Origin of the sequence: Maribacter litoralis (assembly GCF_902506355.1) — a bacterium.
GTDB lineage: Bacteria > Bacteroidota > Bacteroidia > Flavobacteriales > Flavobacteriaceae > Maribacter > Maribacter litoralis.
This window is the reverse complement of the sequence record NZ_LR733271.1, coordinates 3,406,194-3,521,536: the sequence shown is the minus strand read 5'-3', so window position 1 is coordinate 3,521,536 and position 115,343 is coordinate 3,406,194. Positions and strand designations below refer to the sequence as shown.

The 115,343-nt window shown below is 35.4% G+C and carries 105 protein-coding genes and 1 tRNA gene (2 of these 106 cut by a window edge); 64 read left to right on the top strand and 42 right to left on the bottom strand.

Features of this window, described 5'->3' with window-relative positions:
- The 4 genes from EXIGUO8A_RS14790 to EXIGUO8A_RS14775 all read right to left on the bottom strand — a co-directional run.
- Window positions 1–2,060, bottom strand: the 5' portion of a protein-coding gene (locus tag EXIGUO8A_RS14790; protein WP_159303734.1) for a penicillin acylase family protein. Its footprint begins 334 nt before the window's first position; the window shows 2,060 of its 2,394 coding nt (coding positions 1–2,060); its start codon is at window positions 2,058–2,060; the stop codon falls past the left edge of the window.
- Between the two features lie 110 nt (window positions 2,061–2,170).
- Window positions 2,171–4,132 (bottom strand): protein-disulfide reductase DsbD family protein, encoded by a 1,962-nt coding sequence (locus tag EXIGUO8A_RS14785; protein WP_159303733.1) that lies wholly within the window; start codon window positions 4,130–4,132, stop codon window positions 2,171–2,173.
- Window positions 4,129–5,439, bottom strand: a complete 1,311-nt coding sequence (tilS, locus tag EXIGUO8A_RS14780) for a tRNA lysidine(34) synthetase TilS (RefSeq protein ID WP_159303732.1) — start codon at window positions 5,437–5,439, stop codon at window positions 4,129–4,131. Before tilS ends, EXIGUO8A_RS14785 begins: the two co-directional genes overlap by 4 nt.
- Before the next feature lie 75 nt (window positions 5,440–5,514).
- Window positions 5,515–6,051 (bottom strand): NADPH-dependent FMN reductase, encoded by a 537-nt coding sequence (locus EXIGUO8A_RS14775; RefSeq protein WP_159303731.1) that lies wholly within the window; start codon window positions 6,049–6,051, stop codon window positions 5,515–5,517.
- Between the two features lie 128 nt (window positions 6,052–6,179).
- On the opposite strand from EXIGUO8A_RS14775, the gene EXIGUO8A_RS14770 reads away from it, so the two are divergent.
- On the top strand, window positions 6,180–7,364 hold the full coding sequence (locus EXIGUO8A_RS14770; RefSeq protein ID WP_159303730.1) for a heparan-alpha-glucosaminide N-acetyltransferase domain-containing protein: 1,185 nt from the start codon (window positions 6,180–6,182) through the stop codon (window positions 7,362–7,364).
- Between the two features lie 88 nt (window positions 7,365–7,452).
- On the opposite strand, the gene lpdA is transcribed toward EXIGUO8A_RS14770, so the two are convergent.
- Together lpdA and EXIGUO8A_RS14760 are read right to left on the bottom strand one after the other, a co-directional pair.
- Window positions 7,453–8,859 carry a dihydrolipoyl dehydrogenase gene (gene lpdA / locus EXIGUO8A_RS14765; RefSeq protein ID WP_159303729.1) on the bottom strand — a complete coding sequence of 469 codons (1,407 nt, stop codon included), beginning with the start codon at window positions 8,857–8,859 and terminating at the stop codon, window positions 7,453–7,455.
- A gap of 49 nt (window positions 8,860–8,908) precedes the next feature.
- On the bottom strand, window positions 8,909–9,367 hold the full coding sequence (locus EXIGUO8A_RS14760) for an Lrp/AsnC family transcriptional regulator (RefSeq protein ID WP_159303728.1): 459 nt from the start codon (window positions 9,365–9,367) through the stop codon (window positions 8,909–8,911).
- Between the two features lie 150 nt (window positions 9,368–9,517).
- Here EXIGUO8A_RS14760 and EXIGUO8A_RS14755 point away from each other — a divergent pair, with 150 nt between their 5' ends.
- The 11 genes from EXIGUO8A_RS14755 to ribB all read left to right on the top strand — a co-directional run bounded on the left by EXIGUO8A_RS14755 (window position 9,518) and on the right by ribB (window position 20,538).
- On the top strand, window positions 9,518–10,738 hold the full coding sequence (locus tag EXIGUO8A_RS14755) for an aminotransferase class I/II-fold pyridoxal phosphate-dependent enzyme (RefSeq protein WP_159303727.1): 1,221 nt from the start codon (window positions 9,518–9,520) through the stop codon (window positions 10,736–10,738).
- Between the two features lie 75 nt (window positions 10,739–10,813).
- Window positions 10,814–12,298 carry a Na+/H+ antiporter NhaC gene (nhaC, locus tag EXIGUO8A_RS14750; protein ID WP_159303726.1) on the top strand — a complete coding sequence of 495 codons (1,485 nt, stop codon included), beginning with the start codon at window positions 10,814–10,816 and terminating at the stop codon, window positions 12,296–12,298.
- A gap of 216 nt (window positions 12,299–12,514) precedes the next feature.
- Window positions 12,515–13,159, top strand: coding sequence for a peroxiredoxin (locus tag EXIGUO8A_RS14745; RefSeq protein ID WP_116772306.1), 645 nt, complete (start codon window positions 12,515–12,517; stop codon window positions 13,157–13,159).
- A 69-nt stretch (window positions 13,160–13,228) separates the two neighbouring features.
- A complete protein-coding gene (locus EXIGUO8A_RS14740; RefSeq protein WP_159303725.1) occupies window positions 13,229–13,543 on the top strand; it encodes a thioredoxin family protein in 315 nt (104 codons plus the stop codon).
- Window positions 13,524–13,781 carry a DUF6952 family protein gene (locus EXIGUO8A_RS14735; protein ID WP_159303724.1) on the top strand — a complete coding sequence of 86 codons (258 nt, stop codon included), beginning with the start codon at window positions 13,524–13,526 and terminating at the stop codon, window positions 13,779–13,781. The genes EXIGUO8A_RS14740 and EXIGUO8A_RS14735 overlap by 20 nt, the downstream gene beginning before the upstream one ends.
- 121 nt (window positions 13,782–13,902) lie before the next feature.
- Entirely contained in the window at window positions 13,903–14,406 is a 504-nt protein-coding gene (gene tpx / locus EXIGUO8A_RS14730; protein ID WP_159303723.1) for a thiol peroxidase, read from the top strand.
- A 13-nt stretch (window positions 14,407–14,419) separates the two neighbouring features.
- Window positions 14,420–14,785 (top strand): diacylglycerol kinase, encoded by a 366-nt coding sequence (locus tag EXIGUO8A_RS14725; protein WP_116772302.1) that lies wholly within the window; start codon window positions 14,420–14,422, stop codon window positions 14,783–14,785.
- Window positions 14,786–14,848: 63 nt separating this feature from the next.
- Entirely contained in the window at window positions 14,849–17,227 is a 2,379-nt protein-coding gene (locus EXIGUO8A_RS14720; RefSeq protein WP_159303722.1) for an FtsK/SpoIIIE family DNA translocase, read from the top strand.
- 13 nt (window positions 17,228–17,240) lie between these two features.
- On the top strand, window positions 17,241–17,885 hold the full coding sequence (locus EXIGUO8A_RS14715; RefSeq protein WP_159304489.1) for a LolA family protein: 645 nt from the start codon (window positions 17,241–17,243) through the stop codon (window positions 17,883–17,885).
- A gap of 74 nt (window positions 17,886–17,959) precedes the next feature.
- A complete protein-coding gene (locus tag EXIGUO8A_RS14710; RefSeq protein ID WP_236564498.1) occupies window positions 17,960–19,399 on the top strand; it encodes an LptF/LptG family permease in 1,440 nt (479 codons plus the stop codon).
- Window positions 19,400–19,401: 2 nt separating this feature from the next.
- On the top strand, window positions 19,402–20,538 hold the full coding sequence (gene ribB, locus EXIGUO8A_RS14705; RefSeq protein WP_159303720.1) for a 3,4-dihydroxy-2-butanone-4-phosphate synthase: 1,137 nt from the start codon (window positions 19,402–19,404) through the stop codon (window positions 20,536–20,538).
- A gap of 4 nt (window positions 20,539–20,542) precedes the next feature.
- Here the strand turns inward: ribB and EXIGUO8A_RS14700 are convergent, their stop codons facing one another.
- The gene (locus tag EXIGUO8A_RS14700; RefSeq protein WP_159303719.1) at window positions 20,543–21,736 is read right to left on the bottom strand and encodes a DegT/DnrJ/EryC1/StrS family aminotransferase; all 1,194 of its coding nucleotides are present in this window, start codon (window positions 21,734–21,736) and stop codon (window positions 20,543–20,545) included.
- A 94-nt stretch (window positions 21,737–21,830) separates the two neighbouring features.
- A complete protein-coding gene (locus tag EXIGUO8A_RS14695; RefSeq protein ID WP_159303718.1) occupies window positions 21,831–23,999 on the bottom strand; it encodes a thioredoxin domain-containing protein in 2,169 nt (722 codons plus the stop codon).
- Between the two features lie 221 nt (window positions 24,000–24,220).
- Between EXIGUO8A_RS14695 and EXIGUO8A_RS14690 the strand changes: the two genes are divergently transcribed.
- The 3 genes from EXIGUO8A_RS14690 to EXIGUO8A_RS14680 all read left to right on the top strand — a co-directional run bounded on the left by EXIGUO8A_RS14690 (window position 24,221) and on the right by EXIGUO8A_RS14680 (window position 27,997).
- A complete protein-coding gene (locus tag EXIGUO8A_RS14690; protein WP_159303717.1) occupies window positions 24,221–25,192 on the top strand; it encodes a succinylglutamate desuccinylase/aspartoacylase family protein in 972 nt (323 codons plus the stop codon).
- A gap of 375 nt (window positions 25,193–25,567) precedes the next feature.
- Window positions 25,568–25,984 (top strand): Fur family transcriptional regulator, encoded by a 417-nt coding sequence (locus EXIGUO8A_RS14685; RefSeq protein WP_116772295.1) that lies wholly within the window; start codon window positions 25,568–25,570, stop codon window positions 25,982–25,984.
- 42 nt (window positions 25,985–26,026) lie between these two features.
- Window positions 26,027–27,997, top strand: coding sequence for a heavy metal translocating P-type ATPase (locus tag EXIGUO8A_RS14680; protein WP_159303716.1), 1,971 nt, complete (start codon window positions 26,027–26,029; stop codon window positions 27,995–27,997).
- Window positions 27,998–28,039: 42 nt separating this feature from the next.
- On the opposite strand, the gene EXIGUO8A_RS14675 is transcribed toward EXIGUO8A_RS14680, so the two are convergent.
- From EXIGUO8A_RS14675 to EXIGUO8A_RS14660, 4 genes are all read right to left on the bottom strand, one after another.
- The gene (locus tag EXIGUO8A_RS14675) at window positions 28,040–30,235 is read right to left on the bottom strand and encodes a PepSY domain-containing protein (protein WP_159303715.1); all 2,196 of its coding nucleotides are present in this window, start codon (window positions 30,233–30,235) and stop codon (window positions 28,040–28,042) included.
- A 472-nt stretch (window positions 30,236–30,707) separates the two neighbouring features.
- Window positions 30,708–31,193 carry a DUF2271 domain-containing protein gene (locus EXIGUO8A_RS14670; RefSeq protein ID WP_159303714.1) on the bottom strand — a complete coding sequence of 162 codons (486 nt, stop codon included), beginning with the start codon at window positions 31,191–31,193 and terminating at the stop codon, window positions 30,708–30,710.
- Between the two features lie 21 nt (window positions 31,194–31,214).
- Window positions 31,215–32,717: an ankyrin repeat domain-containing protein gene (locus EXIGUO8A_RS14665; protein WP_159303713.1), complete on the bottom strand. Its 1,503-nt coding sequence runs from the start codon at window positions 32,715–32,717 to the stop codon at window positions 31,215–31,217.
- A gap of 4 nt (window positions 32,718–32,721) precedes the next feature.
- Entirely contained in the window at window positions 32,722–33,627 is a 906-nt protein-coding gene (locus tag EXIGUO8A_RS14660; RefSeq protein ID WP_159303712.1) for a DUF6607 family protein, read from the bottom strand.
- 112 nt (window positions 33,628–33,739) lie between these two features.
- Here EXIGUO8A_RS14660 and EXIGUO8A_RS14655 point away from each other — a divergent pair, with 112 nt between their 5' ends.
- Both EXIGUO8A_RS14655 and EXIGUO8A_RS14650 read left to right on the top strand, forming a co-directional pair.
- On the top strand, window positions 33,740–35,854 hold the full coding sequence (locus tag EXIGUO8A_RS14655) for a TonB-dependent receptor plug domain-containing protein (protein WP_159303711.1): 2,115 nt from the start codon (window positions 33,740–33,742) through the stop codon (window positions 35,852–35,854).
- 37 nt (window positions 35,855–35,891) lie between these two features.
- A complete protein-coding gene (locus EXIGUO8A_RS14650) occupies window positions 35,892–36,518 on the top strand; it encodes an HmuY family protein (RefSeq protein ID WP_159303710.1) in 627 nt (208 codons plus the stop codon).
- 82 nt (window positions 36,519–36,600) lie between these two features.
- Here the strand turns inward: EXIGUO8A_RS14650 and EXIGUO8A_RS14645 are convergent, their stop codons facing one another.
- Window positions 36,601–36,972 (bottom strand): hypothetical protein, encoded by a 372-nt coding sequence (locus EXIGUO8A_RS14645; protein WP_159303709.1) that lies wholly within the window; start codon window positions 36,970–36,972, stop codon window positions 36,601–36,603.
- Window positions 36,973–37,055: 83 nt separating this feature from the next.
- Between EXIGUO8A_RS14645 and xerA the strand changes: the two genes are divergently transcribed.
- From xerA to EXIGUO8A_RS14600, 9 genes are all read left to right on the top strand, one after another.
- Window positions 37,056–38,183: a site-specific tyrosine recombinase/integron integrase gene (xerA, locus tag EXIGUO8A_RS14640; RefSeq protein ID WP_201304124.1), complete on the top strand. Its 1,128-nt coding sequence runs from the start codon at window positions 37,056–37,058 to the stop codon at window positions 38,181–38,183.
- Between the two features lie 56 nt (window positions 38,184–38,239).
- Window positions 38,240–38,905, top strand: a complete 666-nt coding sequence (locus EXIGUO8A_RS14635; protein WP_159303708.1) for a DUF4145 domain-containing protein — start codon at window positions 38,240–38,242, stop codon at window positions 38,903–38,905.
- 883 nt (window positions 38,906–39,788) lie between these two features.
- Window positions 39,789–40,013, top strand: coding sequence for a hypothetical protein (locus EXIGUO8A_RS14630; RefSeq protein WP_159303707.1), 225 nt, complete (start codon window positions 39,789–39,791; stop codon window positions 40,011–40,013).
- 382 nt (window positions 40,014–40,395) lie between these two features.
- A complete protein-coding gene (locus EXIGUO8A_RS14625; RefSeq protein WP_159303706.1) occupies window positions 40,396–40,569 on the top strand; it encodes a hypothetical protein in 174 nt (57 codons plus the stop codon).
- Window positions 40,570–40,978: 409 nt separating this feature from the next.
- Window positions 40,979–41,797, top strand: a complete 819-nt coding sequence (locus EXIGUO8A_RS14620) for a hypothetical protein (protein ID WP_159303705.1) — start codon at window positions 40,979–40,981, stop codon at window positions 41,795–41,797.
- 144 nt (window positions 41,798–41,941) lie between these two features.
- Window positions 41,942–42,319: a hypothetical protein gene (locus EXIGUO8A_RS14615; protein WP_159303704.1), complete on the top strand. Its 378-nt coding sequence runs from the start codon at window positions 41,942–41,944 to the stop codon at window positions 42,317–42,319.
- 248 nt (window positions 42,320–42,567) lie between these two features.
- Entirely contained in the window at window positions 42,568–43,419 is an 852-nt protein-coding gene (locus tag EXIGUO8A_RS14610) for a transglutaminase domain-containing protein (protein WP_159303703.1), read from the top strand.
- A 507-nt stretch (window positions 43,420–43,926) separates the two neighbouring features.
- Window positions 43,927–44,739 (top strand): AraC family transcriptional regulator, encoded by an 813-nt coding sequence (locus EXIGUO8A_RS14605; protein ID WP_159303702.1) that lies wholly within the window; start codon window positions 43,927–43,929, stop codon window positions 44,737–44,739.
- Between the two features lie 122 nt (window positions 44,740–44,861).
- A complete protein-coding gene (locus tag EXIGUO8A_RS14600) occupies window positions 44,862–45,239 on the top strand; it encodes a VOC family protein (RefSeq protein ID WP_159304485.1) in 378 nt (125 codons plus the stop codon).
- Window positions 45,240–45,398: 159 nt separating this feature from the next.
- Here EXIGUO8A_RS14600 and EXIGUO8A_RS14595 read toward each other — a convergent pair whose 3' ends face one another.
- A complete protein-coding gene (locus EXIGUO8A_RS14595; protein ID WP_159303701.1) occupies window positions 45,399–45,776 on the bottom strand; it encodes a Fur family transcriptional regulator in 378 nt (125 codons plus the stop codon).
- Window positions 45,777–45,957: 181 nt separating this feature from the next.
- On the opposite strand from EXIGUO8A_RS14595, the gene EXIGUO8A_RS14590 reads away from it, so the two are divergent.
- The 12 genes from EXIGUO8A_RS14590 (at window position 45,958) to EXIGUO8A_RS14535 (ending at window position 54,494) form a co-directional block, all read left to right on the top strand.
- Window positions 45,958–46,863: an NAD(P)/FAD-dependent oxidoreductase gene (locus tag EXIGUO8A_RS14590; protein WP_159303700.1), complete on the top strand. Its 906-nt coding sequence runs from the start codon at window positions 45,958–45,960 to the stop codon at window positions 46,861–46,863.
- A 1-nt stretch (window position 46,864) separates the two neighbouring features.
- Window positions 46,865–47,110 (top strand): hypothetical protein, encoded by a 246-nt coding sequence (locus EXIGUO8A_RS14585; protein ID WP_159303699.1) that lies wholly within the window; start codon window positions 46,865–46,867, stop codon window positions 47,108–47,110.
- A gap of 1 nt (window position 47,111) precedes the next feature.
- Window positions 47,112–47,726: a class I SAM-dependent methyltransferase gene (locus EXIGUO8A_RS14580; protein WP_159303698.1), complete on the top strand. Its 615-nt coding sequence runs from the start codon at window positions 47,112–47,114 to the stop codon at window positions 47,724–47,726.
- A gap of 210 nt (window positions 47,727–47,936) precedes the next feature.
- Window positions 47,937–48,089 carry a YqaE/Pmp3 family membrane protein gene (locus EXIGUO8A_RS14575; protein WP_116772545.1) on the top strand — a complete coding sequence of 51 codons (153 nt, stop codon included), beginning with the start codon at window positions 47,937–47,939 and terminating at the stop codon, window positions 48,087–48,089.
- A gap of 22 nt (window positions 48,090–48,111) precedes the next feature.
- A complete protein-coding gene (locus EXIGUO8A_RS14570) occupies window positions 48,112–48,687 on the top strand; it encodes a hypothetical protein (protein ID WP_159303697.1) in 576 nt (191 codons plus the stop codon).
- Between the two features lie 194 nt (window positions 48,688–48,881).
- The gene (locus tag EXIGUO8A_RS14565) at window positions 48,882–50,024 is read left to right on the top strand and encodes an alpha/beta fold hydrolase (protein ID WP_201304123.1); all 1,143 of its coding nucleotides are present in this window, start codon (window positions 48,882–48,884) and stop codon (window positions 50,022–50,024) included.
- A gap of 12 nt (window positions 50,025–50,036) precedes the next feature.
- A complete protein-coding gene (locus tag EXIGUO8A_RS14560; RefSeq protein WP_159303696.1) occupies window positions 50,037–50,606 on the top strand; it encodes a Crp/Fnr family transcriptional regulator in 570 nt (189 codons plus the stop codon).
- A gap of 166 nt (window positions 50,607–50,772) precedes the next feature.
- Window positions 50,773–51,228 (top strand): DoxX family protein, encoded by a 456-nt coding sequence (locus tag EXIGUO8A_RS14555; RefSeq protein WP_159303695.1) that lies wholly within the window; start codon window positions 50,773–50,775, stop codon window positions 51,226–51,228.
- Between the two features lie 79 nt (window positions 51,229–51,307).
- A complete protein-coding gene (locus EXIGUO8A_RS14550) occupies window positions 51,308–51,985 on the top strand; it encodes a hypothetical protein (RefSeq protein WP_159303694.1) in 678 nt (225 codons plus the stop codon).
- A gap of 163 nt (window positions 51,986–52,148) precedes the next feature.
- Entirely contained in the window at window positions 52,149–52,928 is a 780-nt protein-coding gene (locus EXIGUO8A_RS14545; RefSeq protein ID WP_159303693.1) for a HipA family kinase, read from the top strand.
- Window positions 52,918–53,301 (top strand): DUF3037 domain-containing protein, encoded by a 384-nt coding sequence (locus tag EXIGUO8A_RS14540; RefSeq protein ID WP_116772539.1) that lies wholly within the window; start codon window positions 52,918–52,920, stop codon window positions 53,299–53,301. The genes EXIGUO8A_RS14545 and EXIGUO8A_RS14540 overlap by 11 nt, the downstream gene beginning before the upstream one ends.
- 173 nt (window positions 53,302–53,474) lie before the next feature.
- Window positions 53,475–54,494, top strand: coding sequence for an adenosine deaminase (locus EXIGUO8A_RS14535; protein WP_159303692.1), 1,020 nt, complete (start codon window positions 53,475–53,477; stop codon window positions 54,492–54,494).
- On the opposite strand, the gene EXIGUO8A_RS14530 is transcribed toward EXIGUO8A_RS14535, so the two are convergent.
- Window positions 54,476–55,813, bottom strand: a complete 1,338-nt coding sequence (locus EXIGUO8A_RS14530; protein ID WP_159303691.1) for a GAF domain-containing sensor histidine kinase — start codon at window positions 55,811–55,813, stop codon at window positions 54,476–54,478. The two genes, EXIGUO8A_RS14535 and EXIGUO8A_RS14530, sit on opposite strands and share 19 nt — an antisense overlap.
- 222 nt (window positions 55,814–56,035) lie before the next feature.
- Window positions 56,036–56,120, bottom strand: a tRNA-Ser gene (locus tag EXIGUO8A_RS14525).
- A gap of 158 nt (window positions 56,121–56,278) precedes the next feature.
- Here EXIGUO8A_RS14525 and EXIGUO8A_RS14520 point away from each other — a divergent pair.
- The 5 genes from EXIGUO8A_RS14520 to EXIGUO8A_RS14500 all read left to right on the top strand — a co-directional run bounded on the left by EXIGUO8A_RS14520 (window position 56,279) and on the right by EXIGUO8A_RS14500 (window position 61,565).
- Window positions 56,279–57,286: a glycosyltransferase family 2 protein gene (locus tag EXIGUO8A_RS14520; RefSeq protein ID WP_159303690.1), complete on the top strand. Its 1,008-nt coding sequence runs from the start codon at window positions 56,279–56,281 to the stop codon at window positions 57,284–57,286.
- Window positions 57,287–57,368: 82 nt separating this feature from the next.
- The gene (locus tag EXIGUO8A_RS14515) at window positions 57,369–59,282 is read left to right on the top strand and encodes a BatA domain-containing protein (protein WP_159303689.1); all 1,914 of its coding nucleotides are present in this window, start codon (window positions 57,369–57,371) and stop codon (window positions 59,280–59,282) included.
- A gap of 26 nt (window positions 59,283–59,308) precedes the next feature.
- Window positions 59,309–60,568: a dihydroorotase gene (locus EXIGUO8A_RS14510; RefSeq protein WP_159303688.1), complete on the top strand. Its 1,260-nt coding sequence runs from the start codon at window positions 59,309–59,311 to the stop codon at window positions 60,566–60,568.
- Window positions 60,569–60,571: 3 nt separating this feature from the next.
- Window positions 60,572–60,901, top strand: a complete 330-nt coding sequence (locus tag EXIGUO8A_RS14505; protein WP_116772251.1) for a hypothetical protein — start codon at window positions 60,572–60,574, stop codon at window positions 60,899–60,901.
- 4 nt (window positions 60,902–60,905) lie between these two features.
- Window positions 60,906–61,565 carry an alpha/beta hydrolase gene (locus tag EXIGUO8A_RS14500; RefSeq protein WP_159303687.1) on the top strand — a complete coding sequence of 220 codons (660 nt, stop codon included), beginning with the start codon at window positions 60,906–60,908 and terminating at the stop codon, window positions 61,563–61,565.
- Here EXIGUO8A_RS14500 and EXIGUO8A_RS14495 read toward each other — a convergent pair.
- Both EXIGUO8A_RS14495 and EXIGUO8A_RS14490 read right to left on the bottom strand, forming a co-directional pair.
- Window positions 61,562–62,056, bottom strand: coding sequence for a hydrolase (locus EXIGUO8A_RS14495; protein ID WP_159303686.1), 495 nt, complete (start codon window positions 62,054–62,056; stop codon window positions 61,562–61,564). The genes EXIGUO8A_RS14500 and EXIGUO8A_RS14495 overlap by 4 nt on opposite strands.
- 2 nt (window positions 62,057–62,058) lie before the next feature.
- Window positions 62,059–62,835, bottom strand: coding sequence for an MBL fold metallo-hydrolase (locus EXIGUO8A_RS14490; protein WP_159303685.1), 777 nt, complete (start codon window positions 62,833–62,835; stop codon window positions 62,059–62,061).
- Window positions 62,836–63,006: 171 nt separating this feature from the next.
- Here EXIGUO8A_RS14490 and EXIGUO8A_RS14485 point away from each other — a divergent pair, with 171 nt between their 5' ends.
- Window positions 63,007–64,461, top strand: coding sequence for a TonB-dependent receptor (locus tag EXIGUO8A_RS14485; protein ID WP_116772247.1), 1,455 nt, complete (start codon window positions 63,007–63,009; stop codon window positions 64,459–64,461).
- A 76-nt stretch (window positions 64,462–64,537) separates the two neighbouring features.
- Here EXIGUO8A_RS14485 and bcp read toward each other — a convergent pair whose 3' ends face one another.
- Window positions 64,538–64,990 carry a thioredoxin-dependent thiol peroxidase gene (gene bcp, locus EXIGUO8A_RS14480; protein WP_116772246.1) on the bottom strand — a complete coding sequence of 151 codons (453 nt, stop codon included), beginning with the start codon at window positions 64,988–64,990 and terminating at the stop codon, window positions 64,538–64,540.
- Window positions 64,991–65,045: 55 nt separating this feature from the next.
- Between bcp and EXIGUO8A_RS14475 the strand changes: the two genes are divergently transcribed.
- On the top strand, window positions 65,046–65,708 hold the full coding sequence (locus EXIGUO8A_RS14475; RefSeq protein ID WP_159303684.1) for an endonuclease III domain-containing protein: 663 nt from the start codon (window positions 65,046–65,048) through the stop codon (window positions 65,706–65,708).
- A gap of 15 nt (window positions 65,709–65,723) precedes the next feature.
- Here EXIGUO8A_RS14475 and EXIGUO8A_RS14470 read toward each other — a convergent pair whose 3' ends face one another.
- The 4 genes from EXIGUO8A_RS14470 to EXIGUO8A_RS14455 form a co-directional block, all read right to left on the bottom strand.
- Entirely contained in the window at window positions 65,724–65,867 is a 144-nt protein-coding gene (locus tag EXIGUO8A_RS14470) for a hypothetical protein (RefSeq protein WP_164674238.1), read from the bottom strand.
- Window positions 65,868–65,938: 71 nt separating this feature from the next.
- Window positions 65,939–66,520: an RNA polymerase sigma factor gene (locus EXIGUO8A_RS14465; RefSeq protein WP_058103181.1), complete on the bottom strand. Its 582-nt coding sequence runs from the start codon at window positions 66,518–66,520 to the stop codon at window positions 65,939–65,941.
- A 400-nt stretch (window positions 66,521–66,920) separates the two neighbouring features.
- Entirely contained in the window at window positions 66,921–67,064 is a 144-nt protein-coding gene (locus EXIGUO8A_RS14460; RefSeq protein ID WP_164674237.1) for a hypothetical protein, read from the bottom strand.
- Window positions 67,065–67,138: 74 nt separating this feature from the next.
- Complete coding sequence (locus tag EXIGUO8A_RS14455) at window positions 67,139–67,720, bottom strand: RNA polymerase sigma factor (protein WP_116772244.1); 582 nt, start codon at window positions 67,718–67,720, stop codon at window positions 67,139–67,141.
- A 244-nt stretch (window positions 67,721–67,964) separates the two neighbouring features.
- Here EXIGUO8A_RS14455 and uvrA point away from each other — a divergent pair, with 244 nt between their 5' ends.
- Window positions 67,965–70,745 (top strand): excinuclease ABC subunit UvrA, encoded by a 2,781-nt coding sequence (gene uvrA, locus EXIGUO8A_RS14450; protein ID WP_159303683.1) that lies wholly within the window; start codon window positions 67,965–67,967, stop codon window positions 70,743–70,745.
- A 162-nt stretch (window positions 70,746–70,907) separates the two neighbouring features.
- A complete protein-coding gene (locus tag EXIGUO8A_RS14445; protein ID WP_159303682.1) occupies window positions 70,908–72,116 on the top strand; it encodes a hypothetical protein in 1,209 nt (402 codons plus the stop codon).
- A gap of 64 nt (window positions 72,117–72,180) precedes the next feature.
- On the opposite strand, the gene EXIGUO8A_RS14440 is transcribed toward EXIGUO8A_RS14445, so the two are convergent.
- Window positions 72,181–73,056 carry an RluA family pseudouridine synthase gene (locus tag EXIGUO8A_RS14440; protein WP_159303681.1) on the bottom strand — a complete coding sequence of 292 codons (876 nt, stop codon included), beginning with the start codon at window positions 73,054–73,056 and terminating at the stop codon, window positions 72,181–72,183.
- A 139-nt stretch (window positions 73,057–73,195) separates the two neighbouring features.
- On the opposite strand from EXIGUO8A_RS14440, the gene EXIGUO8A_RS14435 reads away from it, so the two are divergent.
- Window positions 73,196–74,233, top strand: coding sequence for an AI-2E family transporter (locus tag EXIGUO8A_RS14435; protein WP_116772240.1), 1,038 nt, complete (start codon window positions 73,196–73,198; stop codon window positions 74,231–74,233).
- Here EXIGUO8A_RS14435 and EXIGUO8A_RS14430 read toward each other — a convergent pair whose 3' ends face one another.
- From EXIGUO8A_RS14430 to EXIGUO8A_RS14415, 4 genes are read right to left on the bottom strand one after another with little or no spacing between them, the layout of a single operon-like run.
- Window positions 74,234–75,664, bottom strand: coding sequence for a lipopolysaccharide biosynthesis protein (locus tag EXIGUO8A_RS14430; RefSeq protein WP_317164610.1), 1,431 nt, complete (start codon window positions 75,662–75,664; stop codon window positions 74,234–74,236).
- A 23-nt stretch (window positions 75,665–75,687) separates the two neighbouring features.
- Window positions 75,688–76,959 (bottom strand): glycosyltransferase, encoded by a 1,272-nt coding sequence (locus EXIGUO8A_RS14425; protein ID WP_159303679.1) that lies wholly within the window; start codon window positions 76,957–76,959, stop codon window positions 75,688–75,690.
- On the bottom strand, window positions 76,959–79,394 hold the full coding sequence (locus tag EXIGUO8A_RS14420; protein WP_159303678.1) for a YfhO family protein: 2,436 nt from the start codon (window positions 79,392–79,394) through the stop codon (window positions 76,959–76,961). Before EXIGUO8A_RS14420 ends, EXIGUO8A_RS14425 begins: the two co-directional genes overlap by 1 nt.
- A gap of 30 nt (window positions 79,395–79,424) precedes the next feature.
- On the bottom strand, window positions 79,425–79,679 hold the full coding sequence (locus EXIGUO8A_RS14415) for a DUF4834 family protein (protein ID WP_159303677.1): 255 nt from the start codon (window positions 79,677–79,679) through the stop codon (window positions 79,425–79,427).
- A gap of 86 nt (window positions 79,680–79,765) precedes the next feature.
- On the opposite strand from EXIGUO8A_RS14415, the gene EXIGUO8A_RS14410 reads away from it, so the two are divergent.
- Window positions 79,766–80,851 carry a transporter gene (locus EXIGUO8A_RS14410; protein ID WP_159303676.1) on the top strand — a complete coding sequence of 362 codons (1,086 nt, stop codon included), beginning with the start codon at window positions 79,766–79,768 and terminating at the stop codon, window positions 80,849–80,851.
- A gap of 88 nt (window positions 80,852–80,939) precedes the next feature.
- A complete protein-coding gene (locus tag EXIGUO8A_RS14405; RefSeq protein ID WP_159303675.1) occupies window positions 80,940–82,058 on the top strand; it encodes a GTP cyclohydrolase in 1,119 nt (372 codons plus the stop codon).
- Between the two features lie 65 nt (window positions 82,059–82,123).
- Here the strand turns inward: EXIGUO8A_RS14405 and EXIGUO8A_RS14400 are convergent, their stop codons facing one another.
- The 3 genes from EXIGUO8A_RS14400 to EXIGUO8A_RS14390 form a co-directional block, all read right to left on the bottom strand.
- On the bottom strand, window positions 82,124–83,383 hold the full coding sequence (locus EXIGUO8A_RS14400; RefSeq protein ID WP_159303674.1) for an aminotransferase class I/II-fold pyridoxal phosphate-dependent enzyme: 1,260 nt from the start codon (window positions 83,381–83,383) through the stop codon (window positions 82,124–82,126).
- Between the two features lie 117 nt (window positions 83,384–83,500).
- A complete protein-coding gene (locus tag EXIGUO8A_RS14395) occupies window positions 83,501–84,541 on the bottom strand; it encodes a PLP-dependent cysteine synthase family protein (protein WP_116772232.1) in 1,041 nt (346 codons plus the stop codon).
- Window positions 84,542–84,621: 80 nt separating this feature from the next.
- On the bottom strand, window positions 84,622–86,679 hold the full coding sequence (locus tag EXIGUO8A_RS14390; protein WP_159303673.1) for a S9 family peptidase: 2,058 nt from the start codon (window positions 86,677–86,679) through the stop codon (window positions 84,622–84,624).
- A gap of 125 nt (window positions 86,680–86,804) precedes the next feature.
- Here EXIGUO8A_RS14390 and EXIGUO8A_RS14385 point away from each other — a divergent pair, with 125 nt between their 5' ends.
- On the top strand, window positions 86,805–87,131 hold the full coding sequence (locus EXIGUO8A_RS14385; RefSeq protein ID WP_159303672.1) for a YbaB/EbfC family nucleoid-associated protein: 327 nt from the start codon (window positions 86,805–86,807) through the stop codon (window positions 87,129–87,131).
- A 41-nt stretch (window positions 87,132–87,172) separates the two neighbouring features.
- Window positions 87,173–87,625 carry a thioredoxin family protein gene (locus EXIGUO8A_RS14380; protein WP_159303671.1) on the top strand — a complete coding sequence of 151 codons (453 nt, stop codon included), beginning with the start codon at window positions 87,173–87,175 and terminating at the stop codon, window positions 87,623–87,625.
- A 332-nt stretch (window positions 87,626–87,957) separates the two neighbouring features.
- Here EXIGUO8A_RS14380 and EXIGUO8A_RS14375 read toward each other — a convergent pair whose 3' ends face one another.
- The gene (locus EXIGUO8A_RS14375; RefSeq protein WP_116772228.1) at window positions 87,958–89,058 is read right to left on the bottom strand and encodes an OmpA family protein; all 1,101 of its coding nucleotides are present in this window, start codon (window positions 89,056–89,058) and stop codon (window positions 87,958–87,960) included.
- A 186-nt stretch (window positions 89,059–89,244) separates the two neighbouring features.
- Here EXIGUO8A_RS14375 and EXIGUO8A_RS14370 point away from each other — a divergent pair, with 186 nt between their 5' ends.
- Window positions 89,245–89,550, top strand: coding sequence for a YegP family protein (locus EXIGUO8A_RS14370; protein WP_116772227.1), 306 nt, complete (start codon window positions 89,245–89,247; stop codon window positions 89,548–89,550).
- Between the two features lies 1 nt (window position 89,551).
- Here the strand turns inward: EXIGUO8A_RS14370 and EXIGUO8A_RS14365 are convergent, their stop codons facing one another.
- Together EXIGUO8A_RS14365 and EXIGUO8A_RS14360 are read right to left on the bottom strand one after the other, a co-directional pair.
- Window positions 89,552–90,574 (bottom strand): threonine aldolase family protein, encoded by a 1,023-nt coding sequence (locus EXIGUO8A_RS14365; protein ID WP_159303670.1) that lies wholly within the window; start codon window positions 90,572–90,574, stop codon window positions 89,552–89,554.
- A 21-nt stretch (window positions 90,575–90,595) separates the two neighbouring features.
- Window positions 90,596–93,004 carry a zinc-dependent metalloprotease gene (locus tag EXIGUO8A_RS14360; RefSeq protein ID WP_159303669.1) on the bottom strand — a complete coding sequence of 803 codons (2,409 nt, stop codon included), beginning with the start codon at window positions 93,002–93,004 and terminating at the stop codon, window positions 90,596–90,598.
- Between the two features lie 194 nt (window positions 93,005–93,198).
- On the opposite strand from EXIGUO8A_RS14360, the gene EXIGUO8A_RS14355 reads away from it, so the two are divergent.
- The 7 genes from EXIGUO8A_RS14355 to EXIGUO8A_RS14325 all read left to right on the top strand — a co-directional run bounded on the left by EXIGUO8A_RS14355 (window position 93,199) and on the right by EXIGUO8A_RS14325 (window position 101,166).
- Entirely contained in the window at window positions 93,199–94,662 is a 1,464-nt protein-coding gene (locus EXIGUO8A_RS14355; protein WP_159303668.1) for a circularly permuted type 2 ATP-grasp protein, read from the top strand.
- A gap of 9 nt (window positions 94,663–94,671) precedes the next feature.
- Window positions 94,672–95,619 carry an alpha-E domain-containing protein gene (locus EXIGUO8A_RS14350; protein WP_116772223.1) on the top strand — a complete coding sequence of 316 codons (948 nt, stop codon included), beginning with the start codon at window positions 94,672–94,674 and terminating at the stop codon, window positions 95,617–95,619.
- 30 nt (window positions 95,620–95,649) lie between these two features.
- Complete coding sequence (locus EXIGUO8A_RS14345; protein ID WP_159303667.1) at window positions 95,650–96,504, top strand: transglutaminase-like domain-containing protein; 855 nt, start codon at window positions 95,650–95,652, stop codon at window positions 96,502–96,504.
- Window positions 96,505–96,566: 62 nt separating this feature from the next.
- A protein-coding gene (gene prfB / locus EXIGUO8A_RS14340; protein ID WP_236564497.1) for a peptide chain release factor 2 occupies window positions 96,567–97,668 on the top strand; the annotation gives its coding sequence in 2 pieces (ribosomal slippage) (window positions 96,567–96,632 and window positions 96,634–97,668; 1,101 coding nt in all).
- A gap of 62 nt (window positions 97,669–97,730) precedes the next feature.
- Window positions 97,731–98,075 carry an arsenate reductase (glutaredoxin) gene (gene arsC / locus EXIGUO8A_RS14335; RefSeq protein WP_159303666.1) on the top strand — a complete coding sequence of 115 codons (345 nt, stop codon included), beginning with the start codon at window positions 97,731–97,733 and terminating at the stop codon, window positions 98,073–98,075.
- A gap of 87 nt (window positions 98,076–98,162) precedes the next feature.
- Window positions 98,163–98,663 carry a hypothetical protein gene (locus tag EXIGUO8A_RS14330; RefSeq protein WP_116772219.1) on the top strand — a complete coding sequence of 167 codons (501 nt, stop codon included), beginning with the start codon at window positions 98,163–98,165 and terminating at the stop codon, window positions 98,661–98,663.
- Between the two features lie 4 nt (window positions 98,664–98,667).
- Entirely contained in the window at window positions 98,668–101,166 is a 2,499-nt protein-coding gene (locus tag EXIGUO8A_RS14325) for a TonB-dependent receptor domain-containing protein (RefSeq protein WP_159303665.1), read from the top strand.
- A 68-nt stretch (window positions 101,167–101,234) separates the two neighbouring features.
- On the opposite strand, the gene EXIGUO8A_RS14320 is transcribed toward EXIGUO8A_RS14325, so the two are convergent.
- Window positions 101,235–101,408, bottom strand: coding sequence for a hypothetical protein (locus EXIGUO8A_RS14320; RefSeq protein WP_091609002.1), 174 nt, complete (start codon window positions 101,406–101,408; stop codon window positions 101,235–101,237).
- 172 nt (window positions 101,409–101,580) lie between these two features.
- Here EXIGUO8A_RS14320 and fumC point away from each other — a divergent pair, with 172 nt between their 5' ends.
- Window positions 101,581–102,981: a class II fumarate hydratase gene (gene fumC / locus EXIGUO8A_RS14315; protein WP_159303664.1), complete on the top strand. Its 1,401-nt coding sequence runs from the start codon at window positions 101,581–101,583 to the stop codon at window positions 102,979–102,981.
- Between the two features lie 73 nt (window positions 102,982–103,054).
- On the opposite strand, the gene EXIGUO8A_RS14310 is transcribed toward fumC, so the two are convergent.
- Complete coding sequence (locus EXIGUO8A_RS14310) at window positions 103,055–103,942, bottom strand: hypothetical protein (RefSeq protein WP_159303663.1); 888 nt, start codon at window positions 103,940–103,942, stop codon at window positions 103,055–103,057.
- 152 nt (window positions 103,943–104,094) lie between these two features.
- Between EXIGUO8A_RS14310 and EXIGUO8A_RS14305 the strand changes: the two genes are divergently transcribed.
- Together EXIGUO8A_RS14305 and EXIGUO8A_RS14300 are read left to right on the top strand one after the other, a co-directional pair.
- A complete protein-coding gene (locus tag EXIGUO8A_RS14305; RefSeq protein WP_116772215.1) occupies window positions 104,095–104,556 on the top strand; it encodes a GNAT family N-acetyltransferase in 462 nt (153 codons plus the stop codon).
- Window positions 104,557–104,558: 2 nt separating this feature from the next.
- A complete protein-coding gene (locus tag EXIGUO8A_RS14300) occupies window positions 104,559–105,377 on the top strand; it encodes an MBL fold metallo-hydrolase (protein WP_407658210.1) in 819 nt (272 codons plus the stop codon).
- 71 nt (window positions 105,378–105,448) lie between these two features.
- On the opposite strand, the gene ettA is transcribed toward EXIGUO8A_RS14300, so the two are convergent.
- The 3 genes from ettA to EXIGUO8A_RS14285 all read right to left on the bottom strand — a co-directional run bounded on the left by ettA (window position 105,449) and on the right by EXIGUO8A_RS14285 (window position 108,441).
- Window positions 105,449–107,140, bottom strand: coding sequence for an energy-dependent translational throttle protein EttA (gene ettA, locus EXIGUO8A_RS14295; protein WP_116772214.1), 1,692 nt, complete (start codon window positions 107,138–107,140; stop codon window positions 105,449–105,451).
- Window positions 107,141–107,207: 67 nt separating this feature from the next.
- Window positions 107,208–107,384, bottom strand: coding sequence for a CAL67264 family membrane protein (locus EXIGUO8A_RS14290; RefSeq protein ID WP_167333101.1), 177 nt, complete (start codon window positions 107,382–107,384; stop codon window positions 107,208–107,210).
- Between the two features lie 76 nt (window positions 107,385–107,460).
- Window positions 107,461–108,441: a Gfo/Idh/MocA family protein gene (locus EXIGUO8A_RS14285; RefSeq protein ID WP_159303661.1), complete on the bottom strand. Its 981-nt coding sequence runs from the start codon at window positions 108,439–108,441 to the stop codon at window positions 107,461–107,463.
- Window positions 108,442–108,503: 62 nt separating this feature from the next.
- Between EXIGUO8A_RS14285 and EXIGUO8A_RS14280 the strand changes: the two genes are divergently transcribed.
- Entirely contained in the window at window positions 108,504–110,132 is a 1,629-nt protein-coding gene (locus EXIGUO8A_RS14280; RefSeq protein ID WP_159303660.1) for an acyl-CoA carboxylase subunit beta, read from the top strand.
- A gap of 178 nt (window positions 110,133–110,310) precedes the next feature.
- Here the strand turns inward: EXIGUO8A_RS14280 and EXIGUO8A_RS14275 are convergent, their stop codons facing one another.
- The 3 genes from EXIGUO8A_RS14275 to EXIGUO8A_RS14265 all read right to left on the bottom strand — a co-directional run.
- Window positions 110,311–112,053 (bottom strand): carboxypeptidase-like regulatory domain-containing protein, encoded by a 1,743-nt coding sequence (locus EXIGUO8A_RS14275; protein WP_159303659.1) that lies wholly within the window; start codon window positions 112,051–112,053, stop codon window positions 110,311–110,313.
- Between the two features lie 182 nt (window positions 112,054–112,235).
- Entirely contained in the window at window positions 112,236–114,911 is a 2,676-nt protein-coding gene (locus tag EXIGUO8A_RS14270; RefSeq protein ID WP_159303658.1) for a carboxypeptidase-like regulatory domain-containing protein, read from the bottom strand.
- Between the two features lie 128 nt (window positions 114,912–115,039).
- Window positions 115,040–115,343, bottom strand: the 3' portion of a protein-coding gene (locus EXIGUO8A_RS14265) for a M24 family metallopeptidase (protein WP_159303657.1). Its footprint extends 1,046 nt past the window's final position; the window shows 304 of its 1,350 coding nt (coding positions 1,047–1,350); its start codon lies beyond the right edge, outside the window; its stop codon occupies window positions 115,040–115,042.

The following is a 115,343-nucleotide window of genomic DNA, read 5'->3' as shown; positions in this document are numbered from 1 at the left end:
GGGTGACCATGCTCAATTGAATGTACTCGCTCCCATCGCCAATGATCTACATTCTTACCAAAATCTTTTTCTAACGAAGCAATCGCTTCCATAAAAGACTGGTTGACAATATCCTCCATGTTTTCAGCTGCGTTGGTGGTTTTTACATTATCCCACCAAACAGAATTTTCATCTTTTGACAACGGTGCAATAAGTCTTTTCATGAAGTGAGTACTTAAAAATTGATTGAAAAGTTCATCATCCAACTCATCTTCAAAAGTATTTTGCATCAAATAATAAATCCATCTATTGTAAACTGTAGCCTCAATAGAAGCAAGGTTGTAGTCCCCTGTCCACATATTCAAGCTATCAATAGCTTTTAGACCATTTTCACTTAATAATGAGACATCTAAATGTTTCGCTAAATTGGAAATAATATCGGGCTCTACAGAAGATATAACATCAGTGATCATTTCACTTGCCGAAGATAGATCCCAATCGTTTTTTGGCTCTAGTAAACTAACTATTCTTTTTCCTCTATTTTCAGGTAAATAATACCCCGGATACAATATACCCGCTATAGAATCTGGCTGATTATTTGCTGAATACACAAAATTACTTGTCGGATTTATCGCTTGAGGATTCTCATTAAACCCTAATAATTCTTTATCAAGTGGTAGCCCCTTGCCTACCTCAAAAATCAACTTGGTATTTACGGTATCTGGAATCTTATATAGCTGAGCAGTGGCAAACCATGCAACATTTCCTTCATCATCCCCATACATAATATTTAGTCCTGGAGCGTGAATATTTGGAAGTGATTTTTTAAACTCCACCATATTATTTGCATGACTTAAACCATATAGCGCATCTATCACCTTATTTTCCATTTGTGTATAGACCCATGACATGGCTATTGGTCTATCTCCTTGTACTTGGTCGGCAATTCCGTTTAAAACAGGACCATGAACAGATTTCTTGTAGGTAAATTGAACTTCCTCCGCGTCTTTAACCTGAATTGTTTTATGTACAATTTCATAATCCACATAACCATTTTCAGACAAATATTGATTTTCATCATCTGGATTATTCTGTTCATAGTAAAAATCAACATCATCATTTTCGAACATGGTGAGTCCGTATGCTAATTTTCTATTATGCCCCAATAAGGGAAATGGTATACCAGCAATATGATATCCATATTTTGAATAGGTCGGTGTTTCTAAATGGGCTTCGAACCATACTGAAGGTTGAGAAAAACCAATATGAGGATCATTAGCGAAAATCACCTTTCCGTTCTTTGTTTTTTCGGGTGCAATAACCCAGCTATTACTACCCTCGAACAAAGGAATATCAAGCGCACCCAAAGCTTTGTTCACTGCAGCCGTAAGGTTATTTTGAATGGTATCCGATGGAGTTGGATTATAGTTCTCTATCCATTCGGTATCAATAGATGAACCAACATGCAAGTCATTCAAATATTCAGAACCTAATTCAGTTTTTATAGTAGTTAACAAGGGGTCTGTTTTATGTGCCATAGCAAAACTAAAAGCCATATAACCTATAGTGTTATAGATATCTTCTAGAACAAACTCTTCTTTATCTATTCCTGTTAGGTAAAATTCAACAGGTGTCGGTCCTTCATCTATAAATTGATTGATACCATCCAAATATGCTTTTGCCAAAACAACACCTTCATCATTTTCGTTAATTTTAGATACCGTTACTTTTGATGCATCTGCTATACCTAGTGATAAAAAAAACTTGTCGGTGCCAATAAGATCTTCACCAAAAACTTCTGATAATCCACCACGGGCTATTCTTCTTAGCAGTTCCATTTGCCAAAGACGATCTTGGGCATGAACATAACCTAAAGCTCTATAGGCATCTTGTTCATTTTCCCCGTAAATATGTGGAATTCCGTAGTTGTCGTAATAGACACTAACTTCTTCTTGCAGGTTCGCAAGCTCTTTTTCACCGGAATAATCTGGTTTTAAGGTATAAACAAATATTCCGATAACAATTATCAGTAGGGTAACGATTACCAGCAGGATTACTCCTAGTTTTTTTAATGTTCTCATAGTTTAATTCGGGGGACAATTTCCACCAAGTTAAAACTATTTTTCACATTAAACGTCTCGAAACTCTGCTTTTTATTGATAAGTAGTCAACATCTTACAAAACCAATATACTATTCATTATTTCTTAATCCTTCTAACAACCAGTTTTTATAGGTAGGTATATCTGAATTTTGAATAGAGGTATTCAGTACTTCCAAATCTGGGGAAAGCAACACATAAAAAGGCTGTGAAATAGAACCGAAATTTACATCTTGAAAGGTTCCCCATTTCTGTGCTATATTATTAATTTCCTTTATGCGACCACTTTCAAACTGATAATTGAACTGCTCAGATTCCGGTAGTTCCTCCCTATCATCGGTATACAATGAAATAAGTACGTAATTATCTTTTATAATCGGAAAAACCTCTGAATCGCTCCAAACATTCTCTTCCATTTTTCTGCAGTTTACACAAGCCCAACCCGTGAAATCTAAAAGAATAGGTTTATCAACTTTTTTGGCATGTGCCAAACCTTCATCAAAATCTTTAAAACAATCAATACCTAAAGGGCAATCGCTTTCTTGTTCAAAAATGCTATAAAATTCTGGCGGTGGAAAACCGCTTAAGAGTTTTAAGTTGGTTACTTTAGTGACTCCCAATACCATATAAAGCGTAAATGCAGCACTAATAAATGCTGTAACCTTTCTGCCTAGTGATAATTTTTTAACAGGACTATCGTGTGGAAATTTGTACACTCCAAATAGGTAAAGTGTCATCGCAATACCTAATAAGATCCAGATACCCAAGAATATTTCACGTTTTAGAATTCCCCAATGCCCAACCAAATCGGCATTCGATAAGAACTTAAGGGCAAGTCCTATTTCCAAGAAACCAAGTACCACTTTCACCGTTGTCATCCATCCACCCGATTTCGGTAATGAATTCAACCATGCAGGAAACAAGGCAAATAGAGCAAAGGGCAATGCCAGCGCCGCCCCAAAACCTGTCATACCCGCCGTAAGGTTAGAAGCAACTTCGCCTTCCGCTAAAGTTGTACCGCCCAGCAAGCCACCCAAAATAGGCCCTGTACACGAGAACGAAACAATAGCCAAGGTCACCGCCATAAAAAAGATACCTAACACACCGCCTACCTTAGAAGATGCCGCATCCATTTTATTAGCCCAAGAACTTGGCAAAGTCAATTCATAATATCCAAAAAAGGAAAAGGCAAAAAATATGAATATTAAAAAAAACAATAAATTTAACCATACATTGGTTGCAATAGAATTTAGAATTTGCGAATCTACCGAGTCGAACAAGTGAAATGGTAAGCTCAATAGGAAATAAATGAGGACAATAAAAAATCCATAAAGTAACGCATTAATGATTCCTTTGGATTTCTTTTGGGAATGTTTGGTAAAAAATGAAACGGTTAACGGAATCATTGGAAATACACACGGAGTCAATAATGCAATTAATCCCCCAAGAAACCCAAGCCCGAAAATAACCCAGATATTAGTGCCTGTAGCAATGGTATCTTGACCCTGCGTTAGCAGTTCTCTATTCTTAAGGTCTAATCGTAACTTTTGACCTAAAGCCAAACTTCTATCATCTACTGTATTAATTATTTCAGCTTCCGACCCATCTAAGGTGAATATGAACTTCTTGTCCATAGGAATGCATACCTCTTTACACACCTGAAAAAACAAGTCAACATCTATCTGATTAATTTCTGGATCTAGAATTTTAATACGTTGTGTAAAAATTGCATCATCTTTGAAATACGTTTCCTCTACTTCAAAAATTTCACTGTACTCTTTTATTGTTTCACTTTCTAAAGTACCACCAATCAACTCGTATATGGCTCCATTGCCATTATAAGTGAATTCACTAGGTAATGAACCAAATTCTGAAGTAAACTGAGAATACATGTGCCAGCCATCAAGTATTTTTGCTTTCATGACCAACTCATATTCCGTTTCAGAAATTTTATTGATCTGTTGTTCCCATACTACAGGTTCGTCTTCTGTTTGCGCAAAAGTGTTCAATGGTAATACAACTATAAAAAGTAGCAACGCTAAAAATCTAATCATGTAATTTCTATTTTTAATATCTCTTGGGTAGTATCTACAACCCTAAAGCGGTGGTCTGCTCGCATACCTACAACCCAAACAATTTGCTCGTTAGAGCATAACAACCAAGTTTCTTCTTTAGATAAGACATCAACTTTCTCATCTTTAAAAAACTTCGACAATTTTTTTCTACGGTTTAATCCTATCGGATAGAAATAGTCGCCTATTTTCCATTTTCTTAACGTCAACGGATAATTTAAAGCGTTTTTCTGAACAAAAATTTCGGTCTTTGAATTATTATAACGCTCGGGCACTACTGAAAATTTTAAATTTACCGGAAGATTCAAAGGTACTTCATCCACAGGTATTACAAACTCATCGACCATGGTTTTAGCATCACTTTTCGATGATAGTATTAATACATCACGATTCTTAACCAAAATATGCGTGTTAGATTCTAGCTGCTTACCTGATAAACCGTTCAATAAAGCTTCTAAATTATCGATTTCCTTAAAACCGTATGGATTGAATAGCGCATACAAATATGTAGGTAGTGGCTGTAAACCTTTAAGCTTACTAATTTCTATTACCAGTTTACCATCCTTATTCACAAAAAAATCTTCCGTTATTTTTTTAAGATATGTAGTGGCAATAGTTTCTGTCTGATTTAAATATTGGAGTGTATTTTTAAAATTATCAGAAAATGTAGGATGAAGTTCTGATAGTTTAGGGGTAATCTCTAAACGAATCTTGTTTCGTAAATACTTTGTATCTGCATTACTGCCATCTTCACGCCAATTTATTTTTTCGCTTTTGGCAAAAGTTTCTAGCTCATCTCGGGTAAATGGCAATAAAGGCCTTCTTAAATAATTGATTTTTGCAGGTATACCCGTTAATCCATCAATACCGGTACCTCTAGATAAGTTAATTAAGAAAGTTTCAAGGTTGTCATTGGCATGGTGAGCTGTTAGTACATATGTACTTTCATCTTGCGACAAAAGCTGTTCAAACCAAGCATAACGAAGCTCACGAGCCGCCATCTGTACGGAAACCTTCTGCACGTTTACATAGCCCAAAGTATCAAAATGCGTAACATATACCTTCTTATTTTTGCTTTTGCCTAAATCAAGAACAAAAGCCTCATCACCGTCACTATCATTACCACGTAATTGAAAATTACAATGCGCTATTGAAAATTGTAGTTGAAGTAGATTACATAATTCTACCAAAACCGTACTATCCAAACCACCACTACATGCAATTATGAAGTGATTGCTCAACAATTCCGGAAAATAATCTTCAATATGTTTTTTGAACGCTTTTAACACGCCATAAAGGTAACGAAGTCCCTTAATTTATTAAGGCAGACTAAGATTTATTTAACTTGAAAGGTATTACTTCAATTAAGATATAGCTGCTACAAAAGCACTTACTTTTTCAGCATGTACTTTTGCTAATTCAGCATTGGTAATTCCTTTTTCCTCATCAAAATTCTCGCTATACTTTGGCAAGGAAAAAGAAGCAACAACGGTACCTTGAAATCTAGCAATCATTTTTTCTGCAACCTCTAGTGCTCCAATAGCACCACGACCACCGTTTGAAGTAGCCATTAGCAATATCTTCTTGCCCGCTAAAAACTTAACGTCCAATCTAGATAACCAGTCCATTACATTCTTAAAATATGCCGAAGGGTAACTATTATGTTCATTTACAGAAATTATCAATCCTTTTGCATTACTAATCTCATTCTTAAACTCCACTAAAGAGTTAGAATACCCATCCTCTTTTTCCGAATCTTGACTGTACATTGGAAAAGGGTATTTAGACATGTCTCGCAACCTTACCTCTGTATCACCAATTAACGTAGAAGTATATTTTGCTAATTTATAATTAATGGATATTGAAGAATTGCTCCCTGCAAATGCTAAAACGTAACTCATGTGGCTATTTTTATGTATGATTGCGAATTTAATTCAAATACTGTAAACCCTAGAATATTTTATCTAATTTTACTGCTTTAAACATCCAAACTTACTGTTTTATAAGTATATAGGATATAATTGTTATAATGAGCAACTCTAAGTCAAGATTGTTTTTTTTGGATGCCATACGAGCGTGGGCCATCTTAATGATGTTACAAGGTCATTTCATTGACGGGTTGTTGGACAATGCATTTAGAGACAACTCCAATATACTATTCTCGACATGGAAATACTTTAGAGGTATTACAGCACCGGTTTTCTTCACTGTTTCCGGATTCATATTTACATTCTTATTAATAAAATCTCCCCAAACCGGATGGAGTAACCCTCGAGTAAAAAAAGGCATAAAACGGGGATTGGAATTATTGGTCATTGCATACCTTTTACGCATGAATATCTTTGGCTTGTTCAAAGGTGAAATTTATGATTCTTTCTACCTAGTAGACGTATTGCATTGCATAGGTCTTTCGCTATTGTTTATTATTGGTTTTTACATTTTAACCTTTGCAAAACAAAAATGGATTTTCCCTACCATATTAGCTTCCACTACCCTACTGCTATTTATATTCGAACCTATTTACAAAACAATGGGTTTTGAGTTTTTACCACAAGCCATTGCGAACTATTTAACCAAGGCTAACGGCTCTGTTTTTACCATTATACCATGGTTGGGCTATGCAACAATAGGTAGTTTTATGTCGGTTGTATTTTCTAAATTTCAAAATAGCAAAAACTTATATTACTATATAGTACCGGTTTACATAGCCACAGGGCTAATCCTTATATTTTTTTCTTCGGATTTTTTCATGTCTATTTACGATATAACGGGCATACAATTGTTCCAGTCCATTTTCAGTAACAACTACTTGTTTATTCGTTTGGGCGATGTGCTCATTGTCTTCTCTATATTCATTATGCTAAGAAAGTACTTAATGAATGCCACATGGCTTAAAATTGGACAAAGCACTTTATCTATTTACATCATTCACTTTATAATTTTGTACGGTAGCTTTACAGGTGTTGGTTTATATAGATTCTTTAACCACTCTTTAAATCCGTACTATGTAATACCCGGGGCAATTTTGTTTATGATTGTATGCACCTTTTTTGCTCTACAATATGAAAAACATAAAATAGAAATCAAATCTAGCATCTCTAGCTTTTTATCTACAACCCGTATTTACCTTGAACAAATAGCCATTTTACTTTTTGAGATGTTAAGAACCATCACCGAGAAAGTATTGCGCATTTTAGGACTAATTAAGAGTTAGGCACAATTCAAATGAAGTATTTAAGCTAGTTACAAAACTAAAAAAGGCAGCCAATTGGCTGCCTTTTCTTTGTATCAAAGTCATCTATTTACACGTGTAAAGGACGATTATCTGTTGCAGCTAACGCCGCTTCTTTAACCGCTTCGGCATATGTTGGGTGAGCATGGCTCATTCTAGAAATATCTTCTGCGGAAGCTCTAAATTCCATTGCAGTTACGGCTTCGGCAATTAAATCTGCCACACGCGCACCTACCATATGAACGCCTAAAACTTCATCGGTGTTTTTATCGGCAAGAATCTTTACGAATCCGTCTATATCCATACTTGCTCTGGCACGACCTAAAGCACGCATTGGAAACTGACCCGATTTGTATTCCACACCAGCTTCTTTCAGTTCCTCTTCCGTTTTACCAACAGCAGCAACCTCTGGCCAAGTATATACTACACCAGGTATTAAGTTATAATCAATATGAGGTTTTTGACCTGCCAATAGTTCTGCAACCAAAGTACCCTCTTCTTCCGCTTTATGTGCTAACATTGCACCTTTAATGACATCGCCAATTGCGTAAATATTATCAACATTCGTTTTCAAATACTCATCGACGATTACCTTTCCTCTATCATCAAGTTTTACACCTGCAGCATCAACATTTAGTCCATCTGTATAAGGTTTTCTACCAACGGCAACTAAACAGTAATCACCTTCAAAAACAACCTCTTCGCCTTTTTTGTTATCAGCCTTAACGACCACTTGATCGCCTTTTCTTTCAACCGATTTTACTTTATGCGATAAAGCAAATTTCATTTTTGACTTTTTCAAAACCTTGGTCAGCTCTTTAGAAAGTGCACCGTCCATACCAGGTATAATACGATCCATAAACTCAACAACAGTAACATCTGCGCCAAGTCTCTTATAAACCTGTCCTAATTCCAAACCTATTACACCTCCACCAATAACAATCATATGTTTTGGCACTTCTTTAAGCTCCAAAGCTTCCGTAGAGGTAATAATACGTTCTTTATCCAGTTTTATAAACGGTAAGGTAGATGGCTTAGAACCTGTAGCTATTATAATATTCTTAGCTTCAATTTCTTCGGTTTTTCCATCATTATTTTTGATATTTACATGAGTGGCATCTTTAAAACTACCTACACCTTCGTAAACGGTAATTTTATTTTTATCCATTAAAAACTCTATACCTTTTGTAGTTTGATCAACTACACCTTGCTTACGAGCAATCATTTTTTCCAAGTTCACTTTTACTTCACCAGGAATCTCTATACCATGCTCATCAAAATGTTTAATGGCATCTTCATAATGATGTGAAGAGTCTAACATCGCCTTAGAAGGAATACACCCAACATTTAAACACGTTCCGCCTAAAGTGGAATATTTTTCAATTATTGCAGTTTTCATTCCTAGTTGAGCACAACGTATTGCTGCGACATATCCTCCAGGTCCTGAGCCTATAATGGCTACATCATATTGATCCATAAAATTTTTTATTTTCTAATGTCTTACAAAATTAATACTATTTTTAGTTTTAAAGGGGTATAGCCGTAGAATGCTTCACCTCTTTTATAGTAAATGAGCTTTGGGTACTTCCAATATGATTCATTGCCGTTAATTTATTGACCATGAAATGACGGTACGCATCCATATCCTTTACATGAATTTTAAGCAAGTAATCATAATCACCACTTAAATGATGGCATTCTACCACCTCTTGCAAACGCATTACCTGAGCTTCAAATTGTGCTATATTATCCTTAACATGCTGTACTAACTTCACATGGCAAAACACCGTAAAGTTCCTATCTACAATGGCTTTATCGACTAAAGCTACGTAACTTCTAATTGCTCCTGCACGCTCTAACCTTTTTATACGTTCATAAATAGCGGTCGTAGAAAGCCCTAACTTTAAAGCATACTCTTTAGTGGTCTTCTTACTATCTTCTTGTAATAACCCTAAGAGGCTATTATCTATTTTATCAAGTTTCATAACGAATATAATTCTGTTCAGTTGTTACAAAATACACAATAATAGAATATAGTTCTATTATTGGATTAATTATAGTTTTAAATTCTAATAAAATACTATCCTATTGACAATTTTACATTCAAAAAGTATTTTTACGGAAAACAACGACCCATGAGCCAAAAAAATAGCAACGACCTACAAGATTTACAATACTTTGGAGAGTATGGCGGAGTAAACCCGTCCATTTCAGATTCATCGACCTATACCTTTATATCCGCAAAAACTATGTTCGACACTTTTGAGGGAAATACAGAAGGCTGCTATTTATACAGCAGACATTCTTCACCTTCAAATTTATATTTAGGGGAAGCTCTAGCTGCTTTAGAAGGCACAGAAAGTGCAAATGTTACAGCGAGCGGCATGGGAGCCATTACGGCGGTAATTCTGCAAATTTGTAATGCTGGCGACCATATTATAAGCAGTAGAACTATTTACGGTGGCACATACGCCTTTATGAAAAACTTCTTGATCAAATTCGGAATCAAAACGACCTTTCTAGATATTACCGACCTTGATACTGTAGCAAATGCCATTACCCCAAGTACTAAAATGATTTATTGCGAAAGTGTCAGCAATCCGCTTTTAGAGGTGGCAGATATCTCTGCCCTATCTCGTATTACAAAGAAAAACGAACTACCCTTAGTGGTCGACAATACATTTTCACCCTTAACGATTTCCCCTGCCAAATTAGGTGCCGACATAGTTATTCATAGCCTCACCAAATTTATAAACGGAACAAGCGATTGCGTTGCCGGTGTGGTTTGTGGAACAACGGAGTTTTGCCTAAGCCTAAAAGATGTAAATAACGGGGCGGGTATGTTATTGGGCAGTACTTTAGACAGTATGCGCGCAGCATCTATTTTAAAAAATATGCGAACACTCCATATTCGGATGAAGAAACACAGTGAAAATGCACAATTTTTAGCGGAGAATTTTGAAAAGGACGGATTACGAGTGGTTTACCCAGGGCTACCATCTCACCCAGGCCATTTGATCATGGGTGATCAGATGAATACGGAATATGGTTATGGAGGATTAATAACCATAGATGTAGGAAGCTTGGAGAATGCAAATGCGCTTATGGAATTGATGCAAGAAAGAAAACTAGGTTATTTAGCTGTTAGCCTGGGCTTTTACAAAACCTTGTTCAGTGCTCCCGGAAGCTCCACATCTTCTGAAATTCCTTTAGAAGAACAAGAGGAAATGGGATTAGGCAATGGGCTTATTAGATTTTCTATTGGTCTGGACGATGATATTAAAAGAACCTATGGGTTAATGAAAAAATGTCTTTTAGATCTTAATATTCTGGATATCACAAGCATAAAAGCATAAATTCTAATTTGCAAGATGTGTTTGCACATCCGTTGCAGAAATCGTAATATTACGAAGTAACCAAACTACGTTTTAATGATTGACCAAAATACCAATGAGCATAGGGAGAATGAGCATATCGTTGACAATAAAGAACTGAGTATTTTTGCAGCTTTGGTTCCTGTAATAGCCCTAGTTGCCATGTTAGCATATAATGTTTACGTATTTGGCGACGACGCGCTCAGCGGATCAAATCAATTTATTTTATTAGTAGGTGGTGCCGTTGCGGCCATTGTAGGATTCATGAATAAAGTCTCTTACAAGCAAATGATCGCCGAAGTGGAAGAAAACATTAAATCTACCACAGGAGCCCTTCTTATACTATTAATGGTAGGCGCTTTGGCTGGAACTTGGCTGGTAAGCGGTATTATTCCGGCAATGATCTATTACGGACTTCAAATATTAAATCCTACAATATTTTTAGCGGCATGTGTAATTATCTGTGCAATCATCTCGGTAGCAACAGGAAGCAGCTGGACCACTTCTGCCACTGTAGGTATTGCATTGATCGGTATTGGTGAAGCTTTGGGTATTTCGCTGGGAATGACTGCTGGCGCAGTATTATCCGGTGCATATTTTGGAGACAAACTTTCTCCGTTAAGTGACACTACAAATTTAGCACCTGCCATGGCGGGCGGTGAACTGTTCTCTCATATTAAATACATGCTATGGACGACCGTACCGACCATATCGGTAACCTTAATCGTATTTTTAATCATCGGGTTTAGTTTAGACACTAGTGGTGAAGCCGATGTAGATGCTATTTTAGCCTCTATAGATTCTTCATTCGACATCAATGGTTGGCTATTTTTGGTACCCATTGCCGTAATTGCATTAATCGTTAAAAAAACTCCTCCATTGGCGGCGTTATTGATCGGAACGTTGTTAGCCGCAATATTTGCCTTAATTTTTCAACCCGAAATTGTTGCTGGGATTACAGGGGCATCAGAATTAAACTTTGAATCGGGTTATCAGGGAATCTTAAAAGCGATTACGGTAAGTACTGATATCCCAACGGACAATAAAGCCTTAAGCGATTTATTCTCATCAAAAGGTATGACGGGTATGTTGGGCACCATTTGGCTTATAATTTGCGCTATGTTTTTTGGCGGTATTATGGATGGTATTGGAGCTTTGGCGAGAATTACTAAATCATTATTGAGCATGGCTAAATCTACCTTCGGCTTGTTCTTTAGCACAGGTATTAGCTGTATCGTTTTAAACGGAACCGCATCCGATCAATACTTGGCAATTGTTGTACCCGGAAAAATGTTCTCAAAAGCATTTAAAGACAGAGGCTTAGCGCCTGAAAATTTAAGTAGAACACTTGAGGATACAGGTACCGTAACTTCGGTATTGATACCTTACAACACTTGTGGTGCTTACCACAGTGGTGTTCTAGGCGTTGGCGTGGCAGAATATTTTGTTTATGCCATATTTAACTGGCTGAGCCCTATAATGACATTCATCTTTGCAGGCTTCAACATTAAGATAAAAAAATTGGCTACTGGTAAGGCTTAAAATAAAAAAGTTGACCTTATCAGCATAACCGCTTCTTAATTACCAATGTGATAATTTATGGGTATAAATTTTACGTCATTCACACTAAAAACAAGTGAACTGCTACGCTATTCAAAATAGTTATTCTACTATTGAAAAATCTAATTTAGAAAGGCACTTTACCCTCTTACAAGTCTTAATTTTGCTTTATAATTAATTATAAAATAAAGACAAATTATGGCATTTGTAGGAAAGAAATTCCCAAACATTAGTGTTAACGCAATGAACGACATGGGCGATACTTTTAAACTTAATGTTTTAGAAGAAGCTCAAAAAAATAATAAAAAAGTGGTTCTTTTCTGGTACCCAAAAGATTTCACTTTTGTTTGCCCTACAGAGTTACATGCATTTCAAGCAGCTTTAGGCGAATTTGAAAAGAGAAATACGATTGTAATTGGTGCATCTTGCGATACCCCAGAAGTACACTTCGCATGGTTAAGCACAGACAAAGACAATGGTGGTATTGAAGGTGTTACTTACCCAATTTTAGCAGATAGCAACCGCAACTTATCTAGCGTTTTAGGAATATTGGATATCCAAAACGAAGTTTACGACGAAGAAACGGAAACTGTACAAGTAGAAGGTGACAACGTTACTTACAGAGCAACATACATTATTGATGAAGAAGGTGTTGTACAACACGAAAGCATCAACAATATGCCTTTAGGTAGAAATGTTGGTGAGTATTTACGTTTGGTAGATGCTTTAACGCATGTACAGGAAAAAGGTGAGGTTTGTCCTGCAAACTGGGAAGAAGGTAAAGAAGCAATGTCTGCTAATAGAGACGGTGTTGCAAGCTACCTTTCTGCTCACGCTAACTAATACTAATTTTCAATGAACATGAAGTTTAGAACTTCATGTTCATTTTATTAATCCTTAAATAACTAAGCTATGTTATTAGAATTAGAACAAGATAATTTACAGGAGATTATTGACAACAACCCTAACGTTGTAGTACAATATTCTGCTACATGGTGTGGCAACTGCAGAATCATGAAGCCAAAATTCAAAAAAGAAGCTTCACAGAACGAAAACATAACTTTCGTATTGGCAGATGCAGAAAAATTCCCTGAATCGAGAAAGTTGGCAGATGTAAGCAACTTACCTACGTTCGCTTCTTTTGAGTCAGGTAAATTAAAAAATCAGGTACAGACAAATAAGTATGACCTATTAAAAGATTTGATCGGTGAGATTACCCATAATTAAATTACTGACAGAGTTTATTGAAGAAAAAGATAGCGATTACGTTCTAGAGACTATTGAAACCTTAGAAGCGTTAACCGAGTTACCTTCCTTAAAAGATGAGGAACTAGATGTAATCGGCGAACTTATTTCAAATATGTACGGTGCCATAGAAGTTTCAAACAGCATACAAGAGGGCACGCCAAAAAAAGATGCTATGAATCAGTTTATGAAGCGTGTTTTAGGCTCCATAGACCAATAGAAGCTTTTAAAAAAGTTTAAAGTCCTTTCGTTTATGAAAGGACTTTTTTTTATCATATTCCCACCTGTTTCAACTTTATATTTTATAATTTCACAATCTCAATAATAAAAAGACAAAAGTTATGGCTTCGGTTACATTAAAAGGAAACGAAATACACACATTAGGAACTTTACCAGCCAATGGTGAAAAGGCTCCGGAATTTGAATTAACTAAGAATGACTTATCTACCGTAAAACTTTCTGATTACGAAGGCTCAAGAGTAGTTTTAAATATTTTTCCAAGTGTAGATACAGGCACTTGTGCACAATCTGTTCGTCAATTCAACCAAGAAGCTGCTGAATTGGACAACACTATTGTGCTTTGTGTTTCAAAAGATCTACCATTTGCTCAGGCAAGATTTTGTGGTGCAGAAGGCATCGAAAATGTAGAAATGCTTTCCGATTTTAAAGATGGTAATTTCGGTAAAGGATATAATGTAGCATTTTCTGATGGTCCTTTAGCTCCGTTATTATCTAGAGCAGTAGTAGTTGTTGATGAAAAAGGAAGTGTTCTATATTCTGAACAAGTTGCCGAAACTACAGAAGAGCCTAATTACAAAGCGGCATTAGAGGCATTGATGAACTAATAATAAAAAACTCATGCCCAAAGAATCTTTTTTGGTCAATCGAATTAAAAGTGTTGGTTTTGCTTTTAAAGGAGCCATACTTTTAATACGAACCGAAGCAAGTATTAAAATTCAGGTATTCATTGCTATTGTGATGACCGCCGCTGGTTTTTACTTTGATATTTCAAGCACAGAATGGATTCTTCAAATATTTGCAATAGCGCTTGTCTTGGGAATTGAAGGAATGAACACCGCTGTAGAAAAAATCGCAGATTATATTCAGCCCGAATTTGATTTGAAAATCGGTTTCATTAAAGATATTTCTGCGGGTGCAGTTATGCTGGTTTCCATTGCATCGACCATAATAGGTCTCATTATATATTTACCAAAGATATTTTAGGTAAGTTCATTGTTTCCCATAGCTCATCGTAAATTTGTAATTTAGCACCAGAATTAAGTTTTAATGGCAAAAAAGGCATCTAAATCAAAGCCAAAACCTACTAAAAAGCGCACACCGTTTAAATTATCCAAACAGAATAAAATTATTTTGGGTAGTTTGCTCATGCTATTTAGTATTGCGCTATTTTTCTCTTTTATATCGTTTTACTTCAACTGGCAAGACGATCAGAGCCTATTGTCTGAATTCAAGAACAGAAACGAACTTGCCAAAAACCTGCTTAACAAATTTGGCGCAAGCATTAGCCACTTTTTCATGTATAGAGGTTTTGGTGTTGCCTCGCTTATATTTCCATTTTTAGTGTGCTTAACCGGTATTTACCTTTTTCTTGGTCTTCCATTAAAGGCTTTGCTAAAAAAATGGATCTGGGGTTTACTTTTCGTAATTTGGATTTCTATAGCGTTAGGGTTCTTTGCAACCACTAGTCCGTTATTAGGGGGATTGGTAGGGTTTGAAATGAACGACTTTTTACAAGATTATGCTGGTAAGATCGGTGTATTACTATTATTGGTATTCGGACTCATTTTCATTTTAGTAAAATTATTCGATGTTACTCCCGAAGGTATTTCATCATTCTTTAAATCAAGAAAAGAAGCTATTTCCACAGAATTCAAAGCAAACCAAGAACGCAAAGCGAACAAGAAGAAAGAACAAGAAGATATTTTATCCACCTCACTAGAGGAAGAAGCTCCGGTGGTGGTTGATACCTATACACATAAAACAGAGATTCCTCATTTGGAAAAAGAGGAGAAAGCAAAAGATTTTGAAGTCACCGTACCAGAGCCTGAGCCGGAAGAAACCTTGGCTATGGAGGTTGAACAAGTTATAGAAGAACCAGAAGAAGTAGATGTTCTTGCCAACAAATTAGTAGACGATTTTGGTGAGTTTGACCCTACCCTAGAGCTGGGCAACTATAAATTTCCTCACATAGATCTTCTTGACCAACATGGCACCACTGGTGGTATTACCATTAATCAAGAAGAATTAGAGGAAAATAAGAATAGAATTGTAGAGACGCTTAAAAACTACAAGATTGGTATTGCCCAAATTAAGGCAACCATTGGTCCTACGGTAACCCTTTATGAAATAGTACCCGAAGCTGGGGTTAGAATAAGCAAAATTAAAAATCTTGAAGATGACATTGCATTATCATTGGCAGCCTTAGGTATACGTATCATTGCACCTATTCCAGGCAAAGGTACTATAGGTATAGAAGTACCAAATAAAAATTCCACCATAGTTTCTATGCGTTCCGTAATTGCTTCAAGCAAGTTTCAGAAAGCCGAAATGGAATTGCCAATTGCATTTGGTAAGACCATTAGCAACGAAACTTTTGTAGTGGATTTGGCAAAAATGCCTCACTTGTTAATGGCAGGTGCAACAGGCCAAGGTAAGTCTGTAGGTTTAAATGCCGTATTGACTTCTTTATTATACAAAAGGCATCCGGCAGAGGTTAAATTCATCTTAGTAGATCCAAAGAAAGTTGAACTAACGCTTTATAATAAAATAGAACGTCATTTTTTGGCTAAACTTCCAGATTCGGAAGAAGCTATTATTACCGACAACACTAAGGTTATCCACACATTGAATTCCCTTTGTATAGAAATGGACAACAGGTACGAGCTATTGAAATTGGCGATGGTTCGTAACTTAAAGGAATACAATACCAAGTTTAAGGCTAGAAAACTGAATCCGAATGACGGTCATAAATTCTTGCCTTATATCGTACTGGTCATAGATGAGTTTGCCGATTTGATCATGACTGCTGGTAAAGAAGTTGAAACACCAGTAGCAAGGTTAGCACAATTGGCTAGGGCAATTGGTATACATTTGATCATTGCAACGCAAAGACCATCGGTAAACGTAATTACAGGTATTATAAAAGCTAACTTTCCTGCGAGGTTGGCGTTTAGGGTAACTTCTAAAATAGATTCTAGAACCATTCTTGATACCGCCGGTGCAGACCAATTGATCGGTAGAGGTGACATGTTATTTACACAAGGTAATGATGTCACCCGTATTCAATGTGCTTTTGTAGATACACCCGAAGTTGCCAAAATAGTTGAATTCATTGGTAGTCAGAGAGCTTATCCTGATGCTCATGAACTGCCCGAGTATGTAGGCGAGGATTCTGGCACGAGTCTTGATAATAACGTGTCTGAAAGGGATTCTAAGTTCCGTGAAGCTGCTGAAGTTATTGTAATTGCACAACAAGGTTCAGCTTCTTTAATTCAACGTAAATTAAAGTTAGGCTATAACAGAGCCGGTAGAATTATTGATCAATTAGAAGCAGCAGGAATTGTAGGTCCGTTTGAAGGTAGTAAAGCCAGACAAGTATATGTAGCTGACATGGTTGCCCTTCAACAAATATTGGATAATGAATAATATTATAAAAGAAATGAGGAAAATTATTATTGTATTAACGGTTATGTTATCTGCAGCATTTGTAAATGCACAGGGGTCGGACAAGGCAAAAGGTTTGCTTGATGAAGTGTACAACAAAGTACAGAGTTATGACAATATTTTTGTAGACTTTAAATTCGATTTAAAAAATGCAGAAGCAGGTATCAATCAAGAAACCAGAGGCGATGTAACGCTTGCAGGTAACAAGTACATGTTCAATTATTTAGGTTCTCAACAAATTTTTGACGGTAATAAAGTGTACACCATCGTACCAGAAAATGAAGAAGTAACCATAGAAGACAAGTCAGACGACGAAAACGCCATGACCCCTTCTAAAATGTTGACTTTTTATAAAGAAGGTCACAACTATGCATGGGATATTTTACAGAACGTACAAGGTAGAAAAATACAGTATGTAAAATTGACCCCTATTGATTCAGATACCGAAATCAAATCTAGATTACTGGGTATCGATATGGGCACTAAGCATATTTACAAATTAATTGAGACCGGAAAAAACGGTACTAAGACAACCATCACTGTTAATTCTTTTAAAACAGATCAAGATTTGTCCAAAACCTTATTTACTTTTGACGAAGCTAAATATAAAGATGAAGGCTATTTCATTATAAGAAACTAGAACTATTGAGAATACTAGACCGATATATCCTATCAAGGTTCGTCTTTAATTTTGTCAGTTCGTTTGTAATATTGATGTTCATCTTCATATTTCAAACGATTTGGCTTTTTATTGATGATCTTGCCGGTAAAGGTCTTGATATCGTAATTATAGGTAAGTTTCTATTTTACCTAATGCCCGATCTTACCGAAAAGGTACTACCGCTTACAGTACTTTTATCATCCATACTCACCTTTGGGTCTATTGCAGAGAATTATGAATTCGCTGCCATGAAAGCCTCCGGTATTTCACTTCAGCGCTCCATGCTCAGTTTGATCATATTCGTTACTATTTTGGGCGGAGTCACTTTTTTCTTTGCCAATAACGTAATACCCTTGTCTCAGCGAAAAATTTACAACCTTCGTAGAAATATTGCCAAGGTTAAACCTGCTGCCGTGGTTGCCGAAGGAGTTTTCAGCGATTTTGAAGGAATGAACATTAAGGTCGATGAAAAATATGGTGAAAATGACCGCTTTCTTAAGAACGTAATCATTCACACAAAATCTGCAAACAACATCAATACTAGGGTCATCAAATCTAAGACCGGTGAGTTGATCAGTAGTGAGGATTCTGACATTATACAATTGGTTTTAAAGGATGGGCACTTGTATGAAGACGTACAAACAAAAAGCAACAACACTAAAATGAAGTTTCCTTTTGCGCAGGCAGATTTTGATACTTACACTATGAATATCGAGATTCCTGAAATCAACAACGATGAGCTTGAGGAAGAAAGGGATATCAGTACAGATAAAATGAAGAACATTTCTCGTCTTACAAAGGATATAGATTCTTTACGTGGCGATAATTTTAGAATTGTTAGAGCATTCTCAAAAAATATAGAAGGTAGAACAGGTATGTTTTCTCCTTTAGTGCAAAAAAACAAAGATTCTACCAAATCTGACATGGTTAGAAAAAAGGACTCAATAATAGAAACCAAGGCCGCAGAAGCACTAAAGAATACCGCGCTACAAGATTCTATTACCGATAATTTTTTAGTGATGTTCCCAGATTGGCAACAGATACAAATATTAAGTAGTGCCAAAAATGCAACTAGCAGTATTCTAGGAACCGTTAGCGGAAAAAAAGAAGAACTACAGAAGCGATACAAAATTTACAACATGCATATTCTGTCTTTGCACAACAAATATGCATTGGCATTTTCTTGTATCATATTATTCTTTGTCGGGGCACCACTTGGGGCAATTATAAGAAAAGGAGGCTTAGGTTTACCTATGGTAATTGCCATTGTCCTCTTCCTAATTTATTATTTCATTGGTGTATTCGCCGGAAATTATGCTAAAGAAGGCAACATACACCCAATGTTAGGTGCTTGGCTTTCAACATTGATTATGTTACCATTAGGTGTTTACCTCACAAAAAGAGCTACCGAAGATAAAGGAATGATGGATTTTGGTTTCATAGCCGATTTCTTCAAAAAGATATTCAAGAAAAAAGACAAATCTGATTCTTAACCATGACAGATCTTAACAAGATTAAATTGAACACTATAGAAGAAGCGATTGCCGATATCCGTGCAGGAAAGGTAATTATCGTTGTAGATGATGAAAATCGTGAAAATGAAGGTGATTTTTTAGCTGCGGCTGAATTGGCCACTCCTGAAACGGTCAATTTTATGGCTACACATGGTAGAGGTCTAATTTGCGCCCCTCTTACCGAAGGTAGATGTAAAGATTTAGGGCTTCATATGATGGTAAGCACCAATACTGACCCTTTGGAAACTGCATTCACGGTATCCGTTGATTTACGAGGAAAAGGAGTAACCACAGGTATTTCTGCCAGTGATCGCTCTAAAACAGTTATTGCTCTGACCGAACCAGGCACCAAACCACATGATTTGGCAAGACCAGGACATATTTTTCCTTTGGTTGCTAAAGAAGGTGGTGTATTAAGAAGAACCGGACATACAGAAGCTGCAATTGATTTTGCTCGTTTAGCGGGATTAAAACCTGCAGGAATTATCGTAGAGATAATGAATGAAGATGGAACTATGGCGCGTTTACCCCAATTGGTAGAAGTAGCCAAAAAATTTGACTTGAAAATAGTTTCCATTGAAGACCTGGTTGCTTATAGAATGGAGCACGACAGTCTAATCAATAAAGAAACCGATTTCAACATCACAACACGCTTTGGCGAGTTTCGACTAAGAGCTTACAAGCAAACGACTAACAACCATGTTCATATCGCCCTTACAAAAGGCACGTGGTCATCAGAGGAGAAGATTTTAACAAGAATTAATTCTACACTGATCAATAACGACATATTGGGCACCTTGACCCACAATCCCGATGAGCAATTGGAAGATATGTTCAAGAAAATCAATGAAGAAGGCAAAGGAGCCATAGTCTTTATCAATCAAGATTCAGAATCCTTGAATTTACTTTCAAGATTGAAGGAATTAAAAGAACTGCAAAAACAAGGTGTACACAAAGCTCCGAAAATTGAAATGGATAATAGGGATTTTGGAATAGGAGCACAAATTTTGCATGACCTTGGTATTCACAAAATGAGACTTATGACCAACAGTACCCAAGCAAAGCGCGTAGGTATAGTAGGTTATGGTTTAGAAATTATAGAATACGTATCGTACTAAAGCACTAGGCAAATCTTGCCAGAACTTCTTTCATGGTGGCTGCACGTTCAGCTACCTGTTCATCCGTCCAACTCAATTTAATGAGGCAAGATATGGTTCTACCGATCCAGGCATCCGATTTTGAGAAGTCGGTCTTGGTATAATCTGGCAATTGATTTAAAACTTCTTGAGGCAACTTTCCTAAAGACTTTTTCTGGATTAAATGCTCCCATTTTTTATAGTAATGCCAATTGTTATCGAACCAATAAAAACAAGCATCAATACCAGCTTCACCTAATGCTGTATGCGCTTTTTTAGCTATTGCTGTAGACGGTAAGAAAAATGAAATAAAAGAATAATTTTCCACTCCGCCATTGGGCACCCTTCTAAATTCAATATTAGGTAATGTTTCCAATTCTTTTCGAATAACACCGTAATGCTTTTGTTGAATATCCAAAAAATCATCTAAACGCTCTATCTGTGCGCAACCTACAGCGGCATTCAATTCTGAAATTCTGAAATTATAACCTAAAAACGGATGTGTTTCCGTACCTCTATTATTTCCCACATGGTCATGACCGTGATCGGAGTAATGATCTGCGTTGGTTTTATATGCTTCATTATTGGTTATAAGTGCACCACCCTCACCACAGGTAATGGTTTTCACATAATCAAAAGAAAAACAACCTAAATCACCATAACTTCCCAAAGGTTTACCCTCAAAACTACCTCCAATTGCTTGGCAAGCATCTTCTAACAATAATAGATCATGCTTATCACAAATAGCTTTAAGCGCACTTAAATCTGCCATAGAGCCACACATATGTACCGGCATTACAACTTTGGTCTTATCGGTAATAGCGTTCTCAACAGCAACGGGATCAAGAGTCAATGTATCATCAACATCAACCAAAATAGGAATGGCACCAATTGCTAAAATAGATTCAAAACTAGCTACGAACGTAAAGGTGGGCATAATCACTTCATCTCCTGCCCCGATGCCCGCACTGGCAAGCGCAACGGTTAAAGCCGCCGTACCACTACTGACCAATTGCGCATATTTTGACTCCATTCGTTTGGTCAAAGCCACCTCAAGTTCAAATGCCTTCCAGTGGTTGTTACGCATACCGTCAAAACCGTAACGCATTAATACACCTGAATCTAAAACATCTTGAACTTGACTTTTCTCTTTCTCTCCGAACAACTCAAAACCTGGCATGCTATCTATTTTTTATTCTACTACAAATCTTGCTTAAATTATTGGTAAAAACAAAGTTTAGCCCTTGTATCATTATTTGTAAAAAAGATGCTCGCTATAAGTTCATATCGTTGAAACCTTTATACCCAAAAGAAATCATTTGTTGAAATCCTGCCTCTATAGTTTTTACGGGTAACTTACAAGTATTGTTTTGACATACATAGATAAAGGTTTCACCATTAACAAAGCGATCTTTAAACAAAGAAATATCACTTTCTTCACGGCTACCTACAAGTATAGCATTCGCAATAAAAGTTTTGTTCATTTCTTTCAATGATTGTTCTGCATGCTCACCAACTACTACAACTTCATAAAAAGGATATGCTTGTTGCAATAATAAAGAACCCCAAGCTCCATAACTAACAGCATGGTTTTCAAAATCTGTTATGACTAACGAGCCCATGGTTTCCGCTTTGTTCAAAAATTCGGTATTATATTCTAAATGTCCTATTTTTAAAAAATTCTGTGCCATAATTGCGTTGGCAGAAGGCACCACTCCATCTGAAGTATTAACTATACTAGGAACCAATTCGTTCGGTACATTGTAATAATATAATACAGAACTACTTTGGTATTTTATATCGGCTTTTTGCATCAACTCTTTAGATATATCTAAATATTTGGTTTGCATGGTCACTTCATACAAAGAGAACGCACTTTTTGCTAAAAAGGCATAATCTTCTAAAAACACCTCTCGTTGCTTGCTATCTTTTGTATAAGAATGCACTAACTCACCATTTTGGTAATTGTATTCGGTAAGATAATTGAACACAGAAATTGCTTCGTTCAAATATGTGACATCCCCAAAAGCTTTATAAGCTTCTAAATAACCATCGATCAACAACGCATTCCAAGAAGTCAACACCTTGTAATCTTTTTTAGGTTTGGTCCTCTTTTGTCGGGCTTGGTATAAAGTTAATTTCCATTGGGCAATTTTTCCGTTTAGTTGTGCTTCATCCAAAGAATTATTCTTTAGAAATTCAGCTTTTGAAACTGTGTTGTTCAGTACATAATTTTCATCTTCCCAAACTTCAGCATCTTGTATATTATAGTATTTGGCAAAGAGATCAAAATCATCATTTAACAATGCTTGTAGTTCTGCTTTCTTCCAAATGTAATACAGTCCCTCTTCCCCATTGGTATCTGCATCCATAGCGCTAAAATACCCTCCTTTTTCACTGCGCATTTCGCTTTGTAAAAATGAATAAGTCTCTGCTACGGCAACCTTATAATATTGATTATTGGTAAGCTTATATGCTTTTGACAGCAAATTGATCAACTGTGCATTATCATATAGCATTTTTTCAAAATGAGGGACTTTCCATGTACCATCTGTACTGTATCTAAAGAAGCCACCATCTATATGGTCATAAATTCCTCCATGCACTACCTTGTTCAAGGTATTCAATACATGGTTTTTAGCATCGGCATCTTGCTGCAATACGGCATAATCTAACAACATAATCAAGTTGGTAGGCAAAATAAACTTCTCCTCCCCTTGGTTTCCTCCCCATTCTTTATCCCAGAATTTTTTCCATTCTAAAATACCGTTCTCAATACTATTTTGAGATATCGCATTTGCCAATTGCTTGGTGGGCTGATCGTAAACTTCTTGTACTCCTTCTGCCAACATAGTGGCATATTGTATCATTTTTTCTGGATTCTTCTCATATTCAGAACTGAATTTTGTTAGTATGTTTTTCCAGTCTTCTTTCTCATAGTAAGTACCCAAAAAAACCGGACTCCCATTGGGCATAATAATGGCGTTCATAGGCCATCCGCCGGTACCGTTCACCAATTGCAAAGCAGTTTGGTATACCATATCTAGATCTGGTCTTTCTTCTCGATCCACTTTAATGCTAACAAACTTATCGTTCATCAATTTGGCAACCTCTACATCTTCAAAAGATTCCTCTTCCATAACATGACACCAATGACACGTAGAATACCCAACACTTAAAACCACTAACTTATTCTCGTCGGCAGCTTTTTTAAATGCGGTATCTGACCACGGTTTCCAATCTACAGGATTATGAGCATGTTGTAATAAATATGGACTGGTTTCATTAATCAGTTCATTGGTGAATTGATGCTCTTCATTCCTTGTTCCTATATCAGTGTTTTTGTTTTGATTTTTACAAGAGCTTATAAAAAACAGTAGTAGCAATAAATAAAATAGCTTATCAACATTCATAAATACAGAAATAGAAAATGAGTTTTTCAAAGATAAATTTTATTTTCCCCAATTGCTTTGTGAATTTAAGATCCGCCTTTGATCACAACTTATTCATAGAACTAAAATTCATATAACCTAAAAATAGCACAATATGGTTTTAGCAAAAATAGACTCAAAATATAATCAGATATAGAGTAATTTTACCGATTATAATATACCAAACTACAACCTTTTAGGTTATAGTAGCAATTAAAGGAGAGCTAAAATTCATGTTCAATAAAAAATATACCGTTTTAGGCGAAACCATTCAAAAAGGTAAAGGCGCCCAGTTAAATCTAGATATCGCCAAACTACATACAAGAACAAAGATTGAGGTTCCTGTAATAGTGCAGCGCGGTAAAAAAGATGGTCCTACTTTATTGATTACAGGAGGTATTCATGGAAATGAAATCAATGGCGTCGAAATAGTACGGCAAATAGTCTCAAAGAAATTCAACCGTCCGGATTGTGGCATGGTCATTTGTATTCCTGTAGTGAACATTTTTGGATTTCTTAACCAAACCAGACAGTTTCCAGATGGCAGGGATTTAAACAGGGTTTTTCCAGGAAGCTTACGAGGTTCTTTAGCAAGTAGATTCGCGCATCACTTGGTAAAAGATATTGCCCCGGTCATAGATTATTGTATTGACTACCATACGGGTGGTGACAGCCGGTTTAACGCCCCCCAAATTAGAATTGACCGAGATGATGTTGACGGATTGGCATTGGCGAAGGTCTTTGGTGCGGAATTCATTGTAAAGTCCGCAGGAAGAGAAAAATCGTTCCGAGAAACACTTCATCAGTTGAATAAAAAAGTATTGTTGTACGAAGGCGGGAAATCGCTTCAAATAGACCATGAAATAACAGATACAGGTATTGTTGGAGCATTACGCTTAATGCATCATTTGGGTATTCGCAATTTTGAAAAAGAATTAGCTGAATATGCACTTAAAGAAACAGTGCCCAAATTGGTACATGCCTCTAAATGGATCAGGGCAAAACATTCAGGCATGTTTCATCCAAACATAAAAGTTGGGCAAGCCGTTGAAAAAGGTGACGAAATTGGAAGTATCTCCGGTCCGTTCGGGTATTTTGAAAAAAAGATTAAAGCCAAAGAAAGTGGTTATATTATTTGTATCAATGAATCACCAATTGTCAACCAAGGCGATGCTATTTTCCACATTGCCCATGATGTTGAGTAGCTAAAAAACAGCGTAGCAAATCAACTCCAAAAGTTAAAGATCATCTACAATTAAAAACAGCTACCTTACTGATTACAGGATCATTACACCATCAACAAAAAGACGGTCAAATAGATTTTTAGATCTATCTAAAAATCAATAGTTGCAATGATTTGCACCTAAAGGATACCCAAGTAAGAACATATGTAATGATCAAATATTTAAAAAAGTGGTTAAAGCAGGCTATTTTTCCTATTACCAACATTTTACACTATATAAAACACTAAAACCATACAGACCAAATGACATAATTTAAAGTTAAAGATCTCATGAAGTTGAAAACCAGTAGAACATTGATTACATTAGTGTTACGGGTATTACAAAACCACAATTTGCATGACCGAGATTGAAAAAACGCTACATAATAAAAGGGTACGACCCACTGCCATGCGCATACTTATTTACAAGTACATGGCCGGCAAGAATTCTGCAGTTGCCCTAACCGATATTGAAAACGCTTTTGACAAAGCAGAGCGCACAACATTATATCGCACTTTAAAAACATTTGAAGAAAAAGGACTCGTACATCAAATTGATGATGGTACCAATGTCTCTAAATTTGCTTTATGTGAACCAGGCTGTAATTGCGAAATCGATCAGGATCTTCACCTACATTTTCATTGTGGCAATTGCGACAAAACCGTTTGTTTGACAGAGCATAAAATACCGCATATAAATCTACCTCAAGGCTATATTGCCGAAGACGCCAATTTGGTCATTAAGGGCATATGCGAATCATGCAGTCAGCATTAAAATGCACTTCTGTTGCACGGTTCTTTTATCCACCTTTGTGGTATGACGAAAAAGAACCTAGCAAAACAAAAAGCTTCACCTCAACCCCATGGTTCGTGTGCACATTGCTGTGGAAATGACGAAACCACGGAAGCCACCGAAAAAACAACAAATTATAGCATATACTTACCGGCAATCATCAGCTTTACAATGCTGATGATTGGTTTAACCTTAGACTATTTTAAGGTTTTACCATTTTTTAAAAATCACATACGACTTGCCTGGTATATTGCAGCATACCTACCTGTTGGTTTACCGGTCTTAAAAGAAGGTTGGCAAAGTATTAAAAAAGGAAATTTTTTTACCGAATTTTTCTTAATGGGCATTGCAACAATTGGTGCCTTTGCCATTGGCGAATACCCTGAAGGTGTTGCCGTAATGGTGTTCTACGGTGTGGGCGAACTATTTCAAGGTGCAGCTGTAAAACGCGCTAGAGGCAACATTAAAGCTTTACTTGACTTACGACCGGATCACGCCTTGGTTTTCCGAAATCATAGTTATATTCCAGTGGCTCCGGAGCAAGTAAAGATTGGAGAAAAAATACAGGTTAGAGCCGGAGAAAAAATTCCTCTTGATGGAGCATTGATTTCAGAAAAAGGTTCGTTCAACACAGCTGCACTTACAGGTGAAAGCAAACCGATATCCCTAAAAAAAGGAGATCCTATTTATGCAGGTAGTATAAATACATCCGGAGTCATTGAAATCACTACCACCAAAGAATTTAAGGATAGTTCCATTGCCCGCATTCTAGATATGGTACAAAATGCAACGGCAAAAAAATCAAAAACAGAATTGTTCATTCGAAAATTTGCGAAAGTCTATACACCCATTGTTACCTATTTAGCCATAGCCCTAACATTTTTACCGTACTTTTTCGTTGCTGAATATATTTTTCAAGACTGGCTGTATCGCGCCTTAATTTTCTTAGTAATTAGTTGTCCGTGTGCGTTGGTGATTTCTATTCCCTTAGGGTATTTTGGCGGATTAGGTGCTGCATCTAGAAATGGAATACTATTTAAAGGAGCTTCTTTTTTAGATACCATGACCAAAGTAAATACGGTCGCCCTAGACAAAACAGGCACATTGACAAAAGGGGTTTTCAAAATCAAGGATCTTATTAGAGATCAACACTTTACAGAAAGTGAATTCATGAGCTACTTGACCGCCATAGAAGCACAGTCTACACACCCCATAGCAAAAGCCATTTTAGCACATGCTACTGATAAAAGTGCGTACAGCGCCACCGAAGTTCAGGAAATAGCAGGCAAAGGATTAAAGGGAAAAGTAAATGAAAAAACCGTTTTAGCAGGGAACAAAAGTTTAATGAACTCAAATCAAATAAAAGTTCCTACCGAGATAGATTCTATAATAGATTCCATAGTAATGCTAGCTATCGATGGAAAATTTGCCGGTTATGTTACCATTGCCGATGAATTAAAAGAAGACGCCTTAACAGCTATTTCAAATATGCGTAAAGCGGGAGTTAAAAAGATCATTATGCTTTCTGGTGACAAAGACTCCATCACCCAAAAGGTAGCTAAAGAATTAGGGTTGGATTGGGCAAAAGGCGGATTACTACCAGAAGAAAAACTTGAAGAAGTAGAGCAATTAAAGAAACAACCCGATACCAAAATCGCGTTTGTGGGTGATGGTATTAACGATGCGCCCGTACTTGCTACTAGTGACGTTGGCATAGCAATGGGCGGATTAGGGAGTGATGTAGCTATTGAAACAGCTGAAATTATTATACAAAACGACCAGCCTACAAAAATTGCCACGGCAATTAAAATAGGTAATTCTACCCGTAAAATCGTATGGCAGAACATTGTATTGGCTTTTGGCATAAAACTTATTGTTCTAGCTATGGGTGCCGGTGGCATGGCAACCATGTGGGAAGCCGTTTTTGCCGATGTAGGCGTTGCACTTTTAGCAATATTAAATGCCGTAAGACTTCAAAAAATGCAGTGGGATTAAAAGGCAATTCGAGCGCAGTCGAGAACTTGTAAGTCAGAAAAATTAGTAGCAATCCGTTTTCAACTGCTCGCCTTGCTCGAAAGCTTCAAAAGAGATGGCATCGTTGTCTTCCAACAATTTTTCAATTACATCAAGCACATCATGCTGCATGGCCAAAGAACCACAAAGCATAATCGTACCACCTTGAGCTATGGTTTTAAGAATCAATTCTTTTTCATCGGCAACAGCATCTTGTATATATTGTCTTTCACCCTCTCGTGAATACGTGGTAAAAAGTTTGAACTCACCCACTCTCGCAACTTTATTTTCCAAAATATCGTTATAGATTGCCTGAGAAGCGGCTGTACGACCTCCCCAAAACAAGGAGATATTCTGAGACGTGTTTTCCGAGATCATTCCTAAGAACGGAGCTATGCCGGTTCCATTGGAAATAAAAACTACATTATTGGCTTTTTTAGGAAAATGAAACTCCTCATTTCTATCAATAGCCGCATGAATACTTTGCCCTACTTTTAATCCGAAGAGAAAATTAGAGCCCCTTCCTAATTCATGCTTTTTAATACTCAGCAATATATCACCACCTATACGGGCAATGGAATATTGACGAACCAAATCATCATTATTAGGAAAAACAGCCAATAGGTCGCCAGAAACAAATTCGATGGAAGATTGCGGACGCAAACGCAGTAAGAAGGTGTCATCGACATTCAACTCCGTTCGTTCCACTACTTCAAATTCGACTTTCTTATATTTCTTTTTCTTGACAAGGGGTCGCTCTACCGGAATGGTAAAACCTACTTTGTTCGAGAATTGAGTCATCCAAAGTTCAAAAGATTCAAAATTTGCCTGGTTAATTTTAAATAACGACAATTGTCTCTTAAAACTTTTTGAAGCATTGATCTGGCGGTCTACCTCTATTGCATACTTACAATAATCAGGGTAGTCCAATGATCCAAAACCAACTACTGAAAAATCTATGGTATTCGGTTGTTCTACCGTTGAAAATTTTGCCGGGAATTTACGGGCATTCGTAGGCGGCTCGCCCTCACCATAGGTAGATGTAAAAACGATAATGTTTTTTGCTTTTAAATAAGTGGTGTATTTGTTCAGCTCCGTTAAATAGACCTTCTTACCTACTTGTGTTAATCCATTATAAAATCGCTGTGCAAAATCGAATGCCGTACCACTTTCAGAACCAACTAAAATTATATATTCACATTCATCCTTATTGGGCATTTGAGCAATACCTTTTGCTTTCTTTCTTCGCTTTACGGTCATTACAAAGCCAGAATACATAAAGAATAAAATAGATGCACTGGCGAGTAGCAAAATAATGGACCAAATAACGTTACCCTCACCAGTATGTAGCACTAAACTTAAGTGAGAAGCTAAGGTTACAAACGGGTAATCACCACTGCTAACAATTTCACCAGTTTGTTGATTTACCTCCACTTCCCTATCCTGCAAGGCAATGAGATAGTATTCTTCTGGATCGTCTGAAAAGGGAAATTCTACCTGGCGTATATCTGCCAAGGTAGTTTCCTTAAAAAACGGAATATCCGTAATGTTTTCGTATTTCTGGACTGAAATGCTTACCGGTACCTCAACCTGATCAACCGTTGTTTCCGGCAATAAATTAAATTTTTCCGCAGATAAATATACCCCGGTAAATGCAAGAATTACAATCGGTATAAAGAACCATCTACTTAACACGACGTGGTACTTCAGTTCAAAGTAATCTTTCTGGACTTTTGTAAATAATTTCAAAAATCCGCCTTGGCGCTTAGCTAACAAAACCAATCCGGTAACAGCAATAATCAATAATAGTAATGAAATTAGACCAACAAAGAACCTACCTATACTTTTTAAGAAAAGTGAACGGTGTACATTGGTAGCAAAAGTGTATACATAAGGTCGTTCTTCTACTTCACCAAGCTGCTCTGCCGTAACGGGATCAATATACACATCTAAGGTTTCCATCTCCATGGTCAATACAGATGCTTTTACAAAGTCAGAAGATTCCACTTCTAGCCCCAAGACTTCATCATATGTATTTTTTAATGCATCTATAGTAGTTGCCAAAGGTACTTGCTCAAGATTTGCCACCGCATATCCTTTTGTTTGATGCGAAATTGGTTCTATGGCAAGAATAACACCCGTAATAGAAGCCACCACTAAAAATAAAGATGAAATTAAAGCAAGCGTAAGATGGCTATAACGCCAAATGGAAATGGTCATAAGTAGGGATGTAGTTTTATAGCCAATTATTATTTAAAAACTTCCAGAATGGTCTTAATTAGTCATTCTGGAAGTTTAATTGTGTTTGAAAAATTAATATTCAATATCATTTCTATCATAGTCGAAAATTCATTGGGTTGTTGCCCAAAAGCATTTCGACTGCGCTCAATGTGACATGTTTCCTTCATTAAATAGATTACTTCGTCGCGAAATGCTCCTCGCAAAGACGACTTCTATTTAAAACGTCATTACGAACAAAGTGAAGTATTCTGCTTAATCACAAACCCAAACTCCCCACTTTCAACAGATTGCTACATCGCGAAATGCTCCTCGCAAAGACGACTTCTATTTAAAACGTCATTACGAACAACGTGAAGTAATCTGCTTAATGATCAACCTAAACTCGCTTATTGCCTATATTCAACAGATTGCTTCGTCGCGAAAAGCTCCTCGCAAAGACGTTTTTAAATACTTATTGAGGTAGCATACGTATATACCTAATAAATCCTTTACCTTCTACCTTTGTTTTCAAGTTTTCGGTAGTTAAAGGAAATTGAATATCGTCTGCAAAATAGCCTTTGTCCTCTACAGAAGTTTCAAAACGAAGGTTATACCCTTGGTCTATTTTATCATTTGGAATCTGAAGCACATTCAATGCTCTTTCTCCACCACTAATGGTTTCACCAGAAATAGCATCGATATTTGGGCGATGCTTTCCATAGAATTTCCACCACTCCGTAATTTCACTATACCATTCGCTGTCTTGACCTTGTACGTACAAAGTCTCTACATATTCATTATCGGCATCTACGATAGATACAATTAAATAAGCCCCTTCACCAGAATAATTAGTTAATTGAATTAAGCACTTTACCGCTGTTTTATCTACTACTGTGAATGCCGATAACAATGACCCGACCAAAACTACTGCCGGAATAAATTTTAAAAATCTTTTCATTTCTATAATCAATTATGCTTTTTATTGCTTTAAAAAGTTCAATGACGTATTTCCTTTTTGCAACATTTCATTTTCACTTGCCAAATCGTAAACGGTTTCTTCAAAATCGGTCTTACTATTAGCATCAGCCCCTTTAGCGATCAAAAATTTAAGAAGCTTATCATTTTCCGCTTTCATTGCCGCAACATGTAAAGCAGTCATACCTTCATCATTTTTTGCATTTACGTCGATATTAAAATCAGCTACTTTTTTCATTAATTGCAGGTCGTTCTTTTTAGCTGCCACGTGGTATAGGGTATTTCCTTCCCCTTGAACCGTATTGAATTTTAAACCTTTTGCTTTCAACAAAGCGAGTTTAGCATCAAAAGACTTCGCATTTCTCTTATTATAAGAATCCGCTAAAAAGTAAGCAGCCGTATTACCAGCGGCATCTGTAGCATTGATATCTGCACCTTTTTCAATTAAAAATGAAACTACATCAGCTTTATTACCGTGAGCAGCAAGCATTAATGCCGTTTCACCATCTTTATTTGCGGTATTGATATCCTTTACATCTTTAGCGAACAATTGAACCACCTTTAAATCGTTTCTTGCCGCAGCATTCAAGAACGGAGTATTACCCTCGGCATCTGCTTGGTTAACATCTGCACCAGCATTTAAGAAGAGTTCAAAAATGGCAACATCTTTATTTCCAGAAGCCAAACGGTGTAATGGAGTACTACCGCTAGTCTCAACAATATTAGGTTCCAATCCTAGACCTTTTAAATAGGTATAGACAGGTAGACCGTTACTAAAACCACGCCCGCCTTGAGATGCGAACATAAAAGCATTACCGCCATTGTTGTTCAATGTTTTATAATCTACCCCTTTAGCAACCAATAATTTTAGAAAATCTATATTTCCTTTTTTAGAAGCGTAATTAAAGATGCCGTTACCGTCTTCATCTTTACTATTTAGGGCAAAGCCCTTATCTAAAAAGAACTGTAAATCGTCTTCAGTTTTAAGAGATGGCGCCGCTAACAATAAAAGGTTGGCACCGTGTTCATTTTTTTCTTCGATCAAATTAACACCCTTAGCCTCAAAAGCATTATAGATCTCAGGATTTGTAAGTCCCGCATTTGCACCAAAAGCAAGTGGTGTAAATCTATGACTATCCAAAGCTGTTACCGAAGCCCCTTGATCCAAAAGGTATTGTACCAATTCGGCATCACCGGCATAAGCCGCCCAATGTAAATAAATACGACTATCATGGGTTTTCTTATCTACTTCGTTACCATCTAGCGATAATAAATATTTTACCACCTCGGTATCAGATTTACTGGTAATTGCCAATGTAGTAGCATCAAAAGAGTTGCTATCCTTAATAACAGGATCATTACCCTCTGCTATTTTTTGCTTAACAGTGGCAACACTAGGGTTGTTTTTCCAGAATTTACGATCTAAAAGTTCATTTTTCTGCTGAGCTATACCAGTGAAGCTTACAAACAACAGAGCGGTTAGGGCTATTTGTTTAACGGTTTTCATGTTCTTATTTTTTAACGAATGATTCAATTACTTCTTCAATTTCCTCTTCTTGATTATATTCATCATCAAAAAGATATTTATACAACACTTTATTATCTACTTTTTCTTCTAGGGTAAGGTTTTGGTTTCTTCCATAAACATCGTCCCACTTGGCACGTACCATTGCCCATTTATCTCCATTGGATTTCCACCATGCTGCCGCAGCGGCACATCTACTATCATCTACCTTTACATATGTGTTATATCCTTTCTCCTGTGCAAGAATTATATCTTCTTTACCAGCTTCACGAATTACCTTTTTGTTATCTTGGTCGTGCAACCAACCGTAATCCGTTACTTCATGGCGGTTGCCACGTACGGTCAAATTATAATCACTTCTCGTAGTGTACTCACGTCTTGGTAATGGAGCATCTGAAGTATTCTCCCAAAAACTCTTACCGTCTACGTGCACCCAAGTAGAAGAACCTTCGTAACGCGGACTATCATCTACTTGAAACACTTTTTGCGTCCACTGCCCTTTTACTTGATCGGCAGGTAATTTTTTATAGGTCCATGTGTTATCCGCATTATAGGAATAGAGGTCGGTATTCTCATACAGCCAATCTTGTCTCCAATGTTTTACAATATGCGGATCAGCAGGGTTACCTACCTGTAATAAATGTTGTATGGAGATTTTATCATCCTCATCCGTTACCAATTCTGCCCATTCCAAACCTTTATCCACTTTAGTCTTGGAAGGTTTATATAAGGAATCCGTACTATGATTAAAAGTCTCGGCAAAATTGAACGTAACCTCAAAACAACCGCACATGCTCTTTATAGCCTCGCGGTCTTCTTTCATCTTTGCCCTTTGGGCAATGGCACCTACAGATAGTACTAGTGCCAATATGGTAGGTAAAACTGTTTTCATTTTACGGGTAAGGTATTTTAATGTTCGAGACAAAAATAACTATTTTAATTCATTCTAAATAAAAATTGTTTATATATTTGAACATTATTAAGAATAAGTCTAAATAAATATAATGCGATTTCGATTACCGGCCTTACTAGTATTAATAGGTACAAATTATATAATAGCGCAGAGCCAAGTGCCCAGCACTACCGACTCTATTTTATCTCAACAACTAGATGAAGTCATCGTAACCGCAACTAGAACAGAGCGCCAATTATCGTCGCTTCCACTACCTGTTACCCTAGTTGGCAAAAAACAGATCACTAAATCTGGTACGGTTCGTCTTAACGAAATACTGAACGAGCAGACCGGGATTATTACCGTTACCGATGAGAGCGGATTTCAAGGCGTACAAATACAAGGTATCGCATCAGACTATATACTTATATTAATTGATGGAGTTCCATTAGTGGGTAGAAGTGCCGGAAATTTTGACTTAAGTAGGTTAACCGTTGGCAATATCAAACAAATAGAAGTAGTTAAAGGTCCGTCTAGCAGTTTATACGGTTCAGAAGCTTTAGGCGGAGTGATAAATATCATCACTGAAAAACCGAAGACTGAAGATTTAAGTGGTAATGCATCCTACAGAATAGGAAGTTTTACACAGCAAGACATGAACCTAGACCTAAAGCAAGGTTTTGAAAAATTTCGCTACGGATTTTTTGCGAACCGATTTTCATCGGAAGGATATGACCTCAATGAAGATGTTGAAGGGCAAACCGTAAACCCGTTTACCAACTACACCCTAAACGGTAGGCTTTACTATGACTTTAACGATAAACTTTCCCTTTTTACCACGGGTCGTTTTTATGATCAGGTACAAGATGCCAGTTTTTCATTGGAAAGTATTCAATATGAGGGCGACACCAAAGAACGAGAATGGAACGCCCATGCAAGATTAGACCACAAATGGATCCCGAATCTTACGATGGCCTATGAACTTTATTACACCAATTATGTAGCTACAGAATTATTGGCAGACCCTATTTCTACAGATGTTTTAAGCGATAGTGACTTTGATCAAAAGTTATTTAGACCAGAGGTACGCGGTAGTTATACCTTTGCGAATGAGAATGACAGTAAAATTGGGTTCCAAAATGGAACTTTAACCGCAGGTGCCGGTCTACAGATAGATAATTTAGATCGTACATATTTTGATGAAACGGTAAACTTCACTTCACAATACCTCTATGCACAGTACGACTTTGACCCCATTGAAAAGCTAAATGTAATTGCCGGTGCCCGATTTGACAATCACTCCGAATACAACAATCAGTTTAGCCCTAAATTGGCACTACGTTACCAGCTGAACAACAACCTATCTATTAAAGGGTCTGTAGGCTACGGCTTTAAAGCACCAGATTTTAGGCAATTGTATTTTGACTTTACCAACTCCGCCGTTGGTTATACCGTACTTGGCTATAATGTAGCCTTAGATAAGTTACAGGAATTAGAAGCACAAGATCAAATTTTAGATGTTATCGTAACCGAAGATGAATTGAGTAAACCTTTGGAAGCCGAAAGCTCTATTGGGTACAACCTAGGTTTCAATTTAAAACATGGCAAAGGTACTACCGAAGTCAATTTCTTTAGAAACGATTTTAAAAACCTTATAGATACCCAGATCATTGCTCGTAAGACCAACGGCCAAAATGTATTCAGTTACATGAATTTTGATGAAATATACACCACTGGTTTTGAAATCAACTCAAGCTATAAACTTACCGATCAGCTAAACATCAGTGCAGGATACCAGTTGCTATACGCTTTTGACAAAGAAAAGAAACAAGACGTAAAGGATGATCAAGTATTTGTTCGTGATGCAGAAAGTGGGCAGTCGGTCGCATTGTCGCAATCAGATTATTTTGGCTTGGTCAATCGTTCAAGGCATAATGCAAATTTTAAGGTGTATTACGATATACCATCTGCCAGTACCAATGTAAATATGCGTGTACTGTATAGAAGTAAATACGCACAATACGACACCAATGGTAACGGACTGATCGATAGTTTCGACACCAGCTTTATAGACGGTTTTGTTACGATAAATGCAGCGGTCAGCAAAATCTTCTATTCCGATTTTACATTACAGGTAGGCGCAAATAATCTATTGGACTATACAGATAACAATATACCGACGATGCCGGGCATACAAGCATTCATTAAATTAAATTATCAATTCTAACCCACCTGACAACGCGCAGGTTTTAATTACAATTACCATGACGAAGAACATTTTAGCAGTAGTATTTTTAGCAGTGGCATTCGCCTCTTGTAGCAATGATGATGACAGCACGCCAACAGATCCCGTACAGACAGAAACCGTAAGTAATCTATATGCTCCACAAACCGGAGGGCAAGGGCAACCCGAAGGCGGCGAGTTTGCAAAATTTGACTTTGAAACCGGTGCCGTTACCACTAGCGATACCGATTGGGACATAGCCTTTAGAGGAACCACAATCGCCGTAAACGGAGGTACGGTTACAGGTACAGAAGATGAGCCAGAAAGAAACGGCGACGCCGGTGTAGCCATAGTAACGGGAACATTGGCAAGTGTAACCACTGCAGACGGATTAACTTTTAACCAAGATACAGATGCCTCATTTGCCATACCAACAGGTAGCGACAATGGTTGGTACAACTACGCGGGTGATCCAACACATTTAATTACACCCATACCGGGTAAAGTGTTCGTTTTTAGAACTACAGCAGGTAACTACGCCAAGGTTGAGATCTTAAGCTACTACGAAGATACACCTGCAGAACCAGATGCATTTACAGATGCTACCCCCTACTACACTTTTAACTATGTGTATAACCCAAACGAAGGTGACACCTCATTAGAATAGTTTTATTTTAAGTTCGTAGTATCAAAACATTAAAAAAGGGCAACTTTAGGGTTGCCCTTTTCCTTTGTCATTATACAAGTAGCTACTCTTTCATATATTCTTGCCATTTTACAATTAAATATTTTGTTACCCCATTTTTATTGATTTTTAGAAATCCGAAATCATAACAAAATAGATAAACCTCATTTTTTTGATTTTTCCAGTAATGGGTAAAAAATTTAGGATTAAAGCCTTCATCTAAAAGTATGTTCTTTCTTATGGTGGTAAATCCGGATTTATTATATCGCTTTAATATTTTTCTATTCTTCTTCAACTGTTTATCAACCGAAAAATAAAAGGTATTTTCTTTCTGACTTTTTTCATATTGGTGTATGGACTTGCATTTTACAGAGCAGAAAATTTTATCCGTTCTACCAATAACCTCATTATCACATTCTGGACATACTCTTTTCATACCAATTAATTAATCGAATATTACACGAATAATATACGCATAATATTCCGTTAGTTGTTTTATTAATTAGTACTCTTGGCATTATGAACACCACAAAATCCATAACGCTACATCATCTAATGATCAACGATCAGAAGATGATCGGCATACAATTTACCCCAAACAAGCTTATACAGAACCTGATCAAAGGACTACCTGAACCTAAATGGAGTAGTCAGTATCATATGGTTTACATACACAATACCAAGAAAAACCTTGGCACCATTTTCAATACATTTAAAGGAGTTGTATGGATCAACTATAATAAATTTTTAAGCAATAGACCCGTCAACACCCATAATGAAGTAGTAGATGTACAGTGGTTCAGGGAAAGGAAAACACCTGAAGGCTATAGGGTTTGCCCAGAAGAATACCTGTTAAAACTAGAGCTTAAAAGATATGCCAACAGCACCGTAAAAACGTATGTCAACTTTTTTGAAATGTTCATTAATCATTATATGGACAGAGATATTACAACCTTGAACGAAAGTGACGTAAGGTCATATCTACAAAGGTTAATACGTAGAAACGTATCTAACTCATACTTAAACCAAACCATAAATGCCATAAAATTCTATTATGAGACCGTACTTGGCATGCCCAACCGTTTTTACGACATTGAAAGACCAAGGAAGGAGCATAAGCTACCTACCGTAATTTCAAAAGAAGAAGTTATTGCAATGCTGAATTGTACAACAAACCTAAAACATAAATGTATTTTAGCCTTATTATACAGTGCCGGTTTACGTAGAAGTGAACTTATAAACCTAAAGATTAAAGATATAGATAGTAAACGGATGCTTATTAATATAAAATGCGCCAAGGGTAATAAGGACAGGGTAACACTATTATCTGAAAACGTACTGATGGATTTACGTCTTTATTTTAAAGAATGGCATCCTAAAGAATTCTTGTTTGAAGGGCGCAGAGGCAGTAAATACAGTACAGCAAGTGTAATACAAATAGTAAAACAAGCGGCCAATAAAGCAGGAATTTTACAGAATGTAACTCCACATACTCTACGACATAGCTTTGCGACACACTTATTAGAATCTAACGTAGATCTTAGGCAAATTCAAGTGTTATTAGGTCATGGCTCAAGCAAAACAACAGAAATATACACCCATGTAGCTACAAATACTTTTAAGACAATAAAAAATCTATTAGATTAGTGTGCACAAAGTAGATATATGTGCAATTGTGCACATATACAATTGTTACCTGCAATATGAAAGAACAAGCATTCGAAATTTTAGCGAATAAAAGTGGAAATATTTATGGATATCTATATGGTTTTCCTAATGAATGTCCACATTGTCACAAACATATTATACCGAAATTTAAATCAGACTACTTAGGTGGAGAACAATATACAGTATATGCAACTCTGATATGTCCAAACATTGAATGTGACAAACCTTTCATTGCAGAATATGGAAGAGAAAATCACACGGAATACTATTACGAACGAATCGTCAAACATTCGGTAATAAGCGAGAATTTTTCTGATCAAATAATTGAAACTTCTCCAAAATTTAAAATAATATTTAATGAAGCTTATTTCGCTGAACAGAATAACTTACTCGAAATATGTGGAGTTGCTTATAGAAAGGCTCTAGAATTCTTATTAAAGGATTATTTAATCGGACAGTTTCCGGACAAAGAAGATTCAATTAAAAAAAACACAATATCCAATTGCATAAAGTCATACGTAGATGACACAAGATTAAAATCAACTTCAAGTCGAGCAATATGGCTAGGTAATGACCATACCCATTATGAAAAAAAATGGAACGATAAGGATTTGAATGATTTAAAAACGTTAATTAAACTTACGGTAAACTGGATAGAATCGGATATTTTGACACAGAAATTTAACGACTCAATGCAATAAATACTGCAGGTAACAATGGCTATAGCAAATAGGGCATAAAGTGCTATATTTAAAGGCTTGGTTTTGTTTACGAAGTCCGCCAAATCTTTTGGATTTGGCAATTAAAAAAGAAAAAATAATTACAAAACAAAAAGCTCTGGCTCGCAGACCAGACGGAAACGAAAAGTTTCCTTGCCTGCCCTACTTGCCATAGCCTGACCGTTAACGGTAATAAGCAATTAAAAAATAAGATCAACTTCGGGGCTTATCCGTTTTTTACTTTTTGCCTTATATTTTCTTCTCGGTTCGTAAATAGTAACGTTTATCATAAAAGTAAAAAAGCTACGGTCTTTGTATTTTAAACAACTACAAATCGTTTGGTCTGGGCTAAAAAAAAGAGCAGCTTTCGGGGTCTTCCCTTTTGCCGCCAGAACGCAATCTCTGCGCAATCGTAATGTTGACGGACTTTTGGTTCGCCATGTTTTGTTAAGATATTATAAGTCCGCTAAACTATATTTATGCTCGCCCAAGTCTGTCGCTGGATGGAAAAAACGGCAAAATCTACGCGAATTGTTCTTTTAGCTTGTCTTTATTGAGTTTGGCTAGGGTTGGCTTAATACCGCTAACATGACCTATAAGTAATGCGTGGCTCGGGGTTTTATAAAATGGTTTGGCTATATTTATTAAGTCGCTAAATCTGTTGGATTTAGCTTTGGACGAAACAAAAAACAAATCAAAACCAAAAGCTTTAGCTCAGAGCGTATCCGGAAATCCGTCGGATTTCCCAAACGCACTACTCATAGCTTTGACGTTATCTTCAATGGCTCAAAAATTAATTTATTTTTGTTTAGTGTAACAAGTTTGGATTAATTGATACTTATAAGAAGTACGCAAAATTTATTCTATGAAAAATAGTAACCTTCTTCAAAAAATAGGAATTGCAATAATCATACTTTCATGGTCAGCAAGACTTATTGGTAAATTTTTAGATGCTGAAACAGCAGAAATGCTATCTGATGTTCCTTTAATAAGTGTATTAGGAATTGGAATCTGGACAGTTGGATTTTTTAAAAAAGAAAGTGACAATAAAAAAAAGTTGTCAAGTGAAAATTCTTCTCTGGATTCTTAAAGATGAATAAAATTGCGCAGATGGACTTCACTCTTGCGCAATCGTTGTCTTGATGGACTTTTTAGCTTGTTTGCGTGAATAAGACTTCACTCGAACGGAATAATTAAACAAACGCAAAGTTTCGTGATTACTCGGCTGTGTCGCCACAGAAGATAACAATACCTATAATTAATACGGACTTGTGGCTTTTCCGCTAAGGTCTGTCTATATTTATGAGGTCGCAAAATCTCATGGATTTTGCATTTAAACAAAAAAAGAAAAACACAAAACCATAAGATTATGCTTTGTGCGTAGCTGGAAATCCGTCGGATTTCTGCGCCGCACTAATCATAGCCTGACCGTTACCAACTATTTTAAAAAAATCTTCTAAACACTAATCCAAATGAATAAATCAACCAAAACAGTTATTGTTATTATTGGCATTTTAAGCATCCTAGCTGGAATTTATGGCTTTTTCACAAACGCAGAATCTACTGTAACTTATTCTGGAATCTTCATTGGAGTGGTTCTTTTGGGTAGCTTGTTTATATCCAAAAATGGACTTGATAAAAGTTAGTGGAAAATAATGACAAAACCACGAGCTAGTTTGCGAAGATGGAACTATCACTCAAATGTAAACTGTACGTAAATGGACTTTTTAGCAAGTTTGCGCAGGTGGAATTATCACACAAACGCAATCTGAACGCAGATGGACTTTTTACTCGGTCGGAATAAAAAAATATAACTAAAACGGCATATCTAAACGCAGAAAAACAGTTGGTAACAATGCTTAAACGTAATGCGAACGTAAGGGCAAAACGGAAAGGTCTGCGTATATTTAGAAAGTCGCTAAATCTTTGGGATTTAGCTTTGGACAAGAAAAAATAAAACTAAACCAAAAGCTTTAGCTTCGTGCGCAGACGGAAACGAAAAGTTTCCTTACTACCGCACTACGCTTAGCCGAGACGTTGTACCTAATTTAAGAAATGAGCAAACTACCATTCATATTTTTACTTTTCATTACCTTATTTGGTTATTCTCAAAATCAAGAATCCGAACCTACATTTTATTCTGAAATTGCCGAACGAGTAGCGCCTAAAACTTATTACAGCGTGAAATTCGGAAATCCTGCCGAAGTAGTTGTTAATGACACAATCTTTATGGCGAATTCTGAAACTTGGATTGAAAAAAATATTTACAGTTTTAAGTCTAGTAGAGAAATGTTAGTGAAAAAATATCGAGATAACGAGCTAATTGCAGACGAAATAATTGAATTAGATTCTAACAATAGAATTCTAAATTATGAAGGAAATTTAAAATATGAAGGTGGAAAATGGTATGTAACTAAAGTCAAGTATCAATATCAAGAAAACAAAAAGATAAAAGAAAAAATAAATGATTCTGGCGAGACTTATTTGAGATATACAGTAAAATATGACAGCCTGAAAAATCCGACCGAAATTGAACATACAATTGTTGGACCAGACCATTCTAGACTTCAAAGTGTAAATTATGATTATCCAAATAGTAAGTTTATTTTAATGGACTTTAATTATCAAGGTCGACTAGAAGAGGAAATCAAAGGAAATATAAACTCTGATTTTATTATTGAAACCAATCAAAATGGAGATACAACCAAAATGTATTGGATTTTGACTGATAAAAACGAACCTTTTATCCACGAAATAGATTATGAATATGATGAAAAAGGAAATTGGATTAAATTAATTAAAAACGTAATAAGTCCAGATGGAACAAAAAAGCCATATCATAGGACTTATAGAGAAATTAAATATAAAAACTAGGTACAACACCGTATATAATTTATTGCTAGTTCTAGCCTACTTACGAAAATCCTTGCGGATTTTCTATTCGGTTTTTATTTGCTAAATTAGGTGCTTAAACCACGCAACAAACCATATACAACAACGTTGTAACCAATTTGCCAAATGAGACGCATACTATTCGGAATCGGAATAATTTTAATCATCGGAATTTCAGTATTACGATGTAATATTCCAATGACAAAAAATAGTGTAGTTGGAATTTATGCAAATACTAATTATGGAAATGAACCTTGCTGTGTGGAATCACCTCACAAAGCGGACACGCTGAATTTAAAATCTGACGGAACATTTACGAGCGGATTTTATGGAAATGGAACTTATGAAGTTAGTTACGGAATACTGACAACCGAAATTGACTGGACTTACGAATATGAATTTGGAAAAGCAGGACATAGTACATATTTCAGCAATAAGATTTTTGAAAAGCCGAAAATCATATTGAATTATGACTTGAATCATTACTATGAGAAAGTGGAATAAAAAACTGGTTACAACAATGTATAACCACAATTACGGCGGATTCGACTACGTCCGAATCCACTCACAATTGCTAAAGTCAGTGCTAAACCGAAAATTAACGCATATTAACCCGTAACTGACGGTTATACGAGACCGTTACCACCAATTTGAAAAAAATAATTTACATAACTACAATCTTTCTATTTACGGTTATTTCGAGTTTCTCGCAAAATGACTCTATTTACACTTTGGTTAAAAATGCAAGTGCTGTGAACTATAGCATGTCAGAACTGACAGAATTTGCGAAACAAAATATCAATAATGAAAGGAGCTTAGCAAAGTTTTTCTATTACTGGGTTGGCTCAAATATTCAGTATGACGAGATTACATTACAAAACGTGCTGAACGGAGAAATATCCAATGAAGAATTTAATAACCTTCAGTCAATTGAAAAGGTATATGAAACTAGAAAAGGTGTTTGCGCAGGATATGCTCAGCTTTACAAGTGGTTCATGAACGAAATGGACATTGAAGTTGATGTAGTAACTGGATACATAAGGGACGAGCGCAATCACTATGTTGAATTGGAATTAGATAATGATTCAAGACACGCCTGGAACGTGATTAAATTAGACGGTAAATGGATTATACTAGACTCGACTTGGGGCACTTCGCAAGACTTGTCTGTTTCCGATTTCTATTTTGACATGAAACCAGAACTAGCTATAATCACCCATTTTCCAGAGAGAGAAGAATGGCAATTGTTGGACAAACCGTTATCATTAAGTGAATTTAATAGCTCAAAATTTATAAAACCAGTTTGGTTTCATGTTGGGTTCTCAGATATACCATCCTTAAAAGAAGATTCAGAATATTATTATTTTGTGTATCGTAGTAACCCAGACAAAGAATGGTCAACCCTTTGGATGTATAGCCAAGAAAATGCAAATTATTCATTAATCCAAAATACAACTAGAATTGACCAAGATGGTTTTACGTACATCAGATTTGACAAAACTCAAGTTCCTAAAAAAGCTTTTTATAAAATGCAATTAAATAGATTCAATATGGAGGAAAGTACATCTACATCTATTTTCAACGTATTCTATTTCAAAACGTAAAAAAACTAGTGGTAACAATGGTAACCGTTGCACAAGCCAATAATTAGAGATAATTGCTATCGATATAAGCCTCTTTAAGGGGCTTTTTTTATGCCATGTCAGAAGATGAACCTAAATTTTAGATGCACTGGAGAAAGGCTNTTTCACCGTAATAGCCTTTGGTCAGCTTATAGAGAAAATTCAGGTCCAGAACCTCTTTTAAACGCCTGTAGAAATTGTTCTTCGGTATACGCTCGCTCAATTGGAAACGGGCGAACAGTTTTTCCTGATACTCCTTTTTTCCTTGCATACCTAAAGTTAACGACCCAACGTTAAGATCACGTTGACCCTATATGGTTTTTTCGTTAACTTGTGCAACAGGCACAATATGTATAAGTAATGGCAGGGAAAGTAGCTAATATCAAGGTTTATAGCCCGCTCAAACTTTATCACAGCTTGACAGGTAAGTGCCCCGCAATCTGCCACTACTCATACATTTAACGTTGTGCATAATGCGAAAAAAACGCAGTGAATAATCTAAAAACTATAAAAGAATATTATAAACCGATTCAGCCAACAGTTTCGGCTAATGATAATGAAATAAGTTATCAAGAGATTAAACCAAATAAAGAAATTGAAAATTTTATCTATTGTTTTTGGCAACTTAAAACGCTGAAACCATTAAACAAAAATTATAATTACCGAGTAGTTTCAGACGGCTGTATCGACATATATTTTAACCATAAACAACCGACCGAAAACTTTATTATGGGATTTTCTAGAAAGTTCGTCCAATTTCCAATTGGAAAGGAATTTGATTACATAGGCATTCGTTTTTTACCTTCTGCTTTTTCTCATTTATTCGGAATAAACGCCAGAACTTTAAGTAATCAATCTCAAGAACTAAGTAAAGTTTTACCTAATTTTTCCGAGTGGATAAATTCACAAATCAAGTCTACCGATTCATTTGAAAACATTGTAAAAATACTAAACAAAAGAATAATTGCATTTTCAAAAATCCAAGATATTCATTACGACCACCGCTTTTTAGATTCACTAAACCTAATTTTCCAAAAAAATGGATACTTGAACACTGAAAAAGACCTTAATACAGGTTTAAGTTCAAGACAACTTCGCAGAATTTTCAATTTTTATATCGGAACAACAGCTAAATCGTTTAGCAATGTTGTTCGCTTTCAACATATTCTAAATGCAAAACCTTCTAAACAAAGTTTAAAAGAAAACAAGTTATACTTTGATGTTGGATTTTTTGACCAAGCTCATTTCGTTAAAAACTTCAAAACATATTATGGAGTTACACCTTCCGAAGCCTTCCATTAAGTTTGTCCGATTTTTACAATGCATAGCTTTCTTACAAAACTAAATTTGTAGCAATAAAATTATTGACAATGAAAGCATTTATTCTGACAGTAGGTTGGACAAATGCACAAACAAAAAACAAGATGAAACTTAATGCAGGAATAATCACTGAAAAATTACAGGAAACCAAGAAATTTTATACAGAAGTATTGGACTTTGGAGTAAGTTTTGAAAACGAATTTTATTTATTACTTCACACACCTAACAATTCGGCAGAAATCAGTTTTTTACAACCAAACCATCCAAGCCAAAAACCAATTTTCCAATCTGCATTTAATGGAAATGGAGCTTATTTGACTATTGAAGTTGAAAATGTAGATGTAATTTATAAGCAACTAAAAGAAAAGAGAATCCAAATGGAAATTGAAATCCGAGACGAACCCTGGGGCGACAGACATTTTGCAATAAAAGACCCAAACGGAATTGGAATTGACATTGTAACTTATACAAAACCAGAATAATAAAGCACTATGCACAACACCGGTAACCGTTGCACAAGCCTATAATTAGAAATAATTACTATCGATATAAGCCTCTTTAAGGGGCTTTTTTTATGCTAAGCTAGAGAGTTGAACGTGAATTTTCCGTGCGCCGGAGAAAAGCTTTAGGAACTAAATCATCTAAGAACAATCATTACAAACTCCGGTTAGCACGCAATTTGCATGTTGCACCTCATATCCATCTGGAACTGAATACGCAACAGGTACTTGTAAACATTCGATAGTATCACAAGATAAACACCTAAAATGAAAATGGTGAGTAACAACTTCTGAAGGATTATCACATTTTTCGCAAATAGCAAAATACTGTTTTCCGTCTTCCGCAACAATCTTATGCACTATACCATCCTCACAAAACCTATTTAAAACCCTGTAGATGGTTGCTCTATTTATTTTAATATCAAGTTGCCTTTCAATGGCATCTTGACTTAATGCTTTTTTAGAAGTTGAAAGCAAATTCAATATCGCTTCTTTTGTAGGCGTATTTCTTCTATTCATATTTTATTGCGAATAAGTTGCAATAATACAAAAAGATTGTATTTTTGACAATATTTACTAATGCGACATATTTGCATTAAATATCATAACCAAAAGAGAAACCATAAAATCAATTGGAGTTATAGGTGCAGTGCTAACACTAATTAAACCACTTACGCTCCTTGCTAAATACAATCACAAAATGGACAAAAAAGAATTTGAAGTCATCATAATAGGTGGTAGTTACGCGGGACTATCAGCAGCAATGGCATTAGGTCGTTCACTACGAAAAACATTGGTAATCGATGCAGGAAAACCTTGTAATCGTCAAACTCCACATTCACATAACTTTTTAACACAAGACGGCAGTACACCAAAAGAGATATCAGAAATTGCCAAAAGTCAATTAATCGCTTATGACAGTATTAAATTTTATGACGGACTTGCAGTTAGCGGAAAAAGAAAAAACGGCGCTTTCGAAATCTCCACCTTAAAAGGAGACTATTTTACTGCAAAAAAATTAATATTTGCAGCAGGAATTAAAGACCTATTGCCCAATATAAAGGGCTTTTCTGAATGCTGGGGAATATCTGTTGTACATTGCCCCTATTGCCATGGTTACGAAATTAGAAACAAAAAAACAGCAATTATTGCTAATGGCGAAAGAGCATTTCATCTTGCTTCTTTGGTGAATAATCTTACCAAAGAAATAGCAATAATTACTTCGGGAGCAAAAGACTTTGAAAAAGAACAGCTCGAAAAATTAAAGCAACACAAAATACAGATCATTGAAAAAGAAATATCAAGCATTAAACACCGAAACGGTCATGTAGAAGATATTGTTTTTAAAGATGGTACTACTGAAAATTTTGAATGTGCCTATGCCGCTATTCCTTTTGAGCTAAACTCAAACATACCTAAAGAACTGGGTTGCAATCTAACAGAAGACGAGCTTATTGAAGTTAATTTTATGCAACAAACGACACAAGAAGGCATTTTTGCTTGTGGGGATAATAGTTCTATGATGCGTTCTGTAGCATTAGCTGTTTCTAGCGGAAACATTGCTGGAGCTGTTGTTAATGGTGAACTTACAAAAGAAAATTTTTGATATGGTAGAAGTGTTTATGACCAACGTAAAATCGGAAATTCTATCCATAGAAATTATTCAATTTTTAAAAATTCAATATCCGCACCTAAAAATCAATTTTGATTTGGAAGATTTCAACAAACCCTATCCGTGTGGGCATTCCATTTTAAGATGTGAAGGAGAAATAGTAGACACAAATGCAATCTTCTTACAGCTTAAAAACAGAGGGATTATATGTAAATTACTAGAAGATAAAATTTGTTTATAATATGACAGAATTCTGGGAAAATGCATTTAACAACAGGCAAGAAATGTGGGGAATGACACCTACAAAATCTGCTCAATTAGCTACTGAAATCTTTAAAAAGAATGGTATAAAAAACATATTAATTCCCGGCATTGGATACGGCAGAAATGCAAAACCATTTTTAGATAACGGAATACATGTAAGCGGTATAGAAATTTCTCAAACTGCCATTGAACTTGCTCATAAACATTACGGAGAAAGATTGGACATCTTTAATGGCCCTGTTACTCAAATGCCTTTTAATGATAAAAAGTATGAAGGCATTTTTTGTCATGCCCTCATTCATTTATTGGACGACCAAGAAAGAAAAAAACTGATACAAAATTGCTATGCCCAACTGATTGAAAACGGATATATGATTTTTACCGCGGTAACCAAACAAGCACCTGAATATGGAAAAGGTGAATTATTGGGGAAAGACCGCTACGAGGTTCATAAAGGAGCGGCTATATTCTACTACGATAAAGAATCGGTGAAAAAAGAATTTGAAGCATACGGACCTCTTGAAGTTATAGAAGTGACCGAAAATCAACCAATGTACCTTATTAAGTGTAAAAAAAAATTAAAAAACGACTAGAGACATTATTCAGATACAAATAAAATCAGCATCCCACCAAACAATACAATAATGCACTTTTACACCACTTAGCCCCAAAAAGTAGCAGCATTTTGCTCTATCGACCACAATTACGTGTTCTATCCCTATAAAGTTAGTTTCTAAAGGTTTAGCATCAACCTAAAAAGGACATTCTTGCCATATTTGACCCGAACCAAAAATCAAATATAAATGTCATTACTAACAATAATCTTAAACATTTTATTACCGCCATTAGCGGTATTCTTAAAACATGGAGTAAGCACAACTTTGCTGATCAGTATACTACTGACTTTGTTGGCATGGTTGCCAGGCGTAATTCATGCGTTTATAGTAAATCAATAATTAATCCTAAAAAATAATAAGAATGAAGAAATTAATAATTCCAATTATGGCATTGGCCATAGTAAGCAGTTGTAACATTAAAAAAGAAGAAAAAGGTGAATTACCAGAAGTGGATGTAGATGTATCTGCAGACTCAGGAGAATTACCAGAATATGACGTAAACTGGGCAGATATTGACGTAGGTACTACTACAAAAACGGTTAAAGTGCCTAAGCCTATGATCGTTATGGAAGAGGAAGAAGTTGAGGTTCCTGTAATCGACTTTGATATGCCAGGAGAAGACAAAGAACAACGTACCATTATGGTAGAAGCAGAAGTTTCTGATAGTGAGCACGATTTAGATATACAAGAAATTCGCGCTACAGAAAATCGTTTGTACGTTATTTCTAAACTTGAAAAGCTGGATACCGATTTAGGTGAGCAGAAAATGAGAATTCAAGATCAGGTAGAATTAAACGCACCAGATTTAGATGTGAAACATATTATTGTAGGTGAAAAAGCCGATAATATTTTGAACAATCAATATAAGTATGTTAATTCTATGAACGACTTGGACGATAAGATTAAGAATGCAAAAGTAATTTACTCAGATTCTTAATTAACTTTTAAGCAAAAAATTCAAATGCCGATGATAAATGATCATCGGCATTTTTTTGTTCTGTTTCTCCACATCATCTTACTCCAACACTTTTTTTTACTCATTTACAAGGAGTTAAGCTCGTTATTGGCTTAGTTATTGATGCATACTTTAATCTGATCAATTCAATTAAATAACCAAAAAACACCGACCATATGAAACATTTCTATTTTGCATGCTTAACTATTTTCTCCCTTACGATTTCAATACAGGCACAAGGTGAAAGCTCCCTTGTCGATGTTGGTGGCTATAACATGCATTTCAACATTATAAATGGAGAAGGAGTTCCCATTCTTTTTGAAGCTGGCGGCGGAAATGATAGTTCTGTCTGGGCACCTATTTTAGAAAGCATTTATAACGTTACGGGTACTACATTGATTACGTATGACCGTTCGGGGTTTGGGAAAAGCGAATTAAATCCGTATTTAAAAAAAGAAACAGATTTTGGAATAGAGAATGGAATAAAAGAATTGAAAATTGGACTAACAAAGCTAGGGTATGATGGTCAAATAATACTGGTCTCCCACTCCTATGGCGGACTTTACAATATGCTTTACGCACGTAAATATCCTGAAAAAGTAATTTCAGTAGTTTCGATCGACGCAACTCCAAGCGAATTCTGGAACGAAGAATTACTCTCCATGAGAGATATGAATGTAGATATCACTACAATACCTAAACCTTCTGGCGATTATTACATGAATTATAATTACAATGCAACCATGCGATATATAAGAGGCATGAAATTCCCAGAAAACATACCTGTTACAAACATTTTTCCTGAGAATTCTTTTCCCGACTTTCCAGAAATACTGTCAACCAGATGGAGAACATTACAAGAAGAACTTGGTGATAAAAATGAGAATATTCATAACGTAATTGCTAAAAATAGCGGTCATGCCGTATTTCAAGATAATCCCACTTTGATTATTAATTCAGTTATTAAAGCTTATGCCAAAACCTTAGATAAAAATCAACAAATCAACCTATTACCGAAGGTTTTGAACAATGCCATTGATTTATCGATACAATCAAAATACAACAACCGAACGGCGCATGATTTAAATACCTTGGGATATTCATTGATGGCAAACCAAGACATGGATAATGCCTTAGTATTATTTAAAGCTGCAACCCTTTTATTTCCACATAACGCAAATGCCTACGATAGTTATGGTGAGGCTCTTTTAGCAGTAAACAAAACAGAAGAGGCTATTAAAATGTACGAAAAATCAATTGAGCTGAATCCAGAAAATGACCATGGAAAAAGTATCTTAGAAGAATTGAAACGAAAATAATACCTTCAATCAATGAATAATATTAGAGCTTATTTTAACCAATTGGTAAACATCAACGATACCGATTGGGAAATATTTTCTTCTAAACTGGTGAAAAATGAGCTAGGTAAAAAAGATTTCATTTTAGAAGCCGGGCAAATAGAGCATAATTTATCGTTCATTGAAAGTGGTTCCGTACGTTTATATATACCCAAAGAAGATAAAGATGTTACTTTTGGCTTCTGCTTTGAAAATCAGTTCGTAAGTGCTTATGATTCCTTTTTAACACGTATGCCATGTTCCTATTCCATACAAACCTTGACCAATGTAATACTGTGGCAAATTTCACATGAAAAATTACAAAAGGTATATGCTAAAAGCCAAATAGGAAACACTATCGGCAGGTTGGCGGCGGAAAGTCTTTTTCTAATTAAATCTCAGCGAGAACAATCATTTTTGAATGAAACGGCGGAAGAAAGATACTTGTCTCTTTTTCAACAACGCCCTAAATTAATAAAAGAAATTCCCTTAAAATATCTAGCCTCATATATTGGTATTACACCACAAGCATTGAGCAGAATCAGAAAACGAATTACACGATAATCAAGATTTATAGGTTCCTATGTCTATCTCCCGGTAAGGTGGAATTTGTTCTAATTCGTTAACATCTTTACTAGTAATGCCTGGTAATTGTAATCAAAGTTTATTTACTTAACCTAAGTTCATTGTTTATTGACTTTATAGAAAAGATCTTTGTAAAAAAATAAAAATGAAGCCACTGGTAGTACTTATAACGGTTACATTGATAGCCTTTTTACTTATCAAAATCTTTTATGGTTCTTATGACATATCACATTCTGCACGAATTGGCATGTCCTTCATGTTACTCTTTACAGCAATGGGGCATTTTATGTTTCCAGATGGGATGACTATGATGCTTCCCGATGCTATCCCATTAAAGAAAGAAATAATATATTTCACGGGAGTTATTGAAATAGCAGCTGCAATTGGCTTACAATTAAAACAATTTCAAAATCTAACCGCTTGGCTTTTAATAGTATTCTTCATCATTATTCTTCCTGCCAATATAAAAGGAGCAATAGATCAAGTAAACTTTCAAAAAGGCACGTATAATGGTTTGGGCGTATCCTATCTTTGGTTTAGAGTTCCGTTACAAATACTATTTATACTTTGGGTTTATATAAGTTCGATTAGATTTAGCTAAAAATAAGATTTCCAAGAGGTTACAAATACTAAATGAAAATGGCTAACTTTAGTAACCGTTGAATTTTAAATCATAAGCCATGAAAACACTATTTACCTCTTTACTTTTCGCCTCTGTATTAATTTCCTGTAACTCATCAGATAAATCTAAAGACACATCCGAAGAAAGTACAGAAGTAGCAACCACTACCGAAGCAACAGCACAAACAAAAAAGCAATTAAAATCAATTGAAACGGATGACGATTTAATTGCTACCGCTTTAATGGCCGCGCCAGCTGAAAGCAGGCAAAATACCAAGGTAATTGGCTACAACATGGCTGGTGAATTTGTCACGTTAAAAGAAGGAGATAGTGAGTATATCGTATTGGCAGACGACCCAAAGAAAGACGGATTCAATGCCGCATGTTATCACAAAGACCTAGAACCTTTTATGGCTAGAGGAAGAGCTTTACGTGCAGAAGGAAAATCTGCCGAAGAAATTTTTGAAATTCGTGAAGCCGAAGTTAAATCTGGTGAAATTGAAATAACGCCCGGTTCTGCATTACACATTTACTATGGTCCAAATACGACTTTTGACCCCGAAACTTCTAAGGTAGAAGGTGCCAAGCTACGCTATGTTATATATACCCCTTTTGCTACGTCAGCATCAATTGGGTTACCTGAAACTCCTACAGCACCTAATCACCCCTGGATTATGGATCCTGGCACACACAGAGCACATATTATGATTTCTCCTCTAGTAAATGAAGTTGAGTAATTAGGAGTTAGGAGTTAGGAGTTAGGAAAAAATAAAACTCAAGTTTAAGTCCAATACTAGAAACCGAAGAATTAATTGCTATGTGAAAAACTGTTACTTAAACACTCTTATCATTACTAACAATCAACCCTAACTAATCATAAGTAACTACTATCTTAGCACAATGAATACAATTGATATTAGAACAGTAGATGTTGTTCAATATTTACAGCCTTTACGTGAAGGTGGCTCTATGCCTGCTATTGTAAAAGCCGATGACGACTTCTTGTATGTGCTAAAATTTAGAGGATCAGGGCAAGGTAAAAAATCTCTTATTTCAGAATTTATTGGTGGTGAAATGGCACGAGCCATAGGTCTTAAAGTACCCGAGTTGGTATTTATGAATTTAGAGGATACTTTTCGTCAAACCGAACCCGATGAAGAAATTCAAGATTTACTGAAATTTAGTGTAGGCTTAAATTTAGGATTGCATTTTCTATCGGGCGCTATTACTTTTGACCCCTTAATTTCTACCGCTGATGCCATTACGGCCTCAAAAGTTGTTGTTTTAGATAGTTTGATAAGCAATATTGACCGAACCGCTAAAAACGCGAATCTTTTATATTGGCATAATGAATTATGGGTGATAGACAATGGGGCCAGTTTTTATTTTCATCATAACTGGGAAACTTGGCAGAATCACCTCACCAGAACTTTCCCTTTTATAAATGACCATGTATTATTACAACAAGCCACTGCCTTAAGTGATGCTGCCACCGAAATTAAGAAACACCTAACCAGAGAAAAAATCAACGAAATAGTTAACAACGTACCAGAAGATTGGTTGACAAGTGAATCTGATGTATTAAATGCGAATGAAAAAAGAGCTGCCTATAATCAATTTATAACCACTAAGCTATCAATGATAGATGTATTAGTTAAAGAAGCTGAAGATGCAAGATAGACATACATTTAAATTTGCAATAGTACGCATTGTACCAAAAGTAGAACGGGAAGAATTCTTTAATGTAGGCGTAATTTTATTCTGTAAACGAACCAAATTTTTGGACATTAAATACCATATTGACCAAGAGAAACTAAAAGCATTTTCCCCGGAAATTGAATATGATATATTGAACGATTATTTAAAGGCCTGGAAGTTAATTTGTGAGGGAAATAAAGCTGGAGGTCCCATTGGCAAATTAGAATTACCAGACCGTTTTGGGTGGTTAACCGCATGTAGAAGTACGGTAATACAAAGCTCCACTACCCGATCCGGACTTAGTACCGACCCAGAAAATGAATTGGAAGATATTTTCAATAAGTATGTATTGTAAACCTTGATTAATTTATAAATCGAACGGAGTATTTGGTGAAAATCCTAAACCCATATTAATAAAAAAAGGAACGCTATTGCATATACTATTCTTAAATATCGAGTTTAATAAGTAAGTTTATATAAATATACTGACTCACTCATCTCAAGTAAGAAAACAAAACATTTTACGCTATGGAATCATCTCAACTTAAAACTATTATTCAAGGCATTCCAAAAGCGGAACTCCACCTACATTTAGAAGGTAGTTTTGAGCCTGAGTTAATGTTTGAGATTGCGAAGAGAAACAATATTGTTTTACCTTACGATTCTATAGAATCGGTTAAAGCGGCATACAAATTCAATAACCTACAAGAGTTTTTAGACATTTACTATGCTGGGGCTCAAGTACTGTTATATGAGCAAGACTTTTTTGATTTGACCTGGGCTTATTTAACCAAAGTACATAGCGAAAATGTAGTTCACGTAGAGGTATTTTTTGACCCACAGACCCATACAGAGCGTGGTGTGGCATTTGATATTGTCATCAATGGAATTCATCGTGCTTTGGAAAAAGCCAAAACCGATTTGAATATTTCGTACAAATTGATCATGAGCTATTTGCGTCATTTAAGCGAAGAAGCGGCTTTTGAAACCTTAAAAGCTTCCCTCCCATTTAAAGATATCATAGACGGAATCGGTTTAGATTCTTCCGAAATGGGAAATCCGCCAAGTAAGTTCAAAGAGGTATTTAAGGCATCTGCAAAACAAGGCTATAAACTGGTAGCACATGCAGGTGAAGAAGGTCCGGCAGACTATATTTGGGAAGCCTTAGACATTTTGAAAGTAGTACGTATTGATCACGGTAACCGCTGCTTAACAGACGGAGCATTGGTAAAAAGATTAGTAGACGAAAAAATTGCTTTGACCCTTTGCCCTACCAGTAATGTTGCCTTAAAGGTAATTCAGAAGATGAACGAACATCCTGTTGCAAAAATGTTAGAAAAGGGAATTATTGCAACCATACATTCAGACGATCCTGCCTATTTTGGCGGATATATGAACGAAAACTATTACCAGACTGCCAAAGCCCTTAATTTAAGTTTAGGTCAAATTCAGCAATTGGCAATCAACGCATTTGAAGCTAGTTGGATGAGCACAGCTGAAAAAGAAAATCGTATTAAGGAAGTAAAGGATTATTTTAATTCTATCTGATTTTCCACGGGAATGAAAATGATAAATTTGGCACCTTCTCCCACGTTACTTTCTACCTGAATATGACCCTTATGGGTTGTAACTATTCTTTTAACAATAGAAAGACCAATGCCAGTACCTTGATATTCTTCATCGGTATGTAATCGTTGAAAAATTTCAAAAATCTTACTTTCATATTTTTGATCGAAACCAATACCGTTATCAGAAACTTCAATACGAGAGTAACGTTTATCCTTCGACAAGTCCAATTTAGGAAAATCTGCTCCTGAAACAATTTTGCCACTAACTTTTATAACTGGCTTTTCCTCGTTTTTACTATACTTAATGGCATTGGTAAACAAGTTGAACAATAACTGCTTAAACTGAATTGGACGAACAGTTATCTCACAATCTTTTGGCACCTTAAGAACGGTCTTATGCTCTTTAAGCTCTTCGCTTAAAACATCTTTTACGTCCATCACCAACCTTTTCAGAGATACACTGGTTAAACTGTTATCTATAGTTTCGGTTGAACCATATGCCATTAGATCTTGAATAAGATTTCGCATACGTGCAGCGGACAGGTCTATTCTTTCTAATTTATGTTTACCGGCTTCAGATAGGTTATTGAATTCGGTATCACTGACCTGGGAAATGAACATTTGAATTTTACGCAAAGGTTCTTGAAGATCATGACTACAGATATGATTAAAAGACTCCAAGTCATTGATCATCAACTCTAACTTTATCGTCTTTATTTCCAGTTGATTGGTACGCTGAAAAACCTTCTTCTCTAATTTTTTAGAGAATTTCTTTAACTTTCTATGTGCACGCTCAAGCTCCAGCTTATTTTTTCTAAGCTCCAATAAATTAATCACCTGTTCAGATAAAATATTCAAAGATTCTTTCTGACTCTGGGTCAATACTCTAGGCTTATTGTCGATTACACATAAAGTCCCTAAAGACAGACCATTTGTATTTTTCAATGGTATACCTGCGTAAAAGGCAATATTTGGATCACCGGTAACTAAAGGGTTATTTTTAAAACGAATATCTTCTTTAGCATTCTCAACAGTAAAAATAGGGTCGTCTGCAGTAATGGCATGAGCACAAAAAGCATCTTCAATGGGAGTCTCAGAAGTTTCTAGTCCGTAATGAGATTTGAACCATTGCCGTTTATCATCAAGTAGTGTAATTAAAGATATTGGCGTTTGACAAATTTCTGCTGCAAGTTGGGTTAGATTATCATAATCTTTTTCAGGTAACGTATCTAAAATCGAATACGAATCAATCAGAGCTAATCTTTCCTTTTCTCTAGGATGAATTTTGGCTTTCGTCATTATTTACTAAAGGGCGATGGTGGTTTATTTTTACAAATATAAGGAGCACCAGAACTTTATAAACTAAATATAATATAATCTTATGAAAGTCTACTGTGTATAACAGCACTAGAGGATTACAGCACAAGTAACCAAACAAAAAAAGTTGCTAAGGTGTATGGTACCTTGACACCTATAAAAGAAAAAAGCTCAACAATTATATTGTTGAGCTTTGCATTTCTGCGGAGAAAGAGGGATTCGAACCCCCGGAGGTGTGACCCTCAACAGTTTTCAAGACTGCCGCATTCGACCACTCTGCCATTTCTCCTGAGTGCCTCATCAGGTATTCCCTGAATGCGGGTGCAAATATATAAAGGTTTTCTTATCTAATAAAGCCTTTTCTTAATTATTTTTCATCTCTTTATTTCTGTCTATTTTTCAGACAAATGAAAAGATTGAATTTCAGTTATTTATTACCTTTCCGCCATGGTAAATCCCCTTGTAAGTATTGTTATTCCCTTTAAAGATGTTGATGAATATTTTGAAGAATGCCTGAATTCCATACTAAATCAGACCTATAAAAATTGGGAAGTTATTGCTATTAACGATCATTCTAGTGATAATAGTTTAGCCATTGCCAATACTTTTGCAACCAAAGATGCTCGATTTAAAATATATTCCAATGATGAATCTGGCATCATAACGGCTCTCAGAAAAGCTTATCGACATAGCAAAGGCGAATATATTACCAGAATGGATGCCGACGACCATATGACCAAAGACCGTATTGAAATAATGGTTACCTCATTAATACAAAAAGGAAAAGGTCATCTTGCCGTTGGTAAAGTAAAGTACTTTTCTGAAAAGGGTGTCAATGATGGCTACGACCGTTATGAAAAGTGGCTGAACAAATTGACAGCTAGCGGAGACAATTTTAAAGAGATATACAAAGAATGTGTGATTCCCTCTCCCTGTTGGATGGTTCACAGGGCTGACTTTGAAGCATGCGATGCATTCAATCCAGACCGTTATCCAGAAGATTATGATCTGGCTTTTCGTTTTTATGAAAAAGGGTTGCAATGCATACCTTGTACTACTACCCTACACTACTGGCGAGATTATGACCATAGAACATCGCGCACCAGCGAGCACTATGCACAAAATTATTTTTTGGATATAAAACTGTTTTATTTCTTGAAACTTGAACTGCAACCAACTCACAAGTTAGTGGTTTGGGGAGCAGGTAAAAAAGGGAAGACAATAGCAAGTTCTTTAGTGGAAAAAGACATTCAATTTCATTGGGTCTGCGATAACCAAAAGAAAATAGGGAAAGATATTTATGGTGTTAAGTTGCTACATTATTCCGCATTGAAGAACCTTGAGCATTCCAAAACAATAATAACCGTTGCCAATGAAGAGGAACAAGTGCAGATCAAATCATTTTTTCAAAAATTGAATCTAAAACCTGCAATAGATTACTACTTCTTTTGCTAATCTCAGTTTCAAAAAATAATAGTTGTATTCTCACAAACTTCTAAATTCAAAATAATTATCTTTGACCTAATCAAAATTAGGAATGCAATTTAAATATCCAGAACTTCTTTGGGGTCTTTTACTACTACTTATTCCTATATTAATTCATCTATTTCAATTACGCCGTTTTAAGAAAACACCATTTACCAATGTAAAATTCTTAAAACTAGTAGTTTCTGAATCTAGAAAGAGTAGCTCATTAAAAAAATGGCTATTGTTATTTGCCAGAATGGGATTATTGGCAGCTTTGGTAATCGCCTTTGCCCAGCCCTTTATTGCCAATAGTACCGCACTTCAAGAAAAGGAAACGGTATTTTATTTAGACGATTCATATAGTATGAACGGACAAGTGGAAGGCAGCAATCTCTTTAATAACACCATTCAAGATTTTATTAAATATATTCCAAAAGACAAACGATTTACACTATTTACCAATAAACAGGTCTTTAAGAATGTAGTAGTGAGTGATATTCAAAACGAACTGCTGAATCTTACCGTTTCTTCTGAACAACTAGATATTAACGAAATTGTTTTAAAAGGAAATACTTTCTTTTCCAAAAACAATGCATCACAAAAGAACCTGGTTCTCATATCGGATTTTCAACAGCGCATGGGCAATCCTACTGAATTAGATACTTTAGAGAATATCAACATTGAGTTTATTAAACCAATTAATTCTCAAATTAAAAACACCTCAATTGACTCTGTTTTCATAGGCGATCGAACAAATGAGAACATAGAGTTAATAGCACAATTGAGTACAAATACGGAAGATGAAACAATACCCGTTTCCTTATTTAACGATGATAAACTTATTGCCAAAACTGCCGCAAAGTTCAATAATGGAAAAAAGGCTGAAGTAAGTTTTACCATCAACGCTAAAGATATTCTTTTGGGTAAAGTAGCCATTACCGATACAGGGTTGGACTATGACAACCAGTTCTACTTTAATATTGACGAAAAGTCGAAAATTAATGTGTTGGCAATCGGTAATTCTTCTGCCGACTTTTTAAAGCGTATTTACACCGATGATGAATTCAATTTTTCTACAAGTTCTTTAAGTCAGTTGAATTATAGTAGTATCGAAAATCAAGATTTAGTAATACTCAATGAAATTGAAAACTTGCCAAGTTCACTGGTTACAGCAATAAACACTTTAAGTAAAAATGGTGGAAGTTTTGTTTTAATACCGGCAACCAATGGCGACACCAATTCATACAATACCTTAGCAACATCTTATTACAATAGCCAATATAGCAATACCATTGCTCAAGAAGCAGCAATTTCCAACGTTATAACGGCACATTCCCTATTTACAAATGTATTTGAAAAACAGGTAACCAATTTTCAGTTTCCAAAAGCAAGTGGGCATTTTAAGATCAATACTAAGGCACCAATAGCTATTGAATTTCAAAATAAAGACCCTTTTTTAATTGGCAACGAAGGTGCGTATTTCTTTTCTGCAGCGTTAAATAATGATAACTCTAATTTTAAAAACTCCCCGCTAATAGTTCCCGTCTTTTATAACATGGGCATGAACAGCTTAAAGCTCCCTCCTTTATATACCAGCATTGGAAATAACACAGAGGTGGAGGTACCTATTACATTGCAACAAGATGATATTATAAAAATATCGAGCGAAAACAATGAGTTTATTCCGCAACAACGTGTGCTTCCTAAAAAAGTACAGATTAATTTTATGGACAATCCTACAGATGCGGGCATTTATAAAATAATGCATAATAAAAACATTCTAAGGCATATCAGCTTTAATAACAACAGAAAGGAAAGTGAATTACTTTATGCAGCACTTCCTGAAAACAGTAATACATCATTGTCGAATTTTTTTTTAGAAAGTCAAAAAAACAACGCCATAAACGAGTTTTGGAAATGGTTTGCTATTTTAGCACTGGCATTTGTTTTGATTGAAACGGCACTTCAAAGATTCTTAAAATAAGCTAATAACGAACTACCCATAACCCTATGAATGCACTCTTAAAATCAGTTACTATAGTAAATGGGAACACTACAGATCTTCATTTAAAAAAGAGAGACATTCTCATTAAGAACGGGGTCATTGAGGCTATAGAGAACCAAATTGAACCTACTGGAAAAATCAAGGTAATTGATATAAAAAACCTACATGTTTCTTTAGGTTGGTTCGATAGCGGTGTAAGTTTTGGCGAACCAGGTTATGAAGAAAGGGAAACTATTGAAAACGGACTACAAACGGCTGCAAAAAGCGGATTTACAGATGTGGTCTTAAACACCAGCAGCCACCCAACACCAGATTCAGCTTCAGATATTGTATACTTAAAAAATGCAGGAAAAGACCAATTGACAACCTTGCATCCTTTAGGAAATTTAACTGTGGGCGGTGAAGGAGAGGTTCTTGCCGAGCTTTATGATATGAAAAATGCAGGAGCTTTAGGATTCTACGATTACAAGCATTCTTTGGCAAATGCCAACATGCTAAAGATAGCCTTGCAATATGCTCAAAATTTTGATGGAATGGTATTTTCGTTTCCATTGGATAAAAGTATTTCTGGAAAAGGTATCGTAAACGAAGGAATTACAAGTACCAAATTAGGTTTAAAAGGAATACCGGCTTTAGCGGAAGAATTACAGATCGCAAGAGATCTATTCGTGTTGGAATATACTGGCGGCAAACTTTTTATACCAACGATTTCCACTGCCAAATCAGTAAAGCTTATTGCTGATGCAAAGAAGAAGGGTTTACAAGTAACCTGTAGTGTTGCAGCACATAACCTTGTGATAACCGATAGTGCCCTAGAAGATTTTGACACACATTATAAAGTATTACCACCACTTAGAACTTCAGCAGATATAAAAGCTTTACAAAAAGGTGTTGCAAACGGAACAATAGATTTAGTTACCACAGACCATACCCCTTTGAATGTTGAACTAAAACATGTGGAGTTCGATAATGCCGATTTTGGTACCATTGGTTTAGAAAGTACTTTTGGTATGCTAAATGAGTTATTCAATGTAGAAGAGACCATTGCAATACTAACAAAAGGTCGCTCTATCTTCGGGATGGAAGAACCACTATTGGAAGTGGGTCAAAAAGCGAATCTTTCCCTTTTTACCGTAAATGATACTTACGAATTTTCAAAAGATCACATTTTTAGTTCTAGTAAAAACTCCATCGCAATCGGCAAACAAATGAAAGGAAAAGTAGTGGGCGCCATTGCAAACAACCAATTAGTATTAAATGCATAAGTAGTGGAAAAAAATTCTAACATACCTGGAAAAACTACGGCTATTGTAGCCTACCTAACAATTGTAGGGGCTTTAATTGCCCTTTCCATGAATGCCGAACCACAGCACAAATTCGCTCGGTTTCATACAAGACAAGCTTTCGGACTTCACCTAATTTTTATTGCTTTTGCGCTATTAAATGCGCAATGGGGCAATGTTTATGGCTTTTATGGTCTTTACATATTCTATATTGTACTTTGGTTTTATGGCTTTATAGGCGCATTGGCAAACAAAGAACAATCGGTTCCCGTTTTGGGGCCCTATTTCCAAAAATGGTTCACTTTTATCAATTAATATCATGACAACAGCCCCCCTATCCTTAGAACATATTATTAGACCCTCTAGTCTTACCGATAAAAAACCACCTGTACTTTTTATGCTGCACGGTTACTGTAGCAATGAAGAAGATTTATTCTCTTTTGCGTCTGAATTACCTGAGGAATTATGTATAATATCCGTGCGAGCACCTTACGTTTTACAACCCTACGGTTATGCATGGTATGCCATAAATTTTGATAATGACAAAGGAAAATGGAGCGATGACGATCAAGCCAATGAATCTCGTGATAAAATAAAAAGCTTTATTGATGAAGCTTGTTCTACCTATGGCTTAGATGAAAACAATGTGAGCCTTTTAGGGTTTAGTCAAGGTACCATACTTAGTTATGCCGTGGCTTTGTCATACCCCGAAAAGGTTAATAACATTATTGCTTTAAGTGGTTATATCAATGAAAATATTCTCGTAAAAACCTATAAAGAGAACAATTTTGAACATCTTAACTTTTATTGTTCTCATGGAGACATGGATCAGGTTATCCCAATAGAATGGGCACGAAAAGCTCCTGTATTATTAGAGAAATTAAATATAAAACATGTTTTTGAAGAATTTCCCGCTGGGCATGGTGTAGCACCGCAAAATTTTTATTCGCTACAAAAATGGATTTCTACTAAACTCTAATTGCTACGGGTATATAACAAGTGATCAACTAGAGTAAAGTCTACACCAAGATCATCTTTTAGCTCATATCTAATCAATAGTTCTCCCCAATATTTTCCATCGGAAAAATCGGTCAATATCCATCTATGGTTAAGAACTTTTATTTTATTGATTTTAAAATCGTTTTGCATGCCTTCATAAGGCACTAAAGGATTATCACCCTTTTGCGCATTGGTTTCTAATAATTTATCAGCGATATAGCCAGCAGGATTTTCCAAATTTAAATGATCAAAATAAGCTAAGGCGTCATCATTATTTTCCAATGAAAAGTACTGCATATCCAATACTTTTAAAGAAGATTTCTGTACAGAATCTTTTAAAAGTTCCACTTGGTCCTCCAATTTTAAAATTTTCTCCGATCCGGCTTTTACTATGTTATTACTACTTACAAATAAGTACAGACAAATTAATGATACAAATAAAAACAGGTAAAGAAATATTTTGCTCTTCATAGTTAAATGGTAATTTTTAAATTATCATAAGCCAAATGTACATTATTAGGTAAAGATTTTTCTACCTCATTATGAAAACCAAGTAAGTGACTTATGTGTGTTAAATATGCTTTTTCTGGTTTAATTAATTCAATAAAGTCCAGAGCCTCTTCTAGATTAAAATGTGAAATATGAGGCTCTTGTCGTAATGCGTTTACCACTACCACTTTAGAACCTTTAATTTTTTCCAATTCTTCTGGCGCTATAGTTTTAACATCCGTTAAATAGGTAAAATCGCCTATTCTATACCCAAAAACCTGCACTTTATTATGCATAACATTAATGGGTGTTACCAACCTATCGCCAATTGTAAATGGGTGATTATTATTTACCAAATGAATATCAACAGTGGGTGCCCCAGGGTATTTATCTTTTTCCACAAAAATGTAGTCAAATCTTTTCTTTAAAGAGGCCACTACCCTACTATGTGCATACAGCGGAATATTACCCTGTCTAAAAAAATAGGGGCGAATATCATCTAAACCGGCAGTATGATCAGAATGCTCATGAGTATACAAAATACCGTCAAGTCGAGTTACGTTCTGCTTCAGCATTTGTTGCCTAAAATCTGGACCACAATCAATAACATAGTTATATTCTTTCCATGAAAGTAATACCGAAACCCGAAGTCTTTTATCTTTTTGATTACTACTCAAACAAACAGGATGCGTACTGCCAATAATTGGAATACCTTGAGAAGTTCCCGTTCCTAAAAAAGTAACACTTAATTCATTGGTCATGTGCTACAAATTTAATTCCTTTTTAATAAAATTGATGATGGAATTTAAATAGATTGACAGAAATGAAAGGCAATTAAAACAATTACCAAAACTTCTTCCAATTTTTCACGGCTATTGCTCGTTGTCACAACCATTCTTTATAACTTTGTTAAAAGTTAAACAGCTAACAAAATGGCATCGGTATTAAAAAGAGATAGTGTTTTTGAAAATATTCCCTCTATAAAGGCAAAAACCTTAAGAATAAATTTAAATCCGGATATCTACGGAACTTTTGCAGAAATTGGCGCCGGGCAAGAAACTGCCCGTCATTTCTTTAGGTCCGGTGGTGCATCTGGCACCATTGCCAAGGCAATGAGTGCTTATGATAAAGATTTTAGTGATGCTATTTACGGCATAGAATCTGATGGACGCTATGTAACCCAAGCAAGATTAAAAACCATGCTGGATTACGAAATGCAGTTAATGGAAGAGCGTATTAGTAGAGAAAACCACCCTGAAAGATTGTTTTTCTCATATGCAAATACAGTAGCGACCATAGATTTTTCAAAGCGTTACAAAGGTCATGGATGGGTAGGAATTAGGTACCAATTAGACCCTAATCAAAAAGAATTCGACGAGATCATTCTTCATATTCGTTTTAAGCAGAACGAAGCAAGATTACAACAAGAAACGTTGGGTATACTGGGCGTTAACTTAATTTATGGTGCTTTTTACAAATATCATAAACCAAAGAAAATGTTGAAATATCTATATGACCATATAGATAAAGATATATTGGAAATTGACATGATCAATTTCTCCGGACCAAATTTTAAAGAGGTAGATAATCGTTTAATGAGCTTACAGCTTATTAAAAATGATATGACAGATGCCGTAATGTTCGGTCCAGATGGTAATAACCTTTTACCTGCCGCCGTTCTTTACAAAAAGAACATATTGGCTTTACGTGGTAGTTTTAGACCCGTTACCAAGGTCAATTTAGACATGTTTGAAAAGTCATATGACATTTTTATTAGAGATAAAGGTGTTGATCAAAACAATACTATTGTAATTTTTGAAATAACACTTTCAAACCTAAAAGCTTCTGGTGAAATTGACGAGCAAGACTTTATGGACAGAGCAGAATTACTGTGTTCTCTAGGTCATTCTGTAATGATCTCTAAATTTCAAGAGTATTATAAATTAGTAGAATATTTTAACAATTATACCAAGAACAGAATTGGTCTTACCATGGGTGTAAACAACCTGGTAGATATATTCGATGAGAAATATTACCGCCATTTAAGTGGTGGTATACTTGAAGCTTTTGGTAAATTATTCTTTAAGGATTTACAGGTATACTTGTACCCAATGAAAAACCCAGATACCGGGCAGATCATGACAAGTAACAATGTTAAGGTACACCCACGTATGAAAGAATTGTACAAGTTCTTTAAATACAATGGAAAGGTTATGGACATTATAGATTACGAACCAGATGTTATGCATATTTTCTCTAGGGATGTTCTTAAAAAGCTTATGAACAATGAAGATGGTTGGGAAGAAATGTTACCTGAAGGCATTGCGGAAATTATAAAGCAAAAACAATTGTTCACTAGAAAAACTGAAGAACAAGAAACAAAATAAGTTTCTAAACAATACTCATACAAAGTATAAAAGCCCACTAGTAGTGGGCTTTTTATTTATTTATAAATATTGACAATCAATCTAATAACTGAGCTGCGTGGTCTTTTGTTTTTACCTTATCAATCACTTTCGTAACAATACCATCACCATCAATTACAAAGGTTTTTCTATGAATACCATCGTACTCACGCCCCATAAATTTCTTCAATCCCCACACACCAAATGCATTGATTACCGTATGATCTTCATCTGCCAATAAAGGAAAAGGAAACTCATATTTATTTCTAAAATTGGTCTGTCTTTTTTCAGAATCTGCGCTTACACCCAAAAGTTCATATCCTTGAGCTTGTAATTCAGCATAATTATCCCTTAAATTGCAAGCTTCTGCAGTACAACCTGGTGTACTTGCTTTTGGATAGAAAAATACGATTAATTTTTTCCCTTTAAAGTCTGTTAAATTGACCGTATTTCCATCTTGATCTTTTGCAGAAAACGATGGTACTTTATCACCAACTTTTAATGTATTCATCTATGATATTTTTTAAATTTGTGTTTAAATATTTTCAATCAAAATTAAACAATTAATGACGAAAGCCGAAAAAATAGCTTTTACAATTGATACTTTACAAGAGTTATATCCTGAAATTCCTGTTCCTTTAGACCATAAAGACCCATATACATTATTAATTGCCGTATTGATGTCGGCACAGAGTACAGATGTAAGGGTCAACAAAATTACCCCATTACTTTTTGCCAAGGCAGACAACCCATATGACATGGTTAAGCTAAGTGTAGATGAGATTAGGGAAATTATAAAACCCGTAGGTTTGTCTCCTATGAAAGCCAAAGGTATTCATGGTTTATCTAAAATATTGATAGACAAACATAATGGTGAAGTACCCCAGAATTTGCCAGATTTAGAAGAATTACCGGCAGTTGGCCATAAAACGGCCAGTGTGGTAATATCTCAAGCATTTGGTATACCCGCTTTTCCCGTAGACACCCATATACATAGGTTGCTATACAGGTGGGGGTTTACCAACGGTAAAAATGTGGTACAAACAGAAAAGGATGCCAAAAGATTATTTCCAAAAGAAATATGGAACGATCTTCATTTACAAATTATTTGGTATGGTAGAGAATACTCACCAGCTAGAGGATGGGATCTTGAAAAAGATATCATTACAAAGACCATTGGAAGAAAAACAGTACTTAACGACTACTATAAAAATAAAAAAACCCGCTAATTGCGGGTTTTTTTATTAATTCAAAAATGTTTCGAATTCTAAATCTTCGTATTCAAACTCATAGAGCGCTTGTGAATAGCTCAATAAGAAATTGATTGTTTTAGGACATACTTTGTTAAATCCGGTCTGTTCTTGGTAATCTGAGTAAATTTTTTCCATACTTCCTACGTTGTTACAATAAAATAACGCAGCAAATTTGGAAATATTGTTTATTTAATTTCTACTCCATATTAATTGGTAAGAACAATGTTATTTTTTTCTATGATTTTTCTAAGGTTGATTAACGCATAACGCATTCTACCAAGAGCAGTATTTATGCTAACACCCGTATTTTCAGATATTTCCTTAAAGCTCATATCTTTATAGATACGCATTAAAAGTACTTCTTTTTGATCATCTGGTAACTCTTCAACCAATTGTCTAAGATCAGTATCTATTTGATTTTTTATCAATTGTTTTTCGGCGTTCAACTTATCATCTCCAATTACAGAGAAAATATTAAAGTCATCGCTACCTTCAAACATTGGCATTCTCTTGTTTCTTCTAAAGTGATCAATAATAAGGTTATGTGAAATTCTCATTACCCATGGCAAAAATTTACCTTCTTCACTATACTTACCTCTTTTTAAAGTTTTGATTACTTTAATAAAAGTATCTTGAAAAATGTCTTCTGTGATATCCCTATCTAAAACCTTAGAATAGATAAAACTAGTAATACGTTGATTGTGTCTGTTAATTAAAATTTCAAGGGCACCTTCGTTACCATTGATATAATCCTTAACTAATTCTGAGTCTTCAATTTGTAGTTTCATACGAGTTACTTTCTTTAATTGGTTAAGATTGGGAAAATCTTTTTAGTTAATTGGTTTGTTTTTTATTTCTGATATAAAACTATAGAAAAGGGGGGCTGTAGGAAAAAGTATGTTGTCAAACCGCGTTTTTTTGATGTGAAACATCGAAAAAGTATATTTCCATACAATAAATAGTATTTAGCATAGTTCGGCGGGTAAATTGTAAGAAAGCAGCAAATGTGATAATTGCCCATAAGTATTGCAATACAATGGAATACATATATATAAGGAGTGATAATAAATTCTTGTCCTACAAGAAAAATATTCTCAATAAACTGAGTTTTTAAAAGGTTTTAAGATTTAGGCATAAAAAAACCCTTAAGCAATTACTTAAGGGTTCATATATAATGTAAGATTGTTCTTAGTTTAAATTCGTCTCGAACTGTAATCCATCTGCTTCGGTAATATTCAAAGACTTAGAATAAGATAGTAAAAACTGAATTGTTTCTGGTTTAGCTTTTACCTCTTTAGTGTTACTCTGGTTCTTTGTGTATATTTTTTCCATGCTATATGTTGTTTAGGTTCATCTAAAGAACGACACATACATGAAGATAGTAGATCCACTCGACCTAAGACCAATTAATTCGTTAAAACTATATTATTAGCTTCCACAAGCTTTCTTAAGTTGATTAAAGCGTAACGCATTCTGCCTAAAGCGGTATTAATACTCACGCCAGTATTATCGGAAATTTCCTTAAAGCTCATATCCTTATATATACGCATCTCTAGAACCTCTTGTTGATCTTCAGGAAGTTCTTTGATCATTCTTAAAAGATCAGTGTCAATTTGTTCCTTTATCAATTGCTTTTCTGCATTTAACCTATCATCACCTAATAAAGAAAAGATATTATAGCTTTCCTTACTATTGTACATAGGCATTCTATTATGCTTTCTAAAATGGTCAATGACCAAATTATGAGCTATACGCATTACCCAAGGTAAAAATTTACCTTCTTCATTATAAGCACCTCTTTTAAGGGTACGTATAACTTTCATAAATGTATCTTGAAAAATATCTTCGGTCAATTCGCGGTCACCTACTTTAGAATAGATAAAGCCGGTTAAGCGAGAATTGTGACGGTTGATCAAAGCTTCAATAGCTTTTTCGTCACCTAGAATGTATTGTTTTACTAATTGGGAATCTTCAACTTGTACTACCATAACGTTACTTGTAGGGTTAAAATGCAGCCCCAAATTCAAAAAGAATAAGGGTCTAATGGTTAAATTCTAACTTTTAAAAGTAATGTTGCGTTATAGGCGAATTGAATTATAATGAGATTCCAAAGATATAAAAAAATAAATACTCTTATAATAATGTGAAAATTTCTTCCGATAAATTTAGATAAGCGGCATTTTTTAGTTCAGAAAAAAGGCAAAGTGTATCTTTGTAATCTTAGATATTTTTATGCCCACACTTGCCGAAGTAAATCCGAAAGAGAACATTATAATTAAGGGTGCTAAACTGCACAACTTAAAAGATATAGATGTTGTAATACCTAGAAATAAGCTGGTTGTCATTACCGGTTTATCTGGTTCTGGTAAATCTAGTCTAGCTTTTGACACACTGTATGCTGAAGGTCAAAGACGCTATGTAGAAAGTTTATCTTCTTATGCCCGACAATTTTTGGGCAAGCTAGATAAACCAAAAGTAGATTATATTAAAGGTATAGCCCCCGCAATTGCTATTGAGCAAAAAGTGAACTCTACCAACCCAAGGTCAACGGTGGGCACCACAACTGAGATATATGATTATATAAAACTATTATACGCACGTATAGGCAAGACTTTTTCCCCTATTTCTGGCAAGGAAGTAAAAAAACATACCGTAACCGATGTTGTAGATCATGTAAAAAGCTATGATGAGGGCACAAAGTTATTACTACTGGCACCTATTACCATTCGGGAAGATAGAGATGCCCTAAAATCTTTGGAGTTATTTTCAAAACAAGGTTATGCACGTATTAAGTATAACGATAAGGTAATTCGCATTGACCAAGCACCCGAAGATATTGGTAAGCAATTTGATCTAGTAATTGACAGGATCATTACCAAAGACGACGAGGATTTTTATAATCGCCTGGCAAATGCCGTGGATACTGCCTTTTTTGAAGGTAAAGGCGAATGTATGATTGAGGAATTGGCAGATGGCGAACAAACACTTTTCAGCAATAAGTTTGAGCTAGATGGCATGACATTTTTAGAACCAAATGTTCACCTTTTTAGCTTTAACAATCCGTATGGTGCCTGTCCTAAATGTGAAGGTTACGGAGATGTTATTGGTATCGATGAAGATTTAGTTGTACCGAATACGGCATTATCCGTTTACGAAAATGCAATTTTCCCATGGAGAGGAGAAAGCATGAGTTTTTACAGAGATCAACTGGTCAACTCGGCCTATAAATATGATTTTCCTATTCACAAACCATGGTTTGAGCTTTCTGAAGAGCAAAAACAACTGGTATGGGACGGAAATGCCCATTTTATAGGACTTCATAAGTTCTTCGGAATGTTAGAAGAAAAAAGCTATAAAATTCAGAATAGGGTAATGCTCTCTAGATATAGAGGAAAAACCAAATGTAATGTCTGTAATGGAAAACGTTTACGACCGGAAACGGATTATGTAAAAGTTGGGGGAGCCTCTATTTCGTCTTTAGTTGGTTTGTCCATAGAAAAATTAATAACCTTCTTTAATGAACTTGAGCTGAATGAAAATGATGCTACAATTGCGTCAAGGCTTTTGGTTGAAATAAACACTCGTTTAGGTTTTTTGGATAAGGTAGGATTAAATTACCTTACCATTAACAGAAAATCCAATACCTTATCAGGTGGGGAAAGTCAGCGAATAAATTTGGCAACTTCATTAGGTAGTAGTTTGGTAGGATCCATGTACATATTAGATGAACCTAGTATAGGTTTGCATCCACGAGATACTGAAAATTTAATTGAAGTCTTGCTCTCGTTACGTAATCTAGGGAATACCGTAATTGTTGTGGAACATGATGAGGATATCATGAAAGCTGCAGATGTGGTTATTGATATAGGTCCGGAAGCCGGTACACACGGCGGTGAAGTAGTAGCTCAAGGCACTCTTGGTGAAATACTTAAATCAAAATCGCTCACAGCACAGTATTTAAATGGTAAAATGGAAATCAAAGTTCCCAAGGAACGTAGAACTTCTAAAAACCATATTACGATAAATGGCGTGCGCGAACACAACCTAAAGAATATCAATGTAACTTTTCCATTAGATATGCTTACGGTGGTTACGGGAGTATCCGGTAGTGGAAAAAGTACTTTGGTGAAGAAACTGCTGTATCCTATTGTATTAAAAGAAACCGGTGGTTATGGAGAAAAAGCAGGTCAGCATACATCCGTTGAAGGTAAATTTAAACATATTAAGCATGTAGAATTTGTAGACCAAAACCCCATTGGTAGGTCTTCACGCTCTAATCCTGTAACCTATATAAAAGCATACGACGATATTAGAAGCTTGTATGCCGGTCAAAAACTGAGCAAAATAAGAAACTACCAGGCAAAGCATTTTTCATTTAATGTTGATGGAGGAAGATGTGAGAAATGTAAAGGAGAAGGTGAAATTACCGTAGAAATGCAGTTTATGGCAGATGTGCATTTAGAATGTGAAACTTGTGGCGGTAAACGGTTTAAAAAAGAAGTATTGGAAGTAACCTTCAATAATGCCAACATTGACGATGTACTTAATATGACTATTGATGATGCTATTCAGTTTTTTGAAACCGGAGAGCAAACCAAAATTGTAACCAAATTAAAACCTTTACAAGATGTAGGTTTAGGCTATGTAACTTTAGGGCAATCATCTTCTACCCTATCCGGTGGTGAGGCTCAACGTATTAAACTGGCTTCTTTCTTAATTAAAGGAAGCACTAAAGAAAAGGCACTTTTCATTTTTGACGAACCAACAACGGGTTTACATTTTCACGATATTCAAAAATTATTAAAGTCCTTTAATGCATTAATAAAGAAAGGACATTCTATTGTAGTCATTGAACATAATATCGACTTAATAAAATGTGCAGACTACATCATTGATCTTGGACCGGGTGGTGGAGAAAATGGTGGACAATTATTAGCCGAAGGTACTCCAGAAGAGGTTGTAAAGAGTAAAAAATCGTACACAGCAAACTACCTAAAAGAGAAAATAAATTAATTTTACTCAAAAAACAAAGTATTCAAATATATTTTAAACCATTGATTATCAGCACTATAATCAATGGTTTTATTTTTTGGCACGCTGTTTGTAATGTACTAAGGGAATGTAAATAATTACATTTAGAACAACTGCCTAAGGGGCAGACTTAAACCTTATATTATGAAGAACTTAGTACTCCTTTTTACAGCGATGATTTTTAGCACCACAGGTGTTTTCGCTTCAGGTATTAGCGAAGATAAGGTTGCAACCAGCAATTCTTATAGATATGACAACTCATTTATTTTTATAGAAAACGGAATAACTTTTTCTGTTTACCCAGATGGTGAATTCGATTTTTATATCGAAAACCAAGTAACAGGTAGTAAGAACGGAGTTACATTCAACTCAGGTTATGACTATAGCCCATATGCTCAATATGATGATTATGGTGCAGTTATTCAAGTAGAAAACGTGCCTATCTACTACGATTATTATGGTCGTGTAAGTCAAATTGGTGATGTTGATATCAACTATAGAAATAACAGAGTGCGTAATATAGGTGGTATGTATGTATATTATAACAACCGTGGTTTTTATGATTACCATACCGGGTACATAAATGTATACAACAGAAACTACGTTTACCGTCCTTTCCATAGATGGTTTGTAAGACCTGCAATTGGTTTTAGTTTGGTATTCAATAGTCCATATAGAAGATATTATACACCAGTAAGATATTCTTACTATAGACCTTACAGAAATAATTTTAGAAGGGCTTACGTAAATGTTGGTAAGCAGTATAGATATAATAAAGTAAGAAATAATAGAACTAACATATATAGAAATGATAAGCGTGTTGCAGTAAGAAACAATACATATAGAAGTAATAGAACTGTAGCCAAAAGAGATAATGGTTTAAGAATAAGTAGAACAGTAGCTTCTAATAATACGTCAAGAAACAATAGAAATTCAACGGTTAACAGATCGACAACTGTAAAACGTAGTAATACCAATAGTGGTAGAACCGTACAAAACAGAACTGTTACCAGAACTTCTCAAAACGGTACGGTTAAAAGAAGTACAAGCTCTACGATAAACCGTAGCACACCTAGTAGAACCGTAACTAAAAGAGAGGTATCACGTACACCAAGAAGTACAACCGTAAAAAGAAGTACAACAACGTACAAGAAGCCGGTTAGCAGAAGTGCAAATACTAGAACCGCTACTGCTACAAGAACACAACGTAGCACTGTTACTAGAAAAGCGACCAAGAGTCCTTCTAGAAGTACGGTAAGTAGAAGCTCTAGTTCAAGAACAGTAAGTAAAGCTCCTTCTAGAAGCTCAAGCTCTAGAACTAGTTCAGCAACTAGAAGTAGCAGAAGAAATTAAGATAAGTTTTTAGGTTGGTTAGTTGTAAAGCGCCGTATTGAATTCATTCATTGCGGCGCTTTTTTTATTGCTCAAAATACATTTCTGGAAATAATTTGATAAACTTCTTTGGTAGACTAGAAGATATATTCATTTCCTCATGTGTAATAGGATGTATGAACTGAAGTTTACTTGCGTGTAAATACATTCCCTTTCCTTTTAACTGCAAACCATCTAAATAATAGGTAGCGTCCCCTAAAATTGGATGACCAATAGATAATAGGTGTTTTCTAAGTTGATGCCTTCGACCAGTATGTGGACTCAGTGCTACCAAATTTAAAAATGAAAATCTTTCTGATACTACCGATGCCATAACCTTAAAAGTTGAACTAGCAGGTTTATCATCGATTTTCAATTCAATACTACCTTCAGGTTGCATTGCACCAATGGTAACGGCATTATATTCTTTAGCTATTTTTTTATATTCAAATAACCGATTTAGTTCGGTGATAACACTACTGGTTTTACCTACTAAAAGTAAACCGGTAGTTGCATAATCCAAACGATGTACTGGTTGAGGACTAACCGCATCTGCCGCTTTACTAGGGTTTAGATTCTGAACCAATGCATTAGCTACCGTCTTGAAACCGTTACCACTTACCAAAATGCCCGCTGGTTTGTTGATAACAGCCAAATACTCATCTTCATAAACCACATCTAATTTAAGAACAAGTCGTGTTTTTGTTCTTTGATCAGAAGTAAACTGGTACTCTATTCTTTCACCACCTTTAATTACGGTAGCCGAATTAGCTATTTGCCCATTAACTGTTATCAGACTTTTTTTGAGCGCTTTTTTTAAAGCCGATTTGGTTGCAATTTGTTGAAACACCCCTACTCCATACTCCTGCAACCTCATTGGACAGGAAATTTCTTCAACTATATGTGTTTGTTTTAAAGTCATTGCAGCCACAAAGTTAACTAGGTTTCATCAGTTATAGCTAAAAATACTTTAGGACTACTAAAATACGTATGTGAGTTAACCAAGCTACATATATAAGTTTAATTTTCACCCACTTAACAATCCATCTTCAACAACCGCAATGAAAAAAATTAATCACAAGGTTCTTAGGCAACTCATTATATTGTCTCTTATTATTTTTTTAGGTGGATTGATCATCAAATACATGCTTCCTTATATTTCTGGAGTCTTGGGTGCACTCACGCTTTACGTAGTGCTTAGAAAATGGATGCTAAAATTGATTAATAAAGGAGTTAAAAGAATGTGGGCGGCCATACTGCTCATATTCATAGCTTTCATTGGTATATTTATCCCTTTGACCGGAGCAGGATTCATGCTGAGTTCGGAACTGGGAAATTTAGCAGATAAGTCTGAGCAGGTAACCAAAGCTTTTAAAGATCAATTATTTCAAGTAGAGAAATATATAGATTATGATGTCTCATCTACCATTGACCCCAAACAGGCATCGGGTTGGTTAACGGATAATATGCAAGGTTTTGCAAGTGGTACATTCAATGTATTTATATCTCTGGGAATCTTGTTATTTCTACTGTACTACATGCTTAAAAGCCCCAAACAGCTCAAAGATTCATTGCTTGAATATATTCCTTTAAGTAATAAAAACCTGGTAACCTTAGGTAAGGAAATTGACAACGTAGTACGTTCAAATGCTATAGCTATTCCGCTAGTTGCTTTAGCCCAAGGTATAATAGCGCTCATCGGATTCTATATTTTTGGCGTGGACAATCCGTTATTTTGGTTTGTGATAGTGACAATTGGTTCTATGATTCCGTTTATAGGCACCTTTGTAGGCATATTCCCTGTTTTTGTATTGAGTTTAGCAAGCGGCGATGAGTTTCAAGCTTGGGGAATATTGATTTATGGAATTTTAGTAGTGGGCATGACAGACAACCTCATTCGACTTTTTGTTTTGAAATCACTTGATAGCACTCACCCGTTAATCACACTAATTGGGGTGTTAATAGGTATTCCGTTATTTGGATTCGTAGGATTAATATTTGGTCCGCTTATCATTAATTTATTCCTCATCATTGTTAAGATATACAAGCAGCAATACGGTATTCAAAAATCAAGTAAACAAGAAGAAAATAGAATGTAATCAACGCTTTAGATACTTGTTCATAAACCCATAAACATCTTCAGATATTTTAAAACGATACAGTAACGTAACATAAACCAATATCATTAAAATGCTTTTCAAAACTATGTTCACCAACGGATGAAAAGAAAATGAGAATGTAGAAAAAACAATCCCTATAACTATCAACAAACCCAACACCTTTACTGTTTCATTAGTAAAAGGTTGAATTTTAAATTTTGACTTTACGTAGCCAAGCTTTAATGTATTGTACACGAAAAAGGCACTAAAACTAGCTATGGCCGCCCCATCTATTCCAAAATTAGGAATTAACCAAAGATTAAATAAGATGGCAAGAACTGCCAACAAAACCCCAAATAATAAAATAGATGTGTAGTAGTCCGAATTGAACAGAATAGAATTATTATTTCCCAAAATTGCATCGAACACCTTTGCCAAACCCACCCAAAATACAATCATAAAACCACCAGAATATTTTTCGGGCAAAAATTCGTAAAGCTCATTAAGGTTTAAAAGAATCAATAGAAATAGAATTCCAGATACAATGAACAACGTCAACGAACTTTTTTGATATAACTGTGAAAGTGCAGCCATATCTTTATTATTTAGATATGTTGCCGTTAATGGATATGTAATTTGATGCATTGCTTTAGATGGCACGGCTATGGTTGATGCTATAAAACCAGCCACTGCGTAGAATGCCACATTTTCAAGTTCAAGATAATTATTCAACATTACCTTATCTATCTCTAATAAAACAATTGCAGTTGATCCTCCAAGAATTATTAAGGCACTATATCTTACTATATTTTTCCAATTATCAGGTAGTTTAAAATCTAATCTTGGGGCTCTTAAGCTAAAGGAGTATAGCTTCATTATTAAGGCACGTGCTAAATAAAACCCTACCAAAGCATTAATAAAAAAATCGATTTCAATTACTTTGAACCATAGCAGAATCAATAAAATGGTTTGCCCCACCCTACAAAATATCTCTTTCATAAAGTTACCGAACATAGATTTCATCTGTATTCGTGCCCAAGCATAAAAGACCTCAAAATAAGACATTGCCATACCGGCCAAAAAAATATGCCAAACATAATCTTTAACCACATCATTTTGTCGAGAAAGTAAACTACCAATCGCATCATTGGCAACATAGCTAATTAAAGCAACCGGAATAATCAATACCAACGGTAATACCAGCATAAGAGTCAAAAATGAATCTTGACTTTTTTCATTCTTAAAACTAGAATAAAACTTCACCAAACTATTAGGCACCCCAAATGCCAAAATGGGCATTAATACAGCAGACACAGACAATATAACCTGTATTAGACCATAATTACTGGGTTGCATAAAATTGGTGTACAAAAACAAGGTATTGGCCGCCCCAATTGCAAAACCGATATAGGTTACAATTGTATTGTTCAAAGATTGTTTAAGTACGATACCCATTAAATATATTCGGCCAATTTTCTGGTGAGTTCCCTTCTACTATATTGCTCAATATTGCTAGAAGTTATCATCAATTCTCCTTTTCGGTAATTTTCAAACCAACTTAAAAGTACATTTTTTAAAGCAATATCGTCAGAATGGTTAAATATTGAGCCAGTATTTGTTTCCTTTACAATGCCTGCAACCTCCCAATCTCGTGGTCCCACACCCAATAAGGGTCGCTTAGCCGCCATATATTCAAATAGTTTACCAGGTATAATTCCAATAGTATCTTGTGAATCTATTTCCACCAACAATAAAACTTGTGATGCTTTCTGATATTCCAAAGCTTTTTGATGAGAGACATAGCCTACTACTTCTATATAGTCCTGTAATCCTACTTCTGTTATTGTTGCCAGTATCTCATCACTGACCACCCCAATAAACTGCAACATTAAAGCTTTTTTAAAATCTTGATTTTCCTGAACCAACTCGGCCAAGACCTCCCACAATTTAATAGGGTTTCTACCACTTAATAATGAGCCAATATGAGAAATAGTGAACCTTGAATCTAACTGTTTTGCATTAACCACTTCACAATCAAACCCATTTGTAATCACTTGAATGGGTTTGTTTGTTATCCGTTTAAATTCTTCTTTTGTTGTATTACTGGTAACAATAATTTTATTGGCCGCATTTAAAACATCTGCCTCTAATTTCTTATGTTTTTTTTCAGCGGATGTGGTAAGTTTCAACTTTTTATGATAACCAATTGTGGTCCATGGATCACGAAAATCGGCAAGCCAATTTAAAGTCATTGATTGCTTCAAATAATACCCAATTAAATGCACGCTATGTGGAGGACCTGTAGTAATAATAGTATCGATTCCCTCTTTATCCAGAACATCTTTAAGGTAATTGACCGATGGCTTTACCCAAAATTTTCTAGCATCTGGTATAAACAAATTACCACGTACCCACAACAGAATTTTTTCAATGAAAGACTGATTTTTAGATTGAATAATTCCCGAGCTTATACTTTTGGTTTTCTTACTTGAAAAAAGTGATGCAATACGGTACGGCTCCTTTATTTTATGCTTATAAATCTTTATATCTTTTGGCACATCGTTAGCGAAGGACTCATCTAGCATTGGGTAATGTGGGTTCTCAGGGATATAAAGAACGGGTTCAACACCAAAATCTTTGAGATATTTTACAAATTTGAGCCAACGTTGTACTCCCGGTCCGCCAGCGGGTGGCCAATAATAGGTAATGACCAGCACCTTCCTCATTATGCTTCCTCTTCTTTTTTCGACCTCCAAAAGGTAAAACCTAAGCCACCAATGATTACCAACCCTAGCAAAATGGTACTTGCCAAAGTAATTTTACTTCCTGTAGCCACTACTTCTGGTTCAAACTTAAATTCAATTTTATGTTCTCCTGAAGGAATTTTTAATGCTCTTAATACATAATCAACTTTGAAGTAATCACTTTCTTTTCCGTCGATATAAGCATTCCATCCATTTTTGTAATACATCTCTGAAAAAACAGCTACTCCTTCATTGCTATTTTTAGACATATACGTTAAATGATTGGGTTCGTAATCAATTAAAGAGATTGAAGCCGTAGAATCTACTTGATAAGTCAATGGATAAATATCAGAAAACTTAGAAGAATTAACAACGGCTACATTCTTAGTATCTAAACTATCTAAAGCCATTATTTCAGCATCTGCATTAGCCACAGGTTCTAATTGAGAAATAAACCAAGCATTACCATTTGCATTAGGGTTTTCAATCGGAAAGACATTTCCTTCTTGATCTTGCCTGATAACGTATTTGATGTTCATCATGTTCAAGACAGACAAATTGCCATTGTACACATGAAAATTAAACAAGTCTTGCATACCTGCAGGTTTTGCTGCGTGATACCCTGTTATACTTTGATGGAAATAAGCCGTTTTTGCGGAATCAAAACCGTCTGTTTGATCAAAAACACGGAAAACACCGTCATCTTTTGCAATAATTTTATCTGCTGTTGTTTCTTGAAATGGTTCTAGCATTTTACGCTTAGATACAAAGTTGTCATTGTTAACATATCGCAAATCGACCCCAACCAAATCGACCACCACTAGAACTCCAATTGCAATAATCAAGAAATTCATTTTTAATTTCTCTTTCAAATACAACCAAATTAACAATGCCGTACCTAATGCAAAACCTAATGAACGTAACAAATCGCTAGTGTAAACACTTTTACGATCCAATCGAAGCATTTCTGGTAATTCCTCCAACCCTGTCATTCTCAAATTATCATCGGCAGCACCTACAAAATGAAAGGATCCCTTGAATATGAACAACACGACTCCCAACCCTAAAATAGTAGCGGCCGCTAGGGTTAAAGATTTAATTTTATCAGCTTGTGGAACCTTGTCCTTAAACAATTTCTTTAAAGCCAAAATTGCCAAAACAGGCACACAAAGTTCTAAAATGATCTGTATGGAAGATACCGCTCTAAACTTATCGTATAACGGAAAGTAATCTATCATAAAATCGGTCAAAGCACTAAAGTTCTTACCCCAAGAGAGTATTAAGGAAAGTAAAGAACCGAAAAGTAACCACCATTTGTGTTTTCCTTTTACCAAAAACAACCCTAATACAAACAAGAAAAATACGACAGCTCCTAAATATGCAGGTCCAGAAGTGCCAGGCTGTTCTCCCCAATACAAAGGTAATCCGCTTACAAAATCCAAGGCACTTGACCTTTGCAAACCTTTATCGATTAAGTAATTATATGTTTTTGAATTTTCTCCTAAATTCTCTTGACTCGCACCACCAAAAAGACGTGGAACAAATAAGTTCAATGATTCGGCAATACCGTAACTCCAATTGGTAATATAGGCTTTACTTAAACCGCCCGTATCTTCTTTAAGTGAACCGTCTGGGTTTATGGTCAGTTCGCTTTTACCACGTGTACTCCAGTCGGCATATTCCTTTGTTGCCATTAATCCCGTTGCATTTGCGGCAATACCTAAGGTTACAGCGACAAGCAAAATTCCTAATGAAGCAAAAAAGTGTTTTAATTTTTTATCCTTGATAGCATATACCAAATAAACAACTCCTAACACCAACACAAGCAACATAAAATAATAGGTCATTTGATAGTGGTTAGCCGTAATTTCTAAAGCCATGGCCAAGGCGGTCAACACAAATCCCCAGAGATATTTTTTTCTGAACACCAAAACAATACCACCTAAAAGCATAGGTAAGTACGCCATTGCATGAGCCTTGGCATTATGCCCAGCGCCTAAAATGATAATCAAATAGGTAGAAAAACCAAAAGCCAATGCACCAACAATGGCTAATCTATAATCTACTTTTAAACAGCATAATAAAATGTAAAAGCCAATAAAATATAGAAAAAGATAATCTGCAGGTCTTGGTAAAAATCGAATTAACCGATCTAATTTCTTAATGTAGTTATGTGGATAATTGGCACCTAATTGGTAAGTTGGCATACCACCAAATGCACTATTGGTCCAGTATGGTTCTTGATCGTTGGCCTTGCGGAAATCATTCTGCTCCTTAGCCATACCCGTATATTGGGCAATATCGTGCTGGTACATAACCTTACCCTGCAGAACCGGACTAAAGTAAGCCAAGGCGGCGATGATGAAAAATACGACAACAAAAAAATTGATGAAAAAGAATTTTAGACCTTGCTTCATTTTCTAAAAGTAGTGTTTAGACAAAGATAACTAGTCTAGCTCTTCAAAATCAATGTATTCACCTACTTTTTCCGAATCCTTCTTTTTTCGAGTGGGTTTTTTATTGATAATTACACTCTCTTCTTCTTGTTCGTTATATGGGTGTTGATTATCAAAAGCTTGCCTAAAATGAGATTCTGTTTTCTTTGCTGCGTAACTCAAAATTTTTGGCGCAAATAACCTTGCTAAAATTTTTAGAAGGTAATACACCAAAAGAATAATTAATATAGTTTTTAAAAAAGCCATTTATTACTGCTTATATATATCAAAAATACAATTATCACGTTGTATATGTAGAATCATATTATTAAAATATATATAAAATCGTGTTCATGAATAGTCTTTTTGCCTACTCTAAATCATATCAATACGTATTGGCTTTACTTTTATTATTACCGTTAACCGGTTATTCTCAGTATACCGATGTAATAAATTCTAACCGACCAGGTGTTTCGGTAAGCGCTTATGCCGTAGGAAAAAATGTAGTACAAGCCGAGATGGGATTGTTTTACGAGCAAAAAGATCACACACTTTTAAATACAGAATCGAATATTTGGGGCACAGATACTTCTTTACGATATGGACTATTATTTGAAGCGTTAGAACTTAATTACGAGGGTACTTTCCAGGATCAAAAAATCACTTTTTTGAACTTTGACCTAGAAGGTAAACGAAGAGATTTTTCCAGAAATAGAATAGGCTTAAAATATTTAATCTATGACCCCTTTAAGAATCCTGAAGCCAATAAACCAAATTTGTATAGTTGGAGAGCCAATCACAAATTTCAATTCAAGAATTTATTACCGGCAGTTTCCTTATATGGAGGTGCAAATTTTGTTTTAGGAGACAATCCTTTCTACATTGGAGAACCTACAATTTCTTATCGTGGTATGATAGCTACACAAAGTAGATTAACACCTAGGTTTGTTTTAATAACAAACACGGCATACGACCGTATAAGTACCGATGACCCAGAATTAAGTTATACAATATCATTATCTCACGCATTTAGAAATCCTAAATGGAGTGTTTTTGTTGAGCACCAAGGCATAGATAGCGACCGTTATTCAGATTTATTGATTCGTGGTGGTATTGCCCATTTATTAAAAGAGAATCTTCAACTGGACTTTAATATGGGCGCTAGTTTAAAAAACACACCTACACGTATTTTCTTTGGTATTGGTGCATCTTACCGAATGGATTTTCATAAGGATAGCCTAAAACCGATCGAAGATCAAGAAGCTGATCAAAATGGTGGAGCCATAGATAAGAAAGCCATGAAAAAGAAAAAGAAGGAGAAAAAGAAAAAAGGCAGCGGTGCGGAAGACATTGACCTTGGTCCCACTAAAAAACAGCTGAAAAAACTAAAGAAAGCAGAAAAAAAGAAAAAGAAAGAAAGTAGCGAGATCGACTTCTAAAACTATATCTTTCTCTTCAATATTTCAGTCTAAACCACTTTAGAATATAGATTAATATCACTAATATTGACACTTCTAAAGAAGTTCGATGATTACGATACATGAAGCCAAATCAAAGCAAGACCTGAAGCGTTTTGTAACTTTTCCTTTTTCGTTATATAAAAACAACAAATATTGGGTACCACCCATTATCAATGACGAACTTGAAAGTTTTGATAAAGAAAAAAACCCTGTTTTTAAAGATGCTGAGGCATGGTTTTTCCTCGCCATGGATGGTGACAAAATAGTAGGTCGTGTAGCCGCAATTGTAAATCACTTAGAGGTTGATCAACAGAACGTAAAGAAAATGCGTTTTGGCTGGTTTGATTTTGTGGACAATCCTGAGGTATCAAAAGCTCTTTTAGACAAAGTTGCCGAAATAGGAAAACAACATCAGTTAGAATATATGGAAGGTCCGGTTGGTTTTTCAAATTTGGACAAAGTTGGTGTACTTGTTGAAGGGTTTGATCATATTGGTACTATGATTACTTGGTACAATCACCCTTATTACAAAGATCATTATGAGAATCTTGGGTTTGTAAAGGAAAAAGAGTACATGGAAAATAAGTTTCCGGCAGGTAATGCAGACCCTGCACTATTTACAAAGCTGAACGACCTTGTAAAAAGAAGATATGGTCTTAAAGAAGTTAATTTCACCAAGACCAAAGAAGTAATGCCATTGGCAGATGAAATGTTCGACTTGTTCAATGAAACCTATGCCAACCTTTCATCTTTTGTACCTATTACCGAAATTCAAAAAGCTTACTTTAAAAAGAAGTATATAAGTTTTATAAATCCCGAGTATATAAAATTCATAAAGGACAAGGAAGATAAACTGGTAGCCTTCGCCATTGTTATGCCTTCATTTTCAGAAGCCTTGCAAAAAGCAAAAGGTAAGTTGTTTCCATTCGGATTATACCATTTATTAAAAGCCAAGAAAAATAGTAAAGACGTTATTTTCTATTTGATAGGCATTTTACCTGAGTACCAAAACAAAGGCGTTACCGCGGTCATTTTTAACGAATACTACAAAACCTTCAAAGAAAAAGGGATCGATATGTGCTACAGAACTCCAGAATTAGAAGAGAACATTGCTATAAAACAAATGTGGAAACATTTTGACCCTGTGATCTATAAGCGCAGAAGAACATATAGAAAACCACTTTAACAAAACAAAAAAAGCCCGGAACCAAATTTGGTTCCGGGCTTTTTTTTATGAATAACTTAATTGGACTACTCGCCCATTGCAGCCGCAACAGCAGCAGACAATCTTTTATAAGTACCATTTTGCAAGCGCTCTCTAATAGCTGAAAATGCCGCTAATGTTTCTTCAACATCTTGCAACGTATGCGTAGCAGTTGGTATTAAACGTAAAAGAATCAATCCTTTCGGTATTACAGGATACACTACGATAGAACAGAAAATTCCGTGATTTTCACGTAAATCCTTCACTAAAGCCATTGCTTCTGGAATACTACCGTTAAGGTATACCGGTGTAACACAACTTGTAGTTGTACCAATATCGAAACCTTTTTCTTTTAATCCGTTTTGTAATGCATTTACGTTTTCCCAAAGTTTAGCTTTAAGCTCTGGTTGGGTACGTAACATATCCAAACGTTTTAATGCTCCCTTTACATAAACCATTGGCAATGATTTAGCGAACATTTGCGAACGTAAATTATATTTTAAATAATCAATGATTTCTTGGTCTGCAGCAACAAATGCACCAATACTGGCCATAGACTTAGCAAAAGTTGCCAAATAAACGTCTATACCATCTTGTACACCTTGCTCTTGCCCTGCACCACCACCGGTTTCACCTAAAGTTCCAAAACCATGTGCATCGTCGACCAATAATCTAAACTTGAATTTTTCTTTTAAAGCAACGATTTCCTTTAAGATACCTTGCTCACCACGCATACCAAAAACACCTTCGGATATCACTAAAATACCTCCTCCGGTTTGCTCGGCCAATTTAGTGGCACGTTCCAAATTCTTTTCTAAGCTTTCTGCATTATTATGCACGAAGGTAAAACGCTTACCCATATGCAAACGTACACCATCGATAATACAAGCATGACAGTCAACATCATAAACGATAATATCATCTTTGGTTACAAGAGCGTCGATTACAGACATAAAGCCTTGGTAACCAAAATTCAGCAAATAAGAAGCTTCTTTTTGTACAAAGGCAGCACATTCGCGCTCCAATTGCTCATGAAATTCTGTATGCCCACTCATCATTCTTGCACCCATAGGGTATGCAGAACCATATTCAGCTGCAGCCTCTCCATCTACCTTCTTAATCTCAGGAAGATTCGCTAACCCTAAATAGTCATTGATACTCCAAGTAATAACATCTTTACCTTGAAATTTCATTCTATTAGAAATAGGACCTTCCAATTTAGGGAAAACAAAGTATCCCTCTGCTTGTGAAGCCCATTTACCTAAAGGGCCTTTATTAGCTAAAATTCTATCAAATAAGTCTTTCATTGTTTAATTTGGATCTGTCTGCAAAAGTAAAAAAAATTGATAAAGATTCATAAATTATTTATTATGCAAAAAAGTGGGTCAAAGACCCACTTTTTATAAATTTTATATAGCTTCTCTTTACTTTACGTATTGTATTTCTTGTGTCTCTTCAACAGTATTGGTATTCAAGAAACCTTGATCTTCCATCCACTGGTCACTATATATTTTACTCATATAACGAGAACCGTGATCAGGGAAAATACACACAACATTACTGTTCTTGTCAAATGTATTTAATTCATTTAATTGCTTAATAGCCTGCATAACTGCACCACTAGTATACCCAACAAAAATTCCTTCTGTTCTTGAGATTTCTCTAGCCGTATGCGCACTTTCTGCATCGGTAACCTTTATAAACTCATCAATTGTACTAAAATCAGTAGCACCAGGAATTAAGTTTTTACCTAAACCTTCTATTCTATATGGATAGATTTCATTAGTATCAAGCTCACCGGTTTCATGATACTTTTTTAATACCGAACCGAAAGCATCAACACCTATAACTTTAATGTTCGGGTTTTGCTCTTTTAAAAAACGAGCAGTACCAGAAATAGTACCTCCAGTACCACTGCAAGCAACCAAATGTGTTATTTGCCCACCGGTTTGCTCCCAAATCTCTGGACCAGTAGATTTATAGTGCGCTTCCATATTCAGTTTATTAAAATACTGATTAATGTATATGGAACCTTTTGTTTCTTTATGTAATCTCTTAGCCACTTCGTAATATGACCTAGGATCATCTGCACTTACGTGAGCCGGACAAACATATACTTTCGCACCCATTGAGCGCAACATGTCTATTTTATCTGGAGAAGACTTGGAACTTACCGCCAGTATACAATCGTACCCTTTTATGATACTTGCCATTGCAATACTAAAACCAGTGTTTCCAGAAGTTGTTTCTATTACAGTACTACCTTCGGTAAGTATACCTGCCTTTTCTGCCTGCTCAATAATATGAATCGCAATTCTATCTTTAGAAGAGTGACCCGGATTGAACGCTTCTACCTTGGCGTAAAAATTACCAGTAAGATTTTCTGCTATTCTATTTAACTTAACTAATGGAGTATTACCAACTAGTTCTAAAATATTGTTGTAAGCCCTGATCTCATTTTTCATAAGGGGGATATCAATGTTTAGTTATTTTATTAAAAGAAATTTCTTAAAATTTCTGAGGCAAAAGTACCATTTTTTTTCAACTATGTGATTTTTCCTTCTAAATCTAAAAGAAATGCATATTCTTTAGCAACTTCCCTTAACGACTCAAATCTACCTGAAGCACCGCCATGACCAGCATTCATATTGGTATTCAATAGTAATTGGTGGTCGTCTTTCTTTAACTCTCGCAACTTAGCAACCCACTTTGCAGGTTCAAAATACTGCACTTGCGAATCATGTAAACCTGTTGTCACCAACATGTTCGGATACTCTTGTGCAACCACATTATCATAAGGGGAATATGATTTCATATACTCATAATACACCTTATCATTAGGGTTACCCCATTCGTCATACTCACCTGTAGTCAAAGGAATAGAATCATCTAACATTGTCGTAACCACATCAACAAATGGCACGGCTGCTATAACACCATTATAAATATCCGGCTGCATGTTTATAACCGCCCCCATTAGCAAACCACCGGCAGAACCACCCATGGCATACAAATGCTTGGCACTGGTCATTTTCTGTTCAATCAAAAATTTGGAGCAATCTATAAAATCGGTAAAAGTATTTTTCTTTTGTAATAATTTACCGTTTTCGTACCAATTACGACCAAGGTACTCGCCTCCTCTTATATGGGCAATAACAAACACAAAACCACGGTCTAACAAGCTTAACCTTACAGTAGAAAAGTACGGGTCAATAGTTGAACCATAAGACCCGTATGCATATTGTAATATGGGAGTATCTTCATTTAAATCTGTATCTTTTCTATGCACTACCGACATAGGTATCTTTACACCATCTCTAGCGGTAGCCCATAGACGAACTTCTGTATAATTCTCTTTATTGAACAAGCCACCAAGTACCGTTTGTTCTTTTTTGATGACTTTGCCCTTCGTTCGCATATTAAAATCTATTACGGAACTGGGCGTCGACATAGAATTATAGGAATACCTTAGTATTTCAGTATCAAAATCAGGATTGTTCCCTACATAGGCAGTATATGTTTCACTTTGGAAAGGCAGATAGTATTCCTCTGCGCCATCCCATCTCACAATCCTAATTTTATTCAATCCGTTTTCACGCTCAGAGAGTACATAATATTCCTTAAAAATATCAACGTCCTCTAGCAATACTTCTTTACGATGTGCTATAAATTCTTGCCAATGCTCTGATGAAGTTTGATTTTCTGCAGTTCGCATTAACTTAAAATTCTCTGCTTTATCCTTATTGGTAAGAATGTAAAAACTATCTGCATAATGGAAAATAGTATATTCCAAACCACGTTCTCTAGGAGAAAATACTTCAAACTCCCCATCAGGATTATCCGTAGATAATATCTGAAATTCTGATGTTAAGGTGCTAAACGATCCTATGACCAAAAATTTCTTCGATTTGGTTCTGTAAATAAACGTGCTAAAGGTATCATCTTGTTCATGAAAAATTAAAACATCTTCAGAAGTAGGCGTACCTAGTTTATGCTTATAAATTTTATCCGACCGCAATGTAACAGGGTCTTTACGGGTATAAAACAAAGTTTCATTATCATTTGCCCATACACCGCCACCTGTAGTGTTTTCTATTTTATCATCTAAGATTTCACCCGTTTCTAGGTTTTTGATCTGTAAGGTATATTGTCTTCTAGAAACAGTATCTACACCAAATGCGGCTAATTTATTATTAGGGCTAATGGCAATACCACCAAGATTAAAATAATCGTGCCCCTTTGCCATTTCATTACCATTGAACATAATTTCCTCCTCAGCACTCAAATCATGCTTGAATCTAGAGTATAAGGGATATTCACCTCCAATAACATATCGGGTACTATACCAGTAATCATTTAATTTATAAGGCACAGAAGAATCGTCTTCCTTAATCCTACCTTTCATTTCTTGAAATAATTCTTCTTGAAAATCTTTGGTGTGCGCTGTTATAGCATCGTAATAGTTATTTTCTGCCTCAAGATAAGCTAATACCTCCTTGTTTTCTTTGTCGTTAAGCCAATAGTAATTGTCTATTCTAACATCATTATGAATAATTAATTCTTTAGGAATTTTTTTCGCCTTTGGCGGATGCTTAATACTCATACCAACTTCATTATAAAATAAGACGGCAAAAATAAGACTAATTCATAGACCCCCGTTTTAATATGACCAAAAACTGAAATGCTCCTATTTTTAGTATTTTTACCAAAAAATTAAAAAACAAAACTATGTTCGGAGATATGATGGGTATGATGGGAAAACTCAAAGAAACCCAAAAAAAAGTTGAAGAAACCAAAAAAAGGTTAAACACCGTTACTCTTGAAGAAAAGTCTAATGACGAATTGGTTTCGGTAACCATAACTGCAAATAGAGAAATTAAGAAAATAGCAATAGATGACAGTCTTTTAGAAGATAAAGAGCAACTAGAAGATTATTTAATACTAACCTTGAACAAAGCCATACAAAACGCAACGAACGTAAATGAAACCGAATTGGCTGCTGTTGCAAAAGACGGTATGCCCAATATTCCGGGAATGGATTCGTTATTCAAGTAAGATTGGCAGGTTATTTGCAATTGACATTTAAAATAAAATTCATGAAATATCTTTTTTTATTATTTATGATTCCGTTTTTAGCTACTGCCCAAGCGGAAATTACAACTGTAAATGATTCTAAATGGATCACGAATTACGAAACTGCTATTTCAAAAGCAAAAAAGCAGAAAAAAAATGTACTTGTTTATTTTACTGGTAGTGATTGGTGCCCTCCATGTAAAATGTTAAAGACCGATTTATTTGACACAAATGAATTTCAAGAACTATCTGACAATTACATATTGTTATATATAGATGTACCTAGAAACAAGGACCTTTTGAGTGCAAAACAATTGGCCCACAATAAAGATTTACTAACCAAGCTGAACAAAAAGAAAGTGTTTCCTCTTTTAAAAGTATTGGATTATAAAGGAAAAGAGTTAGATGCCCTTTCTGGTTATAGCATGAACGGTGTTGTAGATTCTCATCTTAGACTTCTTGAAAAGAATAAGTAATTTATTAATATTCAAAAAAAAATGGTCTATGAAACATAGACCATTTTTTTTTACCTCAACATCACTCTATTATATTGTTATAAGCTTTATCTACTTACAATTATTACCGTGCATAATAGATAGTTTTTTACGTCTACATTAATAAGCATAATTAGTTTAAAATTGTGACAACATTAAAAATCACCTCAACTATAACCTTAACGAAAAACATACTTACCAAAACACAACAGCATCAAACAATAAAGTAAGATGTTTATTATGATTTAGGTTTAAAGCATAAAAAAGGGCTTACTTTATGTAAGCCCTTTTCAATCAAAAAAACAACCTAATTATTAATTGTTAATTAATCTAAATTGAGTTCTTCTATTTACTGCATGCTCTCTTGCTGTACAAGAAACACCGTCACTACATCTGTTCAATAATCTAGTTTCACCGTAACCGTTAGCTACTAAAAGACTAGAGTTCACACCTTTTGTAATTAGGTAATCAGCTACAGCCTTAGCTCTTCTTTCAGATAGGTCTTGGTTAGATACTGAACTACCCTGAGAATCTGTATGAGAAGCTAATTCAACTTTCACTCCTGGGTTTTGCGCCAATATTGGAAGTAATCTGTTATCAATAATACTCTTAGCTTCTGAAGTCAATGTTGCACTACCAGAGTTCCAGTTTATAGGTAAAGCTTGGTACTCAACTAAAGCACATTCCACTTCTTTCCATGTAGTTAAACCACCTTTTTCCTTTAAAACTTCTTTGGTGATCGTAGTTGTTTTGGCAGGTATGATCTCTTCAACAGTATAGGCATCTTTATCCAATACGGTTTTAGTGATTTCCTTGTATTCTGCTGGTATAATTTTTTCAACTACAGTAGCAGGTGAAAGCAATACAGCTTTAGTATAAGAACCATTTTGAGATCCTAAAGGAGAACTTGTTGTAGAGGCATCACTAGCCAATACTTGAGTTGAAACTGTTTCGAACTGTGCAGGATACCCTTTGTAACACCAGTATCTACAATCATCTGGATTTCCAGACTCACAATCAGGAGCGGCAACACCAAGTTCCCACTGTGCATATGCAGGCTTAATTTCTATAGTTTGTGTACTGGGAGAAAAAGAAGCAGGGATTACTTTTAAAGAATTTCCACCTCCTTTAGATACGTAAGTCACCGTTTCTGTTCCCCACTTAGCAGGAACCACGGTAAGCACTTTTTCTTCTTCTCTAACCAATACACGCTCTGTAATTGTCTTAAAAGTAGCAGGAATCGTTTTTAAAATTTTGTACGATGGGTTTGTTGTAATAGTAGTTGTTTCATTCACATAAACATCTGGCGTTGTACAACGAACATAACATTTACCTGGTTCTGGGTTTGACGGCAAGTCTTGTGCCATTGCAAAAGAAGCAGAAAATGCAACTGCTAGAAATAATACTTTCTTCATTTTGATAGTGTTTAAAATTAATAATTGGTTATTTATAATTATTTATCCGAGGTTTCCTGTTAACCGGTTTAATTTGAGTGTCGAGCTCTATTAAAAAAACCTTTATTTAACGCCTCAATAATTAAGACACACTATTATTTAAAAAGTCACTAAAAAGCAGAGAAAATATTATTTATCTTTAAGGATATGATTAAAATTATTAAAGATAAAGACGGATTTTACCAGTTTATTTTAAAGTCTGGCAATGGGCAAGTATTATTAAAAAGTATACCCTTTAATAGTGAAAATGAAACAGATAAGACAATAAGGGATATTAAATCACTAAAAAAATCTAACGGAAAATTCTTTGAAAGAAGAACCAACACCGATGGTAAATTTTTAGTGGAATTAAAAAATTCTACTGGTAAGATTGTAGGTGCTAGCGGATTTTATTCTTCTGAAGCAGGAATGGAAAATGGCATACTCAATATTAAGAACAGTTTAGAAGAGTAAATTAAAAAGCGGCCAAATGCTTAAGCAATTCGTTATGCATATCATCTGTATAGTCTAAATGGGTTACCATTCGCAATTTTCCTTGCCCCATACCTATTATTAGAATTTCTTTTTCTTTTAATCTATTTACAAATTGATCACTTGTCATAAATGACTCATCAATTTCAAAAATGACGATATTGGTGTCTATAGGCTCCACTTTTTTAACGAATGATTTTGCCGATAGAGCCTCCCCTATTTCCTTTGCTCTTTTATGATCATCGACTAAACGTTCCACATGATTATCGAGCGCATAAATAGCAGCTGCGGCCAAGAAACCAGATTGCCTCATACCGCCCCCAAATATTTTACGAATACGAATAGCTTTTTCCATTTGTACTTTTGTACCCAATAATAATGACCCTACAGGGCAACCAAGCCCTTTACTTAAACAGACACTAATAGTATCAAAAAGCTCACCGTATTGCAAAGGAGTCTCTTTCATTTCTACCATGGCATTCCATAATCGGGCACCGTCTAAATGATACCCTAAATTATGTTCATCGCACACTTTTCTAATCGCTAGCAACTCATTAAAATCCCAACAAGTACCACCTCCTTTATTTGCGGTGTTTTCTATACTTACCAATGTAGTTAATGGGCTATGATAAAAATCTGGTGGATTTATAGCTGCCGTAACCTGCTCAGCGGTCATGGTTCCCCTATCACCATCAACCAACCTACAAGATACTCCGCTATTAAAACTAACACCACCACCCTCATAATTATAAATGTGGGCGTATTTATCACAAATTAACTGTTCACCAGGCTGTGTATGTAACTTAATCGCTGTCTGGTTGGTCATGGTGCCACTTGGAAAAAAAAGTGCCGACTCCATTCCAAAAAGTTTAGCTGCCTTTTCCTCTAGGGCATTTACCGTTGGATCTTCTTTAAACACATCATCACCAACGGCTGCAGACATCATAGCATCTAACATACCTTGGGTTGGCTTGGTTACCGTATCACTGATAAGATTAATAAGCATACTTGAATTATAATAAGTGAATTAGTGAAAACATGTTGTTCCAATTGGCGAACCATCTGGAATTTTTGGCGAAGGTATCACTTTGAACAATTCTGGATGCTCATCAAAGGCATTAATTCTTTTGACCATTTCTGCACTAATGGCATTACTTTCAGAATCCTTCGAAAATTGAGAACTTAGTTCTTTTAATTTTTGAGAAGCAATGGCATTTACTTGTGGGTGTACACTATTATGTCCAGCTAAGTTCATAACATGTAGTAAAACCCTAAAGTTTATAATGGTCTGTGCTTCGTTTAAATATGCGTCTTTTTGCTTTTTATTGATAGTAGAGGCTATCAATTTATCTAAAACCTCATCTAAACCAACATTATCGGTATCAACAGCTTTTTGCTGAATAAGTCTCGATGCCTTTTCTGGATGCAACAAAAATTTTAAAGTCATATCAGAAGCAGTTTCTACAGCTGATAGTGCATCGAACGACACCCCTGTTTTACCTTTTATGGATTCCCTTGTTCTAGGTGTACCAAAAGAACGAGGCGGAAATAAGCTTAACTTATCTTTTGGTATTGCGATCTCATTGGCATCCAAGGTTTTCAACACAGTCTTCAGGGCTTCTTCTTGCATCGCTTTATCGGCAATAGCGACCACTTCTTGCCCATCACCTTTTACGGCATAATTATATTCCAACCCACCTATTATTTTGGCAACACCTTCAGTTTGGTACCTATGAAAGAAATATAGCGGCACAAACACATCTTCCAATACAGAATACGGTGTACCTTCTTGAATATTATCAACAGAAAAATTATCTATTGCAACCTTACGGATGTTCAGCATATCTTCTAACTCTTTACTGACATCGGTACCATTATCCCACAAATGGGCTAAAACATGGGCACTACCTTGTGGTCTTGCATCTTGATCGGTAATGTAACGTAGTCCGTCGGCTTTTGCTTTATCTAAAATCTTGTTCAAGCCTTCTTTTTCACTTTCCCCATTCTTAAAATCTTGGTAAGAATAAGCCACAGTTACCTTGTCCCAATCACCGATACCGGTTTCATAGGCATTTGCAAAGTTGATCTCGCCATCTTTTAAAGTAAACTGTGGGTGAGGATAATCCATCACCGAGGCTTTGCCCGTGGTACTGGCAGCATAATTATGCGCAAACCCTAAAGTATGTCCGATTTCATGAGCAGACAATTGCCTAATACGCGCTATGGCCATTTCTAACATGGGCTCATAATTATCGTCTCGCTCGGCAAATGGTTTATTCATTAACGCCTGAGCGATTAAAAAATCTTGTCGTATTCTTAAACTACCCAGACTTACATGACCTTTCATAATTTCACCAGTTCTTGGATCGGTAATACTACTACCATAACTCCACCCTCTCGTAGATCGGTGAACCCATTGAATTACATTGTAGCGAACATCTAAAGGATCCGCGTCATCGGGTAACATTTTTAGCTGAAAGGCATCTTTATATCCAATAGCTTCAAAAGCCTGGTTCCACCAACGACCACCTTCTAATAAAGCAGATCTTACAGGTTCTGGCGTACCATTATCCAAATAATAAATTATAGGTTCAACCGCCTCGCTCACTTCTGCAGTAGGATCTTTTTTCTCTAAGCGGTGTCTTCTTATAAATTGCTTTAAAATATTTTCTTCAACGGGAGTAGCATAATCATAGTAGTTAAAAGGAGAAGAACCCGACCTTGGGTCGAATACACGTTTTTTGTACTTATTATCCGGTAATTCTATAAATGAATGATGTTCTGCAACGGTAACCAAGTTTGCATTTGGAGCTACGCTTCTTATATAGCTTCCTTTCGCCTGCCCCTTAAAAGTCATCGTAACATCGAACTCTACATTTTTAGGAAAAGCCTTGGTTCTATCTAAAGCAAATGCACTTTTAGATTTATCAAGGCTATAAGAACCCTGTTCTCTTCTCTTTAACCGACTAGAAACTCCGTGAGCATCTTGCATTAAAAAATCTGTGATATCTATTATATATGTACCGTTATTCTCTTCTACAATAGGAAAGCCAAATAAAACGGATTTAGCAAAAGCCTGTTCTACAGATTTACGTTCTAGTTCATTATCGGTAATGGCCCTATATTTTAAATTGGGCTGTATCAACAATAGTTTGTTGCCCGCTTTTGTAAAGTAAACAACTTGCTCGTCGCCCAACTGCCCTCTATCCAAACCTATATCATTGCTACCAATACCACTACTTAGTGAATATACATATAGAAATTCTTCATCTAATTTTTCAACTTCTAAGTATATTTTATCACTTCCTTCGTCGTAGTAAAAATTATAAAACCCTTCATATTTTTCAAAGTCTTTCTTTTTATCGCTAAACTGTGCGGATACCATTGAGATCGATAAAAGTATCAATCCGACAAAAAGTACATAGTGCTTTCTCATTCTCTATAAGTTTTCCTTAAAAGTATAGAAAAACCAACGAATGAAAAACAGGAAAGCTCAACTATATTATAATTATCATACTTGTTAAAAAAGTTATCCAATAATTATAGAATAAGGAAAAATACTACCAATTATTGTAAATATGACACTTGATATTTGCGATTTATCATGTACCTTTTAACAAAACATTTTTTATGGAGAACATTGAAAATCAAATTTTCTCTTCTTATCAAAGAAACCCAGATCTATATGACGAAATACATGATAAGAAAGGAAAAGTAAAAGAGGTTTATCAAAAACTATTCAACCTCTATGGCGAACATTCGATTAAGGATTATGTTACCTTAAACAATAAAGCCAAATCTTCATTTTTTAACCAAGGGATAACTTTTCAAGTATATGGAGAGAACAACATTCAAGAAAAAATTTTTCCTTTTGATTTATTCCCAAGAATTATCGACCCGGTAGATTGGGATATTATAGAACGAGGATCTATACAAAGAAGTAAAGCACTGAATTTATTTTTATGGGATATTTATCATGACAAAAAGATATTAAAGGATAAAGTTGTTCCTGTAGAACTGATTACTTCATCTGCCAATTACCTCGATCAGATGAACGGATTAAATCCTCCTGGAGGAATATACAATCATATTTCCGGAACCGATGTCATTAAACACAAAGACGGAAAGTACTACGTATTAGAAGATAATATAAGGTGTCCGTCGGGCGTAAGTTATGTCATCTGCAACCGTACCGCACTTAAAAAAGCACTTTTTGGGGTATTTAACCATTACCAGACACATACCGTAACCAATTATGCTGAAAACCTTTTAGAGCTACTAGAATCGGTAAAACCAAAAGGTGTAGATGTTCCCAATGTAGTAGTTATAACACCAGGTATGTACAACTCTGCTTTTTATGAGCATTCTTATTTAGCCAAAACCATGGGCGTAGAACTTGTGGAGGGCCGTGATCTTTTTGTGGAAAATGATTTTGTTTACATGAAAACCATTAAAGGACCAGAAAAGGTAGATGTCATTTACAGACGAATAGATGACCAATTCATAGACCCATTAGAATTTAATCCAGATTCCGTTCTTGGAGTACCGGGTTTATTCGCCGCATATAAAAAAGGGAATGTTACATTGGCCAATGCACCAGGCACCGGTGTAGCAGATGACAAGGCCGTGTATACATATATGCCAGAAATCATTAAGTACTACCTTAACGAAGAACCTATATTAAATAATGTACATACCTATCACTGTAGCAGGCCCGATGAATTAAAATACGTTTTAGAGCATATTCATGAGCTTGTAATCAAACCGGTTGACGAGGCTGGTGGTTACGGTATATCCATAGGAAATAAATTAAGTAAGGAAGAAATAGAAAAGGTAAAAGCTGAAGTTAAAGCAAGCCCTAGAAAATATGTTGCCCAACCAATAATGTCTTTGTCGGTACACCCTACGTATATTGACGATACCGAATCTTTTGAACAACGACATGTAGACCTAAGAACCTTCACCGTTCTTGGCAAAGACAAAGAATTTGTTCTTAAAGGCGGATTGACACGCGTAGCGCTTCAAAGAGGTAATTTAATAGTTAACTCTTCTCAAGGAGGCGGATCAAAAGACACCTGGGTATTAAAAAAATAAAGAAACTATATGTTAGCAAGAGTTGCCAATAATCTTTTTTGGATGGGACGTTATATTGAACGTTCAGAACACGTAGCAAGATATTTAAATGTAAATTATTTCTCCTCGTTAGATGCACCAAACTTAAAATCTCAAGACCGTCAATTTGTATTACGATCAATGCTTTTTATGGTAGGTGACCCAGAGGAAGATCCAGACAAATTTCTAAAAGAAGAAGATGTACTTTATAAAATAGGGCTAGACCCAACCTATTCTTCTTCTATAATAAATAATATAAAGTTTGCCAGAGAGAATGCCAACAGCGCCAGAGATTTGATCTCAACAGAACTGTATGAGGCGATCAATAAGTTTTACCACTTTGTAATTAATTACCCAAAAGAGATTTTCGTAAAAAATGGCTTACATGACTTTACAACCAATGTCGCTGAAATGACCGACATACTTCGTGGTAAAATAAGGGGCACCCTTTTGCATGATGCAACATATGCTATAATATCAATGGGCATCAATATTGAAAGAGCTACTCAAATAACCAGAATGATCAATGCAAAATTTAATGATGCATTACTTTCTCAAGGTGGAGAAAATGATAAATTCAGCAAAAGCTTTGAGTGGACCACTCTATTAAAATGTGCAGAGTCTTATGATATGATGCGCAGGTTTTACAAAAAGACACCCACCAGCATAACTACATTAGAGTTTTTAATTCTAAACCCTAATTGTCCAAGGTCTGTAATGAATTCATTGAATCAAGTGAACCAGCATGTGAAAATTTTAAATCCTGAAAGGCGCTACAACAAAGACTCCACTGCTTTTCTAATTGGTAGGGTCAGGTCTGAATATGAGTATAAATACATAGAGGAAATAGACCAAGATATTAAGTCGTTCATAGAAAACATTTTAAAAAGCCTTGTTGATATAAGTGATAAAGTTGACGAAGAGTTTTTTAACTATTAGCCAAGTTAAATAAGGTATCTTTGCCCTCTTATGCCGAGAGAATTTGAAATAAAGTACAGGGCCGAAATTACATACGAAGATTGGGTTCATAATGCATATTGGCAGTTTTTAATAATTCCTATTGAAAATGATAGCCAACACGATGTTGAAGTAGAATTCAACAACTCACTATTCGCAATCACAGAGTATTCTATAAACGGATATGGATTTAAAACCCTAAGAGTACATCCTAAGAAAAAATTTAAAGAAATTACTTTTGAAGCTTCAATTAAATTCATAAAGGAAGACATTGACCCTTTAAAATTCAAGAGCAATTTCAACATCGCATTGGAACATGAAGAGTTGCATAATCTCGATTTTAAAATTAATCACGAGCGATTTTTAAAAGCTACCACATATACAAATATTACCGCAACACAAAATCAATTATATAGTTTTGATGTATCTGTTTCAATTTTTAAAAATCTTGAAAATTTAAATCATTGGATTTATAATTACGTACAGTTTTCAAGAAAAGATATAGACAAGGGCACGCTGCTAAATGAGGTTATATTAAATAAAAAAGGTGACTGTAAAGATTTTGCCCACCTTTTCTGTGCATTGGCACGTATCAATGGTATTCCTACCAGGTATGTATCTGGCTACTTAGATCGAACAAATGGTTTTAAAGGTGATTCTCAATTACATGCCTGGGTAGAATGTTATATACCCCAAATAGGTTGGAAAGGTTTTGACCCTACCAATAATGTCTTAGCAGATATCAATCATATTAAAATATGCCATGGCAAAGATTATAATGATTGTTCACCTTTAAAAGGCATTGTTAATACACAAGGCAAGAATAAGACTACCTATTCGGTTACATTGCATAGTTGCAATAGTTAATCTAAAAATATCTTTAAACATTACTTAAAAGAGTATTATTTTTACTCAAAATTTAGAATTGTATGAACATAAGTACAGACCACTACAAAGGTCTTATAGATCGCCTTGGTGCGTTAAGGAGGTATCTTTGACATTGATGCCAAATTAATAGAAATAGAGAACGAGCAAGAAAAAACTTTAGCTCCTGATTTTTGGGACAACCCCCAAGAGGCACAGGCACACATGAAATTCATTCAATCTAAAAAGCAATGGGTCGATGATTTTGATGCCGCCCAGCTACTGGTTGCCGATTTAGAAGTGCTTATAGAATTTCAACAAGAAGGTGAGGTAACCGAAGCCGAAGTTGAAAAGCAATATGAAAAAGCGGTGAATACCATTGAAAAAATGGAATTCAAGAATATGCTTTCGGAAGAAGGAGATGAGTTACCTGCCGTATTGCAGATTACCGCTGGTGCAGGTGGTACAGAAAGTTGCGATTGGGCAGCTATGCTCATGCGTATGTATATGATGTGGGCAGAAAAGAACGGCTACAAAATAAAGGAGCTCAACTACCAAGATGGTGATGTAGCCGGTATAAAGACCGTAACCCTTGAAATTGACGGGGAATTTGCCTTTGGTTGGTTAAAAGGGGAAAATGGGGTACATCGCTTGGTAAGAATATCTCCTTTTGATAGTAACGCCAAAAGACATACCTCATTTGTTTCGGTATATGTATATCCATTGGTAGATGATAGTATTGAGGTAGATGTAAATCCGGCAGATATTACTATTACCACTGCAAGATCTAGTGGTGCGGGCGGTCAAAATGTAAACAAGGTAGAAACCAAAGTGCAACTGACCCACCACCCTACCGGTATTCAAATTTCTTGTTCAGACAGTAGAAGTCAACATGACAATAGAGCTACGGCCATGAAAATGTTGAAATCTCAATTGTACGAAATAGAGCTTCGTAAAAAAATGGAAGCTCGTCAAGAAATTGAATCCTCTAAAATGAAAATTGAATGGGGCTCACAGATTAGAAATTATGTCATGCATCCGTACAAGCTTGTAAAAGATGTAAGAACTGGCGAAGAAACGGGCAATGTAGACAATGTAATGGACGGAGACATTGATCAGTTCCTTAAAGCTTTTCTAATGATGATGGGACAAAAAGAAGAAGAATAAAACGAAGAATCCCTATGTATTATCTTTGATAGGTAGGGATTTTAATTTTAAAGAAATTAATTATGATTAAAATATATCACAATTCTAGATGCAGTAAGTCTAGAGAAGGTTTAAAGGTTCTTGAAGAGTCTGGCAAGAAATTTGAAGTAGTTAAGTATTTGGAAGACATACCTACTAAAGATGAACTTAGAAATATAATTAGTTGCTTAGACATAAAACCAATTAATTTAATACGTAAGTCCGAAGCCATTTGGAAAGAGAAATTTAAACATCAATCGTTGAACGATGAAGAATTGATCGATGCTATGATTACCTACCCAAAACTGATTGAAAGACCAATTGTAATCAATGGAAACAGTGCAGTAATCGGTAGACCAGCCTCTAACATTGACTCTTTGTTAAAATAGAATTTAGTATAATTGTTAAGATAATTATCTTAACAAACAATTAACCATTTTAGGTTAAACCATAGTATAACTTTATAATCTAATGACATGAAAAAAGTAATAAAGCATAGCGGACTAAATGTATTGACATTGTTGTTTGCCTTATTTGGCACTACAGCGATTTACGCACAATATGGTTATGGGTCGCAATATGGTTATGGATCTAGAGGTGGTTATGGTAGTCAAAGGAGTTCTATTCCCCAAGCACAAACACCAGCCGAAGAACCAAAACCAAAAACTGCCGAAGAACTGGTAGATGAGCAAATGCCAAGAATTACCGAGGCACTTGAGCTAAATGAATTTGAACAAGCAGTATTAAGCTCTGTTCTTAAGAAATATGTTCAAGAACGAATAGAGGCTCAAATATTAAAGCTTCCGCCAGAAAAAATGGCAGAGGTATATGAAAATATTACTAAAAGGCAAGATGAGGAATTAAAAGCCGGTCTGCCATTAGAAAAGTATGAAGCTTTTGTTGCACTACAAAAAGATGGTGTTTCAAAAACGATTAAAAAGAAGAAAAAACAAAAACGAAAGAAATCAAAAAACTGACTTAATGAGACAACTTTACCCTTTACTCCTACTCTTAACACTATCATTCAATTACATACATAGTCAAAGACCGGGAGGAGACCGGGAAAGAGGTCCAATTGTCATTAGCGGAAAGGTTGTGGACAAAGATGACAACCTACCATTAGAATACGCAACACTTGTACTACAAAGTGTAAACAACCCAGATAAAATTACTGGCGGTATTACCGATATAGATGGTAATTTCAAAGTTGAGACCCCACCAGGAAAGTACAATATATCGATCGAATATATTTCATACAAAACTTATAAATTACCAAATCAAACATTAACAGAATCAACAGATTTAGGCACCATTAGACTTGCTTTGGATGTTGCTCAATTAGAAGCTGTTGAAGTGGTCGGCGAAAAAACTACGGTAGAAGTTCGCTTAGACAAAAAGATTTACAATATTGGTAAAGACTTAACCAATAGTGGCGCAACCATTACTGATGCCTTGAACAATGTACCATCTGTAGATGTGGATGTTGAAGGTGCTATAAGTCTAAGAGGTAATGAGAATGTTAGAATACTAATCAATGGAAAACCATCTGCATTAGCAGGTTTTGGCTCCACCGATGCCCTTACGCAACTTCCCGCAGATGCTATTGAAAAAGTTGAGGTTATTACAAGTCCGTCTGCAAGATATGATGCAGAAGGTACAGCCGGTATCTTGAACATTGTACTTAAAAAAGAAAAGACATTAGGTTTCAATGGCTCTGTAAACACAACTATAGGTTACCCTGTTAATAGTGGTATTTCTGTCAATGCAAACTTACGTACAGATAAGTTCAATTTATTCAATACCACAGGCTATAACTATAGAGACGCACCAGGAAATGCATTTTATGATAATACATATAATGACACTACAAGTGTTTACAATAGAATTATCGAGGATAGAGAATACAACAGGCTTAGAAAAGGATTTAATACCAATTTAGGTCTTGAGTATTTTATTACCGAGCAATCTTCAATTACAGGTAGTGTGTTTTACAGAACATCTAAAAGTGAAGATGAAACAGGAAATACCAATCAGAGGTTTATTAGCAACTCATTAGACAGTGAAACATATAGAACTGAAGATGAAAATGAAGATGACGACAATTATCAATTCTCACTTAACTATATCAACAATTTAGATGACGATGGTCAAAAACTGACGATTGATGCTCAATATTCCAAAGGAAAGGAAAATAAAATTTCAATCATACAAGAGAACAATACGTTGCCAAATGACGATTTAATTGTATTGGAGAATGTATTTGAACAAGAAACTGAAAATGAGTATTTAATACAGGCAGACTATGTATTACCAATGGGTGATTCTCAATTTGAAGCCGGTTATAGAGGTACATTTGAAGAAACAGGAACAGATTATAGGCTAGATTCTCTAAATCAAGATACAAGTCAGTTTGATATCAATGAAGATCTTACCAATATATTTACCTATACTGAAAACGTAAATGCCCTATATACCCAATACGGGAATAAATTTGGTGACTTCTCGTTTCTATTGGGACTTCGTTTAGAAAACACACAGTTAAAAGGAGAGTTATCTTCTTTATATGACACTGCAGAACTTGAAGAACAATTAGGTGTTGATGTCGATGCAAATTTTGATAAAAATTATCTAGGACTTTTCCCAACAATAAATTTGATTTACGAACTAGCCGAAAATGAAAATATATCACTAGGATATAACCGAAGAATCAATAGACCAAGAGGAAGATATGTAAACCCATTTCCTTCCAGATCTAGTAGAACAAATATTTTTCAAGGTAACCCAGACTTAAATCCGGCATTTGCGAATGCATTTGACATCGGATACCTTAAAAGATGGGATAAAATAACTTTGACATCTTCTATTTACTACCAAAGAGAAACAGATTCATTTGAGCGTATACAAGAAGAAACCGGACAAACGACTACAGATGGTATTGAAATTATTAGATCTATACCAATTAACCTTTCTACAAATGACAGAATTGGTGTTGAAGCCGGTATGTTATACAGTGCCGCTAAATGGTTACGTTTAAATTCAAGTTTTAATTTCTTCCAGTTTTCTACAGAAGGTGAATTTAATGGCGTTGATTATGGCACAACAAACACAAGCTGGTTCGCAAGGTTCAGCTCTAAAGTATCGTTACCAGCGAAGATTGATTGGCAGACCAATGCATTCTACAGAGGACCTTCTTCTACAGCTCAAACCGAAAACGGAGGAATTTTCTCTTTAAACCTGGCCTTCAGTAAAGATATATTGAAAGACAACGGAACCATATCGCTTAATGTAAGTGATTTATTAAACTCAAGAAAAAGAACCTCTTATACAGAAACAGAGTTTTTTACATCAGACAGTGAATTTCAGTGGAGAAGACGCCAAATTACAATGGGCTTTGTATATCGTTTTAACCAGCCAAAAGAAAGAAATAGAAATGGCAGAGGAAACAACAACGATGAAGGTGAAGAAGAAATTGAAGGATAACACAGCGAAAGAAATAGCAACAAAAAAAGGAAGCCAATTGGCTTCCTTTTTTTTATAAACTTAATTATTTATGCTTCTCTCGCGGCTTTTTTCTTGTCGCGTCTTTCTTTTAATAATTCAATAATGTTACCACCTAACCAGTAAGGCACAACAAATAATAACAAAAACATCATCAGCCAGAAACCTATTGTTAAAATGGTTAAAAAAGCTAAAAATCCTAAATATTGGTCAAAATCAAACATATCTTCTTGCTTATATATGACAAAGATACCATAAACGAATTATTTTTTGCAAACGTTCTGCAAAATTAATTTCACATTTCACTACAAACTTGTCACTATAAAAATAAATGTAAACCTTATTTTTGAAGCTACATTAATAAGTTTATTTAAGATTCATATAAAATATAAGATTATGGAGTTCAGAATCGAAAAAGATACCATGGGTAATGTTGAAGTGCCCAAAGACAAATATTGGGGCGCACAAACAGAACGCTCACGTAATAATTTTAAAATTGGTCCATCTGCTTCTATGCCATTGGACATCGTTTATGGTTTCGCCTATTTAAAAAAATCTGCAGCCTATGCTAACTGTGAACTAGGAGTATTAAGTGCAGAAAAGAGAGATTTAATCGCACAAGTTTGTGATGAAATTTTAGAAGGAAAACATGATGACCAATTTCCATTGGTAATATGGCAAACAGGTTCTGGCACGCAAAGTAATATGAACGTAAACGAAGTTGTTGCCAATAGAGCCCATGAAATTGCAGGTAAAGTTATTGGCGAAGGAGAAAAAACTATACAGCCTAATGATGATGTAAATAAATCCCAATCATCTAACGATACCTTCCCTACCGGTATGCATATCGCATCCTACAAAAAAATTGTGGAAGTAACCATACCTGGTGTAACCCAACTAAGAGATACATTACATAAAAAATCGAAAGAGTTTAAAGATGTAGTTAAAATAGGGCGTACCCATTTAATGGACGCAACTCCCCTAACCCTTGGTCAAGAATTTTCTGGTTATGTATCTCAATTAGATCACGGTTTAAAGGCATTAAAAAACACGCTGGAACATTTGAGCGAGTTAGCACTTGGGGGAACTGCAGTTGGTACAGGACTGAATACTCCCGAAGGTTATGATGTTTTGGTCGCAAAATATATAGCAGAATTTACGGGCTTACCATTTATAACCGCTGAAAATAAGTTTGAGGCGCTAGCTGCACATGATGCAATTGTTGAAAGCCATGGCGCATTGAAGCAATTGGCGGTTTCTTTGAACAAGATTGCCAATGATATTAGAATGATGGCTTCTGGACCACGTTCAGGTATTGGTGAAATTATTATTCCTGCAAATGAGCCCGGTAGTTCTATTATGCCAGGAAAAGTTAATCCTACACAGTGTGAAGCAATGACTATGGTTTGCGCCCAGGTTATGGGTAACGATGTTGCCGTTAGTGTTGGTGGAACACAAGGGCATTATGAATTAAACGTCTTTAAACCAATGATGGCAGCGAACATATTACAATCTGCACAACTTATCGGCGATGCCTGTGTAAGTTTTGAAGAGCATTGTGCAGCTGGTATAGAGCCAAATCACGCCGTAATAAAAGAGCTATTGAACAATTCTTTAATGCTGGTAACTGCCTTGAATACCAAAATAGGGTATTACAAAGCTGCAGAGATAGCAAACACCGCCCATAAAAACGGTACAACTTTAAAAGAGGAAGCTGTTAATTTAGGCTATGTTTCTGCCGAAGACTATGATGAATGGGTAAAACCAGAAAATATGGTAGGTAGTCTAAAAGACTAAGACTTCAATAACTTCTTAACAAAAAAAGGCGACCAATATGGTCGCCTTTTATATTTTGAACTAGTATGTAAACTTACTTCAACATAAATTTAGAAGTACCCAATAATTTCAATTGGTCATCATATACGTTAACCATGTAGTTTCCATCTTTAAAATCACCTGAAGGCTTATTAATGTAATCACATACATCTAAAGATTTGTTTTCATAGTAGAAACCCGTTTGCTTACTATAAGTAATTGAAGCTCCGTTATCATTGGTCATGGAATTACCACCACCAAGTACATTACCTTGAGGATCTAAAACCTCTAAGAAAAACTCTCTGTCTCCAGCTTGAGCAATTACGTTATCAGCAACTGTAAAACAAATTTTAAACTTGTCGGTAGCTCTTGCACGTTGTGTAGAAACCAATTTTCCGCTATTACGTTCTTTAACCGCATCAACGTTAAATTTAGATAAGTTCAATGCTGAACCCTTCTCAACTACTTGAGCCAAGTTTGTATTTTGTACAACCAAAGAATCATTAAATACAGTTTGCTTCTCCAATTCAACGTACGTACTGTCACGTTGCATGGCAATTGCAGTATTTGAACGTGTTAAAGAATCTACTTGCTTCAATAATTGCTCTCTTTCAGCTTTAAGAACACCAACTTGTCTTCTATATCTAGATAAAGAACTAATATCTGCCTTCATAGTTTTTACAGAGTCAATATACTTTGCAATATTATCCCTTGCACTAACCAATTCTTCATTAGTAGCGTTGCTTTCTAAAATAGCTTTATCATATTCAGATTTTAAGCTATTTAAATCTTCAACTACCAATTCTTTCTCTTTAGAAAGAACAACTTCTGTCTTCTTTTTATCTTGATAAAGACTTACTGTATAAATGATAGTTGCTAAAAGCACAACACCTAAAAGAGCGGTCAAAACTTTTAAACCATTGTTGTTTTTTGTTTCAGTCATAATTGTAAATTTAATAAAGTGTCTGTTTGTTCAGTTTATATACGTGTTAATTCAAAATTTAGATTCTTTAGCATAAAATTAAATTATAAAACGTGTTAAATACCATAAAATATACTATAATTTAGATGCAACCAACAGATTAAATATTGATCATGCTTGTTATTGTGCCTTTTGAGACTAAATATACTCAAAACTTTAAAGACTTAAATATTGCCTGGATAACAGAATATTTTGAAGTGGAAGATAAAGACAGGGAACTTTTAGATGACAGCCAAGCAGCAATCATCGATAAAGGCGGACATATATTTATAGGGCTATGGCACAATGAGCCAGTTGGATGTTTTGCTTTGATTAAAAAAAACGAAAAACGTTTTGAATTGGGAAAAATGGCGGTAAGCAAATCCCATCGAGGTTTAAGAATAGGTCAACAATTATTGTCATACGCTATTAACTTCGCAAAAAATAAAAACTATGAAGTATTAGAGCTTTATTCAAGTACCAAACTTGATACCGCATTACATATTTACAGAAAACATGGGTTTACAATTAAACCAATGGTAGATTATATAGACTACCTTAGGTCTGATATAAAAATGGAATTAAAACTAAAATAACGATGAACATGAATAAGTTACTCCTATTAATTTTTATTACTAGTATTTCTTTCTCTTGCAAAGAGGCTAAGAAATCGGAAAATGATATGAAATCCAACCAAGAAGTTGAAGAAGATATATCATCTACAATGAAAAGCGAAAATACCAACGCCAAAATTGATATTACACCAATTGAACATGCTACTGCCGTAATAGAGTGGAACGATGTGGTCATTTACCTTGACCCCGTAGGTGGCGCAGAAGCTTTTGAAGGACAAAAACAACCTTCATTAATTTTGATTACGGATATTCACGGGGATCATTTGAATATTGAGACTTTGAACGAATTAGATACATCAAATGCAACTTTTGTTGTACCACAAGCGGTTGCCGACGAACTACCTGAAAAATTCTCTGAACAATTGGTAATCATGAACAATGGGACCAGTGAAGTGGTAAGCGGAATTACCATTGAAGCCATACCCATGTACAACTTAAGAGAAGAGGCTCTTAAATTTCACAGTAAAGGGAGAGGTAATGGTTATGTTTTAAATATAGATGATCAACGAATTTATTTTTCTGGAGACACAGAAGATATACCTGAAATGCGCGCTTTAAAAAATATAGACAAAGCCTTTATATGTATGAATCTTCCATACACCATGACCGAAGAAAGTGCTGCAGCTGCGGTATTGGATTTCAAACCAAAACAGGTGTATCCTTATCACTATAGAGGAAAACCAGATGTAAGCGATGTTGAAAAATTTAAAAATCTCGTAAATGCCGCCAATCAAGATATAGAGGTTGTTCAATTAGATTGGTACCCAAATGAGGAATATTAGTCAGCTGTTAGCTGTTAGCTGAAAATAAAAAAGCCCGCGTTTGCGGGCTTTTTACTGGTTTGACTAAACAATTATCTAATCAACTTTTTATACTTAATTCGTTTCGGCATAAGATCTCCGCCTAAACGTTTCTTTTTATTCTCTTCATAATCAGAGAAAGAACCTTCAAAGAAATACACTTGAGAATCGCCTTCAAAAGCTAAGATATGTGTACAAATACGATCCAAGAACCATCTATCGTGAGAAATCACTACTGCACAACCAGCAAAATTCTCTAAACCTTCTTCTAAAGCTCGCAATGTATTTACATCTAAATCGTTGGTAGGTTCATCTAAAAGAAGCACGTTACCTTCTTCTTTCAATGTCATTGCCAAATGCAAACGGTTACGTTCACCACCTGATAGCATATTTACCTTTTTGTTCTGCTCACTACCAGAAAAATTGAACCTACTTAGATAAGCGCGAGAATTTACTTGCTTACCACCCATCATTACCAATTCTTGCTCGTCACTGAAATTCTGCCAAATGGTTTTCTCAGGGTCAATATTAGAATGGCTTTGATCCACATAAGCAATCTTTGCCGTTTCACCAGTTTCAAACTCACCCTTATCTGGAGTTTCTTCACCCATGATCATTCTAAAAATAGTGGTCTTACCGGCACCATTTGGTCCAATAATACCTACAATACCAGCTTGTGGCAATTTAAAATTTAGGTCTTCGTAAAGCAACTTATCATCATAAGCTTTGCTTACTCCTTTTGCTTCAATTACATTGGTACCCAAACGTGGTCCGTTAGGAATATAGATTTCAAGTTTTTCGTCAAGTTGTTTTTGATCTTGACTCATTAACTTATCGTAGTTCTTAAGACGTGCTTTTTGTTTTGTCTGTCTACCTTTTGCTCCTTGGCGAACCCAATCAAGCTCTCGTTCAAGGGTTTTTTGTCTTTTTGAAGCCGTTTTACTTTCTTGAGCCATACGTTTTGACTTCTGATCTAACCAAGAAGAATAATTCCCTTTCCAAGGAATACCTTCACCTCTATCCAACTCTAAAATCCAACCGGCAACATTATCCAAGAAATACCTATCGTGCGTTACGGCAATTACCGTTCCTTTATAAGACGCCAAATGATGCTCTAACCAATGTACAGATTCTGCATCTAAGTGGTTGGTAGGTTCATCTAATAACAAAATCTCTGGTTCTTGTAGTAGTAGTCTACATAAAGCTACCCTTCTTCTTTCACCACCTGAAAGAACTGCTATTTTCTTGTCAGGATCCGGAGTACGCAGAGCATCCATTGCAATTTCTAACTTGGTATCCAGTTCCCAAGCGTTTGCAGCATCAATTTTATCTTGTAACACAGCTTGTTGATCCATCAACTTCTGCATTTTATCGGCATCCTCATAAACCTCGGGAAGGCCGAACATATCGTTTATCTTATTGTATTCATCAAGAATTGCCACAGTTTCCGCAACCCCTTCTTTTACAATTTCAAGCACAGTTTTGTTCTCATCCAATTCTGGCTCTTGTTCCAAGTAACCTACTTTATACCCAGGGGAGAAAACAACATCTCCTTGAAAGTTTTTATCAACTCCCGCAATGATTTTTAGCAAAGTTGATTTACCCGAACCGTTTAAACCTAAAATCCCTATTTTGGCACCGTAGAAAAAACTTAGATAAATATTCTTTAAAACTGGGGTGTTAGCATTCTTATAGGTTTTCGTAACTCCTGACATGGAGAAGATCACCTTCTTATCATCTGACATAAAATTATAGTGTTTAGTGAAAAATTATCATCCAGCAGAAGAAATTCACTACTGGTTAAACTATTAATTATACTCTACCCTTAAGTGCGTTGAACACCCAAGCAATAGCAAAAAAACCAATTCCAACAGATGCAAAACCCCAACCAGCAACCTGGTCATAACGAAAAGCACCTAATGCAATAAGTGCAAGCCCTACAAAAATCATAATAAAAGTAGCCCAAGTGAGCACAGTATTCTTGTTCATTTTCGAGTCGATTAAATTTTAAGCGAACATCAAATATCGGAAATTTTAAGACATTTATCCAGTATTAGACCCGCTATTATTCAAAGGGAAACACAATTCCCGTCATTTCGCGTACAGAATCCATAATCTCAATTAAATCCAAACTATTTTGATGACTCCATAAGTCGCTCTCCTTTTTGCCATGGTTTAAGCAGTTATGAACCTCCTCTATTTCATGTACATAGCCCTTACCTCTTTTTCCAACCTCGGTAGAAATTGACTCACCGTCTTTTTCCAAGGTGTACCCAATAGTCTCATGCCACCTCGGATGAATAAAAACAGTTCCTTTACTTCCCGCTATTTCAGATTTCTTTTCTGAATTTGAATTGAGTCCGCTATATAAGATTGCTTGGGCATTTTCGTAATTAAAAATCATACTACATTGCATTTCTACTCCTGTCTTATAAAAGTTTGCCGAAGCTTTAATATCCTTTGGTTTGCCCAATAGTACATAAGCTAAAAATATTGGGTAAATACCAATATCCAACAGAGAACCACCTGCCAACTCAGGGTTGAGCAGCCTTCCTTTCTCATCCCTATCCAAAGCATAAAAGGCAAAATCTGAATGCAAATAACCAATATCACCAATAGTACCATTATCTACTAATTCTTTTACTTTGACAATGGTTGGGTTAAAACGAGACCATAAAGCTTCCATTAAAAAAACGTTGCTCTCCTTAGCTACCGATACCATTTTTTCTACCTCAGCTTTATTAACACCCATAGGTTTTTCACAAAGCACGGCATTACCGGCCTTCATTGCAGCGATACTCAAATCGGCATGAGAAGTATGCGGAGTAGCCAAATAAATAATATCTACGGTATTACTATTAAACAGTTCTTCATAACTACCATAAGCATTTGGTGCACCATATTCATTTGCAAAATTTTGTGCCTTCTCCAAGCTTCTAGATGCTACCGAAATCAATTTACCGCCTTCTACCAAGGCCAGATCTTTAGAAAAACTATGAGCAATGTTACCTGCCCCTACAATACCCCACTTTATCATACTTTTCATTTTTGTTGCATGTACACCAAAATTAACTTCTTATCTTTATCCGAAGAAAATAAATATACAGAATGGATTTAAAATTCAATCAAAACGAAGATAGGAATAAGTTGTTATTATCTGACCTTAGAAGAAAGCTGAACGAGGTTTATTTAGGTGGAGGAAAAGCCAAAATAGCCAAACAGCACGACCAAGGTAAAATGACCGCCAGAGAACGTATTGATTATCTTTTTGATCCAAAAACAGAACAAATTGAAGTGGGAGCTTTTGTTGGTGATGGCATGTATAAAGAACACGGCGGATGCCCATCTGGTGGTGTTGTTATTAAAATTGGCTATGTAAAAGGCAAACAATGTATAGTGGTTGCCAATGATGCTACAGTTAAAGCGGGTGCATGGTTTCCCATTACCGCTAAAAAGAATTTGAGAGCACAAGAAATAGCTATTGAAAACAGACTGCCTATAATTTACTTAGTAGATAGCGCTGGTGTGTATTTACCGCTACAAGATGAGATTTTCCCTGACAAAGAACACTTTGGCCGCATATTTAGAAACAATGCGGTAATGAGCAGTATGGGCATTACACAAATTTCTGCTGTTATGGGCAGTTGTGTTGCCGGGGGTGCTTATTTGCCTATAATGAGCGACGAAGCTTTGATAGTAGATAAGACTGCCAGTATTTTCTTGGCGGGTAGCTATTTGGTAAAAGCGGCGATAGGTGAAAGTATAGACAATGAAACGTTGGGCGGAGCTACTACCCATTGTGAAATTAGCGGAGTAACGGATTATAAAGCAAAAGATGATGCAGCGGCTTTAGATACCATAAAGAATATTATGGATAAAATCGGTGATTTCCCTAAAGCGGGATACAACCGAAAGAAAAGTGTGAAGCCAAAAGAAAATCCTGATGATATCTACGGAATTCTACCAAGCTCAAGAGCTGAGCAGTATGATATGATGGAAATCATAAAACGATTGGTAGACGATTCTGAATTCGAAGAATATAAAGCCGGATACGGACAAACTATTTTAACCGGATACGCACGTATAGATGGATGGGCAGTTGGTATTGTCGCCAATCAAAGAAAAGTAGTAAAAACTAAAAAAGGCGAAATGCAGTTTGGCGGTGTCATCTATTCCGATTCTGCAGATAAGGCAACCAGATTTATAGCCAATTGCAACCAAAAGAAAATTCCATTAGTCTTCTTGCAAGATGTAACCGGTTTTATGGTTGGTAGTAAGAGTGAACATGGTGGCATCATAAAAGATGGTGCTAAAATGGTCAATGCGGTAAGTAACTCCGTCGTACCAAAATTCACCATTGTAATCGGAAACAGCTACGGAGCAGGAAATTATGCCATGTGCGGTAAAGCTTATGACCCAAGATTAATTGTCGCTTGGCCAAGTGCAGAACTAGCAGTAATGAGCGGAAATTCAGCAGCAAAAGTATTATTACAAATTGAAAAAGCTTCTTTGAAAAAGAAAGGTGAAACTATTACAGAAGAAAAGGAAACTGAGCTATTCGATAAAATCAAGAAGCGTTACGACAATCAAGTTTCTCCATACTATGCAGCGTCAAGATTATGGACAGATGCCATTATAGACCCAAAAGATACCCGTAAATGGATTTCTATGGGAATTGAAGCTGCAGACCATGCGCCTATAGAGAACCCTTTTAATATGGGGGTGTTGCAGGTTTAATGTAAACGGAAGTAGTAAAGAGGTTATTAATCGATATAGATTAAAAAAAAATACCCACAATACACTTAAAACGTATTGTGGGTATTTAAATATCTAAATGTTTATCAGTTTTACTAATTATCTGAAAAAATAAAAAGCTCGGAGCAGCCTGCAGGCATTTAAATCTCGATTATCGAGTTTAATTAGCAACCATACTTAAAGCATTTGAAACGGTAAACAATTGCTGATTTACATTACGCAACCCAAGTTTGAAAACCTTCGTTTCTTTTCGTTGCGATGCACTACCATAGTTATAATATATAGTAGCTTTCAAATATGTAGGCGTCAAACTTTTATTACCTAAATACGTAGCATTAACCAACCAATTACCCCGAAGTGTATCATCTATTAAATATTCTTCACTAGAGAAACCAGAACGTTTTTCAATTTGAATTCGCTCAGCATCTGCCGCTAAAGAGTGTTCACTTTTATAGTATCTTTTCTCAGGATTTACAAATTGCAATTCAAATTCAGCCTCACTATCACTCCATTCAAAAACCAAGCGTGTTCCTTTAAAATCATCATCAAGCTTAATTTCATTCACCTTATCAGTTGAAACCAAATCATCGCCTTTTAAGGAAATCAAATTATTTAAATCGCGGTCCATAATGGTTATTACTTGTTCTTCTTTATCCAGTAATTTTTCGGCCAATAAATAATCGTATCGTAAATACATAGCTGCCGCTTTTTGATTTAAACCTAATTCTCTATAACTATTGGCTAAATCTAAATACGATTGTGCATAATCTGCTCTAAGTGTATATACAGCTTCATATAATTTATTTGCCTGCTTAAGCTTTCCTTCAGCTTGATAAATGTATGCTAGGGATTTTAATGCATTAGGATTTCCGCTAAGTATATTCTTATTCTCTTCAATTACTTTATCTGCAAATTCTTGATTTTTCCATCTATTAGAAAAATAATCATAGGCATCTAAAACATAGTAATATGAACTACTGTATTTTTTGATTTGATTTGCGTAAATCATCTTTGCCTCTTCTTCGGTATTCGTATTTAAAAGCTCATTCATATACGAAGGTTTATCTTCCTTAAAATCAACCGAGGTTAATGCTGAGTTATCATATTTATTATTTCTTAGTTTTGCTTGATCATAAGGCTTACCGTCTTTGTTACCAGCATATAATAGGGTTTTGGTATTAATAACAATTACACCACCAGCACCTATTGACCCATATCGCGTGGTCATTGCTAAATTATTTAAGACAGCCAATCTAGCTATAGATGCAGGTGCTATCCACGTAGGCGTATCGGTTAATATTTGACCGTCAACATCATAAACAGCTGGAGATGCCTGACTTATGGAATTGAAACCTCTAATATATACTCCCCCTCCACGCTGACAATCACCAAAAACCCTTACGCTAGCAAACTCATTTCTAACAACATCCAAAATGCAAATTCCTACATCATTAATTTCGTCTTCTTGTAAAAACCTGATTTTTCCTGGTGCAGTCTCACTATCCAGAATTCCGAAAGCCGTTTTAATTAAATTTGGTTTGTATTTATACTCCTCTTCCAGTTCTTTTTGAGACTTTCTATTACTGTTCCTAACAGTAACCTCATCTAATTGCTCAATTTTCTGAGTCATTTCAATATTCAAAACACGAGTAACATCTTCCACCATAATCTGAACATCGCTAAGTCCAGGATATTTATATAGTAACATATCTTTAGGTTCTGCAGATATTTGATATAATCCGTTGGCGTCAGTTGTAGTAGAAATATCAGAATCTATAATAGAAATCTGAACATTTGCCAAAGGAGAATCCATTTGGGTAACCTTACCCTTAATTGTTTTGCTTTGTGCTTGCACATTGAAAACAAAAGCTATTAGCGCAAAGAGAAATAGAATTTTTTTCATAGTATATAGTATTGAAGATAAGTCCATTACATGACATCAAAAATCAATCCATGATTAAAATTGAAAGAAAACAACACACTAATCGTGATAAATTTAACATTTTATAGATAATTAAGGTTATTTACAACATACCATATCTAACCAAACTGACTAAACCATTGTTGTTCAAATAAATACATCACTTAATTCAACCTATCTACGCCCAGGGTTGGCAAGTAAAATAGATTCTGATTTACATTTTTTAACGACAACCTATATATTCTGGTTATGCTTTCTTCATTATCCGTACCATAACCAGAAAAAGAGGTTACTTTGAAATAAGTAGGCAAACCACTTTTATTCCCCTTATAATTTATATTTACAATCCATTCTCCTTGAATATCACTTTCAAGAAAGAACTCTTTGCTCGATGAATATTCTTGTTTACCAAAATATTCATTCTGATTGTTTAGCGATGTATTCGAAACAAAATAGCGATTTTCTGGATTTACGAACTGAAGATCAAATTCAGCCTCATCATCGTTCCATTCAAAAAGAAGACGGGTATCTGTACCCTCGCGCATAGCCGCTACTTCTTTTAAATCTTCTGAACTAATGTTATAGTCGGTTTTATGCTGTAAAAAGTGATTGAACTCAGTTGTAATTACAGGATGCAATCCTATAGTATCTGCCACTAGAAAAGAGTCGTTCAATAATTTGGTGTACCTACTATAAAGATTAGCTGCTTTCTGTACCTCATTCACCTCAACAAAACTATTTGCCATGTCTCTATACGATTGCGCATAATTAGGTCTTTTTACAAAAACACTGGTATATAGTTTGTTTGCTTGTTCAAATTCACCTTCTCGCTGGTACGCATACGCCAATGCCTTCATATCATTGATGTTATTCTCAAATAGCGATTGATGATTGGAGATTATATCATTATTGAATTTTTCTTGTTCCCAATTGGCAGTAAAATAAATATAGGCATCAAGAAAAAACGTAGCAGAACTACTATATAGTTTTTCGTTTTCGTGATACACTTTCTTAGCCGCTTCAAAACTAGTGGTAGCTAAAAGAGCTTGAAGGTAGCTTGGCAAATTTTTATTTACCTGCTCTTTACTTATAGCATCGTGTTCGTAAATATTATTTCGAATTTTAGCTTGGTCATTAGCTCTATTATTCTTGGTAGCATAATTGGCATGTTTTGTACTTATTGCAATTACTCCGCCCGCGGCAACCTGCCCATATCTTCCAACGCCAGCAAGACCAGGTATTACCGCTATGCGCTCAATAACATTTAAATCTAAAAAATACGGGACATCTTCATAAATTACTCCGTCAATTTCGAATATTGCAGGTCTAATATTATTAATTGACCCTTTACCTCCTCTTATAAACACAGCAACTTTGGTAAAAGAACATCCAAAACAAGTATTTCCATTGGTTACATTACCAATATGAACTCCAGCTATTTTACCATCTAAAGCTGCTAGAATATTTGGCGCCGATAAGTTCAAACTCTTACCATCTACAATAGTTATTGCATGACCAATTGTTTTTTTATCAAGAGTTCCATAAGCAGTCTTAGCAAATTCATCATTCGTTAAATATTCAGAGAACATTTCTGCCTCGGTTTTCTTTAAACGCGCTCTTTCAGTAACGGTAACACCTTCTAGTTCTTCAACCATCACATTCATGGTGACGTTGATATTATGTATAGTCTCCAATACGGTACGTTCCACTTTTTCGAAACCCAAATAATCAAAACTAATGACATCTCCTATTTGTGCCATAATGGAATACCTACCATACGCGTCTGTTTGTGTATGCTTTAATGACTCCGCTATTTGAACAGTAGCATTTTCAACAGGCTTACCATTATTAAAAACAAAACCCGTAATTGACCTATGGGTTTGGACTGGGTTGATATTTATTTGAGGAGTGTTGAACGAATTTTGAAGGGTTTTATGTCTAGCGTATTCTGATATTTGAGAAATGTCATCCTCACTCAAAGTAGAAGTATTTACATAAAAAGTCATTGCATCTACCCTGAACGTTTTCCATTGTCCTTGGCTAACATATCTTCTGTATGATGTACTTGGTCTATAATCCGCAGCCAAAACCAAGCCCACTCGCTTACCATATACTTCCAATAATTCTAGACCAATACTAAAATCTTCATCTACAATAAGGTTGTACGGCTTTAAATCTACGGTTATCATTCCAGGAGATTTGCCTATCATTTTGGTAACGTTCTTTTTCAATAATTTATCTTCAGGATAAATGGTGCCGCCTTTATATACATTAATGCGCACCAATACACTATCTGAATAATTCTCGTTTAGATAAAAGTGAAAATCCTTTAAGAAGTGCTTCTTTTTGTCCACACTTATCCTTGTCACCAATTCAGCACCCAAAGAACCATCGCCCTTCCAATACCCAAACTTATTTTTACTAGGATATGAAAAGCCTATAACATCATCTTTTTTACCTTTCAGATATTTAGCGGATACGATTGCCTCATGTAATTGCATTGCCTGAGGCTGCATAACAACTTTTTGAAACATCAAATTATTAAAATTTACCTCTGAAATTTTAAGCTGAATGGTTTTATAACCTACAGAAGAAAATTGTAGCACATCTGTATTAGAAAAATCAGCCTTATTAATCTCTAGATAAAATTTACCATCAAAATTACTTACGGTACCTACACCTTTGTTTACAATTCCAATATTTACAAAAGGAAGCGTCTCTTTCGTATCAGCATCTAGTACTGTTCCTTTAAATTGATGTTGCCCAAAAAGTCCTAAACTGAGCGTACACAAAATCAATAAAAGACAATACTTTATATTAAGTTTAGTAATCCATTTCATTAAGCGAGTTATACAACAACCGTAAGGTTACTCTTAAATATATGAATAACAAGCTTTTAAACCTAATACTAATAAATAGAAAATAAGATTTTTATTACATCAACCATATTCTATATTACAAATTAAGATTAATTGCCCTGATGATTCTTTACACGTGGAATCAACAATAATTCGGTCTGTCTTCCATTTACGTATCTAAATCCATCTTCACCATAGAAACCGGCTTCTTCAAGCATAATTCGAATATCTCTATTCCACTCAGGAATATTAATGTTGGTATTTAATTCAATTGCATAAACAGTGTTTGGATTTAACGGGTAGTTCTCACCATCATCTTTCATGACACCACCTTGAGAGTCCCACATACCAATTGTTGTACCCGCTGAATGACCGTAACTACCTAACGGGTGTGTATAAATTGAAGGTCTTAAC

Coding starts and splice junctions, on each gene's coding strand:
- EXIGUO8A_RS14565 (WP_201304123.1), top strand. CDS start 48,882: ATGAAACATTTCTATTTTGCATGCTTAACTATTTTCTCCCTTACGATT.
- EXIGUO8A_RS14385 (WP_159303672.1), top strand. CDS start 86,805: ATGTTCGGAGATATGATGGGTATGATGGGAAAACTCAAAGAAACCCAA.
- EXIGUO8A_RS14375 (WP_116772228.1), bottom strand. CDS start 89,058: ATGAAGAAAGTATTATTTCTAGCAGTTGCATTTTCTGCTTCTTTTGCA.
- EXIGUO8A_RS14350 (WP_116772223.1), top strand. CDS start 94,672: ATGTTAGCAAGAGTTGCCAATAATCTTTTTTGGATGGGACGTTATATT.
- EXIGUO8A_RS14475 (WP_159303684.1), top strand. CDS start 65,046: ATGACGAAAGCCGAAAAAATAGCTTTTACAATTGATACTTTACAAGAG.
- EXIGUO8A_RS14630 (WP_159303707.1), top strand. CDS start 39,789: ATGAAAAATAGTAACCTTCTTCAAAAAATAGGAATTGCAATAATCATA.
- EXIGUO8A_RS14715 (WP_159304489.1), top strand. CDS start 17,241: ATGAGGAAAATTATTATTGTATTAACGGTTATGTTATCTGCAGCATTT.
- EXIGUO8A_RS14300 (WP_407658210.1), top strand. CDS start 104,559: ATGAACATGAATAAGTTACTCCTATTAATTTTTATTACTAGTATTTCT.
- EXIGUO8A_RS14275 (WP_159303659.1), bottom strand. CDS start 112,053: ATGAAAAAAATTCTATTTCTCTTTGCGCTAATAGCTTTTGTTTTCAAT.
- EXIGUO8A_RS14600 (WP_159304485.1), top strand. CDS start 44,862: ATGAAACTTAATGCAGGAATAATCACTGAAAAATTACAGGAAACCAAG.
- EXIGUO8A_RS14560 (WP_159303696.1), top strand. CDS start 50,037: ATGAATAATATTAGAGCTTATTTTAACCAATTGGTAAACATCAACGAT.
- EXIGUO8A_RS14395 (WP_116772232.1), bottom strand. CDS start 84,541: ATGAAAAATGAGATCAGGGCTTACAACAATATTTTAGAACTAGTTGGT.
- EXIGUO8A_RS14360 (WP_159303669.1), bottom strand. CDS start 93,004: ATGAGAAAGCACTATGTACTTTTTGTCGGATTGATACTTTTATCGATC.
- EXIGUO8A_RS14775 (WP_159303731.1), bottom strand. CDS start 6,051: ATGAGTTACGTTTTAGCATTTGCAGGGAGCAATTCTTCAATATCCATT.
- EXIGUO8A_RS14645 (WP_159303709.1), bottom strand. CDS start 36,972: ATGAAAAGAGTATGTCCAGAATGTGATAATGAGGTTATTGGTAGAACG.
- EXIGUO8A_RS14745 (WP_116772306.1), top strand. CDS start 12,515: ATGGCATTTGTAGGAAAGAAATTCCCAAACATTAGTGTTAACGCAATG.
- EXIGUO8A_RS14495 (WP_159303686.1), bottom strand. CDS start 62,056: ATGAAGAGCAAAATATTTCTTTACCTGTTTTTATTTGTATCATTAATT.
- EXIGUO8A_RS14685 (WP_116772295.1), top strand. CDS start 25,568: ATGACCGAGATTGAAAAAACGCTACATAATAAAAGGGTACGACCCACT.
- EXIGUO8A_RS14435 (WP_116772240.1), top strand. CDS start 73,196: ATGAAAAAAATTAATCACAAGGTTCTTAGGCAACTCATTATATTGTCT.
- EXIGUO8A_RS14535 (WP_159303692.1), top strand. CDS start 53,475: ATGGAATCATCTCAACTTAAAACTATTATTCAAGGCATTCCAAAAGCG.
- EXIGUO8A_RS14470 (WP_164674238.1), bottom strand. CDS start 65,867: ATGGAAAAAATTTACTCAGATTACCAAGAACAGACCGGATTTAACAAA.
- EXIGUO8A_RS14290 (WP_167333101.1), bottom strand. CDS start 107,384: ATGAACAAGAATACTGTGCTCACTTGGGCTACTTTTATTATGATTTTT.
- EXIGUO8A_RS14440 (WP_159303681.1), bottom strand. CDS start 73,056: ATGACTTTAAAACAAACACATATAGTTGAAGAAATTTCCTGTCCAATG.
- EXIGUO8A_RS14530 (WP_159303691.1), bottom strand. CDS start 55,813: ATGACGAAAGCCAAAATTCATCCTAGAGAAAAGGAAAGATTAGCTCTG.
- EXIGUO8A_RS14515 (WP_159303689.1), top strand. CDS start 57,369: ATGCAATTTAAATATCCAGAACTTCTTTGGGGTCTTTTACTACTACTT.
- EXIGUO8A_RS14770 (WP_159303730.1), top strand. CDS start 6,180: ATGAGCAACTCTAAGTCAAGATTGTTTTTTTTGGATGCCATACGAGCG.
- EXIGUO8A_RS14570 (WP_159303697.1), top strand. CDS start 48,112: ATGAAGAAATTAATAATTCCAATTATGGCATTGGCCATAGTAAGCAGT.
- EXIGUO8A_RS14280 (WP_159303660.1), top strand. CDS start 108,504: ATGGATTTAAAATTCAATCAAAACGAAGATAGGAATAAGTTGTTATTA.
- EXIGUO8A_RS14785 (WP_159303733.1), bottom strand. CDS start 4,132: ATGATTAGATTTTTAGCGTTGCTACTTTTTATAGTTGTATTACCATTG.
- lpdA (WP_159303729.1), bottom strand. CDS start 8,859: ATGGATCAATATGATGTAGCCATTATAGGCTCAGGACCTGGAGGATAT.
- EXIGUO8A_RS14345 (WP_159303667.1), top strand. CDS start 95,650: ATGCCGAGAGAATTTGAAATAAAGTACAGGGCCGAAATTACATACGAA.
- EXIGUO8A_RS14635 (WP_159303708.1), top strand. CDS start 38,240: ATGAAAGAACAAGCATTCGAAATTTTAGCGAATAAAAGTGGAAATATT.
- EXIGUO8A_RS14650 (WP_159303710.1), top strand. CDS start 35,892: ATGACGAAGAACATTTTAGCAGTAGTATTTTTAGCAGTGGCATTCGCC.
- EXIGUO8A_RS14460 (WP_164674237.1), bottom strand. CDS start 67,064: ATGGAAAAAATATACACAAAGAACCAGAGTAACACTAAAGAGGTAAAA.
- EXIGUO8A_RS14595 (WP_159303701.1), bottom strand. CDS start 45,776: ATGAATAGAAGAAATACGCCTACAAAAGAAGCGATATTGAATTTGCTT.
- EXIGUO8A_RS14270 (WP_159303658.1), bottom strand. CDS start 114,911: ATGAAATGGATTACTAAACTTAATATAAAGTATTGTCTTTTATTGATT.
- EXIGUO8A_RS14380 (WP_159303671.1), top strand. CDS start 87,173: ATGAAATATCTTTTTTTATTATTTATGATTCCGTTTTTAGCTACTGCC.
- EXIGUO8A_RS14405 (WP_159303675.1), top strand. CDS start 80,940: ATGATTACGATACATGAAGCCAAATCAAAGCAAGACCTGAAGCGTTTT.
- EXIGUO8A_RS14690 (WP_159303717.1), top strand. CDS start 24,221: ATGTTCAATAAAAAATATACCGTTTTAGGCGAAACCATTCAAAAAGGT.
- EXIGUO8A_RS14615 (WP_159303704.1), top strand. CDS start 41,942: ATGAGACGCATACTATTCGGAATCGGAATAATTTTAATCATCGGAATT.
- EXIGUO8A_RS14420 (WP_159303678.1), bottom strand. CDS start 79,394: ATGAAGCAAGGTCTAAAATTCTTTTTCATCAATTTTTTTGTTGTCGTA.
- EXIGUO8A_RS14370 (WP_116772227.1), top strand. CDS start 89,245: ATGATTAAAATTATTAAAGATAAAGACGGATTTTACCAGTTTATTTTA.
- ribB (WP_159303720.1), top strand. CDS start 19,402: ATGACAGATCTTAACAAGATTAAATTGAACACTATAGAAGAAGCGATT.
- ettA (WP_116772214.1), bottom strand. CDS start 107,140: ATGTCAGATGATAAGAAGGTGATCTTCTCCATGTCAGGAGTTACGAAA.
- bcp (WP_116772246.1), bottom strand. CDS start 64,990: ATGAATACATTAAAAGTTGGTGATAAAGTACCATCGTTTTCTGCAAAA.
- EXIGUO8A_RS14760 (WP_159303728.1), bottom strand. CDS start 9,367: ATGAAACTTGATAAAATAGATAATAGCCTCTTAGGGTTATTACAAGAA.
- EXIGUO8A_RS14590 (WP_159303700.1), top strand. CDS start 45,958: ATGGACAAAAAAGAATTTGAAGTCATCATAATAGGTGGTAGTTACGCG.
- uvrA (WP_159303683.1), top strand. CDS start 67,965: ATGCCCACACTTGCCGAAGTAAATCCGAAAGAGAACATTATAATTAAG.
- EXIGUO8A_RS14670 (WP_159303714.1), bottom strand. CDS start 31,193: ATGAAAAGATTTTTAAAATTTATTCCGGCAGTAGTTTTGGTCGGGTCA.
- EXIGUO8A_RS14520 (WP_159303690.1), top strand. CDS start 56,279: ATGGTAAATCCCCTTGTAAGTATTGTTATTCCCTTTAAAGATGTTGAT.
- fumC (WP_159303664.1), top strand. CDS start 101,581: ATGGAGTTCAGAATCGAAAAAGATACCATGGGTAATGTTGAAGTGCCC.
- EXIGUO8A_RS14625 (WP_159303706.1), top strand. CDS start 40,396: ATGAATAAATCAACCAAAACAGTTATTGTTATTATTGGCATTTTAAGC.
- EXIGUO8A_RS14355 (WP_159303668.1), top strand. CDS start 93,199: ATGGAGAACATTGAAAATCAAATTTTCTCTTCTTATCAAAGAAACCCA.
- EXIGUO8A_RS14390 (WP_159303673.1), bottom strand. CDS start 86,679: ATGAGTATTAAGCATCCGCCAAAGGCGAAAAAAATTCCTAAAGAATTA.
- EXIGUO8A_RS14365 (WP_159303670.1), bottom strand. CDS start 90,574: ATGCTTATTAATCTTATCAGTGATACGGTAACCAAGCCAACCCAAGGT.
- EXIGUO8A_RS14410 (WP_159303676.1), top strand. CDS start 79,766: ATGAATAGTCTTTTTGCCTACTCTAAATCATATCAATACGTATTGGCT.
- EXIGUO8A_RS14550 (WP_159303694.1), top strand. CDS start 51,308: ATGAAAACACTATTTACCTCTTTACTTTTCGCCTCTGTATTAATTTCC.
- EXIGUO8A_RS14445 (WP_159303682.1), top strand. CDS start 70,908: ATGAAGAACTTAGTACTCCTTTTTACAGCGATGATTTTTAGCACCACA.
- EXIGUO8A_RS14540 (WP_116772539.1), top strand. CDS start 52,918: ATGCAAGATAGACATACATTTAAATTTGCAATAGTACGCATTGTACCA.
- EXIGUO8A_RS14310 (WP_159303663.1), bottom strand. CDS start 103,942: ATGACTGAAACAAAAAACAACAATGGTTTAAAAGTTTTGACCGCTCTT.
- EXIGUO8A_RS14500 (WP_159303687.1), top strand. CDS start 60,906: ATGACAACAGCCCCCCTATCCTTAGAACATATTATTAGACCCTCTAGT.
- EXIGUO8A_RS14665 (WP_159303713.1), bottom strand. CDS start 32,717: ATGAAAACCGTTAAACAAATAGCCCTAACCGCTCTGTTGTTTGTAAGC.
- nhaC (WP_159303726.1), top strand. CDS start 10,814: ATGATTGACCAAAATACCAATGAGCATAGGGAGAATGAGCATATCGTT.
- EXIGUO8A_RS14620 (WP_159303705.1), top strand. CDS start 40,979: ATGAGCAAACTACCATTCATATTTTTACTTTTCATTACCTTATTTGGT.
- EXIGUO8A_RS14710 (WP_236564498.1), top strand. CDS start 17,960: ATGTTCATCTTCATATTTCAAACGATTTGGCTTTTTATTGATGATCTT.
- EXIGUO8A_RS14575 (WP_116772545.1), top strand. CDS start 47,937: ATGTCATTACTAACAATAATCTTAAACATTTTATTACCGCCATTAGCG.
- EXIGUO8A_RS14680 (WP_159303716.1), top strand. CDS start 26,027: ATGACGAAAAAGAACCTAGCAAAACAAAAAGCTTCACCTCAACCCCAT.
- EXIGUO8A_RS14325 (WP_159303665.1), top strand. CDS start 98,668: ATGAGACAACTTTACCCTTTACTCCTACTCTTAACACTATCATTCAAT.
- EXIGUO8A_RS14740 (WP_159303725.1), top strand. CDS start 13,229: ATGTTATTAGAATTAGAACAAGATAATTTACAGGAGATTATTGACAAC.
- EXIGUO8A_RS14510 (WP_159303688.1), top strand. CDS start 59,309: ATGAATGCACTCTTAAAATCAGTTACTATAGTAAATGGGAACACTACA.
- EXIGUO8A_RS14700 (WP_159303719.1), bottom strand. CDS start 21,736: ATGCCAGGTTTTGAGTTGTTCGGAGAGAAAGAGAAAAGTCAAGTTCAA.
- EXIGUO8A_RS14580 (WP_159303698.1), top strand. CDS start 47,112: ATGACAGAATTCTGGGAAAATGCATTTAACAACAGGCAAGAAATGTGG.
- EXIGUO8A_RS14320 (WP_091609002.1), bottom strand. CDS start 101,408: ATGTTTGATTTTGACCAATATTTAGGATTTTTAGCTTTTTTAACCATT.
- EXIGUO8A_RS14660 (WP_159303712.1), bottom strand. CDS start 33,627: ATGAAAACAGTTTTACCTACCATATTGGCACTAGTACTATCTGTAGGT.
- EXIGUO8A_RS14415 (WP_159303677.1), bottom strand. CDS start 79,679: ATGGCTTTTTTAAAAACTATATTAATTATTCTTTTGGTGTATTACCTT.
- EXIGUO8A_RS14455 (WP_116772244.1), bottom strand. CDS start 67,720: ATGGTAGTACAAGTTGAAGATTCCCAATTAGTAAAACAATACATTCTA.
- EXIGUO8A_RS14465 (WP_058103181.1), bottom strand. CDS start 66,520: ATGAAACTACAAATTGAAGACTCAGAATTAGTTAAGGATTATATCAAT.
- EXIGUO8A_RS14725 (WP_116772302.1), top strand. CDS start 14,420: ATGCCCAAAGAATCTTTTTTGGTCAATCGAATTAAAAGTGTTGGTTTT.
- EXIGUO8A_RS14490 (WP_159303685.1), bottom strand. CDS start 62,835: ATGACCAATGAATTAAGTGTTACTTTTTTAGGAACGGGAACTTCTCAA.
- tpx (WP_159303723.1), top strand. CDS start 13,903: ATGGCTTCGGTTACATTAAAAGGAAACGAAATACACACATTAGGAACT.
- EXIGUO8A_RS14285 (WP_159303661.1), bottom strand. CDS start 108,441: ATGAAAAGTATGATAAAGTGGGGTATTGTAGGGGCAGGTAACATTGCT.
- EXIGUO8A_RS14545 (WP_159303693.1), top strand. CDS start 52,149: ATGAATACAATTGATATTAGAACAGTAGATGTTGTTCAATATTTACAG.
- EXIGUO8A_RS14400 (WP_159303674.1), bottom strand. CDS start 83,383: ATGAAAGACTTATTTGATAGAATTTTAGCTAATAAAGGCCCTTTAGGT.
- arsC (WP_159303666.1), top strand. CDS start 97,731: ATGATTAAAATATATCACAATTCTAGATGCAGTAAGTCTAGAGAAGGT.
- xerA (WP_201304124.1), top strand. CDS start 37,056: ATGAACACCACAAAATCCATAACGCTACATCATCTAATGATCAACGAT.
- EXIGUO8A_RS14555 (WP_159303695.1), top strand. CDS start 50,773: ATGAAGCCACTGGTAGTACTTATAACGGTTACATTGATAGCCTTTTTA.
- EXIGUO8A_RS14425 (WP_159303679.1), bottom strand. CDS start 76,959: ATGAGGAAGGTGCTGGTCATTACCTATTATTGGCCACCCGCTGGCGGA.
- EXIGUO8A_RS14305 (WP_116772215.1), top strand. CDS start 104,095: ATGCTTGTTATTGTGCCTTTTGAGACTAAATATACTCAAAACTTTAAA.
- EXIGUO8A_RS14585 (WP_159303699.1), top strand. CDS start 46,865: ATGGTAGAAGTGTTTATGACCAACGTAAAATCGGAAATTCTATCCATA.
- EXIGUO8A_RS14755 (WP_159303727.1), top strand. CDS start 9,518: ATGAGCCAAAAAAATAGCAACGACCTACAAGATTTACAATACTTTGGA.
- EXIGUO8A_RS14720 (WP_159303722.1), top strand. CDS start 14,849: ATGGCAAAAAAGGCATCTAAATCAAAGCCAAAACCTACTAAAAAGCGC.
- EXIGUO8A_RS14485 (WP_116772247.1), top strand. CDS start 63,007: ATGGCATCGGTATTAAAAAGAGATAGTGTTTTTGAAAATATTCCCTCT.
- EXIGUO8A_RS14675 (WP_159303715.1), bottom strand. CDS start 30,235: ATGACCATTTCCATTTGGCGTTATAGCCATCTTACGCTTGCTTTAATT.
- EXIGUO8A_RS14330 (WP_116772219.1), top strand. CDS start 98,163: ATGAAAAAAGTAATAAAGCATAGCGGACTAAATGTATTGACATTGTTG.
- EXIGUO8A_RS14655 (WP_159303711.1), top strand. CDS start 33,740: ATGCGATTTCGATTACCGGCCTTACTAGTATTAATAGGTACAAATTAT.